This is a genomic window from Ruegeria conchae (genome assembly GCF_000192475.1).
Classification (GTDB): Bacteria; Pseudomonadota; Alphaproteobacteria; order Rhodobacterales; family Rhodobacteraceae; genus Ruegeria; species Ruegeria conchae.
The window spans coordinates 340835-455408 of the sequence record NZ_AEYW01000006.1 but is presented as its reverse complement, the minus strand read 5'-3'; the positions used below and the strand labels follow the sequence as shown (position 1 = coordinate 455408).

Genomic DNA, 114574 nt, shown 5'->3' with positions numbered 1-114574 from the left:
ACTAGTCTAACGGAATGTAACAGAAAATACCCACTGTTTGGTTTCAATCACTTGCACACCGCTCTTGAAGCGCCAGATCGGCGCAGAACCCGGTTCTGCTTGCACTTTGTCAGACGGATGGTATTCAGCGCTAAATCTGCCCGTAACCCAAAGGAATAACGCCCGTGGACCTGACTGCGCTGCGCAATGCCAACCCCGAACACTGGGACAAGGCTGCGGCCATCCGCACCCTGACCCTCGACGCCGTCGCCGCCGCCAATTCCGGCCATTCCGGTATGCCAATGGGCATGGCCGATGTTGCGACTGTATTGTTCGAAAAGCACCTGAAATTTGACGCCTCTGCCCCGAATTGGCCGGATCGTGACCGGTTCATCCTGTCGGCGGGTCACGGTTCGATGCTGGTCTATTCGCTGCTTTACCTGACTGGTCATGGCGACGTTACGCTGGAAGAAATCAAAAACTTCCGCCAGTTGGGCGCCAAAACAGCCGGCCACCCCGAGAACTTCCTGATAGACGGTGTCGAAACCACCACTGGCCCTCTGGGTCAGGGCATCTCGAACGCTGTGGGCTTTGCCATGGCCGAGGAAATCCAGCGTGCGCATTACGGCAAGAAGATCGTTGATCACTACACTTATGTGATTGCGGGCGACGGCTGCCTGATGGAAGGCGTTAGCCAAGAGGCGATCACCCTGGCTGGCCGACACGAACTGAGCAAGCTGATCGTCTTCTGGGACAACAACAACATCACCATCGACGGCACCGTTGATATCGCCGACCGCACCGATCAGGTGCGCCGTTTTGCGGCTTCGGGCTGGCATGTGCTTGAGATTGACGGTCATGACCCCAAGGCCATCGACGATGCCATCGTGCGGGCGAAAAAGTCGAACAAGCCGACAATGATCGCCTGCGAGAGCCACATCGCACTTGGCCACGCGGCTCAGGACACTTCGAAAGGCCACGGCGCACTGACCGATCAGGATCAGTTGAAGGCGGCCAAAGACGGCTATGGCTGGCCGCATGACGCGTTTGTCATCCCCACAGAAGTCAAAGCTGCATGGGAAGCTATTGGTACACGTGGTGCTGCCGAGCGCACGGCATGGGAGGAGCGTTTCGCGCAAATCTCCGACCGTAAGCAGGCGGAATTCAACCGTGCCTATGCGTTTGAAGCACCGAAGAAACTGGCTGGTGCCATTCGTTCGTTCAAAAAGCAGATGTCCGAGGATCAGCCGAAACTGGCAACCCGAGCCTCGTCCGAAAAGGTTCTGAACGTGGTGAACCCGATCATGCCAGAAACCATTGGTGGTTCGGCTGACCTGACCGGTTCAAACAACACCAAATCGGCGGATATGGGCGTGTTCCTACCGGAAAACCGCAAAGGCCGCTACATCCACTATGGTATCCGTGAACACGGCATGGCCGCTGCGATGAACGGTATGGCTCTGCACGGGGGCATCCGCCCCTATGGCGGCACCTTCATGGCTTTCACTGACTATGCCCGCCCTTCCATGCGTTTGGCTGCCTTGATGAAGGTGCCTACGGTCTTTGTGATGACACATGACTCGATTGGTCTGGGCGAAGACGGCCCGACCCACCAGCCGGTGGAACATCTGGCGATTTCGCGCGCAACGCCAAACACCTATGTCTTCCGCCCCGCTGACACTGTTGAGACTGCCGAAGCTTGGGAACTGGCACTCACCTTCAAAGACAGCCCCTCGGTCCTGTCGCTGACCCGTCAGGGCGTGCCAACAGTGCGGACCGAGCACAAAGGTAAAAACCTGACCTCACAAGGCGCATATGTGCTCGCCGACGCAGAAGCCAAGCGTCAGGCCATACTGATCGCTACCGGATCCGAGGTCTCGCTGGCCATGGAAGCCAAAGCGATGCTGGAGGCCGAGGGCATTGGCACCCGCGTCGTATCAATGCCTTGCATGGAGCTGTTTGCCGAACAGAATGAAGCCTACCGTAAGCGCGTCCTACCTGCCGGTGCCGTCCGCGTTGGCATCGAGGCCGCCGTACGCGCTGGCGGATGGGACCGCTGGTTGCTGGGTGAACGTGGCCGCGAAGCCAAAGCTGGGTTTATTGGCATGTCGAGCTTTGGTGCATCAGCCCCGGCAGGTGAGTTGTACAAACACTTTGGCATTACCGCAGAAGCGACCGTCGCGAAGGTAAAAGAACTGCTGGGGCTGTAAGCACTCGGCTCAACAGTTGTAGATACAAAGGGCGGCTTTCTAGGCCGCCCTTTCCTATTTTGGCTGGCTCAATTTCGCCCTTAACGCCTCATATGCCAATTTCGCAAAGTCCAATCGCAGTTCGTACCGTTTCGCTGGCACGATCCCTCCGGGTACGATTTGCCCTGCCCAAGACAAAACTTGCCGCACATGCGTTCCATAAAGCGGAATGAATTGCGCAGATTGACCAGTAAGCAGGTTGAACATTCGCCCGCCTGCCCACTTGGCACGTTCGGCAGCTTTGTCCGCCGTGTCGATCCGAATATGCAGAACCCGATACAGTGCGTTCGGTTCAAACGGCATTTGTTCCGCACCAAGGTTCATGGCAGCCAATGCCGCTGCTTTACGTTTGGCAGCGAGCCCCCTCAACTTAAACCGGGTGCGGACTTGAACCGGTCGAAAGGCTGGTAAATGACTAAGATCCATCACCTCACGCCTTCGATTCAGTGAACTCCAGGCTTATTTGAAAACTTCCCGATCATCGGCGCAATCACTTTGGTCGCCAACGGTATCAGTACAAACCCCCAAGCCAAGCCAAACACCCCATCCATTGTCGCTTTTGCGATCCATTCGGCGGCTTTTTCCCATTGGGCAGGCACTGCATGTCCTACCGCATAAGCCCAGTCATGAATATGATGGCCCAACCAGCCAAAGCCCAGAACCTCCATCCCGTGGATGATAATCGATCCTCCGACCCAGAGCATGGCGGCAGTTCCAACGATTGATAGTGTCTTCATCACGCCGGGCATGGCTTTGACCAAGCCCCGACCAAGACCTCGGCCCACAGGCGTCGGCGCGTTCTTAGCCAGATACAACCCGACATCATCCATCTTAACGATCAGCGCAACTGAGCCGTAAACCGCCAGAGTCACACCCAACCCAACCACCGCAAGCGTCGCAGCCTGCATCCAGATGTTGGGCGCTTCGATAGCCGCCAATGCAATGGTCATGATCTCGGCGGACAGAATGAAATCGGTCTTGATTGCCCCCTTGACCTTCTGCTCTTCCAAATGCCCTGGGTCGCGGTTTTTCATGTCTTCTTCGATGACGTGACTGCCATGCGGGAACAAGACATGAAAAATCTTCTCGGCGCCCTCAAAGCACAGATACGAGCCACCTATCATCAGCAAAGGCGTAATCAGCCATGGCGCAAAGTTCGCCAACAGCAGTGCCACGGGCAACAGCAAGACAATCTTGTTGAAAACCGATCCGCGAGCGATGCGCCAGATGATGGGTAATTCTCGTGCCGGCGCGAAACCCTGCACGTATTTAGGAGTTACTGCCGCGTCGTCGATTATTACACCGGCAGTCTTGGCCCCGGCCTTGCCAGCCGCTGCTACGACATCGTCCACTGATGACGCTGCAACCTTTGCAATGCCTGCCACATCATCCAACAGGGCCAACAGACCACTCATCGCGCATCCTCTTGTTTATCCGCTGTTGCCGACACTACCTGATCCAACCCTTAGCGCAAGCGTTAGCGCAACCGGCACAGGTTTGCGCTAACACCTTAAAAATATGCCATTTTTGCCCTTTTGAGATTCGGTTTTCACGGCTATATGGCCAGCAACACAAGCGCAGTTTGGAGACGTCGGATGACCATCAAGGTCGGTATCAATGGTTTTGGCCGCATCGGCCGCTGTACACTGTCGCACATCGCCGCATCGGCGCGTAACGACATCGAAGTGATCAAGGTCAACGCCACTGGCCCGCTGGAAACATCGGCACATCTGCTGAAATATGACAGCATTCACGGCCGTTTCCCGCGCGAAGTGTCTGTCGAAGGCAACACCATGGATCTGGGCCGTGGCCCGATGGAAATGTTCTCGACCTATGACATGAACGAGCTTGACTGGGAAGGCTGCGATGTCGTCCTGGAATGTACTGGCAAGTTCAATGACGGGCTAAAGGCAAAGACGCACCTAGATCGCGGCGCTGGTAAGGTGCTGCTTTCGGCGCCAGGTAAGAATGTCAATAAGACAATTGTGTTTGGCGTAAACCACAACACCCTGACTGCAAACGACAATATGGTGTCCAACGGCTCCTGCACGACCAACTGCCTGGCCCCGCTTGCCAAAGTTCTGGATGAAGGCATCGGTATCGAGCATGGCATCATGACCACGATCCACGCTTATACCGGCGACCAGCCCACTCTGGACCGTCGTCACGGCGATCTTTATCGCGCACGCGCCGCAGCCATGTCGATGATCCCGACCACAACCGGTGCTGCGGCAGCGCTGGGTGAAGTCCTGCCTAACCTCAAGGGCCGCTTGGACGGTTCCGCGATCCGTGTACCTACCCCAAATGTCTCGGCCGTTGACCTGTCGTTCCGCGCATCGCGCGACGTGACCGTAGAAGAGGTTAACGCAATCGTTGAAGAAGCCGCCAAGGGCCCGATGCAGCGGGTCCTTGGCTATGAGCCTGCGCCGCTGGTCTCGACCGATTTCAACCACACCGAAGAGAGCTCGATCTTCGCACCAGACCAGACCCGCGTCGTTGACAACCGTATGGTGCGTGTACTGGCATGGTATGACAACGAATGGGGCTTCTCGGTGCGTATGGCGGATGTCGCCGTAGCGATGGGCCGCCTTAACTGACCCTTCGCACATCGCTTGTACCTTGATGCCCGCTCAGGTTATCTGAGCGGGCATTTTCGTTCAGGGCGCAGAAATGACAAATCAAATCGCTATCTGGCTTGGAATCCTAATTCTGGGCGGTCTGATGCTGGACGTTGCACTATTCGGCACCGAACACCTGCTGTTCCTTGGTAAGAAGCTTTACGATTTTCTGGATTGGCTTGCCTTCTGGCGATGACAGAGGTTTTGCTTGACTTTCGCGCCAATCTAGCTTTGTTAGCGCTAACCATCAATCGACCAAATTCTGACGGAGCGCATTATGACACTCAAGCTAGCAATCAACGGATTTGGACGGATCGGACGAGGCGTATTGCGAGCCGTCATGGAATCCGGACGCACCGATGTTGAAATCGTCGCTATTAACGATCTGGCAAAGCCGGAAATGAACGCTCATCTGTTCGAATTCGACAGTGTGCATGGCCGTTATCCCAACCCGGTAACGCTCAGCGATTCCGGCCTGGACGTCGGTGCCGGATCAATCCGCTTGACCAGCGAGCGTGATCCCGAAGCACTGGATTGGTCAGATGTGGATGTTGTTCTGGAATGCACCGGAGTTTTCAGGACCCGTGAAGCAGCCGAGCGGCACCTGAAAAACGGATCAAAGAAAGTATTGATTTCTGCCCCTGCCCGTGGCGATGGTGGCGTGAAGACTGTTGTCTTTGGCGTAAACGATCATGAGCTTACCGCTGACGATATCGTTGTCTCGAACGCCTCGTGTACTACCAACTGCCTGTCGCCCGTGGCCGCAGCACTGGACGCTGGGCTTGGCATCAAGCACGGCAATATGACAACCGTTCATGCCTACACGGCGAGCCAACCGGTTCATGACACAGCTGGGAAAGACCCCTACCTGTCGCGCGCAGCAGCACTGTCGATGATTCCCACGACAACCGGCGCGGCGTCTGCAGTGGGTCTGGTATTGCCACAACTGGCCGGAAAGTTGACCGGGCAAGCCATTCGCGTGCCTACGCCCAATGTCTCAGTTGTTGACCTGGTCGCCGAAGTATCACGCCCAACAACCGAAGAGGAGGTCAATACCCTCTTCGTAGAAGCCGCCGCGAAGGTCCCCGGCGTTTTGGCAGCCGAGAATCGCCCCCTGATATCGATCGATTTTAACCACGACTCGCACAGCTCGACCGTTTCGCTGGCTGAAACCAAAGTAACCGACGGCACGCTGGTGCGCGTCCTCGCTTGGTACGACAATGAGTGGGGCTTCTCGAACCGAATGCTGGACACGGCCGCCGCGATGGGTGCCCTAGCCTAAACGCTCACGCAGAGCTTCATTGACGCGGGGCGTGACGAATTTCGACACGTCCCCATTCAACCTGGCGATTTCTTTGACCAGTTTCGAGGCAATCGCCTGATGCCGAGCCTCGGCCATTAGGAAGACCGTTTCAATCGAGTCGTCCAGCGCGCGGTTCATGCCGACCATCTGGAATTCGTACTCGAAATCCGCGACCGCGCGCAGACCGCGCACAATGATTTGCGCCCCGACATCTCGTGCACAATCGATCAGCAGGTTTTCAAATGGGTGCGCTACGATTTCGGTTCCGGTCTGTTCGGTGAGATGCGCACACTCGGCTTCGATCATCGAGACTCGTTCTTCCAAAGAAAACAGAGGGCCCTTGTCGCGGTTGATAGCGACGCCAATCACAAGCTTATCCACCAATGCAGCGGCACGGCGAATGATGTCGATATGGCCCAATGTGATTGGGTCAAAGGTACCGGGATATAATCCAACCCGCATAGGGCTCTCCAGCGCAACAAAATTTCTGCGCAAGCAAACATAACTTTGCCGCAGGTGCAAGAGGCTGAAACAGCCTCCGCGTTCAGTGGCCCATGATCATGCCTTCAAGCGCGTCTTTTTCCATAGCAAGTTCAGCCAGTTGCGCCTTGACCGCATCGCCCAGCGTTACGATTCCGACCAGTTTGCCCTCTTCCAGAACCGGCATATGGCGAAATCGACCTTCCGTCATTTGTGACAGGATGGATTCGACCGAGTCCTGCTGGCTGGCTGTTACAAGTTTCTTGGTCATGTAGGTACTGACCGGCTTGTCCAGACACCCGCTACCACTGGCCGCCAGCTCGCGCACGATATCACGTTCGGACAGGATGCCCGATGCCGTCTGCCCGCCATCTTCGGAAACGATCACAGTGCCGATCCGATTCTCCGCCAGGATTGCGGCGGCCTGCGAGACCGACGCCGATGGTTCGACCGTCACTACGCCGCTGCCAGCTTTGGACTTGAGAATGGCCTGAACGAGCATCTGCAAAAACCTCCGGAATAACGTACTGTTTTCTAAGCGTTGCCGGAATGTCTGAAGGTGTCAAGGTGAAGCTTCGGCTTCCAGCCGCGCTACTTCGTCCCGCAGGCCACGTGTTAGTGCTTCGGCAAACCGATTCAACCGCTCATTGCGCTGGTCACCCTGATGGCGGACCAGATAGAACCCCCGGGTCAGACTTACCTGATCCGTCAGTATTTTTTGCAATCCCCGGTGGAACGGCAATGTAAAATCATGCGCAACACAAACCCCGGTGCCCAGCGACACCTGCCGCAACTGAACTGAGACCGAGTTTGATGCAAGCGCGACACGCTCAACACCAATATCGTTGAGGTAGTCAAGTTCCCGATCGAAGATCATGTCCGGGATATAGCCGATCATCCTGTGCCCTTTCAGATCCTCAATGGATCTAATTTCAGCGTGGCGATTCAGGTAATCTTTCGTGGCGACCATGTGCAGCCGATAATCGGATATCTTTTGAACCAGCAATTGCCCGGCAGTGGGCGCACTGACAGTGACCGCCATATCGGCCTCTCGCCGGGATAGGTTGATAATGCGCGGCAACGCCAAAATCTGAATATCGAGGTCAGGATTCGCATCGCTGATCTTGGCGCAGACCTGCGGCAAAAGGTAATTGGCACTTCCATCCGGCGCACCAATTCTGATCTGACCACTCAGCGACTTGGCGGAACCCGACATGACACCTGTCGCCGCGCGCATAGCCTCTTCTGCCTGTAGCCCATGCTCCATGAGACGCTGTCCCGCAGTCGTCAACACATAGCCCTGCTGTGATTTCGTGAACAACACCGCGTCCAAAGCCGCTTCCAATCGCGCGATTCTGCGACCGACAGTCGCCGGGTCTATCTTAAGAACCCGCCCCGCCCCCGAAAGGCTTTCGTCGCGAGCAACTGCCAGGAAAACCCGCAAATCATCCCAATTCGGCGTCATGCCCTACCCTTTGCATTTTTGCAAAACTGATTTGAAATATTGCCTCTGTTCAGGTGATTTTCGCAAGTCTATTCTGCGCGCAACCTAATCCGGAGGAACTTGCCATGCAGAACCTGACCCATTTCATCAACGGCGAACATGTCGCCGGCACATCTGGCCGCTTTGACGATGTGTTCAACCCGGCAACGGGCGAAGTGCAGTACCAATGCCCGATGGCAAGTGTCGCCGAGACCACCGCAGCGATCGAAGACGCAGCAGCTGCTCAGGTCGCTTGGGGCGCAACCAACCCGCAGAAGCGCGCGCGCGTTTTGATGGCGATGGTTGGCTTGATGAACCGCGACATGGACAAGCTGGCCGAGGCGCTCAGCCGTGAACATGGCAAGACCATCCCGGACGCCAAGGGTGACCTGCAGCGCGGTCTGGAAGTGATCGAATACTGCATCGGCGCCCCCCAGATGCTGAAAGGTGAATTCACCGACAGCGCGGGCCCGGGCATCGATATGTATTCGATGCGTCAGCCGCTGGGTGTGGTCGCCTCGATCATGCCGTTCAACTTCCCGGCCATGATGCCGTTGTGGCATGTCGGCCCGGCACTAGCCTGCGGCAACGCAGTTGTTCTGAAACCGTCCGAGCGTGACCCTTCTGTTCCATTGATGCTGGCTGAACTGTTTGTCGAAGCTGGTCTGCCCAAAGGCGTGTTCCAGGTTGTGAACGGCGACAAAGAGGCCGTGGATACCTTGCTGGACAGTGAGATCATTCAGGGCGTGTCGTTCGTGGGTTCAACCCCGATCGCGCAATACATCTACGCTCGTGCAACCGCCAACGGCAAACGCGCACAGTGCTTCGGTGGCGCCAAGAACCACATGATCGTTATGCCTGACGCCGATCTGGATCAGGCCGCTGACGCGCTGGTCGGTGCTGGCTTTGGCGCAGCTGGCGAACGCTGCATGGCAATCTCGGTCGCTGTACCGGTTGGCGAAGAAACCGCAGACGCACTGATCGAAAAACTGATCCCGCGTGTCGAAAAGCTGAAAGTCGGCCCCTACACAGCAGGTGACGACGTTGACATGGGTCCGGTGGTCACTGCCGCTGCGAAAGAACGTATCCTTGGCCTGATCAACTCGGGCGTTGAGCAAGGCGCGAAGCTGGTTGTCGACAACCGTGACTTCAGCCTGCAGGGTTATGAGGACGGTTTCTTTGTCGGCCCGCACCTGTTCGACAACGTCACGCCCGACATGGACATCTATAAGCAAGAGATCTTTGGCCCGGTCCTGTCGACCGTCCGCGCGGGTTCTTATGAAGAAGCGCTGAAACTGGCGATGGATCATGAATACGGCAACGGCACCGCGATCTTCACCCGCGACGGCGACACCGCACGTGATTTCGCCAGCCGGATCAACATCGGCATGGTTGGTATTAACGTGCCGATCCCGGTTCCGCTGGCCTATCACACCTTCGGTGGCTGGAAGAAGTCCATGTTCGGTGACCTGAACCAGCACGGCCCGGACAGCTTCAAGTTCTACTCGCGCACCAAGACTGTCACATCGCGCTGGCCGTCGGGTATCAAGGAAGGCGGCGAGTTCAACTTCAAAGCCATGGACTGATCTAATAGATCATTAATTAGGAAGCCCGGCCTAACGCAGGCCGGGTTTCTTTCGTTTTGGGCCTGTTCCTGCTGGTTCAGACACCTCACGAGAAATTCAGAGGCCTACCTCTGGAAAAGTCAGGCAATCACCAATATTTTATCGCCAAATCAACTAATCGAGCAGTTCGTATCATTCCGGAGGCAACATTGTCCCAAAATCGTTTGACCCGCCGCCACGCCCTGTTGGGCGCCGCATCTCTGATTGCGACACCAGCCATCCTACGCGCCCAAAGCATCGATGCATTCCCGCAAGATGAAGAGGCGATCAGCACACAATTACCCGTCCGTCGCAATGTATCGTCATTCTCGCAGCAGAATTGGCAGGATCACTTTGACGAGTTGGGTGTTGGTGCATTGTTGGCCGATATCACCAGCCGAGCTGTGCATTACTGGGGGCCAGATGGAACCTATAAGCTCTATCCCAGCTCTGTCCCGATGAGCGAAGAGCTGACCAAGCGCGGCTATACCAAAGTCACGCGCAAAGCGGAGAACCCAAGCTGGACACCAACTGCATCAATGCGCGAACGCGATCCATCGTTGCCGGTTCGCATGGAGGGTGGCGAACCTGGAAACCCGTTGGGGACCCGCGCCATGTATCTTGGCTGGCCTGCCTACTTGGTTCACGGCACCCACGATACCCGCAAGATCGGACGCCAAAGCTCGTCTGGCTGTATCGGTCTTTATAACCAACATGTAGAAGAGCTGTATCCGCTGGTGAAAGTCGGTACTCAGGTACGTTTGGTTTAAACGGCAAATTTCTACCAGGAATTCAAAAAGCCCCGTCCATCAGGAACGGGGCTTTTTAAGATTTGGAAGTGGTAAATTTATTCAGGGATAATCACTTCATCTACAACGTGAATGACGCCGTTACTGGCTTCGATATCAGCCTGTACAACTTCGGCGCCGTTAACTTTCACACCATTCTTTGCATTCACGCTCAGACGATCACCTTGTACGGTCAGAACCTTTGCTCGTTTCCCAGCGATGTCACCAGACATCACTTTGGCTGGCACAACATGATAGGTCAGGATCGCTACCAACTGATCCTTGTTCTCTGGAAGAAGAAGAGTTTCAACGGTGCCTTCAGGCAGAGCGGCAAAAGCCTCGTCTGTGGGTGCGAAGACAGTGAAAGGCCCATCGCCTTTCAACGTATCAACCAAACCAGCGGCCTGAACGGCGGCGACCAGAGTGTTAAACGACCCGGCGGCGACTGCCGTATCGACGATATCTGCGGCCTGTGCTTTGACGGGTAGTGCAAGTGCAAATGCGGCGGCAGCGCCCATGAATGTGCGACGGAACATGGCTGTTAACTCCTCTCCAGCTTGTTATGCAGAGGATTACGGGCCTTTTAGCAAACCGGATCACATGTTGATCATTTTTCTTTGAGCTGCACCCATATGCTCTGCGCGCGACCGTCTTTCAGAAACGGTAATGCCTCCACCGCGTCGGGGCGTTCCTGTTGCAAATAATATCCGGGCCAAAGCATTGAATAGAAGCCAGATTGCAGCAAGGCGTGCAGCATGTATTGCTCGCCCCAACCCGGACAATCATAGAAGAACCGCTTAGGATATTCGTAAGGCAGAAAAACATCGTGGACGTGGATGACAACGCCCGGTTTCAGCGCCGGAATGATCCGACAGAATAGATGAGCCACGTCATTGCTCATCCGGACCACGTGGCTTGAATCGATGAAAAGAACGTCTCCGGCTTCAAGCTGTTCGAATATTGCGGGATCGACCTCTTCCAGTCGCTTTTGCTCGAACCGATCAACGACATGAGCGATATCGGCGCGCGGATACGGATCAATTGCGGTGATGGTCGTATCAAGGGCCCCGTCGATTATCGCTTGGCGTGTCACGCGGGTCGAGTTTCCGCAGCCGACTTCGATCACGCGTTTTGGCTGAAAGCAGCGGATCATAAGATAAAGCGCATCCGCGTCCGGGCTATCATAATACCCGTTGTTGGTTTCATAACCTGTCTGATTACGCGCAGGATCTTTCAGCGCCGCAAGATCATCGGCGTATCGCGTGTACTCGTCCACCAACTGTGTGATATCGAACTCTTCCATCCCTGGTGACAAAGCGTATGCCGGACGGGTCAGCCCCCCTGCCCGCTCAAACGCTTCAAGCCGCGCCCGTTCATCCTGTTCCGTGACCTTGTCGATCAGCTTCACTCCTAACTCGTCCAGAGCAGCGTTGATCTGTGGAAATTTTCTGGGTTTCACAAGGATGGCTCCAATCTGCGTTGCGCCTTTCCTTACCTTTGCTCGCGGCACCTCTGCAAGAACCCTTGAGCCAAACCCTTGGCAAAAGAGAAAATTCCGTATTCACTGATTGGAATTGAACGACGAGGACCGCCATGCAGCAGGAATTCACGTTAGGCATTGAGGAAGAGTATCTGCTGGTTGATCGCGACAGCTTGCAGCTTGCACATGCCCCAACCGCGTTGATCGAAGCCTGTCAAAGTGATTTCGAAGGTCAGGTCAGCCCCGAATTTCTGCAATGCCAGATCGAGGTCGGAACCCGCCCGCACGCCACCATCAAATCCGCCCGAGAAGACCTAAAGCGGTTGCGGTCCTGTGTCTCAAAGCGCGCGGCTGAATACAATATGGCACCAATCGCGGTTTCCTGCCATCCATTCGCAAACTGGAAAGATCAGCATCATACAAGAAGAGAGCGCTATGACGCATTGCAGCACGCTCTTGGCGGCGTTGCACGCCGAATGCTGATCTGTGGGATGCACGTGCATGTGGGGATCGAAAACCAGGCCCTGCGCGCCGATCTGATGCCACAGCTGTCTTACTTTCTGCCGCATCTCCTGGCTTTGTCTACTTCGTCACCTTACTGGAATGGAGAGGATACGGGCCTATCCTCCTATCGGTTGACCGTATTCGATAACTTGCCCAGAACCGGTTTACCTCCGGTATTCAGTAGTTGGGGCGAATATGAACGTACAACCGGAGTTTTGGTCGAACTCGGGGTGATCGAAGATACCTCAAAAATCTGGTGGGACCTGCGCCCTTCGCACCGCTTTCCAACGCTTGAAACCCGGATCATGGATGTCCAGCCCCGGCTGGAACACACATTGTCTTTGGCGGCTTTGGCGCAAGCCTTGACCCGGATGTTATGCCGTCTGAAAGCGCGCAATCTACGTTGGCGGCAATATGACAAGTTCCTGATCGGCGAAAATCGCTGGCGCGCGCAACGCTATGGCGTTGGCGAAGGGCTGATTGATTTCGGGGATCGCTCGATCAAGCCGATGGCCGAACTGATGGGTGAACTCATGGGTATGCTGGCTGAAGATACGGAAGCGCTCGGCACGATGACCGAGATTGCACGTCTAAGGCACATTGCCGAGACCGGCACTTCTTCAACCCGCCAACGTCGCGTTCATGCCGAGGCTGTCGCGCGCGGAGATGATCCAGGGAAAGCCGTGGTTAGCCATCTGATCGAAGAATTTCACGCTGATTTGTAGTTTCAGACTGCGGCCAGAATATCCTTAATCCGTTCTGCCACCGGTTCGTACAGGTCCCGGTCTGTCCAATATCCGTTGTGCGAGAACGGGTTCCAAGACGTAAATATTTTGCCCGCATTGATTGGTTTGTCTTTCAAGGCTCTGCTTTGTGCCAGCTGCGCATAGCTCGGCGCGCTTTTGCCCAACGGAAACCCAAGAACATCGTGACGATCATAGTAGTTATGCCACCATGTCGTAAACCGGAGCGCGGGTGGAAGCTCGCGATTAGGAGCCATAATCGGGAATATCTCATTCTCGGGATACGCGAATAAGAAGATCGGAATATTGCATCCGAAGGTCACGATCCCCGCGACTGTTTTCATGTTTTCTACATGTGTCGGATGAACCGGCGATCCACCCTGCCGCAGATGCCTCTGCATATCGTAGATATAGTTGGACATTATGTGCCCGCCCAGTGAGTGGGCCAGTATCAGGACGGGGCCGTCATGGCCTACCTGATGTTTGACCACACCCATCACATTCTCGATTTTCTTGTGGATCGCATCATAGATTTTGTCACCGTCATCCGGCGTTGGGCGATATGAGGCAGCATCCGACAAGTTGCACACAACAAACTCGCGCAGCTTGTCATAGCCCAAACTACGGTTGATCTTGCGCAGATAATCTTTCTGCCGACCCTGCAGGATTTGCGCCCATACAACCTCATGCCAGATCACATGGCTCATATCGGCTCCGATCCGGTTCGCGACGCGCCGCTTCAGTCCTTTCGAAAATGTTGGGGTTGTCGATGCAGGTTGCCCTTGGGGTCTGTATTGGCTTCCCATTCCGTGAATGGCGATCACGGCCATTTTGTGTGACGGCATCAGAATACTCCATAAAATCGATCTTTTGAATTTCCTCAGTATAGCGCAGGCAAGTAATTCTCCCAAACCCGGCCGCAGTGTTTGCCGCCGTTGAAAAATTTCTGTAAGGATTGAAGAATAAAACGCTTGTTCAATTCTGCAGTATACAGGGACCACCGCCATGGATTTCGCGTTGACCGAAGAACAGACAGCCATTTTTGATATGGCCTATGCCTTTGGCCAGGAACATATCGCCCCATTCGCGCGCCAATGGGAAGCTGACGGCACGATCCCGAAAGATCTTTGGCCCAAGATTGGCGAACTTGGTTTTGGCGCCCTCTACGTCACGGAAGAAGGTGGCGGATCAGGCCTGAGCCGCCTTGATGCGACGCTGGTGTTCGAAGCCCTGTCGATGGCCTGCCCCTCGGTCGCGGCTTTCCTGTCGATCCACAACATGTGCGCCAAAATGCTGGACAGCTTTGCCAGTGATGATCTGAAATCGCGCATCATGCCTGACATTCTCAGCCTTGAGACGGTGCTCAGCTATTGCCTGACGGAACCTGGTTCCGGCTCAGACGCAGCCGCTTTGAAAACCCGGGCTGAACGCACGAACGAGGGATACACCCTGAACGGCTCCAAGGCTTTCATCTCGGGCGGCGGATATTCGGATGCCTATGTCTGCATGGTCCGCACGGGTGAGGATGGTCCCAAGGGAATTTCGACGGTCTATGTCGAAGACGGGACCCCCGGCCTTAGCTTTGGCGCTTTAGAGCAGAAAATGGGCTGGAAAAGCCAGCCCACCGCGCAGGTCCAGTTTGATGACTGTAAGATCCCCGCGGGAAACTTGGTCGGTGCAGAAGGCGACGGATTCAAATACGCCATGATGGGGCTGGACGGCGGACGCCTGAATATTGCTTCATGCTCATTAGGTGCAGCGCAGAAAGGTCTGGACATGACGCTACAATACATGTCCGAGCGCAAAGCATTCGGCCAATCCATCGATCAGTTCCAAGCGCTGCAGTTCCGCCTCGCCGATATGGAGATCGAATTGCAGGCCGCCCGCACCTTCCTGAGGCAAGCAGCGTGGAAACTGGATCAGGGCGCGCCTGATGCCACTAAATTCTGCGCCATGGCGAAAAAATTCGTCACCGAGACCGGATCGAAGGTGGTTGACCAGTGCCTGCAATTGCATGGCGGCTACGGTTATCTGGCCGACTATGGCATCGAAAAGCTTGTGCGCGATTTGCGCGTGCACCAGATACTTGAAGGCACCAACGAAATAATGCGCGTCATCGTTGCACGGCAAATGCTGGCGAACCGCTGAGGGTCCAATGGCTGACATCGATATACGTACCGTAGGGCGCGCCGGGCGCATCACGTTAACTCGCCCAAAGGCCCTGAATGCACTTAGCTATGAGATGTGCATGGCCATCGACACCGCTCTCCGGAGTTGGCGTGAGGATGATGCAGTCGATCTGATCATTTTTGACGCCGAGGGTGAAAAGGCTTTTTGTGCGGGTGGCGACATTGCAGAGCTATACGCAACTGGCACCAATGGCGATTACGATTACGGCCGTACCTTCTGGCGCGACGAATATCGGCTGAATGCCATAATCTTTGAATACCCCAAACCTGTGATCAGTTTTCTGCAAGGCTTTACCATGGGCGGCGGTGTCGGCATTGGCTGCCATGGCAGTCATCGCGTTGTTGGTGAAAGCTCGCAGATTGCTATGCCGGAGTGTTCGATCGGTCTGGTCCCCGATGTGGGCGGAACACTGATGTTGGCGCTGGCGCCAGGGCGTCTGGGTGAGTATTTGGGAACAACCGGCTACCGAATGGGGCCCGATGACGCAATCTTTGCTGGCTTCGCTGATCATTTCATTCCGCAAGACCGCTGGGCGGGCCTTATCGAAATGTTGGAAGCTTCCGGTCGTGCAGAAATTGTTGAAGAGCACACTGAAACTCTCCCGAAAGGCAAACTGGCCGAGCTCCAACCTCAGATCGACGCGTTTTTCGGCGGAGAAAGCCTGACCGATATCCTGAACATCCTGCGTAGCGACGGCCTAGAGTTTTCTTCGGAAACTCTCAATGGCCTTAAACGAAACGCACCGATTTCGATGGCCTGTTGCATCGAAATGCTGCATCGGTTGCGCGGACCAAATCTGACCCTGCGCAAGGCTTTGGAGATGGAGTATCGCTTTACCTATCGCGCGATGGAACACGGAGATTTTCTGGAAGGCATTCGCGCACAGATCATAGACAAGGATCGCAATCCAAACTGGCAATTTGCAGATATGAACGTACCTGCGGCGGCAGTCTCTAATATGTTGCAACCATTAGGTGAGAACGCGCTGACCTTTTCAGAGGAGTAAGGGATGAAAATCGCATTCATTGGACTGGGCAACATGGGCGCCCCGATGGCAGCCAATTTGGCAGCGGCCGGTCATGAAGTGGTCGGCCATGACATGGCAGACATATCGATCGATGGTGTGACGATAGCCGCGTCAGGGGCCCAAGCCGTTTCTGGCGCAGAGGCGGTCATCACCATGCTTCCCAATGGCAAAATACTGCGCACCGTGGCCAATGAGGTCATTCCTGCGATGCAGGGCGGTGCGGTTCTGATCGACTGTTCGACGGTAGATGTCGACAGCGCCCGCGCCGTGGCCCAGCAAGCCACAGACGCCGGTCTGCTCTCGGTGGATGCTCCGGTTTCTGGTGGAATTGGCGGTGCCGCGGCCGGCACGCTGACCTTTATGGCTGGTGGTTCTGATACCGCTTTTGCCAAAGCCGCCCCTTTGTTTGAAATCATGGGCCAGAAAGCGGTTCACTGCGGCGAGGCGGGCGCTGGTCAAGCCGCCAAAATCTGCAACAACATGATCCTCGGCGTCACCATGATTGCCACCTGCGAGGCATTTGCACTGGCTGACAAGCTAGGGTTGGACCGCCAAAAAATGTTTGATGTGGTAAGTACTTCTTCTGGCTACAGTTGGGCGATGAATGCGTATTGCCCCGCGCCGGGTGTTGGCCCCGAAAGCCCTTCTGACAATGATTATACCCCTGGCTTTGCCGCCGAGTTGATGCTGAAAGATCTTCGCCTCAGCCAACAGGCTGCAGAAAGCGCTGATGCAGATACTCCCATGGGAAAAATCGCAACGAAGCTTTATGAACAGTTTGTCGAACACGAAAATGGCTTAGGTCGCGATTTCAGCGCCATGTTGCCACGGTTCGAGAAGCGCGGCCGAAGCTAACACTCTGGCAGCGGAAAACCGCACAGGGCTGGAATACAAGGAGGCGCGCTCCTACGTGATTGGGTATTGTACAAGCAAATACAAACACCCACGCCGGAGTGCGCCTCGATGAAAATTCTGACCTGCCTTTCAATGATCGCCCTGATTGCGCTGAGCCCAGCCGTAGCGTTGGCCGGGAATGGCAATGGTAAAGGTAAAAACAAGTCCAAGTTGCAGGTCGAACGAGTCGCTCCGCAATCTGGTGTGGTGCGTAGCAATGCTGGCCATTGCCCTCCGGGGCTTGCGAAAAAGGCTGTGCCTTGCGTGCCACCCGGGCAGGTCAAAAAGCTCTACCGAAAGGGTGATCGGCTTGATGACTACATCTGGATTGACGACCCTTATCGCTATGGATTGCGGCGCGGTGGCAACTATGTGCGTGCCGGTGACTATGTCTATTCAATCGACCCGGACACGCGCAAAGTGTTGAACCTCATCGGCGCAGTTGCCGATATCCTCTACTAGAGTTCGCTATTCAGCGGCCACACGTTCAGTATTGAGCATCGGTTTTAGGTAGCGTCCGGTATGACTGTTCTCGCATTCCGCGACATCTTCAGGTGTGCCCTCTGCCACGATCTGGCCGCCTCCGTCGCCTCCCTCGGGACCGATGTCGATAATCCAGTCGGCGGTTTTCACCACATCCAGATTGTGTTCGATCACCACAACCGTATTTCCCTGATCCACCAGTTCGTGCAGCACTTCTAGGAGCTTACGAACATCTTCGAAGTGAAGACCGGTTGTCGGCTCATCAAGGATATATAGTGTTCGCCCGGTCGAACGTTTGCTGAGCTCTTTCGACAGCTTCACGCGCTGCGCTTCACCACCAGACAGCGTTGTTGCTTGCTGACCGACCTTAATATATCCCAGCCCGACGCGCGCAAGGGCATCCATCTTGTCTCGGATCGAAGGCACGGCCTTAAAGAACTCTTGCGCATCTTCGACAGTCATATCAAGCACATCCGCGATAGACTTACCCTTGAATTTGATCTCAAGCGTCTCGCGATTATAGCGCGCGCCCTTACAGGTTTCACAAGTCACATAGACATCAGGCAGGAAGTGCATCTCGATCTTGATCACACCGTCACCCTGACAGGCCTCGCAGCGTCCACCTTTTACATTGAAGCTGAAGCGACCGGGTTTGTAGCCACGCGCCTTGGCCTCAGGCAGGCCCGCAAACCAGTCGCGGATCGGCGTAAAGGCCCCGGTGTAAGTCGCTGGATTTGAACGCGGAGTCCGGCCTATCGGACGCTGATCGATATCAATCACCTTATCCAGATGCTCTAGACCTTTAATCGTCTCGCAAGGCGCCGGTGTCTGACGCGCACCATTCAGCCGCATCGAGGCCGTTTTGAATAACGTCTCAATCGTCAGGGTGGATTTACCGCCTCCTGAGACCCCAGTAACACAGACGAACTTGCCCAGCGGAAAGTCTGCCGTGACGTTTTTCAGGTTGTTTCCGGTGGCCTTGACCACGCTCACCTTCTGCTTCTTACCTTTTCGCCTCTCTGCAGGCACCGCAATTTCACGCGTCCCAGACAGGTACTGACCGGTAATCGAAGCCGCATCACCAGCGATGTGTTCAGGCGTGCCATGGCTGACGACCTGCCCACCGTGAACACCAGCCCCGGGTCCAATATCGAAGACATAGTCAGCCTCGCGAATGGCCTCTTCGTCGTGCTCTACGACGATAACGGTGTTTCCCTGATCGCGCAGGTTCTTGAGTGTCCCCAACAGCCGGTCATTGTCGCGTTGATGCAGACCGATCGAAGGTTCATCAAGTACATACAATACCCCGGTCAGGCCCGATCCGATTTGGCTGGCCAAACGAATACGCTGGCTCTCGCCACCGGACAAAGTGCCACTTGAACGTGACAGTGTAAGATAGTCCAAACCCACATTATTCAAAAATCCGAGCCGTTCGCGGATTTCCTTCAGAATGGCCCGAGCGATTTCGTTCTTTTGCGCAGTCAGATGGTTCGGCGCATCCTCAATCCAGGCCAATGCCTCTCGGATCGACATCTGGACCACCTGCCCCACATGCAGCCCTGCTATTTTTACAGCCAGTGCTTCTGCGCGCAGACGATATCCCTCGCAGGTGCCACAGGGACGATTGTTCTGGTAACGCTCAAATTCTTCGCGAATCCAGGCGCTGTCAGTCTCGCGATATCGGCGCTCCATATTGGGAATGACGCCCTCGAAGCTGCGCGTGACCTGATAAACGCGACCACCTTCGTCATAGCGGAACTGGATTTCCTCATCGCCAGAACCGCGCAGAAACACCTGCTGAACTTTATCGGGCAAATCCTTCCACGGCGAGTTTTTGTCGAACTCATAGTGCCGCGCGATGGCTTCGATGGTTTGTAGGAAATACGGGGATTTTCCCTTCCGCCACGGCGCCAACGCCCCATCATACAGCTTCAACGTTTGGTCTGGCACAACGAGGCGTTCATCAAAGAACAGTTCAACCCCCAGACCGTCGCAATCGGGACAAGCGCCGAAAGGCGCGTTGAATGAAAACAGACGGGGTTCGATCTCGGGGATCGTGAACCCACTGACCGGGCAGGCAAAATTTTCGCTGAACGTGATCCGCTCGGGGTCACCCTCTTTCGGTGCGGTTTCGAGGATTGCAATCCCATCGGCTAGATCAAGCGCTGTCCGCAGGCTGTCAGCCAAGCGCGTTTCCATCCCTTCACGTACAACCAAACGATCAACCACGACGTCGATATCATGGCGGAACTTCTTATCCAGCGTTGGCGGTTCATCCAACTCGTAGAACTCGCCATCGACCTTGACGCGCTGAAACCCTTGTTTGCGAAGTTCAAGGAATTCCTTTTTGTACTCGCCCTTCCGGTCCCGCACGATTGGGGCCAGCAAATAGCCACGGGTGCCCTCCTCCATGGTCATGATCCGGTCGACCATGTCTTGCACTTGCTGCGCCTCGATAGGCAGCCCTGTGGCTGGGCTGTAGGGCGTTCCAGCACGAGCAAACAACAGACGCAGATAGTCGTAAATCTCGGTCACAGTCCCCACGGTTGAGCGGGGATTCTTGGACGTCGTCTTCTGTTCGATCGAAATAGCAGGGCTCAGGCCGCTGATGTGATCTACATCGGGCTTTTCCATCATATCCAGAAACTGCCGCGCATAAGCCGACAAGCTTTCGACATAGCGGCGCTGACCTTCGGCGTAGATAGTGTCAAACGCCAGCGAGGACTTGCCCGAGCCAGAAAGACCGGTGATCACAACCAGCTGATCACGCGGAATGTCGACATCAATGCTTTTGAGGTTATGCTCGCGTGCGCCGCGCACCTCGATATTCTTCAGCTCAGCCATTCTGGCCCCCAACAGATACGTCTTTCAGAGATAAGCGAGCAGCGCCGAGTCTCCAATCGAAAAGTTAGAACAAAGCAAGAACTAGCGGATTTTCTCCGGCTTACCAACTACTGAATCGATTTCCGGGCCAATGCCCATGCGCAAATTGGGAAATCCGGGTCATTTTCCAAATCGTCGGTCTCGGGATCGTAGGTCGGTGGCCAATCCAGTTCCAGATTTCGTTGGGCTGCATGGCGATTGCCCCACTGCTCTGCTTTGATGCCAGTCGGATCAAATCCGCACTCACTTAGCAAATTCTTCAAACCTCGCGCAGTCCACCGAGAACAATCCTGCGGAGCTGCGTGAAACGGAATGAAAAAAGGCACTGCGAGCCAGAAGTAACCGCCAGGTCGCAGCATCTCCAACACGTTCAAAGTCGCCTCATAAGGTCGATCAAGATGTTCCCAGACCTGATTGGCCAGGATCAGGTCAAATTGCCGGACTTGTCCGTGTTCATCCAGCAATGGTCCGCAGCAGATATCAAGCTGACGCTGCCAGGCTTGCGCATAGTTCTGAAAGGCGAATTGTTTACCCCAGGAACCTGAAATCTCGAAAGCCTCCAGCTTTTGCGGAATGAGCTCATGAATCCACTGACGGCTGCGGCGGGCCATCACGACCCGGTTCAAGCTTGTCATGAGCACCCTCTCGGACAGAACTAAGTCGGACGGAAACGTCATGCCAGACCTCAAGACACCCTGCAATGCGATAGCGTGGGTATGTGTGTCTGATTTCAAAGGAAAATGGCGCGGTTGACGGGGCTCGAACCCGCGACCCCCGGCGTGACAGGCCGGTACTCTAACCAACTGAGCTACAACCGCGCATTTTGGGTCTATGTGTGATCCGTTTGCCCGGATCAAAGGCTGACAGTGATGGCGCGGTTGACGGGGCTCGAACCCGCGACCCCCGGCGTGACAGGCCGGTACTCTAACCAACTGAGCTACAACCGCCCACTGCCCGTTCATCTCTGAACGTTGGGGTGTATTATGGCTACCGCTGTGCAGCGTCAAGCGGCGTTTTCAAGTTTTTTGCTTAATCACGAATTTTTCCAATGCGAGTAACTTTGAACAAAGCAAATGCGTCGTGAAAACCCTACTCCAATGCAAGCGGACAGCGATTTCAGCTTGCGAATATTTCTTGGATTCTTTATTTGAGCCCGCCAAGGGTGATTAGCTCAGTGGTAGAGCGCTTCGTTCACATCGAAGATGTCAGGAGTTCAAATCTCTTATCACCCACCATGTTTTCAATAACTTATTGGCCGCAAGTAAAGTGCTGGGATCCTTTCAGATCAAACGCGCAGCGCACCCTGAACTACCCACTGACATACACGCCGGACTTCGGGCGATAGAATATCTTCTGGTCATGTAGCCTGCCGAGTAATTCGTGTGCTTTGCGCACAAAGTTCTCGCGGGCCTCTCTGTCCTCATTGCCTTCATCAACAAGTGCGACGGACCTGGCCGAAATCGCATGGCGCATTGCCTCTTCAATCAATTCCATATCTTCCACCGAAAGTTCGAACAGATCGTTGTACCGAGGCATCCTGGGGTCTCCTACAATGGCGTGGGCTCTCAGCGTGAATGATATTCCAACCCGGGTCCAGCGTTATGATACCCTGAAGATAGACACTCGTGGCAGAAAGTGCTCGAAACGACTGGAAGAACTTTCCAATTCGTTGCTTTAGGCACTGAGATTCTTTCATGATTATAGAGACTTGCCATGTTTCCTACGGCCTGCTTATCCTGAAACTGTGGTCTGTCGAACCAACGGATTTCCTGGGTGGGTTAACAAATGGCGAAACTGAAGCGGGAAATCGGCCTCGTTGGTCTAACGTTCATTTCAGTCGGCGGCATCATCGGATCGGGCTGGCTATTCGGACCCCTGCTCGCCGTACAGCATGCCGGCCCTGCCGCTATTCTTTCCTGGATCATCGGCGCCGTTGCAATGTTCATTTTGGCGATCACATTTGCCGAAATATCGGCGATGCTGCCTATCCCCGGCGGCATCGCACGCGTCCCGCAGTTTTCGCATGGCAATATCGTGTCGATGGCGATGGGTTGGACCGCCTGGATTGGCTACAATACGACCGCCCCAATCGAGGTTGAGGCCATGCTTAAATACCTCGCGCCATACGCGTCTTGGCTCCATACGGCAGAAACTGGGGAACTGACCGGGGCCGGTGTCTCTGTTGCACTGCTATTCATGCTGTTATTCGTCGCGGTAAACGCGCTGGGGGTTAAGTTTTTCACCCAGGTAAATGCGACACTGACCTGGGCTAAAATTGCGATCCCAGTTGTCATGTCAGTTCTGTTGATCGCATCAAGATTTGAAACGCAAAACTTTACGACGCCAGATGGATTCGCCCCCTATGGTCTTAGGGGTATCATGGCGGCCGTATCTACTGGCGGCGTGATTTTTTCCTTCATTGGATTCCGACATGTGGTTGATATGGCTGGGGAAGTTCGCAATCCGAAATTTTCTATACCGGCCGCATTGGTTCTTTCCATTGTGCTGTGTGCACTGATCTACCTCGGACTACAGGTTGCCTTTATAGGAGCACTGGACCCCACAATGATCAGCCAAGGCTGGGCGCACCTGAGCTTTGGCGGTCAAGGGCCGTTGGATGGCGTCATCATGTCAGTTGGGCTGTTGTGGTTTCTCAGCCTTTTGAACATTGGTTCGATTATTGGCCCTTTTGGCAATGGGCTTGTAGCGACAGGCTCAAATGCAAGGATCGCAATGGCCCTGTCGCAAAATGGATTCCTACCGAAGCGGTTGCAGATGCTCTCATCCTTTGGCGTCCCTTTGTGGGCACTGGCGCTGAACTTTCTGATCGGCACGCTGTTCTTGCTCACCGTACCGTTCACTACAGTCATCGCCTTGAACGGGGCCGCAATCGTCCTTTCATTTGCGGTCGGCCCCATCGCCGTGGTGTGCCTCCGCGATCTGCTACCTGATCAACCCCGCTCGATCCGTATCCCCGCGGTCAAACTTGTCGCAATCACAGCCTTCGCCATTTCGACGTTGATCGTTTATTGGAGCGGTTGGGACACGGTCTGGAGGCTTGGTATCGCCTTGCTTATTGGCATGGCGCTGCTGCTGATCCGCTTTCACAACCGACTTGATGAGATGGACGCGACAGAAGCCCTTTGGCTGATGCCATATTTCTGCGGCCTGGGGCTGATATCTTACATGGGGCAATTTGGAGACGGTGCGCAGAGGCAAATCCCATTCGGTTGGGACATTTTGCTTTGTGTCGTATTTTCGATGGTGATCTTCGCACTCGCTGTACGTTCGGCCCTGTCGGATAAAAAGTTTCAGGCTTACATCGCTGATGAAGAAGTGCTCGATCCGTCCAAACCGGTAATCGGCCTTTAAACAAAAAAAGGCGGGGATGACCCCGCCTCTTAACTTTATCAGCAGTCTTAATGAGCTGTCGCAGACGGTCCGGCACCTTCGGCCGCTTTTGCAGCCGCCGCGGCAGCCTCTTCCGCAGCCTCGTCCCAATCAATGGACTCAGGCGCACGGATAAGTGCTTGCTCAAGAACTTCCGAAACATGCTTGACCGCGATGATTTCCAGCCCTTCCTTCACGTTATCCGGAATATCTGCCAGATCTTTTTCGTTCTCTTCAGGGATCAGAACAGTTTTGATCCCACCACGAAGAGCAGCCAGCAGTTTTTCCTTCAAACCACCGATTGGCATAGCATTCCCGCGCAGCGAGACCTCGCCTGTCATAGCGATGTCCTTGCGTACCGGAATACCTGTCAGAACCGAAACAATCGAGGTCACCATCGCCAAGCCCGCTGACGGCCCATCCTTGGGCGTCGCGCCATCGGGCACGTGCACGTGGATGTCGATCTTGTCGAACTTCGGTGGCTTCACGCCGATCTGAGGCGAAATCGACCGAACGTACGACGATGCTGCGTCGATGGATTCTTTCATCACATCGCCCAGCTTACCAGTGGTCTTCATCCGACCCTTACCGGGCAGTTTTAACGCCTCGATATGCAGCAAGTCGCCCCCGACCGAGGTCCAGGCCAAGCCGGTGACAACACCGACCTGATCGTCCTGCTCGGCGAGGCCGTAGCGGAACTTAGGCACGCCTAGAAAGTCATCCAGATTTTCCGGCGTAACCGTCACGGTTTCCGCTTCTTTCTTGATGATCTTGGTCAGCGATTTTCGCGCCACCTTGGCGATTTCACGTTCAAGGTTCCGTACACCCGCCTCACGCGTATAGGTGCGGATGATCGATTGCAGCGCCTCATCGGTAAGTTCGAACTCTTTGTCTTTCAGACCATGGTTCTTGACCTGCTTGCCGATCAGGTGCTGCTTGGCGATCTCGCTCTTTTCGTCTTCGGTATAACCAGCCAGCGGGATGATCTCCATCCGATCCAGCAGAGGCCCGGGCATATTGTAGCTGTTCGACGTGGTCAGGAACATCACGTTGGACAGGTCATATTCGACCTCCAAGTAGTGATCCATGAACGTGTTGTTCTGCTCCGGGTCCAACACCTCCAGCATCGCCGAGGCCGGATCGCCACGGAAGTCCTGCCCCATCTTGTCGATCTCATCGAGCAGGATGAGCGGGTTCGTGGTCTTTGCCTTTTTCAGCGCTTGAATGATCTTGCCGGGCATCGAACCGATATAAGTCCGACGGTGACCCCTGATCTCGGATTCGTCGCGCACGCCACCCAGTGAAATGCGAATAAACTCGCGCCCCGTGGCTTTGGCAACCGACTTACCCAGTGAGGTCTTACCCACGCCCGGAGGACCAACGAGGCACAAGATCGGGCCTTTGAGCTTCTTCGAACGCTGTTGAACTGCGAGGTATTCAACGATCCGTTCCTTGACCTTTTCAAGACCATAGTGATCAGCGTCCAGAATGTCCTGCGCACGGCCCAGATCCTTTTTGACACGGGATTTGGTGCCCCATGGCAGAGCAAGGATCCAGTCCAGATAGTTGCGCACAACGGTGGCCTCGGCCGACATCGGCGACATGTTCTTGAGCTTTTTCAGCTCACCCTCGGCCTTCTCGCGCGCTTCTTTCGAAAGCTTGGTCTCGTTGATCTTGGCTTCCAGTTCGGCGACTTCGTTGCTGCCGTCCTCACCATCGCCGAGCTCTTTCTGAATGGCTTTCATCTGCTCATTCAGATAGTACTCGCGCTGCGTCTTCTCCATTTGAGATTTGACGCGGGTCTTGATTTTCTTCTCGACCTGCAGAACGGACATTTCGCCTTGCATCAGGCCATAGACCTTCTCAAGGCGCTCGCTGACGCTAAGGGTCTCCAGCAGTTCCTGCTTCTGTTCGACCTCGATGCCCAGATGACCCGACACAAGGTCCGCCAGCTTGGCGGGCTCGGTGGTTTCACCGACCGCAGCCAGCGCTTCCTCGGGTATGTTCTTGCGCACTTTGGCATAGCGCTCAAACTCATCTGCGACAGTGCGCAAAAGCGCCTCAGTCGTGGTGACATCGCCGGGAATTTCGGTCAGATACTCGGCGCGGGCTTCGAAAAACTGATCGTTTTCAAGAAATTCTGTGATCTGCACACGTGCCTGCCCTTCGACCAGCACCTTAACCGTGCCATCGGGCAGCTTCAGCAGCTGCAGTACATTGGCCAGAACGCCCGAGCGGTAGATACCGTCGATCTCTGGGTCGTCTTCACCAGGATCAATCTGGCTCGACAACAGAATTTGCTTGTCATCCTGCATGACCTCTTCCAGTGCGCGGACCGATTTGTCTCGGCCCACGAACAGCGGCACGATCATATGTGGGAATACCACGATGTCGCGCAGCGGCAGGACGGGGTATGAGGAATTCAGAGGCTCTTGCATGCTCTATCCTTATCATTGGCAAGACGGCGCTGGTCCCTGGATCAGGCAACCATTGGCTGTCTCCTGTCTTGGACGATAAAGGTGGGGCACCTGTTCCCCCATTTCAACCTCATCGCCGTTTGTCGTGATGCAGCATGACCCGATGAATTCGGGACTTCAAGGCGTCCAGCAGACATATCCACCGATTTTGGCCCGGCGCGCTGACAAAACCTCCAATAAATTGTCAGTTGTGGATCAAAATATCCGCTGCTTGGCGCGAGATAAAAAGAACCCGTGGCCGACTTCATTCCTGCATTCCAAACCCTTTTTCGAGGAATGGCAGATAAATCCACCAAACGTCCCGGTTACGCCATATTCTGCGCGATCATAACCGTCGCGATTTTGATTGACAGGTTGGCACAGCATGCGGACAGCGCCTTTATCGGTCATGAAAAATTCATGTCCCCAATCAGACTGACAATCCGCAGGTCGTGGCAAAGCAGGCGCGCCGCTACGCTCAATTATAGTGCAAGATAAATCCGAGGCTCCGGCATCCTGCCCGACCGCACATTGGATGTTTTCAGACGGGGTCTCAAAGGTCCAGACATCTGCGTGGGCCAAGGATGCACAAAGAACGATTGCTATAGAAACAAGTAAGCGAGGCATGGAATCCTCCTTAACAAAACAATGAAATTGATGAAACAAACTGAGAACAGTATAGCAAACAGGGCGATGTTTGTCACCGCATGAGACGCAATCTAGAGCGGTTCTATATCGCCCTGCTCTCGTTGTGCATGAAACTGCGCCTGCCACTGCGCAAATGTTCCTTTAGAAATAGCTTCACGCATGCCCTGCATGATTTCCTGAAAGTAGTGAAGGTTATGCCAGGTCAGCAGCATACCCGAGATCATCTCATTTGACCGGAATACATGGTGCAGATAGGCGCGGGAGTAGTTTGAGCACGCAGGGCACGTACAATGCTCATCCAGAGGGCGCGGATCGTCAGCATGGCGGGCGTTCTTGATGTTTACCACGCTGTAGCGTGTGAACACCTGCCCGGTACGTCCGGACCGCGAAGGCAGCACGCAATCCATCATGTCGATCCCGCGTGCCACGGCACCCACGATGTCGTCGGGTTTGCCCACCCCCATCAGGTAGCGCGGCTTATCCTTAGGCAGGAATTCTGGTGCGTAGTCGAGGCAGCTGAACATGGCCTCTTGCCCCTCGCCCACCGCGAGCCCACCAACCGCGTAGCCCTCAAAACCGATCTGTTTTAGTGCTTCTGCGCTTTCTTCACGCAAGTCCGGTTCCAACCCACCCTGCATGATTCCGAACAAGGCATGTCCGGGGCGATCACCAAACGCATCCCGAGACCGTTCGGCCCATCGCATCGACAATCGCATCGACTCGGCGATGCGGTCCCGATCCGAAGGCAATGCCGGGCATTCGTCGAAACACATCACGATGTCCGATCCCAAAAGGCGCTGGATCTCCATCGAACGTTCAGGTGTCAATTCGTGCTTTGACCCATCGATATGGGATTTGAAGGTCACGCCCTTCTCAGTCAGCTTGCGCAAGCCAGCCAGCGACATGACCTGAAACCCGCCCGAGTCTGTCAGGATCGGGCGTTTCCAGTTCATGAACTTGTGCAAACCACCCAGGCGGTCGATCCGCTCGGCCGTAGGGCGTAGCATCAGGTGGTAAGTGTTGCCCAGCAAGATATCCGCACCGGTTGCGCGGACGCTTTCGGGCATCATTGCCTTAACCGTCGCCGCAGTCCCAACGGGCATGAATGCAGGCGTCCGCACCTCGCCGCGAGGCGTGTTGATCACGCCAGTGCGGGCCTTGCCGTCTGTGGCTTTCAGGTCAAACGAGAAACGGTCGGTCATGTTGGGGCCTCGGGTCGCGGAACCGGGCAGGCTTTGCCCGATCTGCTGGTTCAATGCAACCCGTCAGGGCAGAGATGCAACGCGTTCGGTAAACAGTTGTACAACCCCTGCCCCGTCCACATTCCGGCATACGCGTACTGCAGGCCGCGAAGGGTTAATACGTGTGGCCCCGATGTCAGATCCTTCGAGCGACACCTGCAAACCAGTTTCAACCACATCGAACATTGGCTCATGTGTGCAAGCGATTACTGCCGTTGAATCGTGCAGGCCACAACCTTCAAGCCCGCCAACCTCTTTGTAGAATTTTAAATAGAACCGCGAGATGTTTCGCAGAAAACCACCCATATCGGGGGATTTCTGAGCCAACCCTTCGAAGTCGGCAGTTTCATAAAGCGTTTTCAAGGTCACATCCAAGCCAACCAGCACGGTCGGCAGAGACGCAGCGAATACTTCATCGGCAGCCTTGGCATCATGGTAAATATTCGCTTCGGCATGCTCGGTGATGTTACCTGGGCAGTAAACCGCGCCTCCCATGATCACCAGCTTGGCCACGTTATCAGAAAACTCTGGGTCAAGCTTGATCGCATCCGCAATATTGGTGAGCGGGCCAACAGCACAAACGACCAATTCACCGCGATGCGCGCGCGCCATTTCAACCAGGAACTCTGCGCCTGTCAGCGCGTGGTTCTCGCCAATATGCGGGATATCGGTAAAATCACCGAACCCTTCAGGCCCGTGTACATGCTCGGACGGCGCGTGGCGGTCTTCACCACGTGCAAATGGCGCCCCTTCAGCTACTGGAATATTCAATCCAAGTTTATCTACCAGATAGCGCGCATTGCGACTGGATTGATGCACATGAGTATTGCCAAAGACGGTCGTCAGGCCGACCAACTCTATTTCCGGAGCTGCAGCGGCATAGGCGATGGCCATCGCATCATCGATGCCGGGATCAGTATCAATTATCAGTTTCATCCCCGCCCGATACCGCAAACACAGGTAGGATGCAAAGCGGTCACAGGCAAAGAATTCGCACCGCATTAACTGTTTCAAAGATTTGCATTTGGGCGCACTCAATCCATACCAGAGTTGAAATCGGGCGACTCAATCCCCAAATGTATACCATAGTACACAATAAATGAGGACAGATATGACAGAAGACCAGATTATCGGATTGCTTACTTCGAACATTATTTATTTGCTGGCGGCAGCGCTAATTGCACTTGTCATCTTCAAAGGCATCAAGATCGTGCCTCAATCCGAAAAATACGTGGTTGAACGGTTCGGCCGCTTGCGCTCAGTCCTTGGACCCGGAATCAACTTTATCGTTCCTTTTCTTGATGTTGCACGCCATAAGATATCCATCCTTGAGCGTCAGTTGCCCAACGCAACTCAAGACGCGATCACCAAGGACAATGTTCTGGTGCAGATCGATACCTCGGTATTCTACCGTATTCTGGAACCTGAAAAGACTGTATACCGTATCCGTGACGTAGATGGTGCGATTGCCACAACCGTCGCCGGCATCGTCCGTGCAGAGATCGGTAAGATGGACCTGGATGAAGTTCAGTCGAACCGCGCGCAACTGATTGAACGCATTCAGGAAAGTGTCGAAACCGCCGTTGACGACTGGGGAATCGAAGTGACCCGCGCCGAGATTCTGGACGTAAACCTCGACCAGGCCACCCGTGACGCAATGCTGCAGCAGCTGAATGCCGAGCGCGCGCGCCGCGCACAGGTAACAGAGGCCGAAGGTCAGAAGCGTGCCGTTGAGCTGCAAGCCGATGCCGAGCTTTATGCCGCTGAACAGACCGCCAAAGCCCGCCGTATCCAGGCCGAGGCCGAAGCCTACGCGACTCAGGTTGTGGCCAAGGCGATTCAGGATAATGGATTGGAAGCTGCGCAATACCAGGTCGCCTTGAAGCAAGTGGAATCACTGAACGCTTTGGGTAATGGCAGCGGCTCGCAGACAATTGTGGTACCGGCAAATGCTATTGAAGCGTTTGGGAATGCCTTTAACATGCTGAAAGGAGGAAAATAATGGCTGAACCTTTCTGGCTTACTTGGTGGGTCTGGCTGGCCGCAGCGCTCGCTCTGGCCATCCTTGAGGTCGCCCTGCCAGGCTTCATCTTTCTTGGCTTTGCCATCGGAGCAGCCATCACAGGATTGCTGTTGCTGATACCGGGGCTGGTACTTTCCCTGCCCGTTCTATTGCTGATCTTCGCGGTTCTTTCGCTGGTATCCTGGCTCGCATTACGCCGCATGTTCGCGCTGCCTCACGGACAGGTCAAAACTTTCAATCACGATATCAACGAGTGATTTTGTACTGGCGCCCATTCCGGGCGCCACTGCCCCTCTGGACGCTGGTCAGCGGTTTCCCTATATAATTTCTCAGGTAACAGACCCGAGGCATCAATGACCCACCCCAGCGAACAGTTCGAAGGCAGCCCGCTCATTGCGCCTTCGACCATCGAACATCCTTTGTACGACGCGATAGTGGACGCGTGCCGAACAGTTTTTGACCCTGAAATTCCGGTCAATATCTATGATCTGGGTCTGATCTATACCATCGACATCACCAATGAAAACGCGGTCAAAGTCATTATGACCCTAACGGCCCCCGGCTGCCCGGTCGCCGGCGAGATGCCCGGCTGGATCGTGGAAGCCATTGAACCCGTTGCGGGCGTCAAGGAAGTTGACGTCGAACTGACTTGGGAGCCGCCTTGGGGTATGGAGATGATGTCGGATGAAGCGCGGCTTGAGCTGGGGTTCATGTAACCCCTTTTCTCATCAGGTTTTATCGTTTGTCGTGAAACGGTTACGCGCTTGTTACAAATGCGTAGACATTGTGACACAAAAAGCCGGTACTTTTCGGTTGTTTGCGCAGTGATACATACTGTGCTGGCACACCGGGTCGTAAACCTGTCTGTTGTCCCCAAATTGACCTAGCCCGGATATTGACCGCCCTTGCCCGAGGGCGGTCTTTTCCGGTCGCTGCTAGTTGAGTCCACAGGTCGATTTGATTTCCGCGGCTCTCGCATCCAACTGTTCGACGTAATCGCCTGAAAGCATCTTTAGGTGTTTGTTCTCGGTCCCGGTTATCAATCCCAATAAAGCTCCGGCTGGTAGGATCGAGACAACGCTTTCCGCTTGTTGTTCCTCCGCATGCTTCTTTTCCGCAGCGATCGCACGAAGATCACCCGGTGCTGTGGCACAATTGACCGGGTGCCGTTTGTCATCACCGGCGGCGAGTGCCGGATAAGCCAATGCAAAGCAAACCAACCAAGTGGAAATACTTCGACCAAACAACTGCTTTGCTCTCAATGCCATCTTATTTCGCCTCTGTCAGAACAATAAATCCACGTCATCCGACCATATCCCGCGCGATATTGCCAATCCGAATTCCCTATCAACCCGCCACATGTGTGGGAATTGTGCCCTCCCTCTCTTGAGCCCGACGAGCGTCGGCCTTAGATTGGAGATAACGCGCGAATACGGAGCCCATCATGTTTGGCATTCCCGGCAAACAAGCCGTGACTATGACACCCAAAGCCGCCGAACAGATTGTTCGGCTGATGAATTCTGGCGGCCACGCCGGTCTGCGCATTGGCGTCAAGAAAGGCGGCTGTGCTGGTATGGAATATACCATGGACTATGTCGATGAGGCCGACCCAAACGATGAAGTGGTCGAACAGGATGGTGCCCGCGTGATGATCGCGCCAATGGCACAGATGTTCCTGTTTGGGACCGAGATCGACTATGAGGTTTCACTGCTCGAATCCGGCTTTAAGTTTCGCAACCCGAACGTGGTTGATGCCTGCGGCTGCGGGGAATCGATCAAGTTCGACGATACTCTGGCAGCGCAGCGTTAAGACGCTGCCTGCAGGTGCACGTAAGTTTCATTAAATCGCTGCGTCAAGTGCTCTCCAGCCCGAATTATCTTGCCTGAATCCGGCGGGGCGATATTGGTGTCATAAGAGGGATTGAAGAACAGTGGGACCGAGATTCGCTCGTCTGAAGTCCCTTTGACTCTATGTTCGGTTGCCTTGACTTCACCGTCTGTCCAAAACTCCAACATTTCGCCAAAATTGATAATGAACTGCCCCGGCGCCGCGTTTACAGCCTGCCAATCGCCATCAGGCATACGCACCTCTAGCCCCGGAGTGCCATCGGTGGCCAACAATGTCAGGCAGCCATAGTCAGTGTGAGCAGCGATTCCAAAATCGTTTTCTCCTGCCCAATCAGGACGTTGCGGATAGAAGTTACCGCGCAGCAAGGCCATGGGTGTATCAAAGGCGGCATCAAAACTGTTCGCATCCCGACCGATGGCAACGGCAATGGCACGCAGAACACGCATGGCAATGACACAAGCGTCCGAATAGTAGACTTGGATTATTGTCCGGAACTCGCCGGAAAAGTCCGGCCAGAGGTTGGGGGCATATACGCTCAGTTCTCGCTCTGCATAAGGATCATTGGCGGACAGTTCATAGCCGCAGTCAAAGACTTCTTTAAAATCCGGGTTCGCCGTAGGATCGACTTGCTCAGAACGAGGTGCGCCCCAGCCGCGGTTGGCACCGGAGGTGGCCATGTCTACAGTCCGCTTGATCTGTTCAGGTTGCCGAAAAAAGTTGCTATATTCGCTAATCACCTGCTGAACGCGCTCAGCGCTGAGTCCGGCATTGGAAATCGTCAGAAATCCGACCCGGCCAATGGCATGTCTCAGCTTATCCATCTCCGCAGGCTCACGCTGGTCCAGCTTTGTAAGGTCTAGGTTGTCTATCATGCTGCCCTCTGCATTTACGCGTGCAATCTGTCCACACAATTCGCGGTCCGCAACCGGAATTGTCAGCGCTGCTTGCCAGTGATATCCGGGATGCAGAACGCACAAAACCGGAGGGATCGCAATGCGGCGTAAGTTGGCGGCAGGCAATTGGAAAATGAATGGAACCGGCGTTGCGCTGAACGAATTGAAAGAGTTGAGTGCGTCACATCCCTCTTCCCCCGTCGAAATTCTGATCTGCCCGCCTGCCACATTGCTTCATCGCGCTGGTAACACCGTCGAAGGCTCGGGAATCACTGTCGGCGGACAGGATTGCCACGCCGCGACTTCGGGTGCGCATACCGGGGATCTAAGCGCCGAGATGCTGCTTGATGCAGGGGCAGACGCAGTAATACTCGGTCATTCCGAACGTCGAGAGGACCATGGCGAACAGAACGAAGACATTCGCGCCAAGGCCCGCACAGCGATGGACGCGGGGCTAAAAGCGATAGTCTGCGTTGGCGAAAGCCTTGAACAGCGTGAAGCGGCGAACACGCTGGACATCATCGGAGGTCAGATGTCGGGATCAATCCCGGATCAGGCGACCGGCGAAAATCTCATTGTTGCCTATGAACCCATTTGGGCAATTGGGACCGGCAAAGTGCCAACCCTGGAAGAGATCGGCGAAGTGCACGATTTCATCCGCGCCCGGCTGGAACGCCGCTTTGGTGAAGGCGTGGGCCGCTCGGTCCGGTTGCTCTATGGTGGGTCGGTAAAACCCAGCAACGCCGCCGAGATTTTTGGAGTATCAAATGTCGACGGCGCACTTGTTGGTGGTGCAAGCCTGAAAGCCCAAGATTTTTCGGGCATCATTCGGGCGCTTGAAAAGGCCTAAGAAGACTTAGGCCAGTTTCATCACGACCAATCCGGTCACAATCAGAACCGCCGCACCGATCCGCATCGGTGTCAACGCTTCGCCCAGAAACAAGATGCCGACGGTGAACGCACCGACGGCGCCGATTCCGGTCCAGATGGTATAGGCCGTTCCAAGCGGCAACTCCCGCATGGCCATCGCAAGCAGACCAAATGACCCGATCATTGCGACACCCATGATCGCCGTCGGCCACAAACGTGTAAAACCTGCGGTCTGCTTCATTGCGACGGCCCAGACAATCTCAAGCAGGCCAGCGAACAACAGTAATATCCAGGGCATAAGAACACCTCACTCTCCGAGTTCGGGTCGTCCCGAATGATCATCCATGGTGGTGAGGTCGTCCTCTGACGCTTAGATATGTGTTTAGACATCAGTTTCAAGGCACAAAAAAACCGGGCGGATTACGCCGCCCGGTTCATATGATCGGTGTATCCGATCTAGTTGGTTATGATCTCTGGTCCCATGAAGGTGTTGGGCAGGAAGGTCGAAATCCACGGGATATACGTCACCATGATCAGGAAGACGAAAAGCACGGCCAAAAACGGCAGCGCCGCGCGAACAACACTCATCATTGGCATACCCGCGACGCCTGAGGTTACGAACAGGTTCAGACCAACCGGCGGCGTGATCATCCCGATCTCCATATTCACCACCATGATGATGCCCAGATGGATCGGGTCGATGCCCAGCTCAATCGCAATCGGGAAGACCAGAGGCGCCACGATGACCAAGAGGCCCGAGGGTTCCATGAACTGGCCACCGATAAGCAGGATCACGTTAACCACGATCAGGAACGTAACCGGCCCCAGACCCGCGGACAGCATAGCGCTTGCGATATGCTGCGGGACCTGTTCATCGGTCAGAACATGCTTCAATATCAGCGCGTTGGCGATAACAAACAGCAGCGTGACGGTCAGTTTGCCAGCTTCGAACAGCGTATGCTTGGTGTCGGGGTGCACAAAGGCCGTGACCAGAGCATAGGGCTTCTTCAACAACGAAATGTTCTTTGCATCGCCTTCGGTGCTGAGCGGCCCCATGTCCTTGTAAACAAAGCTCGCGATCAGGAATGCGTAGACAGCCGCAACCGCAGCGGCCTCGGTCGGGGTGAAAATACCACCGTAGATTCCGCCGAGGATGATGACGATCAGGAACAGGCCCCAACCCGCCTCGCGCGCCGAGGTGAAGACTTCACCCCAACCCTTCCAGTCTCCTTTGGGCAAGTTCTTGACCTTGGCCATGACGTAGATGGTGATCATCAGCATCAGACCGGCCATCAGACCCGGAATAACGCCTGCAAGGAACATCCGCCCGACCGAAACCTCGACAGCGGCGGCATAGACAACCATCACGATGGACGGCGGGATTAGAATGCCCAGAGTACCGGCGTTACAGATCACACCGGCGGCGAATTCCTTGGAATAGCCAACCTGACGCATCCCGGCGATGACAATAGAACCGATTGCCACAACAGTGGCCGGGGATGAGCCCGAAAGAGCGGCGAACAACATACAGGCGAACACGCCCGCAATTGCCAACCCGCCCGGCAGATGCCCCACACAGGCAATCGAAAACCGAATGATCCGGCGTGCAACGCCGCCTGTCGTCATGAAGGACGACGCCAGGATAAAGAAAGGGATGGCGAGCAACGTAAAGTGCCCTTCGAACGCCTCAAACAGCGTGCCCGCGACCGAGGCCAGCGAACTGTCGGAATAGATCAGCAGGAAGAGGGTCGAGCTGAGGCCCAGCGAAACCGCAATCGGAACACCGATCAGCAGCAGACCAATGACCATCGAGAAGAGAAGAACAACATCCATCAGTCATGCTCCCCCTGCTGCGCGCGAACCTCTTCGATCTCGTCCTCAACCTCGTGGCTGGCAACAAGGCGATCGGTTTCGCCGCGCCAGATTTGAGCGGCAACCTGAGCGAAACGGATCACCAGCAGCAACATCGACAGAGGCAAAACGAAATAGGGAACGACCTTGGGCAGTTTCTCGTAGTACTCACCGTAGTTGATCATATCTTCGAGAAACCGCAGCGGTGCCACCATCGGGATATCATCGACTTCATAGAAGCTCTGGCTACGCGCGCTCATGTCAAAGCCGGTCGGAAACCAACGACCCGAAGTTGGCGGCAAATCGGCAAACACCGCCCAGTAGTCATACGACCCCTTGAGCAAGAGCAGCGAAAACACCAGACAGCACGCAACCGCTATCAGCGCCAAAACCCGGCGCGGCGCAGGGGCCAGCATGTTCAGGATCGCATCGACACCCAGATGCGCGTGCTTTTTCACGGCATACGACGCACCCAGCAGCACCAACCAACCAAAGGTGAATACCGTCAGCTCTAGTGCCCAAAGAATGTTAGAGTTAAACACGAACCGCGCGATCACATTGGCGAAGGTGACAATCGTCATCAGGCCCAAAAGACATGCAATCAAGGTTTCTTCGATATGGTCGACCAGCCCGCCTTGGCCGGATTTCGCACCAGACATCTCTCTGTCCCCGCATTTTTATGATGAGAGTGGAGGGAGTGTGGCGGGCCTTCATGGCCCGCCTGACCTACGCGTCCATAACTCCCCAGTCCCCGGACACGCGGCTTGATCCGGGATCAGAACCCGGCGTTGATCGCCTGTGCGGCGTCGATCTTGTCCTGACCTACGTCGTCAGCGAATTTGTCCCACACGGGCTTCATCGCATCGACCCAAGCCTGACGCTGCTCAGGGTTCAGATCACGAATAATACCGCCTGCGTCAGTGATCGAGGCCTTAGCCGCTTCGTTCACCGCAAAGGCTTCCTTGTTCCGGGTCTCCGTCACTTCGGTTAGAATTGTCAGGAACTGATCACGGACTTCGGGGTCCAAGCTGTCCAGCCAGTCCACAGAAGTGACCACTAGATAGTCGATGATACCGTGATTGGTCTCGGTGATACCATCCTGCACTTCAAAGAACTTCTTGCCGTAAATGTTCGACCAGGTGTTCTCCTGCCCGTCCACAACACCCTGCTGAAGCGCGCCATAGACTTCCGAGAATGCCATTTTCTGAGGGCTACCACCGATGGCTTCCATCTGTGCCACCAGAACATCCGAGGACTGTACGCGGAACTTGAGGCCGTCAGCATCCGACGGATCAACCAGAGGTTTGTTCGCGGACATCTGTTTCATGCCGTTGTGCCAGAATGCCAGACCTTGCAGGCCACGACGCTGCATGCTGTCTTTCATCGCCTGACCATCAGCCGAGGCCTGGAATGCATCAACGGCATCGATGTTCTTGAACATGAACGGAAGGTCGAACAGGCGGAACTGTTTGGTGAACTTCTCGAACTTCGACAGCGATGGCGCGGCCAGCTGCACGTCGCCCTGCAGCATCGCCTCAAGCACTTTATCGTCATTGTAGAGGGTCGAGTTCGGATAGACCTCCATGCACATAACGCCGTTCATCTCGTCATTGACGCGCTGCTCCAACAGCGAGGCGGCAATACCCTTGGGATGTTTGTCGGTATTGGTCACATGGGCAAACTTGACCACGATCTCACCGTCATCACACGCCGCCATCCCGGCCGTCGCAGTGACAGAAAGTGCAATTGCAGTTGCTGCCGTTGTTAGGAATTTCATCAGTCTTTTCCTCCCAGATTTCCCTAAAACTTCGATCAAGCGCTCAGTCCGCGCCGTATGAAGCGGAGTGAAGCGAATCAATCTCTCCCTCTCAACGGTTTGTTCCGTTACTAACAAAATTAATAATTGTTGTTTATTATCAATACGTTTAATGGCCCACTTCGCGAGTCAAGAAAACTACCGCAATGCTTTGTGCGAATTTTCGCACAGAGCGACCACGTCGAGTGCGAGTTTTCGCACAAAATCAAATCAACCCGACCGAATCGATTCGTCTGGGCAATGTCCGACCGCAGCCCGCATATGCGCGCTGCCCGGCCCAACAGTCTTGCTGGTATGTTAATACTGGCAAAATTGGCGGGAGGATCTCCCTACCGACGATAGTCTTCTGGTCGGATTTCATAGCGAGCCAACTTGTCATAGAACGTCTTGCGCGGCAGCTTCAGAGCCTTGGCCGCGTTAGAAGCCTTGCCATTGTGGCGCCCAAGTGCAGCGACCAACAAAGATTTCTCGACCCGCGCCAATTGTTCGCTCAGCCCCAGGTCCGCAGACTGTCCGACCTCTTCCGGCATTCCCAACACAAACCGCATGGCGGCAGACATCAAAGAACGCGCATTTCCCGGCCATTCCTGCGCCATGAGAGAGGCCAGATGTTCAGGCGTAATCTCAGGCTCGGCGATACCAGCCTGTTCCGCCGCCTGTGCCACATAACGGCGAAAAATGATCGGGATATCCTCTGGGCGCTCGGACAAAGCAGGAATGCGAACCCGCATGACATCAAGGCGATAGAACAGATCGACGTTGAACCGCCCCTGTCCAGAAAGCTGTGACAAGTCGGAAGTTGTGCCTGCTATTATTCGCGCATCTATCCCCTGCTCGATCAGTTCCAGCGCAGCATATTGAGTGGAATCCGGCATTGCAGAAACCTCATCAAGAAACAGCGACCCGCCAGCCGCGTCCCCACAGACCGTTAACAAACCTTCAGGCGTCAGGCTGGCGGCCGGGCGCTTGACAAACGGTCCCTGCCCGACCGGAGACATCAGATGCACAACCTCGGCCACTTTGGATATTCCGCTGCCCGCCGGTCCAGTGACTAAGACTTCGGCGTGTGTCGGTGCCACGCTCCGCACGCGCTCTCGCAAGGCTTCGGCCTGCTCTGACAAACCGAATAGCATTCGGGCTGCAGGATCGCCTCGCTCTAACTCGCGCTTGAGCTCACGATCACGCAACACCTCTGACCGCGCGGCAATCGCACGCTCCAGAACCGCCAGAAGATCTGCTGCCGCACAGGGTTTTTCAAGAAAATCGAAAGCGCCTTGTCCCATGGCCTGCACAGCCATTGGAATATCTCCTTCGCCGGTCAGCAAAACAACTGGTAGTTCAGGATCAACCTCGCGCGCGAAGTTCAGTAGATGGAACCCATCGCGGCCAGGCATCCGAATATCCGAGATTATCACACCGTCAAATTCGCTATGAATATGATCTTTCGCCGCAACAAATGATCCCGCTGTAACCGGTTCATATTCTGCCAATTCAAGCGTCTGTGCCAAAGCTTCACGAACAGCGGCATCGTCGTCGACCAAAAGCACTTTGCGGATCATGCAGCCTTGTCCTCGCTGAAGGGTTCCAGTTCGACGGTAAATTCAGCACCGTCGTCCGTATTTGCGCCGCGAATGTCCCCTCCGAAACTTTGAACCAAACCGTAGGAGATGGATAGCCCCAGACCCATCCCTTCAGATGAACCCACTGTCTTCGTGGTGTAGAATGGTTCAAACACGCGATCTGGGTCTTCGATACCCGGCCCGGAATCTCTGACCGAAACACGAATGGGTTGCCCCTTCGTCAAAGTGATCGAGATTTTGCGGGCTGCCCGATCAGCCATGGCGTCTGCGCCATTATTGATCAGGTTGACGAAAACCTGCACCAAACGCACTTCACCTCCCCATGCGTAAACCGCTGATTTTGGCGGCTCCCAACTCAATTCGACGCCTTCGTCTCGTAATCGAGACTCAGTCAATTCGGCAGCCGTATTCAAAACTTCAACCAAGTCGACGCGCCCCATCGGCTCGCTTTCGTTTCTGGCAAATGCACGAAGGTTTTTTATGATCCGGGCCATACGCGCAGCCATGTCGGAAATACGGCTCAGGTTTTCGCCGGTTTTTTCTTCTTTACCGCGTTCCAGAAATGCTGACCCGTTATCAGCGAATTGCTGGATAGCCATCAACGGTTGGTTCAACTCGTGGCTGATCCCCGCTGACATCTTGCCCAATGCGCTCAGCTTACCTGCTTGAACCAGTTCAGCCTGAGCTTGCTTGAGCGCCGCCTCGGCTTCTTCACGCTCAGCGACTTCACGGCGCAAAGCCGAATTTGCCGCTGTCAGCGCTCGCGTGCGCTGGGCCACCCTGCTTTCCAATACAGTATTGGCATCCGCTAATGTTCGCCGACGTTCTGAGGCCAGAAACAACAACGCTCCAAACGCGAAACAGATCGCTGCAACCGCTGCTGCTTGTAATCCTGCCAAACGACGAGCAGGCGCGACATCAACCAGCATCTCGGCAGTCATCGCAATCACCGGCAGGTCGAGAGTCAGGTGCAACGCACGGCGAGGAAGATAACGCCCCCAATTCAATTTCCAAACTTCATGCCCGGCAACTCGTGACGACGCAAATTCAACATTCTCACCTGCTGGTGACATCAAACCCTGCTGGCCTTGCTCACGGTGCCAAAGCAACAGATCAGAGCGGTTCGAAATAAAAACGACCCCATCCGCATCAACAAAGAACACCGCATCTGTGCTTCCACGCCATGTCTGCTCGACATCCTGCACGTCGGCCAGAACCATCAGAGCACCCTTTATTTGCCCTGAATCTCCAAACGCTGGCGCTGCATACGAATAGATCCGATCCCCACTCTCGTCTTCGACACCATGCGCGCTCCCTAACGCTCCCTGCATGGCGCGTTCAAAAGCCGGATGCTCAGACATATCGCGCTGCGCCACGGGCTGTGCCGCCGCCAGAGCCTGCCCATCTGTGTCCAGGTAGATCACATTAACCGCAGCGGTCTTGTCAGCCACATCCAACAACACTTTTCGTGCTGCTTGCTGCTGCGCCCCGGCACCAAGCGCCTGTAATGCAGGATGGTCCGCCATCAACGCAGCCACTTCCTGATATACTTGCATCTGTGTGCTCAACCGGTCCGCCGCCAGCTCCAGATCCGCCTCGGCCTTTTCGCTCAGCTGCGACAAGGCCTGACGATAGCCATATGTCCAGACCCCAGCCGACAACAAACCAACTGCGCACAAAAAACCTGCAATGATCCAAATCCGTTGCATATCTAGGGTCTTGCATTCAGCGACGCCCATGGCAAGTGTGCAGCGCATGAAGACGCTCTACCAATCCCCGACTGACCCGGCATTCGTGCAAAACCCTTACCCGTTCTATGACACTGCGCGCCAATTCGGCGATCTGTTCTACTGGGAGGAGTATGGCTTGGTTGCAGCCGCTTCGTATAAGGCCGTGCACACATTGTTGCGTGATCGGCGCTTTGGGCGCGAAGTACCAACGGAATTTGCAAAACCCGGCCCAAGCCACCTTGCACCCTGGCTCGTGGTCGAGTCGCATTCAATGTTGGAACTCGAACCACCCAGGCACACAAGGCTGCGATCGTTAGTCCTGCGGGCCTTTACATCCCGCGCCATTGCCGCGTTGGAGCCCGCCATAGAAGAATTATGCAACGATTTGATCGAGAGATTTCCCGATGGCCCCTTCGATCTATTGCAGGCCTATTGCACACAGGTTCCTGTCATTACGATCTGCCGCCTACTGGGCGTTCCAGAACAGATGGCACCAAAATTCCTGCATTGGTCCCACGCAATGGTGTCCATGTATCAGGCAAACCGAACCCGCGTAATCGAGGATGATGCTGTTCAGGCCACGCAAGAGTTTACGGCCTATCTTGAAGACTACATCGAACTGCGACGTAGAGACCCGCGCGATGACCTGATCACGCGGTTGATCGCAGCGGAAGAAGATGGCGAAAAACTCTCACGCGATGAATTGATAACAACCTGTATCCTTTTGCTGAATGCCGGTCACGAAGCGACGGTGCATGCCATCGGCAATGGCGTGAAAACCCTACTGACAACACGCACTCAGCAGCTTGTCCTGTCACCCAACTCCATTGATGGGGCCGTCGAGGAAATTCTGCGATATGATCCGCCCCTTCATATGTTCACACGCTATGCCTATGAAGAGGTTGAGCTATTTGGGCACCGCTTTTCCCGCGGAGATCAGGTCGCATTGCTTCTGGGGGCCGCCAATCGTGACTCAACGGTCTGGCACCAACCTGATACGTTCAATCCAACACGAGACATCAGCGCCAACACCAGTTTTGGCGGAGGTCTCCATTTCTGCGTCGGCGCCCCTCTGGCACGATTGGAAATGCGTATCGCGCTTCCGATCCTGTTCAACAGACATCCAAAATTGCGGCTTGCAGATGAACCTGAATACTCGAACAGTTTTCATTTCCATGGGCTATCCAAACTGATGGTGGAACCGTGAATCCCAGACGCGCATAAAAAATCAGCCGGTCAGTCGATCCCGGATCCGTTCTTCATCTGGCCAAAAATATCCCCAGGGAGTCGCCCATGGGCGACGGGGGCAGCGCCCCCAATCACTCGCCTTAATTCAACCGACAGATTTTAATGGCAGCATGGTGGTCGACTTGATCTCTTCCATCGACAACAAAGCCGTAACGTTGTGCACCCGAACCTCTGATATCAGTGCCTGGTAAAATGCATCATAGGCACGCGCATTCTTAACTCGCACCTTCAGGATGTAGTCGATGTCGCCCGCCAACCGATGCGCTTCCTGCACCTCAGGACGGTCTCGCAAAGCTTTCAGGAACTTCTGCTGCCATTCCGCTTCATGTTCCGACGTACGGATCAACACAAAGAAAGTGGCCTCGAATCCAAGCGCCTCAGCATCCAGCAAAACCGTCTGTTGACCAATGACCCCTGCCCCCTTCAGCTTGCGTATGCGATTCCAAACTGGCGTCTTCGAACTGCCGACACGGGCCGCGATTTCGTCCAACGACTGGCTCGCGTCCCGCTGCAGCTCGGCTAGAATTTTCCGATCCGTGTCGTCTATCCGCACCGACATTCCAAATTTCCCTCTAAATCAAGACAATGGTTCTGCCCGCAGCCAATGGAAGAGCATTTGTCCTTATTTGCTGGCGCATATGGCGATTTACCGGGAATATTTCCTATATTGCCATTCAAGTCAATTCAGTCACGAGATGATCCGATGCAGGTCAAACAGTCAGATGAACGCATGAACAAGCCCGGCTTATCCCAAGCCGTGTTCGGCCTGCACCTGATCTCTGTTTTTCATAAGGAGTTTGCCTGATGGCCCGCGCTTTTACCCCTAAAGTCGTCACCGCCAACGACCTGTTGGAAGGCGACGTGATTTATCAGACCGAAGATGACAGCTGGTCGCGAGATCTGTCCGAGGCCGAGCTGATCACCGATGAAGCCCATGCGCAGGTTCGATTGCTGGATGCCGCGCGCCAGGCAAACAAGATCGTTGGCGCGTATCTCGCCGATGCGATCGCCGGTGACAAGGGACCTGAACCCACCCATTTCCGGGAGGATTTCCGCCGGACTGGTCCGTCCAACTATGCCCACGGCAAACAGGAAACCTCCCCGCAGCCCCGGGTCTGATTTCAGGCTCTTCTCTCTCCCCTTCAAGGCCCCAGGTCCGGGGCTGCAACTAAGGACAGCTAAACATGTATCGCTACTCCGAGTTCGACACAGCATTTTTGGCAGAACGCAACGCTCAGTTCCGGGCGCAGGTTGAGCGTCGCATTGACGGCTCATTGACCGAAGACGAATTCAAGCCCCTGCGCCTGATGAATGGCCTGTATCTGCAACTGCACGCATACATGCTGCGCGTCGCGGTTCCCTATGGCACGCTCTCCAGTGCACAGATGCGTCAGTTGGCCTTACTGGCCGAGAAGTGGGACAAGGGCTATGGCCATTTCACCACCCGTCAGAACATCCAGTACAACTGGCCCAAACTGAACGACGTGCCGGATATGCTAGACGCGCTGGCCGAGGTTGGTATGCACGCCATCCAGACTTCAGGCAACACCATCCGTAACGTGACAGCCGACCACTTCGCCGGTGCTGCCGCGGATGAGGTTGCCGACCCGCGCCCCTATGCTGAACTGCTGCGCCAGTGGTCCACCGACCACCCGGAATTCCAATTCATGCCGCGTAAGTTCAAGATCGCCATCACCGGCAGCGAAAACGACCGCGCCGTGATCAAGGCGCATGACATCGGCCTGCAACTGGTCGAGCGTGACGGCGTTCTGGGCGCCCGTGTTATCGTGGGTGGTGGTCTTGGCCGTACGCCGATGATCGGTAAAGAATTGTCCGAATTCGTCGCCTTTGACGATTTGCTGGCTTACCTCGAAGCCACCGTTTCCGTCTGGAACCAGATCGGCCGCCGCGACAACAAGTACAAAGCCCGCATCAAGATAACCGTGCATGAGCATGGCATCGACGCCATCCGCGCCAAGGTAAACGAGCGTTTCCTGCAGGTCCGCCCACAGTTCAAGGGCGCTGACATGAACCTGCTGGAAGAAATCAAAGGCCACTTCGCTGCACCTGCCTTCCGCGAAGCATCCGTCGCCTCGTTTGAAAGCGCCTATACCAACGATCCGGTTTTCCGTTCGTGGGTCGACACCAACATCGCGCCGCATAAAAACGCGGACCACGCGATCGTTACGATCTCGATCAAAAAGCACGGCCAGACGCCGGGCGACGCAACTGCCGAGCAAATGCGCGTTATGGCCGACCTGGCCGAAGAGTTCGCCTATGACGAGCTACGCATCAGTCATGAGCAGAACGTGATCCTGCCGCATGTCCACAAATCAGATCTGCCCGCGATTCACGCCAAGCTGAAAGAGCACGAACTCGCCACCGCCAATATCGGCCTGATCAGCGACATCATCGCCTGCCCCGGCATGGATTACTGCGCGCTGGCAACAGCCCGCTCGATTCCGGTTGCGCAAGAGATCGCGACTCGGTTCGAAGACCTGAAGCTGGAGCATGATATTGGCCACCTGAAGATCAAGATCTCGGGCTGCATCAACGCATGTGGGCACCACCACGTCGGTCACATCGGCATCCTGGGCCTGGATCGCGCAGGCGTCGAGAACTATCAGATCACGCTGGGTGGTGACGCGACTGAAACGGCAGCCGTCGGTGACCGCACGGGTCCGGGCTTTGCCTATGATGAGATCGTTCCTGCCGTTGAACGCATCGTCGAAGCCTATCTGGACCTGCGTGATAGCGCCGAGGAAACTTTCCTAGAAACCTATCGCCGCGTTGGAATGGCTCCGTTCAAAGCTGTGCTTTACCCTGAGGCGCGGGCTAATGCCGCTTGACCTGATCCAGACGGAACTGGGTTCCAACAGACGCGATCTGACCGAAAAGGTCGACGCTCTGAATACCCGGTTCCGTCATCATAGTGCTCATGACGTGATGCACGGCGCGATTGAAGAGATCGAAGAACTTGCGCTCGTTTCCAGCTTTGGGGCGGAATCAGTGGTGCTGTTGCACATGGCGGCAGTGGTCGACAAAGCCACACCGGTATTGTTCATCGACACGCAGATGCTGTTTACGGAAACGCTCGAGTATCAGCACGAGGTTAGTGAACGTCTGGGGCTGACCAACGTGAAAATCATCCAAGCGGATAAGGACGATGTTGAGCGTGACGACCCTTATGGGGCACTACATCTAAGTGACACTGACGCTTGCTGCAATTTGCGAAAGACTTTCCCGCTGCAACGGGCGCTATCTGGATATTGTGGCTGGATATCCGGGCGCAAACGGTTTCAATCAGGAACCCGCGCGGCGCTCGAATTCTTCGAAGTCGAAGACGGCACCGGACGGATCAAAGTCAATCCATTGGCCCATTGGGCGCCCGAAGATGTGCGCGCCTATATGACTGAGAACAACCTGCCCCGGCACCCGCTGGTGGCCAAAGGATACCCATCGATCGGCTGTGCACCCTGCACATCGCCGGTCAAAGAGGGCGAAGACCCCCGCGCCGGACGCTGGCGTAACAGAGAAAAAGAAGAATGCGGCATCCATTTTGTCGACGGCAAGATGGTGCGTGTTGGAGAGAAAACATGAACGTAATCGTGAATGACCAAGGCTTTTCGCCCGAGGACTGGACCGACGGCTTCGTTACTTTGGACGATGCAGCCAACGATGTTGTTGCATTCGACGTCAGCTCGGACACGGATCCGGATGAACTGATTGACCGTTTGGGTAGCGCTCAGATGGTGCGCGTCGACTTCCCGTCATCAGCAGACGGGCGTGGCTTTACGATCGCACGCGTGCTGCGGTTGAAAGGGTATACCGGTCGCCTTCGTGCAAAAGGCCATGTATTGGCGGATCAGTACGCAATGGCACGTCGCAGCGGGTTTGATGAGGTCGAAATCGATCACAGCCTAGCAGCACGTCAGCCCGAAGATCAGTGGTTGGCGCGTGCCAACTGGCAAGAGAACAATTATCAGGCCCGTCTGCGCGGCTGAAACCCGCCATCGCCAGCTTGTGACGCGAAAGGGGCAATCTGCCCCTTTTCCTGACTTGGATCAAAGATTAAACGGAGATACCGGTTTAGCAGACCGGTGGTGAAATTATGACAGAGATGAAGCCCGTGAGTGAAGCAACCGCCGTAAAGGCCCCCGTCCTGCCCGACGCTCAGACCGTGACCGAGGTCAAGCATTGGACCGACCGCCTGTTCTCTTTCAAAGTGTCACGTCCTGCGTCCTTGCGTTTCCGCTCGGGCGAATTTGTGATGATCGGTCTGCTGGGTGACAATGGCAAACCTCTGCTACGTGCTTATTCAATCGCTTCGCCTTCGTGGGACGAAGAGCTCGAGTTCTATTCGATAAAAGTGCAGGATGGCCCGCTGACCTCGAAACTGCAGCACATCCAGCCTGGCGATCAGATCATCCTTCGGCCCAAGCCCGTGGGCACATTGGTGCATGACGCGCTGTTGCCCGGCAAGCGCCTCTGGTTCTTTGCCACAGGAACCGGCTTTGCGCCCTTCGCATCGTTGCTGCGCGAGCCGCAGACCTATGAAGATTATGACGAGGTCATCATAACTCATACCTGCCGCGACGTGGCCGAGCTGGATTATGGTCGCGAGCTGATCGAGAACATTCGTCAGGACGAGTTGCTGGCTGAACTGATCGGTGAAGGTTTCGCCAACAAGATCCGTTACTACCCGACCACCACGCGAGAAGAGAGCCCAAAAATGGGCCGCATCACCGAATTGCTGAAAGACGGCTCGGTATTTGCCGACCTGGGCATCGAAGGTGGTATCAAACCGGACACCGACCGTGCCATGGTCTGTGGCAGCCTTGCGTTCAACCATGACATCAAAGCAATTCTGGAAGAGTTCGGCCTGCGCGAAGGCGCAAATTCCGAACCCAAGGAATTCGTGATCGAAAAGGCCTTTGTGGGCTAAACGGGTTTGCCGGTCGGGTTGTCGACAGCCTAAACCGGCAAAAACACCCGAATTTCATCGAAAATTCATGCGGCTTGTAATTTATGCCGCTTGAAACACCTCTCAGCCCGGTCTAAATTCCGGGCTCGAAATTCTGCAATCATCAAAGGAATGAACCCATAGCCCGCAGACCTCACAACGCGCCGCCACAGCGAGATACCGGCCCGCGCGTCAATGACAAGATCCGTGCTCCCGAAATTCGCCTGATTGGCGCCGAAGGTGAAAATGTCGGGGTGGTTCATCCCGCAAAAGCCATGCAGATGGCCGCCGATGTAGGCCTCGATCTGGTTGAGATTTCGCCCAACGCCAACCCGCCGGTCTGCAAAATCATGGATTTCGGCAAGTTCAAATACGAACAGCAGAAACGCGAAAGCGAAGCCCGTAAGAAGCAAAAGATCATCGAGGTGAAGGAGGTCAAGTTCCGGCCCAACACCGATACGCATGACTATGACGTCAAGATGCGGAACGTGTTCAAGTTTCTTGAAAACGGCGATAAGGTGAAAGTCACCTTGCGGTTCCGTGGTCGCGAAATGGCGCACCAGAACCTGGGTCGTGAACTGCTGGAGCGTGTGGCCGAGGACGTCAAGGATTTGGGCAAGATCGAGAACATGCCAAAGATGGAAGGTCGTCAGATGATCATGATGATCGGCCCGCTGCCGCAGAAGTAACCGCGCTTCAGGACGTGCTCAAAGGCTCCGCCAGTCTGGTCGGAGCCTTTTTTCATGCCTGGCTCGTCTCGAATCCGCTCTGCAGATTTTCAACGTACCGCGAACTATTTGAGAAGACAGCTATCAGATTTGTCAGATCACGTTTGAGATCGCGCGATCCAACTTGGCGACCAACTCATCGATCTGCTTGCCTTCTATAATGAATGGAGGCGCCAGAAGGATGTGATCCCCATGTTGACCATCGCGTGTTCCGGACATCGGATAACAAATCAATCCTTCCGCAAACGCCGCCTTCTTGATCTTGCCCGCAACTCCAAGTGCTGGATCAAACGGCGTTTTGGTCTCGCGATTTGCCACAAGTTCGATCCCCCGGAACAAACCACGCCCGCGGATATCGCCAACATGGGGATGCTGACCAAACGCAGTGGTCAGGGCTGACTGCAGTTTCTCGCCCATCAGCGCCGCCCTCAATGGCAGATCGTTCTGCGTAAGTTCCGTCACGACCGCCAATGCGGCAGCTGTTGCAACCGGGTGACCAATATAGGTGTGACCGTGTTGGAAGAATCCCGATCCGTTTTGGATTGCGTCGTAGATCCGAGCCGAACACAGCATCGCCCCGATTGGCTGATACCCGGCCCCCAACCCCTTGGCTATACACAAAATATCCGGTGCCACGCCATCATGATCACAAGCAAACAGATGGCCGGTACGCCCCATGCCACACATCACTTCATCAAGGATCAGCAGAACACCATATTGATCACAAATCTCACGAATACGTTTGAAATATCCTTCAACCGCAGGAACAGCCCCTAAAGTCGCGCCGACCACGGGTTCTGCCATGAAGGCCATCACCGTATTGGGCCCCAGACGCAATATTTCGGCCTCCAATTCATTAGCCACACGCTGCCCGTAGTCGTAGCTGCTCTCGCCCTCAGGCTTTTCAGCGTATTCATAACAGGGTGCGATATGGGTCATCTCGATTAGCATCGGCGCAAACTGAGCCCGTCGCCATTCGTTGCCCCCCGCCGACAGTGCTCCCAGTGTGTTACCGTGATAGCTTTGCCGACGTGCAATGACATGACGGCGCTCAGGTTGACCTGTTTCCAGATAGTACTGCCGTGCCAACTTGATCGCGGCCTCAGTCGCCTCGGACCCGCCCGACACAAAATACACGCGGTCCAAATCACCGGGAGCATGTTCGATCAACAATTCAGCAAGCGCCTCAGCCGGTTCCGAGGTCATGAAGCCGGTATGGGCAAACGCGATCTGCTCTACCTGCTGCTGCACCGCTTTGACCACAGTTTCATTGGAATGACCAAGACACGAAACCGCTGCATCCCCGCAATCCAGATAGCGGCGACCGGTTGAATCAATCAGATAACAACCCTCACCACCTGCAGCGACCGGCAATTCAGACTTAGTGTGGCGCGGAAAAACGTGACTCATTTCGAAGTCCTTTTCAAAAGATCAATCAAAGCTGCAACGGATGCGGCATTGTCTGCCCAGGCCTGACCATCACAGCCCGCAATACTGTTTTCAAACCCCACGCGCACATCGCCACCAAACTGTACAGTTTTTTGCAGGCACGCATGCTCTTGCCCGCCAAAGGCACAGACCATCCATGGGTCTGTCGTAGCCGGGAATGCATCCAGATCTTCCGGTGTCGATTCCTGCGTTGTCGAGTAGCGGCCAAGTACAAACAGATGTTCGACCTGATGGGGTTTAACAACTCCATCCTTCTGCCAGCGGACCAACAACTCAACGTCGGTAGCGTCATAGAGAATGTGTTGAACGCGCGTCCCCTGTTCCGCGCACAGCGCATAAACGCTTGGCGCAAGCTCCGGCGACCTAGCAATCTCGCGTACCGAAATCGAAGCCCAATCCGGGTGGACGTTCTTCAAGCATTCGAACTGGGTCTGAACGTCAAAAATTCCGGCAGCCTCTGTGGTAATCTGGATGTCCATCTGCGGTACGGCGTGGTGCAATTCCGCAAGCGTCTCTCGATACAAACCTGCATCCAGAGAATGCTGACCCGCCTGATCACGGACATGCAGATGCAATCCATTGGCACCTGCCAGGCTGCAGGCTTTCGCCGTTTCGACGATTTCTTCCATTGTGACAGGCAAGGCGGGATGATCCCTATGCCCTCTGCGTGCTCCATTTGGCGCCACCAATATGTAAGGCAGGGCTTCGCTTACCAACATCCCGGAACCACCTTCTGACATTTCCAAACGGCTTAATCTGATCCCGAAATATATTCAGCCCTAGTGTTTTCAATTTGCATCATCCATAACATATGTTTTTCTTTAACCATGCAAAACAAACCAGCCCAACTGACCGAGCAGCTACGCGCCGATATCGAATCCCTGCCTCAACAGATGCAGGCCGCAGCAAAATACATCATCGACCATCCCGGGGATTTTGGGCTCGACCCGGTCCGCGTTACGGCTAAGAAAATCGGTGTAAGTTCAAATGTCCTCGTACGTCTGGCGTACCGTCTGGGCTTCGACAGTTTCTTGGCTTTTCGAAAACCATTTCGGCAGACCCTTGTCACCGACCGCGAGGATCGGTTGGGCCAAGATTGGTTAGGCCGCATGCGTTCAGGTGATGACTTTAGCGCGGCTCAAGCAGGGTTCGCGCAAAATGAGCTGAATGTCGTTACCCGCTCCCTGCGTCTGGCTGATCCCTCGTTGGTAAAGCAGGTCACGGACCACATGTTGTCAGCAAAACGCTGCTATATCACAGCAACCCGAGCCAGCTATGCTTTGGCCTATTATTTTCACTATGCCGGTCGGATGGCACACCCCGGATTTCAATTGGTCCCCCGGCACATGGGTTCCGCCGTCGATGATCTGCTCGAGGCCGATTCAGCGGACTGCTTGTTCGCTATCACCGTTCACCCCTATTCCTCGGACACTATCCAATCCATGCGTTTTGCGCGTAAACGCGGGATGCGGATCGTCTTATTGTCGGATAGCGAAGTCATTGCCCCTGGTGTTGACCCGGATGTCGTGCTGCCAGTCAGCACCCGTACTCAACATCACTTTTCCAGCTTCTCCGGGGCCATGGCTGTACTCGAATGCCTGATCGGTCACCTTTTTGCTGCAGGAGGGTCGGCAGCGCGCGACCGCGTCGAACGGTATCAGACGGCTCGAGAAGACACTGGCGCATATTGGCGACCGGCTAAGCCGCCTCGGGTCAGAAAAAAGTAAAGCCCCGGCTTTCACCGGGGCTTATCGATTTGGTTGCGAACCTGCTTAGCTGCAGGCCTCGACGGCCCGTTTTGTCATCACGCTGACCAGATGCGCGCGGTATTCTTTGCTGCCATGCAAATCCCCGATCATGTTCATCGGATTGATGTGCAGACCCAGCAAAGCATCCGTACGGAACTCTTTGTTCAAGGCCTCCTCGGCCTCGGACCAACGGAACACTCCATCTTCGCTGGCGCCGGTTGCAGCAACCCGCACGCCATCCGCAAACCGGGCGAGATAGACCCCGACCAATGCAAAACGGGACGCTGGTTGCAAGAACTTCTGATAGCTCGCAGCTTGCGGCACAGGAAAACGCACCGAGGTGATAATTTCACCCTCTTCCAGCGCAGTCGTAAACATGCCTTGAAAGAAGTCATCCGCCGCTATCTGGCGTGTATTAGTGACAATGGTCGCCCCTGAACCCAGCACTCCCGCCGGATAACAGGCCGCCGGATCATTGTTGGCGACAGAGCCACCAATGGTGCCGCGATTACGTACCGCCGGATCTCCGATCTGACCAGCCAAGGCCGCCAGCGCCGGATAGCTGCTCGCTGCATCCGCTGCTACATCTGCGTGGGTCGTGGCACCACCAATGGCAACTGAACCATCATCCTCGACACAGACGCCCTTCATCTCGGCAATCCCGCTGACCGAAACCAGCGTTGATGGCGCCGCCAATCGTTGCTTCAACGTGGGGATCAGGGTCTGACCACCCCCCAACGCCTGCGCATCCTCACCCGCCAACGCGGCAACCGCGTCAGCAATGGTCGAGGGCTTCTCAAAATCGAAATTGTACATTTCGTTCTTCCTTTCCGAAAGGCGCGGATCCGCCCTTCATCTGGCTATAAATATCTCGGGGAGCGCGAGGGGTTGGCCCCTCGCACCCCAACCTTTCAACTATGCATCGCCGTCCAAACACGCGACGGGCTCATCGGCATGTCAATGTGATCAACAGCCTTTCCGCCCGAATTCAGCGCATCCAAAACCGCGTTGACAACGGCAGGTGGCGAACCGATTGCTCCGGCCTCGCCACAGCCCTTCACACCCAACGGGTTGTGCGTACACGGCGTCTGGCTGGAATGGTCGACTTCATAGAACGGCAGATCATCCGCGCGTGGCATCGCGTAGTCCATGAAGGACGCGCTCAGCAGTTGACCGTTCTCGTCATAGGCGCAGTTCTCCAGCAGCGCCTGACCGATGCCCTGACCAATACCACCATGTACCTGACCATCCACGATCATCGGGTTCACGATGTTGCCAAAGTCATCTGCGGCGGTGAACTTCTCGATGCTGACCTGACCGGTCTCGGGGTCCACCTCGACCTCACAGGCATAGGCGCCGGCCGGGAAGGTAAAGTTGGCCGGGTCATAAAACGCGGTCTCCTCCAGCCCCGGTTCAACCTCCAATGGGTAGTTGTGTGGTACATAAGCCGTCAGGGTCACATCACCCCAGGCCACCGACTTGTCAGTGCCCGCGACGCTGAACTGACCGTCTTTCAGCTCGATGTCGGCCTCTGACGCTTCCAACAGGTGAGCTGCGATCTTCTTGGCCTTGTCGATTACCTTTTCAGTCGCCTTGACCATGGCCGAACCGCAAACCGCCAGCGAGCGTGAGCCATAGGTGCCCATCCCAAACGGGATCTTCGAGGTATCGCCATGTACAATCTCGACCATCGACTCATCGATACCGATCATGTCGGCCACAACCTGCGGGAAGGCCGTCTCATGCCCCTGCCCGTGGCTGTGCGCGCCCACCATAACGCTGATCGAACCGGTGGCGTTTACCCGCACCGTGGCAGCATCATATAGACCCGCCCGGGCCCCCAACATGCCAACGATGTTTGATGGCGCGATACCGCAGGCCTCGATATAACAATTGACACCTAAACCGCGAAGCTTGCCATTGGCCTCGCTCTGCGCCCGCCGAGCGGCAAAGCCAGATAGATCGGCCGCGGCCTCGAGCTTGTCCATCGTCCCGTTATAATCCCCGGTGTCATAGGTCAGCGCGACCGGCGTGTCATACGGGAATTGGGTAATGAAGTTCTGACGACGCAGCGCAATCGGATCAACGCCCAACTCTCGCGCGGCCTTGTCGATGACCCGCTCCAACTGGAATGTCGCCTCAGGCCGGCCCGCGCCGCGATAGGCATCCACCGGCACCGTGTTGGTGAACATCGCCCGCACATTCACCTGAATGACTGGCGTCTTGTAGTTCCCCGCCATCAGCGTGCCGTGCAACCAGGTCGGAACCGAGCTGGAGAAGGTCGATAGATAAGCACCCAGATTGGCATGAGTGTTGGTGCGCAAACCGGTGAAGTTGTTCTCCGCATCCAGCGCCAGCTCAATCGTGGTTACATGGTCGCGGCCATGGGCATCCGACATGAACGCCTCGGAACGGCTGGACGTCCACTTGACCGGGCGGTTGCAGGCCTTGGCAGCGAAGGTGCAGAATGCCTCCTCCGCATAGTGGAAAATCTTGGTTCCAAAGCCACCGCCCACATCCGGGGCGACCACCCGCACCTTGTGCTCGGGTAGGCCCAGAACAAACGCGCACATCAGCAAACGGATCACATGCGGGTTCTGCGACGTGGTGTAGAGCGTGTACTCATCCGTGCCCCGGCTGTATTCGGCCACGGCCACGCGCGGCTCCATCGGGTTTGCGACCAGTCGGTTGTTGACCAGGTCCAGAGTGGTGACGTGAGCTGCATTGGCAAAGACCTCATTGACCTTGTCATTGTCTTCTTCGCCCAAATGCCAGTCATAACAAATGTTGTTCTTGAGATCGTCATGAACCAACGTCGCGCCATCCTGCGCAGCCGCTTTCATATCCAGCACGGCAGGAAGCTCTTCGATATCCACCTCAATCGCCTCGGCCGCGTCGCGGGCAAGCGCAAGGCTGTCGGCAACAACAGCGGCAATGGGATCGCCCACATGGCGCACCTTGCCTTGCGCCAGAATCGGATGCGGAGGTTCCTGCATCGGGGCCCCATGACGGTCGGTGACTTCCCAGCCGCAGGGCATTCCGCCCACGCCTTCAAAATCCTTGCCGGTGAAAACCTTCACCACACCTGGCATGCCCTCGGCAGCAGATGTGTCGATATTGGTGATCCGGCCATGTGCGATGTCGGACCGTAGAAAATGCACATAGGCCTGGCCATGCACGTTGATGTCGTCGGTGTAATTGCCTGCTCCGGTCAGAAAGCGTACGTCTTCACGCCGCTTGGAACTGGCTCCGATGCCACTGTCTTTGGGCATTGCTTGTTCTCCTCCCTGGAAAAGAATTTTCGTAGAAAATTCTTACCCGCCTTACTCGGCGGCGATGCTGGAGACGTCCTGGCCGGATGCGGCCATGATCGCCTTAACGATGTTGTGATAGCCAGTGCACCGGCACAGATTGCCTTCAAGGTACTTCCGGATTTCCCCTTCGGTCGGGCGCGGATTATCCTTGAGCAGTGCCGCAGCGCTCATCACCATGCCAGGAGTACAAAACCCGCATTGCAGCCCATGATGATCCTGAAAGGCCTGCTGAATGACATTCAGCGAACCATCTTCTGCAGCCTGCCCTTCGATCGTACCCACATCGGCACCATCCGCTTCCAAGGCCAGCATATTGCAGGATTTGACCGCCTCACCATTCACATGCACGACGCACGCACCACATTGTGCTGTGTCACATCCGACATGTGTTCCGGTCAGCGACAGATGATCACGCAAAAAGCTGGACAGCAGCGTCCGGCCTTCAACGTCACCACTAACGGCTTTCCCGTTCACGGTCATTGAGACCTGTGTCATGAGATCCTCCCAATTTATTGTTTTTCCTTAGCCCCGAGTTAAACACGGGAAATTTTGTTTGAGAACAAAAATATTTGCCCGATTTTTCCGCAACTTCTTTGCTCATCTCACTAATCATGAAGCGTATGATCGAAACGGCAAAAATGCCGTTACGTCACTTTTGTTTGGCAGCGCGAGGTTGCGGCCGTGTAGGGATTTCCTTCAGTAGCCCTCCGACACCCATCGCTGCGATGTCAGCACCCGTCGTCTCGATCCCGCAAGCGACTCGAGACAGCACCCAATCCGCCCCGTTCAGTGCAGGCGAACGGGCGCATCCAGGCAGACCGATGATTGGGCGACCACCCAAAGACCCCAGAAACAACAGGTTTCCTGGATCAACCGGCATCCCAAATCGGTCGACTGCGCCTCCGGCTTCTCGAACAGAGGCCGGTGCCACATCATTTTCATCCGACGTGGCCGATCCGGTCAGAATCATGACGATCTCGCCGCGAACGGACTTTAGCAAGGCTGCTAAATCACCCTGTCGATGCGGAACAACTTTAACGTCGCACAGGTCCATCCCCAATGCCTCAACCCGGCCACGAATGGCGGCAATACCTTTTTCGTTCGAAGGCCCGCCGGCAATATCGGTGATGACGAGCCCGGCGTTCTTGTATTTCGGCACCGAAAGTCGAATGGAGTTCTGCGCCTGTTCGGCCGCACGGCGAACGTCGGTTTGCTGCACCGCATAAGAGATGACTTTGATCGTCGCGACCATGCCGCCTGCCGTCATCTGTTGGTACTGCGGTACGGTTGCGACCGTGATCATCGGATTGACCCGATTGAAGTTTTGCAGTGCATCAGCGTCCAAGATTGCCACGCCTGGACCATCAGCCAGCAAGTTGACCCGCCCTGTGAAGGCGTCGGTCACGCGCAGGTTGGCCTTTGCAGGGTCCGACACTAGGGCTGCAGACAGCATTGCCGCCGCCTCATTCTCATGACAATCGCCGGGCTCAAGCTTGGCGACCGTTACCTCAGTCAGACCAGCCTGCTGCAATTCAGCGATATGCTGGGGCGTCAGCGTGATACCCTTGCGCAACCTCCGGTCACCTGCCTTGACGGAATGAGCCAGAATCGTGCCGCTGGCGTCGGCAACGGCTACCGGACCAAACTTCACGCCTTGCCCCGCAGAACCGCTGTCATTTGTGCAAGGATGGCCACAGCGATCTCGGAAGGGCTGGCCGCACCGATATCCAGCCCGATCGGTCCGTGAATCCTTGAAATCTGCTCGTCTGTAAACCCGGATTGTTTCATCCGATCGATACGCTTGGCGTGGGTGCGCTTGGACCCAAGTGCTCCGATGTAAAACACATCGGCTGACAATGCGGCCTGAAGCGCTGGGTCGTCTAGCTTGGGATCGTGGGTCAGCAGAACAAGCGCCGTTCTTGTGTCCAGCCCCAGTTTCGACACCGCCTCATCCGGCCAGTCTGTCAGGATGGTCTCTCCGGGAAATCGGACGTCCGAGGCAAAAGCTTCGCGTGGATCAACAATCGCTGGATCGTAGCCAGCGAGGCGTGCCATCGGCACAAGTGCTTGGGCAATATGCACAGCTCCAATCACGATCAATCGCAAAGGAGGATTGTGAACCGCAACAAAGGTTTGACCATCTTCTTCGAACCCGGACCTATCCATGCGCAATCGTTCGGTATAGGCGTTTCGACGCAATGCTCGGTGGCCGGTTTCAGTGTTTACCTCATACGCCAAAGGTTCACGCCTCGCCCGTGCGGCGACCAGTTCAGCCAGCATCGGTTCAGACAGGACTTTTCCAACCGGTTCGACGAGAACCCTGATCGTCCCACCGCAGGCCAATCCGACGGCAAATGCGTCATCATCGCTGACCCCAAATTCCAGCAGCCGGGCCTCACCTTCTTCGATGGCCTCCAACGCCTCGACAATCACTGCGCCCTCTACGCAGCCGCCTGAAACCGAACCTTCGATCCTACCGTCGCCTGCAATAACGAGCTGCGCACCGACACGGCGTGGTGCGCTGCCCCAGGTCTCGACTACAGTTGCCAGAGCCGCACCCTTACCGGCGCGATACCATTCCAATGCGGTTTCCGGGCTGCTATCGAATCGTTCCATTGAGACCTCCGACCGTGCTCGGCTTCAACATAGTCAGCTTTACAACAATGAAAAGCGGTCCGAGGTCTAAGTTTCCGGCGCTAACAGGCCGGTTTTGAACTCATATTCATAAAAGATTGATTGTCATCTGACTGCACTCTAGCTTGGACGCAGTTTCGGGTACTTCCCGAAATCACCCCTGCATATTTCAAAGCGGAGACAAACAGTTGAAACGTATTCTTACACTGGGAACGGCGCTTGGCATGATGGCTGCCAGCGCCGGATGGGCTGATACATTTTTGAAGTACGGTGAGGTTGAAGGCTGGAAAGTCTTCATCGATCAAGACAAGAAATCCTGCCTGATCGAAGCGGTGGATGACTCGGAAAATGTCGTGCAGATGGGGCTGACCGAAGATCGCGGTGTCGGCTATGTGGGCGTTTTCACCAAAGCCAAAACCAATATCAAGAAGGGAGAGAAAGAAGCCGTCGCCATCCTCATCGGAGACAACATTTATGTTGGTGAGGCCACTGGCATGAAAGGGAATATCACCAAGGGCTATTCAGGCGGGTATGTTCTGTCAGACGATCCTCAGTTCGCAGATGACCTTGCCAAAAAGAAGGTGATGGTCGTGTTCCCGGAAAAAGAGTTCGCCTTCACAGTTGATCTGACCGGCACTTACAAAGCCATGGAAATGGCGCGAAAGTGCAATGAAGAACAGCTGTCTTAAAATCTAGTCGGCAAGCGCGGACATCAGCCGCGCTTTCTGACCCTGATCGTCAGGCTGAGATATTACGGCGGCCAGATCTTCCAGCGACGCAATCGAATGCCCGGCGCGGAAGCTGTCGACATGTGGAAGCATTGTCGCAACGCCCTGGGCTTTAGGCGCGAACCCACCCCAGCGCAGCAATGGGTTCAGCCAGATCAAGCGTCGCGACGACAGGTGCAAACGCTCGATTTCCTTTTCCAGCATCTCGGGATCGCCCCGTTCCAAACCGTCGGTGATCAACAACACGACCGCCCCCTGCCCCATGACACGCCGCGACCAGTCGCGGTTGAACTGATGCAGGCATTCTCCGATCCGTGTTCCGCCTTCCCAGTCCTGCGCCTCGGCCCCGGCAGCGGCCAGAGCTGCATCGACATCACGTTGATGCAGATGGCGGGTGATGTTGGTCAGGCGTGTGCCAAATGTGAAGGCGTGCACTTTGGCCCAACCTGCGCCTTTGGCATTCGAAACCGCGTGAAGAAAGTGCAGAATGATCCGACTGTACTGGCTCATCGATCCGGAAATGTCGCAGAGCGCTACCAAATTCGGCCAGCGAGGTTTTGGTTGCAGGCGCGCGATATCGCGTAGCTCGCCACCCTGCCGCATGGCTGACCTAAGGGTGCGTGCGCGATCGATGCGGTGACCGAGATGACTGGCCTGACCACGCCGAGACTCGATGGGTTTGACCGGTAGGTTCAGGCGCGACAGCATGCGTTTGGCCTGGGCGATCTCGGATGTGCTCATCTGTTCGAAATCGAGGTTGCGCAAGCGTTCTTCGGAGGACGCGGTTTGGGTCGCGTCGATCTCGATCTCACTTCCTTCTTCCTGCTCCGTCGTTTCCGGCAAGTCGCGTTCGACGCCATCTAACAGCGCCTCAGCCGCGCGTTTTTCCGCTGCATCCGCCTTTCGTTCCTCCTGAACTCCGCGAATGGCCGGTAACATCATCGACATCATGTGCTCGAGATAGCGCGGATCACGCCAGTAAAGGCGGAAGACCTGCGCAAAAACCGTGCGGTGCTCAGGCCGGTTCACGAAACAGGCATGCAGCGTCCAGTAGAAATCTCTTTTCTCGGTGAAACCCGCAGCCTGCACTGCACGGATCGCGTCTACCACACGTCCGGTTCCAATCGGCAGCCCGGCCTTACGCAAAGCGCGCGCAAAATGGGTGATGTTCTGAGCCAGCTTGGGGTTGTCCGGGATATCGAGTGGGAGTTGTTCGGCCATCACACCTCCGAAATATTTGCAAGCGGATGAAGCATCAGGCCGGTTCGAGGTCGGCCTTGGCCTGATCGAGAATGCGCTTGGCCTCGGACCCTTGAAGCTTTTGGATGTCGTCCTGGTATTTTAGGATCGCACCCAACGTATCGCCAATCACCTCGGGGCTGAGGTTGATGACGTCCAGCGCAAGCAGACATTTAGCCCAATCGATGGTCTCGGCCACCCCCGGTTTCTTGAACAAATCTTCAGTGCGAAGGCACTGAACAAAGGCGACAACCTCGCGGCTCAGCGCCTCAGCCGCTTCAGGCGCTCGGGCGTGCAGGATTTCGATCTCTCGATCAAAGTCCGGATAATCCACCCAGTGATAGAGGCAACGGCGTTTCAGCGCGTCGTGCACCTCTCGCGTGCGGTTCGAGGTGACGATCACGATCGGCGGTTCAGGCGCTTTGACAGTACCTAACTCAGGGATCGTTACCTGAAAGTCACTGAGGGCTTCCAGCAGGAACGCCTCAAATGGTTCGTCAGTCCGGTCCAATTCGTCAATTAGCAACACAGGCGCCCCGTTTTCATCCGGTCGCATGGCCTGTAGCAACGGGCGTTCGATCAGATAGTCGTCCGAAAACAACTCGGTCTGTAGCGCGCTCCGATCCGCACCGCCCGACGCTTCGGCGGTTCGGATCGCCACCATCTGAGCGGGGAAATTCCATTCATACACAGCGGAGGAGGCATCAAGACCTTCGTAACACTGCAACCGGATCAAGCGACGCCGCAATCCCGCGGCCAACGCTTTGGCAATTTCGGTTTTGCCGACGCCCGCCTCACCTTCCAGAAACAGAGGCCGACCAAGCTTCAGCGAAAGAAACACAACCGTCGCCAAAGCCCGGCCACAGACATAGCCCTCAGAGCCCAAAAGGTCCTGTACGGCATCGATGGAGTTTGGCTGTGTCATGAGTTCCCCTTTTTCCTGCGCCCCAACAGGTCATGACCACAACCAGAGGTCAAGACCACCATCCGTCAGAGACTTACGACGATCTGCCTCACCGGCAAGGGCAACAGGGTCTTTCGCCACCCAAGCGGCTGTGCTAGCCGGGGGCCATGACCCATTCCCTGACGATCCGCCGCCCCGATGACTGGCATCTGCATCTGCGCGATGGCGCGATGCTGCAAGCCGTCCTGCCTGAAACCGCGCGCCATTTTGCCCGTGCCATCATCATGCCAAATCTGGTTCCGCCTATTGTGACCGGCGATCATGCGGCCGCTTACAGAGAGCGTATTCTGGCCGCTTTGCCCGATGATATGACATTTGAGCCACTGATGACGCTCTACCTGACCGAAGACACGGACCCTACCGATGTCGCAGCGGCGCATGCGACGGGATTGATCAGGGCGGTCAAACTGTACCCGGCAGGTGCAACGACCAATTCGTCTTCGGGCGTTCGCGATTTCGACAAGGTGCGCCCGGTGCTGGAGAAGATGGCCGAGATCGGTCTACCGCTGTGTGTTCACGGCGAAGTCACGGAAGCAGAGATCGATATCTTCGATCGTGAGGCCGTGTTCATCGACCGCGTTCTTGATCCAATTCGCAAAACAACACCTGGGTTGCGTGTGGTGATGGAGCACATCACGACGTCAAACGGCGTGGATTACGTCAAGGCGAACGAGAAAGATTTGGGTGCGACGATTACAACGCATCACCTGATCATCAACCGCAACCACATACTGGTCGGCGGCATCAAGCCGCATTACTACTGCCTGCCGGTCGCCAAACGCGAAGAGCATCGGCTGGCGCTGTTGACCGCCGCGACCTCAGGCGACGCGCGCTTCTTCCTTGGCACAGACAGCGCGCCGCATACGGATTCGAACAAGGAAATGGCCTGTGGTTGCGCCGGGTGTTTCACTGCAACCAATACGATGTCACTGCTGGCTGAAATGTTCGAGCGCGCTGATGCGTTGGAAAAGCTGGAAGCGTTTACCTCGCTTAACGGCCCGGCCTTTTATCGTTTACCTGCGAACGAAGAGACCATCACGCTGACCAAGGGGGACGAGGTCGTCTATCCCGCCAAAATCGAGAGCGGCGACGGCCCCGTGACCGTATTCGATCCGGGCTTTCCGCTGCATTGGCGCGTCGCTTAATCAGTTAGCCTTTCAGCCAAATCCGCTGCGCGCCCACCGGTGCGCAGCATCGACCAGATCGCATCTGCTTCATCCCCACCGATCAGTTTTGACGCTTTGTCCCTGACCCGATCTTCGCGGTCTGAAAGAGACATCGCGGCGAGCAGATCATAGCTGGCCTCGCGGCGGGCGCCATCGCGGCGCAAGAGGGACAGATGGGCTTGGGTCTCGGACAAACTTTCATCTGCCTCTACCGTAATTCGATCCCGCAGGGATTGAAGCCTCGGGTCTGCACAAATCTTGGCAGTATAGCTGCCCGGTAGTGCCGTATCGTACCCCATCGATTGCATTGCGATCACTGTGCGATAAGAAAACTTCGCACCCAACCCGCTAGTCGGCTGCAGTTGATTGCAAACGCTCATCCAGCGGGGGTGCGTTTTAACCTTGATCTCGGCCACCTCTGGTTCGGCAATGTCAAGATCGCGCGCGGCCTCAAGCGCCGCGTGCAGGCCGTGGCAGCAGGCGTGGAACTTGTGGCTTACGTTTTCGAACAACCATTCATCACCCAACCCATCGAGCGCCGCATTGATATCGTCTGCCCCCAGATGTGTCGCCCCAAACCCAAACGGACCTTCCAACGCGTCAGAACCGGGTTGAAATCCATTGCGGATCAACTGAGCCGCCTCAACGCCATTCGAGGCCGCAAGCCCAGCATTATAGGGTTTGCCCATGGTTCCGAACTGTGATTTCTGTCCGGATGCTCTTGTTGCGGTCAGCCCCAACAGATCACGCATCTGCTTGGCATCGAAGGACATGATGCGCCCCGCAGCTACCGCAGCCCCAAACGCGCCCGCCGTGGCGGTCTGGTGAAAGCCTGCCTGATAGTGACCACGGCCCAACCACAGTCCAACGCGGATCGACAATTCCATCCCAACAAGCGCTGCTTCGAGCAAATCGACCAGCGGCCGATCCTCCCACGCCGCAAGCGCAAGGGCCGCCGGAAATACAGCAACCGATGGATGACCGATATGGGCAAAATGGGTGTCATCGTAATCAAGCGCGTGGGAAACGGTACCATTCACCAGCGCCGCAGCGCGTAAAGGGGCCGAACCACCTCCGAACAAGCGGGCCTGCACGGCACCACTCTCGGCAATAACCATCTGACGAATGATGCGGGAAACAGGCTCTTCCGCACCCGCCCGCCCTACGGCGAGCCAATCCAACGCGGAAAGCGATGTCACGATTCGAGCTTGTGAAGTGGTCGACACAGGACCAGCGGCGAATTCGGCAAGGGCGGATGTGAGATCGGTCATGGCGCGCAGTCTAGCGCGCGCGTCACGCGCGTAAAGCCTTAGCCGTAGAGGACGGCAGCACGTTGTTCGAATGCGCGCACGATACGGTGCATAGCCTCGTTGAACACGACGCCGATGATCCCTTGCAGAACCGCATTTTTGAACTCGAAGTCAACGTGGAACGAGACGTTGCAGCCGTCATCCGTATCTTCGAACTCCCAATCGGAACGCATGTATTTGAACGGACCGTCCAGATACTCGGTATCGATCCGTTTATGAGCATCAAACAACGTAACCCGGCTGCCAAAGCGTTCGCGGAACACCTTGAATGAAATAACCAGATCCGCTTCCATCACCTTGCTATCGCCCGCGGCATAGGTCCGACGGATCCGGGCCGCGGCGCACCAGGGCAAAAACTCAGGGTAGTTTGCCACATCCGCGACCAGATCATACATCTGCTGAGCGGTGTAAGGCAGTGGGCGGGTCTCGGAATGGGTTGGCATGATATCCGGGATTAACTGGTGACAATGGCGCGTGATTTCGTATGTTGCGCGCCAAAGATCAAGGGGGCAGCGATGAGCCAACGCGCATATGTGATAGATGAGATGATCTCGGCCAAGGCAATTGCCGCCCGGATCGAAGAACTTTGCCGCGAAATCACAGCCGAGTTTGGCGGTACCGACAAGCTGGTTGTTGTCGGCCTGCTGCGCGGCAGTTTCGTCTTCATCGCCGATCTAGTGCGTGAGCTAGACCTGCCCATTGAGGTCGATTTTCTTGAGGCATCGTCCTACGGAGACTCGATGGAAAGCAGCCGAGAAGTACGCATTCTCAAGGACTTGCGGGGCGCCATTGAAGGGCGTGATGTGCTGGTAGTCGAGGATATCGTGGACACCGGCCATACCCTGAACCACGTCTCCAAGCTGCTCCGCACCCGTAAACCCCACCGGTTGAAATCCATCGCCCTTCTGGACAAACCCAGCCGACGCGAGGTCGATTTCCGCTCGGATTGGATCGGGTTCGAAATCCCTGATGAATTTGTCGTGGGCTATGGGATCGACTATGCGCAACGCAATCGCAATTTGCCGTTTATTGGCAAGGTTCGATTTGTCGAAGATCAGGATTGATGAATTTGCGCCACTTCCTTCGCATGTCGCAATGGGGGCGAAATCCGCCCTCGGAACGGCGGGTGAAACTGGTGTTCGGCGCAATCCTTGTCTGTCTTTTGGTTGCCGGCGTTGAATATATGGGCTGGTGGCCCGAATGGGCAGAAAGCCAGCCCAGAAAGCTCAAGCCTTGAGCGTTTGTTCGATCGCTGCAAGAAATATGTCGGTCCCGATCGGGATCAGAGCATCCGGGAAATCATAGTCTGGGTTGTGCAGTTGCGGATGATCCCGGCCTGCTCCAAGCCAGAACATCGCAGTTTTCGCGCCTTTGCCGAACTGCCCGAAATCTTCCGAGAACCGCTGTGGCGTCGGCACCAGTTTGCAGGGTATATCGCGTGTTTGGCAAGCCTCTGACAGAATTTGCACGGCTTCATCCGTATTTACACAAGCCTCAAACACATCGTCATAGCTGATTTCGACACCCAGCCCATGCGCTTGAGCGCTTGCGCTCACAAGCTGCTCCGCCTCGCGGATCAAACCGGTCATTCGCGTATCTGATACCGTCCGCAGAGTAACCCAAAGCTCGGCCATGCCAGGTGCAACCCCGAACGTGGTTTCACCCAGCCGCGCATGGGTTAAGGTCGTCAGAGCGTAATCTGCATCCAACGCCCCACCGTGTCCCAATGCGGCCAATGCAGGTATAAGCTCAGCCAAGGCTCCAGCCGGTGAAAGCCCATCCTGCGGTGCGGCTGCATGCGAGGTTTTGCCTGTCAGCACGATCCGCATCCCGCGGGAGGCGCAATTGGCTGGACCGGAGCACATCTCGACCGCTCCCAATTCCAGCCCCGGAAGATTATGCAGAGAATACACGTAGTCCGGTGCAATATTGGCGAACTTGTGATCGGCGCGAAAGGCTATAGCGCCCTGCCCAGTTTCCTCAGCGGGTTGAAAAATCAGAACGACGCGCCCTTTTGCTGGGCGCTTATCACCAAGAACGAAAGCCACACCCAAAACCATTGCCATGTGACCATCATGCCCACACAGATGCCCCTTGCCCGGATGTTGCGACGCGTATCGCGCGCTTGATATTTCCTGAATCGGCAAACCATCCAGTTCGCATCGAATACCTATCGTTGGCCCCGGTTGGCCGCTTTCATAGACTGCCGCAACTCCATGACCACCGATCCCGGTCAAAACCGCATCAGGGCCGCAAGCCAGCAGAAGATTGGAAATACTTGCGGCGGTTCCGCGCTCCTCGCCCGAAATCTCCGGGACCTGATGCAGCTCATGCCGTTTTTCAGTGAGCCAGGATTGAAGCTCGGGTTTCACACCTGATTCAACTTCTTTTGACGGGCCTCACGCAAGCGAGCAAAATCATCACCCGCATGGTATGACGACCGGGTCAATGGGGTTGCCGAAACCATCAGGAAGCCCTTGCCAAAAGCAGCCTTTTCATAGGCCGCGAATTCTTCGGGTGTGACAAAACGATCAATGCCATGGTGCTTGGGCGTTGGCTGCAGATACTGACCAATTGTGAGAAAATCGATATCTGCCGCACGCATGTCATCCATGACCTGACGGACCTGTTGCTCGTCCTCGCCAAGCCCAACCATGATGCCGGATTTTGTGAAAATCGACGGATCCATCTCTTTAACTCGCTGCAGCAAACGCAATGAATGGAAATAACGCGCACCGGGACGAACTTCAGGGTATAGTCCTGGTACTGTTTCGAGGTTGTGGTTGAACACATCCGGCTTGGCTTCGACGACGACCTCTAGAACCGAAGGATCACCTTTCAGGAAATCCGGCGTTAGAATCTCGATCGTTGTCTTGGGTGACCGGTGTCGCACCGCGCGGATGGTCTGAGCAAAGTGATCTGCGCCGCCATCCAGCAGGTCATCCCGGTCAACCGACGTGATGACAACATGATTCAAGCCCAGCTTTTGCACCGCGTGCGCCACGCGCCCTGGCTCAAACGCATCCAGCGTATCCGGCTTACCCGTCGCAATATTGCAGAAGGTACAACCACGCGTACAAATCTCACCCATGATCATCATGGTGGCGTGGCCCTGGCTCCAGCATTCGCCTACGTTCGGGCATCCGGCCTCTTCACAAACAGTGACCAGATTGTTGTCACGCATGATCTTGTGCGTTTCAGCATACCCTTTGCCACCAGGCGCTTTGACACGAATCCACGCAGGTTTGCGCGGCGCTGCATTATCAGGCCGATGCGCTTTTTCGGGGTGTCTTTGTTCGGGTATTTTCAGATCACGCACGGCTGGCTTTCCTGACTTTGGGTCAATTTGCTTGGTGCTTAACATAAACTGACTTTGTTGGTTACACCAGCGGCGCATAGCCGCTATGCAGACCGCATTCGCGACTGCAGCAAAAGCCTCAAATCAGCCACATATTATTACCTGTTTTCAGTCAAATGGCCTGCGAATAAGATATATCGCAAGTGCACCATATCTAATGTTGAAGCCGCTCTGGAATCGTTCTAACCCTCACGTTAATCACATGTGAATCACAGGAGTTTGATGATGAAAACCGGTGCAAAACTGCCTGACGTAACTTTCCACACCCGCGTCCGCGACGAGGCAATCGAAGGCCCCAATCCCTTCCGCTGGGAAGACAAGACAACCGCAGATTATTTTGCGGGCAAGCGCGTCATCCTTTTCTCGCTGCCTGGTGCATTCACCCCGACCTGCTCGACCTATCAGTTGCCCGGTTTTGAAAAAGGTCATGCTGATTTCGCAGCCAAAGGCGTCGACGCAATCTACTGCATGTCCGTCAACGACAGCTTTGTCATGAACAAATGGGCTGCGGATCAGGGTCTGGAAAATGTCAAAGTCATTCCTGACGGATCCGGAGAATTCACCCGCAAGATGGGTATGTTGGTCGATAAGGACAATCTGGGCTTTGGTATGCGCTCGTGGCGCTATGCGGCCATCGTCAATGACGGTGTTGTTGAGGCATGGTTTGAAGAGCCCGGCCTGATGGATAACTGCCCCGAAGACCCTTATGGTGTGTCGTCGCCAGAGAATCTGATGAAACATCTGGACGAAGCCCGCGAACCAGCGCTGGCATAATCCGATCAGACAAACCGATACCAGGCTCGCCATTTCGGCGGGCCTTTTTTTCAGGTACGAGTTCCCGAGACCACGTCTTCCCCAACCTCACGGATCACCCGCGCCAACCGATTGAACCACTCCTCTGCACCAGTCGAAACGCGACGCACCAAACCGATGGTTCTGGCTGGCTGCGGGGTGCCAAACCGGAGCAACCGCAGACCAGGCACCGCATCTGTCTCGGCCTGCGCTGCGAGTTCTGGCATCAAGGTCATACCGAATCCTTCCGCGACCAACCGAGACAATGTCGCAAGCGATGACGCGCCCATATTTATCTGACCGCTGGTGCGATCCTGCCCGCAAACTTCAAGTGCCTGATCAGTCAAGCAATGCCCGTCTTCAAGCAGCATCAACTGAGCCGTCTTAAGGTCCACCGGCCGCAACGCCTCGGGGCTGATTGTCAGCCGATCCAGCCGGGCTTGACTTCCTGCGAGCAAAAAGCGGTCTTCGAATAATGGTTCTTCGTGAAAGGCTTCGCTGCCTAGCGGAAGCGCCAGAATAGCCGCATCAATCTCACCTGAGCGCAGCATTGAAAGAAGTCGCTCAGTGCGGGCTTCACGAATCTGCACCTTTAACGAGACATCTGACGCGCGCAACCCAGCCAGCACCCCCGGCAGAAGGTACGGGGCAACGGTCGGAATTATTCCAATCGATAGGGAACGGTGCCCACCAGATTGATCACGCGCGAATTGATCCAAACGCGTTGCCGCATTCAGTACATCCTGTGTGTATTCCAGAACATCTCGCCCAAGTGGGGTCAGCAAAATATCCCGCGCCTGCCGTTCGAACAGTGGCCCGCCCATCGCGTCTTCCAGTGCCTTGATCTGAACGGACAGCGCAGGCTGCGATACATTGCAGACCTGCGCACCACGACCAAAGTTTCGTTGTTCCGCGACAGCCCGGAAATACTGCAATTGTCGAATGGTAAAATTCATAACCTCTGACTATCATTTACAGCCCGTTACTCAAGACCATCCTAATAGGTCATCAGCCGATCATGCGGTCTTGCTCGGCCTGATCCTGATAGTGTCGCTTTAGCCGCTGCAAAGCGATACGCAGAACGATCTTGCCCGATCGCGCCGACCAGCCCATGCGCTTTTCCGCCAACTCCAACCCTTCAAGGTAGCAGCAACAACGCAAGGCAACGTCGCTCAAACCCGGCCCTAAATCTGAAAGCGCCTTTGTTACACGGTCCCTGGCACTGGATTGGCCTTGCCCAATATGGGCATCTGAAACGAAATCTCCGCGCCCTCCACAGGTCAGAAAGCGATCCCAGTTCTGCGTGATCTGAGGGCCTATCTGTGCAAGTTCAAAATCCTCACGCAAACGCTCACCCGCGCCGACCAATGTCTCATCAAGGAAAGGTTTACCGCTCTTGTCCCGTCGCCGCGCCAATGCGATCAGGGGGCTTTCGACCGTGTTATAACGAACCTTGGGTTGATTTGAGGTACATGTACCCGAGTTTGCGGGCGTGAATGAAGTCTGAAATTCGGCCATGCCAAATTCATTCTGAGTGCGCGCCCGGTTTTCCACTTCGGCAATCAAGTGGCTCAGTGCCGTGCGTCCCGCACTTGAAATACGATATCGTGAAATCCGACCGGGATTGTCGCACGATATCCAGTCATTTAACGCCAGCGCCTGCGCTGTTCGGCAATCCACAACTGCTGTTTTGGTTGTCCCGCCTTCACCGTTGTCCCGAACCACTACGGCCTTATCCATGTCTTCGGCCACTGCAAGCACAGCACCGGATTCACACAAACGTCTCAGAACACGCAGCGCTTCTCGTTCGAACTCTGCGTTTTGAGTTTCTGGTCGGTTCTCTTCGGATGTTACGACTGCAAACGCAGGATTTTTGAATTCCGTGGGTGAAAAATGCGATTGGGCCAATGATTGTAACGCGGCGTCCACCAAAGGATCATCGCGACGCATCTCGACCCTGCGGATCTGTCGCAATATGGTCGAGGCATGGCATCCAGCCGACCGCGCGATATCCCGTATCGACCGCCCAGATTCTGTATGGTCAAGATATCGTTGTGCTCCTTCGGGAACCCATGCCGGAACGGTGAAAGCCACGCTGTTTTCCATATTTCTTCGCCCTTGTCGACAAAACAAACTGACAGTTTTAGCCGTCGGATTCTTAGTTAACCAAATCTAACTAGAGGTGCTTTCGTTACTCGTTCGTTAATCACAGACGGCTCAGAGCAGAATTGATTCAAAAAGATAAACAGTGGTGAAACCATAGTTCGGGACGAACTACATCAAGGCAACACCCGCTCTGGTTGTGTCACATTTCAGACAGCGAAACTGAACGAAAAGGAAGCTGCCGTGCAGGACCTGATGACCTTGATTACTTCACTCCGCCGCCCGCGACTGCTGACCCGTGCTGCCAAGATCGGGGCGCAGGACTATAATCGCGACCGTCATCTGCAACGTCTTCTGGGTTATGGATCGGTTCCAGGAACGGGCGCTGCGTTACTGCGCCTGCTAGAGTTGGAACGCGAAGTGAATGCACAGCGGATAGAAGAAGACGCGGCCTATTCTCTGGTGCGTCATCTGGATTTGCTGATCGCATTGAATGGCGAGGCGCAACTGTATCAAACCAGTCGCGCCGCGCAATTTCAGTGATTAGGTGAAGGCATCCGGCATGGATGCTTTCTTTTCGGCGACGTATGCGTCCAGTGCCGCATTAACTTCAGGATCAAGTTGTGGCTGCTGATAATTGGCCAAAAGATGTTCAACCCGTGCCGATGCCAGCGTCCGTGTGTCACGCGCGCCTTCTTCTTCCCAGGTTTCGAACGGCTTGTAATCCAGCAAATCGGTTTTCCAAAACGCTTCCTTGAAGTTTGCCTGCGTGTGGGCGCACCCAAGGTAGTGCCCGCCCGGACCAACTTCGCGGATCGCATCCATGGCCTGAGCATTTTCGTCGTATGCGACGCCTTTGGCCAGACCATGCAAAACACCCAACTGGTCAGCATCCATGACGAACTTTTCGAAGTCTGCCACCAAACCGCCTTCAAGCCAGCCGCAGGAGTGAAGCATAAAGTTCACGCCTGACATCAGACCCATATTCAGTGAATTTGCGGTCTCGTATGCCGCCTGCGCATCGGGCAGCTTCGAGCCGCAGAACGAACCTGCAGACCGGAATGGCAGCCCTAAACGACGTGCTAGCTGACCCGCACCATAAGTCACGTGCGATGCTTCAGGAGTACCAAAAGTCGGCGCGCCCGAGTTCATGTCGATCGATGAAACGAAAGCCCCAAAAATCGCCGGAGCCCCCGGACGGATGATCTGGCTATATGCCACCCCGGCCATAACTTCTGCCAGAACCTGCGTCAGCGTACCAGCGACTGATACCGGTGCCATTGCACCACCGACGATGAAGGGCGAGATAATGCAGGCTTGGTTGTTAGCAGCGTAAACCTCAAGCGAACCCATCATCACATCGTCAAATGTCATCGGTGAATTGATGTTGGTTAGCGAGGTCATAACCGTGTTGTTCTGCACGAACTCTTTGCCAAAGAGAATCTCGCACATTTCAACCGAATCCTGTGCTCGCGAAGGATCGGTGACGGAGCCCATGAAAGGTTTGTCCGACAAGGTCATATGCGCCATCAACATGTCCAAGTGACGCTTGTTCACCGGAATATCCGTCGGCTCACACACGGTGCCGCCCGAGTGGTGCAGCCATTTGGACATATAGGCCAATTTCACGAACTTGTTAAAATCGTCCATGGTCGCATAGCGACGGCCGCCTTGCGCATCGCGCACGAACGGAGGGCCATATACCGGGGCCAGAACAAGATTCCGTCCGCCTATAACGACTGATTTCTCAGGGTTGCGCGCATGTTGAGTAAATTCGCTGGGTGCGGATTTGATCAATTCACGCGCGAGACCGCGCGGCAGACGCACGCGTTCACCATCGACATCAGCACCAGCCTCGCGCCAACGTTCCAATGCCGCCGGATTGTCAACAAAATTGACACCGATCTCGGCCAGCACAGTTTCCGCGTTGGTTTCGATGATCTCAAGCGCTTCTTCATTGAGAACTTCGAAATTGGGAATGTTACGTTCGATGTATTTTGCGGTTTCGATCTTTACCGCCGTGCGCTCGGCCCGGCGGGCGGCGCCACCGCCACCTCGTGCTCTGCGCCGGGTGCTTGCCTCTGTCATGAGAAAATCCCGTTTATTGGTTGGTTCGACAAGTGTGTTACATCAACGAACCAAGATGCCAGAGGTAGTTTACGGCGCAATAGAGGTAAAAGCGACATGAACTGGCAGCATCGCTATTTCAGACACATTTGCACGTCACGTCACGCTCTTCTGCATCATGACCGAGTTCCCGGTCACCTCGACTTCTTGCCAGCCAAGATGTGTATACATGGCGCGGGTTGCCCCCATAAGTCGATGCGTTCTTAGGCAAAGCACGGACAACCCCGCTGTCAGCGCATCGGCTTCAGCAGCAGCAAGCAATTTTCTTGCGAGGCCACGCCCCTGAGCTTGCGGCACAACCGCGAGATTGAAGACCATCATCACGCCAGCCTTTAGACCATAAATTATGACACCCAAAAGTTGCGCACCTTCTTCTGCGACAAGGACATTTCGGTTGGCAATATCGCCCTCGATTCCGCTTGCGACATCTGGCATGTCGGCAATTTTCCTGATCGCATCGGCGTAGGCGCTTGTAATACAGATTTCTATCGCATTAACGTCGCCTGATTTCGCAGTTCTAAGAATTAGGTCAGTCATCTGAGTGCCTCCGCCACCAATTGACGTCATTGCGCTTGCACAAGCAAGGCTTGCAACCTAATAGCCAGTCATGACCCAAGCATCCCACGACCGCCTTCTGATCATCGACTTCGGCAGCCAGGTGACGCAGCTGATCGCCCGTCGCCTGCGCGAACTGAATGTCTATTGCGAAATTCATCCTTATCAGAACGTCACGATGGACTTTGTCCGACAGATGGCCCCTAAAGCCGTCATTTTCTCGGGCGGTCCGGACAGCGTTACACGACAGGGTTCACCCCGTGCGCCACAGGAAATTTTTGACTATGGCGTGCCGATCCTAGGCATCTGCTATGGCCAGCAGGTGATGATGCAGCAACTGGGCGGCCAGGTCGAAAGCGGTCACGGCACCGCCGAATTCGGGCGTGCTTTCGTGACGCCTCAGAACCAGTTGGACATTCTTGATGGCTGGTTCGCAGAAGGTGATGAGCAGGTCTGGATGAGCCACGGCGACCACGTCAGTGAAATCGCGCCCGGCTTTGAAGTCTTTGGCACCTCACCCAACGCGCCCTTTGCCATAACGGCAGACCCGTCGCGTCATTTCTATGCCGTGCAATTCCACCCGGAAGTGCACCACACTCCCAAGGGTGCCAAACTATATGAGAATTTCGTCAAACTGGCAGGATTCTCGGGTGACTGGACCATGGGCGCATATCGCGAGCAAATGATCGCAAAAATCCGCGAGCAGGTCGGCGACAAAAAAGTCATTTGCGGTCTTTCAGGTGGCGTCGACAGTTCGGTCGCGGCAATCCTGATCCACGAGGCAATCGGTGATCAGTTGACTTGTGTCTTCGTTGACCATGGCCTTTTGCGCAAGAACGAAGCGACCGAGGTCGTCGGAATGTTCCGCGACAATTACAATATCCAGCTGATCCATGCTGACGAGAGCGAGTTGTTTCTGGGCGAGCTGGAGGGGCAAAGCGATCCTGAAACCAAACGGAAAATCATCGGCAAACTGTTCATCGATGTTTTCCAGAAACACGCCGACACTATTGATGGTGCCGAGTTTCTGGCACAAGGCACCCTGTATCCCGATGTGATTGAATCTGTTTCGTTCTCTGGTGGTCCCTCGGTCACTATTAAATCGCACCACAATGTGGGCGGGTTGCCCGAGAAAATGGGCCTGAAGCTTGTCGAACCCCTGCGAGAACTGTTCAAGGATGAAGTCCGCGCCTTGGGTCACGAGTTGGGTCTGCCCGACAGTTTCATCGGTCGCCACCCCTTCCCCGGCCCCGGCCTTGCGATCCGTTGCCCTGGAGAAATCACTCGAGAAAAGCTCGACATTCTACGCGAAGCCGACGCGATCTATATCGATCAAATCCGCAAACATGGGCTATACGACGATATCTGGCAGGCCTTTGTCGCCATTCTTCCGGTGCGAACAGTCGGCGTGATGGGTGATGGACGGACATATGATTATGCCTGTGCACTGCGTGCGGTGACGTCAGTCGACGGCATGACAGCTGATTACTATCCGTTCAGTCACGAGTTCCTGGGTGAAACGGCAACACGTATCATCAACGAGGTCAAAGGCATCAACAGATGCACGTACGACATCACTTCGAAACCGCCCGGAACCATCGAGTGGGAATAAACTCTCACACGCAAAGCACAAAAATTCTGACACGGCTATTATTCGTTGCGTTGTCTCGTGAAACACCATTAAGTCGGCCTGCCATACGTCGGGACGTAAACCAAGTTTCATGAGCAGCAACTCAATGCAGATCGGCAAGGCCGCGCTCTGGATGACCGGAGCAATCGCCTCGTTTTCATCGATGGCAATTGCCGGGCGCGAACTTAGCGTAACTCATGATACTTTCGAGATTATGTTCTATCGCAGCCTCGTCGGGATCTGCATTGTCGCTTTTTTTCTGACGGTATCGCGCAAATGGCATCAAGTCTCGACACGGCGATTAGATTTGCATGGCGTTCGAAATATACTGCATTTTACGGGGCAAAACCTCTGGTTCTATGCGGTGACGGTCATTCCTCTTGCGCAGGTCTTCGCGCTGGAGTTTACCCAACCGATCTGGGTGATACTCCTCTCACCATTGCTGTTGAAAGAGAGATTGACTGCGCTTCGATTGACCTCAGCACTAATCGGATTTGCCGGAATACTCATTGTGGCACGTCCTGGCGCGGCCTCGATCAGCCCAGGAGTGATTGCAGCAGCATTGTCCGCTTTATTCTTCGCTCTGACGACGATATCGACGAAAACCCTTACTCGGTTCGCGAGCATCGGTTGCATCATGTTTTGGCTGACTCTGATTCAGGCGGGCCTTGGTTTCATCGCATCGGTCTATGACGGACAGATCTCATTACCTAGCGTAAATACAGCGCCGTTTCTTCTGCTGGTCGGCGTGGCTGGTCTATTTGCGCATTATTGTATCACCAATGCTCTCGCGATCGCTCCAGCAACAATCGTGGTACCCTTTGATTTTGCACGCCTTCCGACCATCGCGATAGTGGGAATGATCCTTTATCATGAACCGCTGGACCAGTGGACGCTCCTGGGTGCAGCAGTCATCTTTGCGGGGATTTTCCTGAACGTCTGGTCAGAAAATCGTAACAAATCCGCAACACCCGTGCAGCGTGCGCACACCGAGTAACGTTCCGTCACCAATTGACCAAAATTTAAAGTTTAAGACAGTAAAAGCCGGTAACAAGGCCGGATGCGTTTGATGGGATGAGCATTACAGGCCGCAGGACAGTGTAGGGAGGAATATATGAAACGATCGTTGTTTCACGCATGCGCGTTGTGCATCGGGGCAACCACTGTGCAGGCAGGTGGCCTAGATCGTAGCGGTCAGGGCGTTAACATTCTGTTTGAAGAAGGATCTGCCGTTCAGTTTCGACTGGGCTATACCAAGCCTGATGTCAGTGGCTCGATGGAAGATCAGATCCCGTTGAGCCCAACATTCGGGGAAACCATTGAGTCGGGCAATGTCTCGAACAGCTTCTTCACGCCACATCTGGCGTACAAGACATCGCTGACAGAGAAACTGGATTTTGCGCTGGTCTATGACCAGCCATTTGGCGCCGATATCGATTACTCTTCGGAGTACCCATTGTCGCAGAATGTGTTAGGTTTCTCTCCTCCATTTCCTCTAGGCGCAAACCAAGATGTGTTGAGAGCCAAGGCAGACACTGACGCAATTACGGCTCTACTTCGCTATAAACTGGACAATGGATTCAGTGTAATCGGCGGTCTCCGTGCACAAAGGCTGAAAGCAAGCGTATCAGTACCAATTGCAGGCGCGGGCTTAGAGCCGTTCCCATCGGGTGGATACCGTGTTGAAACAGACGCTGAAATCGATTTTGGCTATGTGGTTGGCGTCGCGTGGGAACGACCTGATATCGCGGCTCGCGTCGCATTGACATATAACTCAAAGATTAAACACGATCTGTCGCAGACCGAGTCAAATGATGCGCTTGCTTTCACGCCATTTCCCGAAATCGCTAGATCGAGCGCAGATTCTTCAACCGAGGTTATTACACCTCAATCTGTGAATCTCGACTTCCAAACAGGCGTCGCGCCAAAGACGCTGCTGTTCGGCTCGATCCGTTGGGTCGACTGGCCCCAAACCGTATATGCGCCACCCATCTATACCGGCCTGACAGGTATAAACCTCGTCGACTATGAGGAAGCAACTTGGACCTATTCACTTGGTCTGGGCTACCAATTCACCGACGAATTCTCGGGCGCCGTAACTCTCGGCTACGAAAGTTCGCAAGGGAATTCGGTTTCCAACCTCGGACCGACAGATGGTTTCTGGAGCATCGGTCTGGGTGGCACCTATTCGCTTGAGAAAGCTAAAATCTCCGGCGGTGTGCGCTATACCGACATCGGTGATGCCACGGCAAACGGCACCGGTCCCGACAACCGCGCCACTTTCACCGGCAACAGTGCATGGAGCGTTGGTATTCAGGTGACTTACGCCCTGGATTGATCCCAGCGGCAGCAAACACATCGGAAAGCCCCGCCTTGGTATGGTGGGGCTTTTCCATTTACACGTCTTCTTTTTATTACGGAACACTGCAGCACAATTGACGCCGCGATCAGCCCGATTTAGCTAATGCAAAACAAGGGATGGTGGCGCATGATTTACAACTCGGCAAAGGACTGGCGCGACGCTGCGCGAAAGAAAGTACTGTTCTTCGGTATGTCCGGGTTGGGGAAATCCTATGTCTCGAACACTCTTCGGGATGCAGGTGATTGGTTCCACTACTCGATCGATTACCGGATCGGGACACGCTACATGGGCGAATACATCGCCGACAACGCCAAGGCTGAAGCGATGAAAGTGCCCTTTCTGCGCGAGCTTCTGCTATCGGATTCGATCTATATCGGATCGAACATCACGTTCGAAAACCTGACCCCCGTCTCCGCCTATCTGGGCAAACCCGGCAATCCCGCGCTTGGTGGACTTGAAATCTCGGAATACCGGCTTCGCCAGGAACAGTTCCGACTGGCAGAGATTCACGCTCTGTTGGATACCAAGTATTTTATCGACCGAGCCGAGCGCCTGTACAGCTATGCGCATTTTATCTGCGATACCGGTGGCTCTATCTGCGAGTGGGTCGACCCCGAAGATCCGAACGACCAGGTCCTGTCCGAGCTATCGCGCCAGGCGCTGATGATCTGGATCAAGGGCGACGAGGCCCATACTGAGGAATTGGTAAAACGCTTCGACAAGGCCCCAAAGCCCATGTCTTACCAAGCCGAGTTCCTACAGCGGGTCTGGGATGAATACCTTGCCCTTAACGACTGCCAAGGTTCCGCGGTCGATCCGGACGCGTTCATACGCTGGACCTATGCGCAAGCGCTGGCGCACCGACAACCGAGATATGAAGCGATGGCGCGAAACTGGGGCGTCACAATCGCCGCCGATGATATCGCCAAGGTGCGTGACGAGGGTGATTTCGATGAGTTGATCGAACGCACCCTTGAGGCCCGCGCCAACCCCGCATAAGTTCCAGACTTCTTTCGCAGTTTCAACAGCGTGACCAAATGCCGATTAAAATTCCTTCCGACCTGCCCGCCTTTGACGTCCTGACCAATGAGGGCGTCATGGTCATGGCCGAAGATCAGGCCGCACGGCAGGATATTCGCCCCTTGCGGATCGGCCTGTTGAATCTGATGCCCAAAAAGATTCAGACCGAAAACCAGTTTGCGCGTCTGATCGGGGCGACACCCTTGCAGATCGAACTGTCCTTGATCCGCATGACCGAACACCAGACCAAAAACACCGCCGCCGAGCATATGGCCGAATTCTACCACCCTTTTCAGGAGGTAAAGGGCCAGAAATTTGATGGGTTGATCATTACCGGTGCCCCAATCGAGCACCTTGATTTCGCTGATGTCACCTATTGGGACGAAATCCGTGAAGTGTTCGAGTGGACGCAGACCAATGTGCATTCCACCTTCGGCGTCTGTTGGGGTGGCATGGCCATGATCAACCATTTTCACGATGTTAAAAAACATATGCTGGATGCAAAGGCCTTCGGGTGTTTCCGGCATCGAAATCTTGCGCCAGCATCGCCATTTTTACGTGGTTTTTCTGACGATTGCGTGATCCCAGTAAGCCGCTGGACCGAGATGCGGCAGTTTGAAATCGACGCGGTACCTGATCTGATCACACTGCTTGGCAGCGATGATGTGGGCCCCTGCCTGATCGAAGATCCAGCACATCGGGCACTCTATATCTTCAACCATTTCGAGTATGACAGCGACACGCTCAAGCAGGAATATGACCGGGACGTTGCCAACGGTACACCGATCAATGTCCCTATGAATTACTACCCTGACGATGATCCAAGCCAGAATCCGCAGAACCGCTGGCGCAGCCATGCGCACCTGCTTTATGGCAACTGGATCAATTCCATCTATCAGACAACCCCCTTCGATTTGGATAAAGTTGGCCAGTAAACTATTGATAACAATTGGCATTGCGCTAGCAGCCGTTGCCATAGTCACTGCCTGGCGTGGTACGCAACGCGAAAGCAGTGCCGAAGCTTCGTTTCCTGCTGAAGGTCAGATCCTGGATGTCGATGGTATCTCTGTACATGCCGTCGTCATGGGCGAAGGTCCGGATGTCGTGCTGATCCACGGTTCCAGCGGGAATACGCGCGACATGACATTTGCGTTGGCACCGATCTTAGCAGAGAGCTATCGGGTCATTGTATTCGATCGCCCTGGGCTAGGTTATTCTGAAAGCTTTAACCCAGACGGAGAAACCATTGTTGAACAAGCAGAAATCCTACAGAAAGCTGCCTCAGAACTTGGTGCTGAAAAACCCGTTGTTGCTGGGCAAAGCTATGGCGGGTCAGTCGCACTTGCCTGGGCAGTCACACGGCCTGACAATATCGCCGCTCTCGTTTTGATCGCTCCTGCAGCTATCCCTTGGGAGACGCCATTGGACGCATTCAACACAATGGGCGCAACAACCATCGGCAACGCACTTGGCCTGCCGTTGGTCAGCGCCTTCGTTCCTGACTGGTTCGTTTCGAAAGCACTGGATCAGGTTTTTGCGCCGCAAGTAGCCCCCGAAGGTTATGCGGAACATTTCGGCCCCGGTCTGACCATGCGCCGCGCATCGATGCATGCTAATGCCAAACAGCGAGCAAATCTGCTGGACGAAATCACCGAACTTCAACCCCGCTATAACGAGATTACGGTTCCAACTGAAATAGTCCACGGCACCGCCGATACGACCGTTGGGCTGGATTGGCATTCTGAGCGCCTGATAGAGCAAATACCAAGTGCGGAGTTGGTCGAACTGAACGGTATCGGTCACATGCCTCAGGTAGTTGCCGCACCGGAGGTCGCAGCCGCAATCGACCGTGCCGCCGCACGTGCGGGTTTGCGTTAACCCCATCCGTAATCCATAGTAAGTTATGGATTTTATGGCGAGGCCGCACATGACCAAATCAGAACATGGCGCTATCGAGAGCTATTTTCGCAATGACGCGCCCAAGACTGTTCAATCGGTCATTGAGCAGGCCAAAAAAGGGGAAATTCTAAACCCGACCTACCCTTATCCGAAAAAGATGAAGGGCAAGGAATATGACGAGCAGATGCAGGGTTTGCAGATCGAGCTGGTCAAGATGCAGCGGTGGGTCAAGAACACTGATCAGCGCGTCGCCATCCTGTTCGAAGGACGCGATGCAGCGGGGAAAGGTGGAACAATCAAAAGGTTCCGGGAAAACCTTAATCCACGGGGTGCGCGCAATGTTGCGCTTAGCAAACCATCAGATGCTGAACGCAGCCAGTGGTATTTTCAACGCTATATTTCACACCTACCCTCTGCCGGAGAAATCGTGTTCTTTGATCGCAGCTGGTATAACCGGGGCGTTGTTGAAAACGTCTTTGGTTTTTGCACGACAGATGAGCGTGATCGGTTCTTCAGACAGGTTCTGCCTCTGGAAATGGGGTTCAAGAATGACGGGATCCACATGTTCAAGTTCTGGCTGAATGTAGGTCGCTCAGAACAACTGAACCGCTTTCTAGCCCGCGAGACCGACCCTTTGAAGCAGTGGAAACTCAGCCCAATCGACATAGCTGGCCTGCAAAAGTGGGACGAATACAGCCAATCAATTTCCGAAACGCTGACCCGCAGCCATTCCGAAGATTGTCCCTGGACGATCATTCGGTCCGATGACAAAAAACGCGCTCGGCTGGCCGCCATTCGTACAGTGCTCAGCGGGTTGGATTATGATGGCAAAGATGCCGACGTGGTTGGCGAGCCAGACAAAACGATCAGTGGTGGACCGGAAATCTGGGATGCCTGAACTTGGTATGGGGCAATACACGAACTGCGCTGGATTAGGTCAAGACCTGTGCATATATACCCGAATAAGCACTTGAGGACGGGATGACAAAGCGCGGATATCACCATGGAAATCTGAAGCAGGCCCTTATCGAGGCTGCCCTGTCTCTGATTGAACAAAAAGGTCCGACCGGGTTTACACTGTCCGAGGCCGCCAAGACGGCTGGGGTGACGCCCGCAGCGGTCTATCGACATTATGAAGGGCGCGAAGATCTGATTGCTGAGGCCGCGCGACAGGGCTTTGAGATGTTCGCTGACCTGATGCAATTTGCCTATGATAAGGGGCAACCATCGGCACTGGCAGCATTTGAAGCCACTGGGCGCGCCTATCTAGCCTTTGCGCGCAAGCACCCAGGCCACTACATCGCGATGTTCGAAAGCGGCATATCTCTGAACCGAACGCCCGAGTTGGCCCTCGCCGCCAATCGCGCAAAAAATGTGCTGGAAAAAGCTGCTGGCGATTTGTCTCAACACATACCGCCAGAGAAAAGACCACCTGCTTCGATGTTCAGTGCTCACATTTGGGCGATGAGTCACGGTGTCGTTGAACTTTATGCGCGCAATACCGGTGCAAGCTCTCCCTTCCCTCCTGAAGACCTTTTGGAAAGCGGGATCGGTATCTACTTACGCGGTTTGGGGCTGGTCGCGCAGGACGAATGACAAAGCTTCCAATTCCAGAGCAGGTCAGTCTGCTGTAAGAGGCGCATGGTCCCGCTCCATAACTACTCCAGCGGCTTTCATCGCTTCGACAAGTGCGTCGACCGGTTGTGACTGTTGGAAAACCCGCCGTTTTAAGGTTTCCAGTGGAAAATCGGGCCAGGTCTTTTGGTAAACACTTGCGAGCCGACGCGCCTCAGTCTGCTCTCCGTTGTTCCAGCGCGCCGCCATCAGATATGCCGCGGAAATCGGGCCGAAGGGGCCACCACGCGCGATAGTATCTTCGTAGCTTCGAATCGCGGCCGTAAAATCACCAGAATGAAATTGAGCTGATCCGAGCACATTCCCGAACACAAGCGCACCGCTGCTTTCCGCCAGTTTTTCATATCGCTCTGATTGCGAAATGATATACGTAAAGTTCATTGTGTAGAGCGAGATTAGCGCATCAAATTCAGCTATATGTGGATCTGTTGGTGCAAGATCGACCGCCCTGCGGGACAACGCCGTAGCCTTGTCGTAGTTCCCCAACCCGAATTCCAACCAGGCACGCGATGAAAGTGCCCATGCCGCATCCGGCTCGATTTCCAGCGCATGAGCACTGTTTTCGTCTGCCACAGCAAGCATATCAGTGGCTGCAGGATCGGTAGACTGAAGAATGGCAAGCATGGTTTCGACCTGAGCGGCCCCCGCGTACCCGCAGAAATATAGCGGATCTCGCTCAATCGCGGTTTTAAAGATCAATAACGCGGGTTTCAGGCGCGGCAAGTTAACAACCGGAAACATCACATCCTGTCCGGCACTACACAGATTCATCGCCTCGACCCGCGCCGGAGACACGTCATAGATCGCGGACTGCTCGGCTTTTACATCGCTCGATGGCCATTGCTTTGTAAGGACGGTGCCTCCGACGCCACCCAGCGCAACAAGGGTGATAGCCATCGCCGACATCACACTTATACGCCACAGATTTGTTAATTTTCGGTACTGGCGCGTACCCGGTCTGAACTCTGGTGCATAACGACCAACGGGTAGCGATATCATGATCGGATCAGACGCTCCCGCTCCGCCGTAATAGGCCTTCAACTTTCGTCGCATCCGACCAGCATCTACCCGCACAACGCCTTCGCGTTTAGTCAGTTCGTCGGCGCCGTAGCCATAAACATCCATCGCAATCGTTTTTGCGCGAATTTCATCGGTGCGTCCGGCAAGAGCCTCGTCGACGACATAGGTCAGGAAAGACCGCATTCGGGCCGATCCCTTAAATCCTGCCGAGTCTAAAACACGCTCAAGCGCAGCACGTACATCTTCAGCAGAGAAGTTACGCTTATTGTCGTCTTGCTTTCCATCCCCCATGCCGGTCAAGAACTATCCTTTCACGATAAGGACTTGTGGCCATGTTGCTACCGTAGCATGCGGCTTATTACGTTCAAGAAAATTCGTGCGGAGCGCATGCTGACCGAGCAACCAGCTTCGAAAGTGCTGCCGATGGTCGATAGTGATTTTATTGAAGATCAGTTCCCTGAACACGCTGATCTTCTGCAAAGTTTACGCACCGAGGACAGTGAATTTGACCGGATATGTCTGGATTACCAAGAGATCTTTACTGAAATCGCTCTTTTGCAGCACTCAAACACGCCTCAGCAATCTCGGTTCCTGGCCGATTTGGCCGAAACCCTCGCCGATCTGCGCTGCAGCATCGAAACCAGAATAGTTGAAGCTCAAAACATGCCTCAGAATTTTGGCAAACCCGGAGATTAAAATGAAACTAATACCCATCCTGTCTTCGTTAATTCTGACCACCGGAGCGGCATTCGCCCAGCAGTCTCCGATCATTCACGACGGCGAGTTCAATTATCTGCGCGTCCAATTTGGCGATGCGTGGGACGCACAGGATGCCGAGATTGACGCAAAGCTAGCTGAAATTCGCGAGGCGAAAGGCGGTAATCCACCCAATTTTCTGTACATTCTGATCGATGACATCAGTTTTGGTCAAATGGGTGACCGCAAGATGAACTACGTGATGGGCATCGAGACACCCAGTATCAACCAGTTCGCCACCGAAGGCCTATCGTTGATGCGCATGTATACCGAGCCATCCTGCACCCCGACGCGGACTGCCATGCTTACAGGTCGCCACCCTGTCCGCGCCGGGGTATCAGAAGTCAAAGTTGCGTTGGTGGGCGAAGGCCTGCCTGCCAGTGAAGTAACCCTGCCCGAGATATTGAAGGAAGTTGGCTATAACACCGTACATGTCGGCAAATGGCATCAAGGCGATATCGAACAGGCCTACCCGCACAATCAGGGCTTCGACTGGGCAGCTTTTCCCCTGCATCAACAGGTTCAACTAAGCCTTATGACCCCCGAGGCGATGCGCGCAAACAACATGCTCGGATATGTGCCCGAAGGGCAAAACAATCAGTTTCTGCTGGATGAACGTTTCAAACCCTACGGGTTGGTGACCGGTGTCGAGGCCGAAGCAGGCGGCACTGCCCTTGAGGTGGACATGTTCCCGGGGGAGATCTGGACCCAGGCCAAGTACGAAGAGATGAACGAGCGATATCAACGTCAGGCTCTTGAGCAACTGGAGCGTGCCGCCGCCGAGGACGAACCGTTTTTTCTGCAATATTGGCCTCTCTACCCCCTTAACTTTGTTTATGCGGATGAGCCACTCTCTCGCAATGGTGGCTTCCACGCTGATAAACTGCAGTTATTGGATGGGTGGATTGGTGATCTTCTGACCAAGCTTGAAGAGACCGGAGAAGCCGATAATACGATTGTGGTACTGATGGCTGACAATGGGCTGATGTACCACTACGAGGGGACCTCGGGCCTTAATCAGCTGATCTATCGCGGTGGTAAGACCCAACATCTGGAAGGCGGCGTACGCACGGACGCTTTCATACGCTGGCCCGGCGTGATCGAAGCGGACAGCGCAGCCGGTGATATCTTTCACGTGTCGGATATCTACACCACCATGGCGCGGATTGCAGGTGCGACTGATCATATCCCACGTGACCGCATCATCGACGGGATCGATCAGACGGCGCTGTTGCTGAATGGTGAAGGACATGGTCGACGCGACTATGTATATGTCTACGAAGGCCCTGTTCTGCGCTCAGTTGTCAAACAGGAGTTCAAGATGCACCTGCCCGCGCCCGGCCAACCCGGTGCGGCGGCCCCGACCTTCAACATCTATCGCGATCCACGTGAACTGCACCCGTTGGTTGGGTACTCGCTGTGGGCCGGAGCTTCGTTTCAGGACATGATCAAACGCCATCAAAAAATGATCGCCAAACATCCGCATTCCGAGATCGGGCGAGGCATCCCTTATGAGGGTATCGACAACCTGCGCCCTGAATCCGAACTGACGCGCGATGTGTTCATGGGCTGGCAGAATTGAAATCTACAGAAAATCTTGTTTACATATGATAATGTTTAAATGTGAAGGCAACTGCAGAAGCGTTTGCCTTCCACCAAGCAGATGACCGGGGGATATGGGATGAAGATTTCAGGGGTATTGGCTTTGTTTGTCAGCCTTGCAGCGCAGGCCGCGTCGGCACAAGACAATCCAATCCAACACGATGCCGAGTTTTACATTCTGCAAGCACAACACGCAGAACAATGGGCGCAGGATGATACCGCTGTTGATGATGCTCTGACCGCTTTTCGTGGCCGTAACAATGGGCAGCCCCCGAACATAATCAGCGTTCTGATCGACGATATGGGCTTCGGCGACATGGGCATACCCGAACTCAACGCGGTGCGAGGTTATGAGACGCCGAATATCAACGACTTTTCGGATCAGGCCATGCGAATGGTGCGCATGTATACTGAACCTTCGTGCACGCCGACCCGCGTGGCGCAGATGACCGGGCGGTTGCCCGTACGCATGGGTATGGGCGATACCACGGTGGACATTGCCGGGTTCGGCTTGCCGGAAAACGAGGTCACCCTGGCCGAGATTCTGAAACAGGCGGGTTACGCGACCAGCCATGTCGGCAAATGGCACATGGGTGATATCGCCGAAAGTTGGGCAATGAATCAGGGATTTGACTATGCCCAGCACGCCATCCACCAACAGGGCCAGCTGACGATCTTCAATGATGATGCCATCAAAGAACAGGTCTCGGTCGCAATCCAGGACTATGACGATAAATACACGCTGGACGGTTGGTTCCGGCCGGACTCTGCCGCGATGATGACAGTCATCGAAGGGGAAACCAGCGGGCCGATCCGCGAAATTCGCATGGAAACCGGAGAGCGCTGGAACGCTGCGAAATACGATGAGATGAACCAGGCGTTTCAAGACAAGACGATGGAGGAACTGGAGCGCCTCGCAGGTGGGGAAGACCCGTTTTTCCTGCAATACTGGCCGATGATCCCGCTGGACAACACCCGGGCCGGGCGATCAGGACCAGAGAGCGTGAATGGTGGTCTGTATGTCGACAAGATGCAGTTACTGGATCAGTGGCTGGGCGACTTGTTTGCGCGCATCGAAGAACTGGGCTTAACGGAAAACACCGTGGTTGTGGTCATGGGGGATAACGGCCACTTCACCAAATACGCGCCGCAATCCGGGTTCACCCCGCTGATCTATGCGGGCGGCAAAGGCGACACGACTGAGGGAGGTATCCGCGTTGACGCCTTTATCCGCTGGCCCGGCATGATCGAGGCTGACGGGTTGCTCAACAGCATCATCCATGTCTCGGACCTCTATACAACGCTGTCGCGTTTTGCTGGGGCAGATCAGTACATTCCGCGGGATCGTCTGGTGGATGGCGTGGACCAATCTGCCGCCCTGTTGTTTGCTGACGAATCCAAGGCCCGACGCGATCACGTCATCGTCTATTCCGTGAACAAACCCGAGGCGATCGTGAAGGACCAGCTTAAGCTGAAACTGCCGGGACCTGGCGAAAGCGCTATTCTGGCAAAGTTCTTTGATCTCTACCGGGACACGCGCGAGGAATATTCAGTTTCGACCGAGGTTGGCGCCTGGGGAGGGCAGGAGTTCGCACGCATCCTTGGCCGACATATGGCCCGCAAAGAGAAATTTCCCGACACCGCGCCAGCGTATGGTGTGCCATATGAAGGGATCGAGAACATCCGCCCCGAAACCCAGCAAGCGGTCGAGGCTTTCCTGATCAAACGCCAATCCCCGCAGCAATAACACCGTGCAACGGAAATCACGCGCTCAAGACTTTAGGATCATGACATGATTGGACTACTTCTGTTTGCACTGGGTTTGATCGGATCACTCGGGATCGGGTTCATCTATTTCCGAGACCTTGGCGATGTGTCCCAGATGCTGCTGAAGGTGAAGCGCGAGAATATGGTGCGCTTCATCCGTCATGAATATCGCCTGATCGCCATTGGGTTGGGTACATTTGCTGTCGCAACACTTGTACATTTCATACTTGGTGCAGGTCCGTTCTGGCTGTGGCTGGTGTCGGCAGTGCTGGTCCTTTTCTTCTATGGATTCCCCTACGTCTGGGTTCATCTGGGGCTGAGAAACCAACTAAATACCGCGCAGTACTTCCCGATTGACGAGGCCCGTAAATACGTGGGGCCGACCGCGCCCGTGATGGTGATCGACAACAACGGCCACGCTCGTGCACACCCCGACGCGCAGATCATGCGACCGCATCTTGCCGGTAATGAAAAAGGGCTTGGTGGAGAGGACGTCGTCATGACGTATTGTGCCATGGCCAATCTTGGTCAGGGGTACACTCCAAGAATAGAGGGTAAGCGCCTGAATCTCGAGGTTCTCGCCCAGCACGGCAATAACCTGATCCTGCGCGACAACGAAAGCGGCGAGCCGATTCAGCAGATATATGGCTTTCGTGAAGCGGACCAGAACCCAAACACAGATGGCCTCGCATGCCCTCTCCGGCCCGAGGCCCGGATGAAACCGTGGCCTACCTACCGGATGACATTTCGCGGCTTTCAGAAAGCCTACCCGGATGGAGAGGTTTTCCTGAATGAACCTTCCCCAAACCCATTGCTGCGCCTGCTTGATATGATGACCGAAATCACCTTTGGGTGGGGGATTGGCCGTCAACATCAGGAAAACGCTCCAGTGATGGACAACATGGATCGTTCAGACGACCGGTTGCCGAACAAAACCTATGTTTGGGGGATTACCATCGGGCAGGATGCCACCTGCTGGACCGATGATTTCGTCGTCGACAACGATTGGATCGTCAACGCAACGGTCGGAGGTCGAGATGTTGTCGTCAGCCTTGATCCGAAATATGAAAGTTTAGGCGTCTGGTACAATGACAGCGGGCACCCCGTAACCAAATGCGACTTTTGGGGAATGTCTGATCAAGGGCAACTGCAGCGGGTCGAAACTCTACGCGCAGGCATATTCTGGCATGTCTGGTCCGAGTTCTTTCCCAGCACTGATATAAATCGTGTTGGCGTTGGTTCTGGCAAAACCGAGGATGCAGTAGCCTGACCGCAAGACAAATCTGCGCAGATTTTCGCTGCACAGAAACGAAAATTCGAAACAAGACTTTTGACGGGAGAGCAATAATGGGTGCGACACGAAATTGGAGAGGACCACTCCTCGGAATCTCATTGGCGGGCGCAATGGCGTCAATGGCCTCGGCCCAACAGTCCGACTGGTCATACGAGGCCTCAATCTACCTGTTCATGCCTGAAACAGAAACGTCGCTGGATACCCCGTTGGGCACATTAGATGGCACGCTAAGCTTTTCCGACGCGTTGGAGAATTTGGACTTTGCCTTTATGGCTGCATTCGGAGCAACCAATGGGCGTTGGTCATTCCTGGCAGACTACAATTATACAGATCTGTCTTTCAGCAGCGACACGCCTGGCCCAGCGAGCTCGGGCTTGGACACCTCTTTCACCACTCAGTTTCTGAGCGGATATGCAGGATATCGGGTCTATGACGATCAAGACGCATATGTTGATATCGTCGGCGGCTTTAGGTGGTTCAGCACTGAAACTGAATTCGACCTGCAACCCGGTGCTGCCCCTGGGCGCCGAACAACGGTTGATGCAAGCTGGACTGATCCTGTAATTGGTGCCCGCGCACGCGTCAGGTTCTCGGACAAATGGTCTGGTACCGGGTTTATTGATTATGGCGGTTTCCGGAGCGGGAGCGAAACATGGCAAGTTCTTCTAACTGCCGACTACGCAATCAATGACCGTTGGCTGATCCGGGGTGGGTATCGCTATATCTCGTTTGACCACGACATCGACGGTAACGACTTTAAGTTTGATCAATCCGGTCCGCTGTTGGGTGCAACCTACCGTTTTTGATCTGCGATATGCAGTTTGCATTGGCTCAACCAACGAAGGTTGGTAGGGCCGTCAATGTTCAGCGACTTAGTCGGCCATCCTCTTTTCAGTTCACATAATGCAGCGTGTCAAATTCACGTCGCCATGCGGATACCTCTGACTGGATTTGTTCCCCGCCCAGGCCACGCATTATCAAATTAGCCAAACGCTCGGCATCCCCAGAGGTCATGCCCCACCGCACCAGCTCAGGTGTGCCGATACGAAGTCCGTTCATATCGCCTTCCACTAACTCCACCGGCAATCCAATACCGCAGGCGAGGAACCCGCATTTGCGAAGCTGCTTAGATGCGGCCTGACCTCCTCCATATGGGGCAGCCAATACCGCGAACTGGTGAGAGTTGGTGAAGCCCCGTGTTCCAGAAAAAACGGGAACACCCTTTGTATCCAATGCGTTGGAGAGAGCTTTGGCCATCGCAATCATCTCATTCGCATAGGCAGAACCAAACGCTTTCCAGTCCAGCATCGTAACAGCAAGCGCCGCAGTTTTGGCCGCATCGAAATTGGCGGTCATGCCAGGGAAAGCGATTGCATCTAGCGCTTTTGCGATTTCTTCGTCATCCGTTACGATCAGGCCCCCAGCCGGTCCTCCGAGGCTTTTGTAAGTGCTCATGGTCATGAAATGTGCACCCTCTTTCAACGGGTTGGACCAAGCGCGCCCCGCGATGATGCCGCATTGATGGGCCGCATCGAACATAACCTTGGCACCGATTTCATCAGCTATCGCACGCACTTCGGCGACGGGGTGTTCAAACAGGTTAAGACTGCCGCCGATGGTGATCAGCCTTGGTCGTTCGGTCTTTGCCAACGCTCTCAACTGATCCACATCGACGGTATAGCCATCAGCGTTAACAGGAGCTTCGATGGTACGCAGGCCAAAGAGACCCGCGCAACCCGCCGCATGATGTGTCACATGCCCCCCAATTGAACCAGGTGGGGCTATGATAGTGTCGCCAGCTTTACAGGTCGCCATAAAGCCATAGAGATTGGCAATCGCCCCGGAGGGCACCCGGACCTCAGCGAACCTAGCATCAAAAACCTCGGCGCAAAGCTCTGCCGCGATAACCTCGATCTGTTCGATTGCTTCCATACCCATTTCATATTTGTCACCGGGATAGCCCAGCGAGGGCCGCGACCCAATCCCCGAAGACAAAAGCGCCTCGGCCTTTGGGTTCATGACGTTTGTGGCAGGGTTTAGGTTAAAGCACTCATGTTCGTGTATGCGGCGGTTTTCCTCTGCAAGATTCTCGATCCGCGCCATCAGGTCATCTGAAGATGCCGATGCCGCCTTTTTTGCGATATCCTGAACCAGTGCTTCGCTTGCGGTGGGCACCCAGTCTCTTTGTGCAAGTGTCATCTGACATCCTCCTAGTTTTTGCCACTTTGGCGGCAGTCGCGTGACATCGCAAAGCAGAAATGATATTTCTTGGTGTAGAAAAACTAAGGCTAGTGCAATGAGTGTTGCCCCCAAGCGCCCCAAAGGCCCTCCATTGAATGCGATGCGGGCGTTTGAAGCGGCGGCTAGAAACGTCAACTTTGTTGCTGCAGCTGAAGAATTAAACGTCACGCCCGGGGCGATCTCGCAGCATATCAAGGCGCTGGAAGGCTGGGCCGGTACACCGCTGTTTCGACGCAACGCGCAAGGCGTTGAACTCACGCCTGAGGGGCAATCGCTTGTCCCGGTTTTCTCCGCTGCCTTTGATCAAATGGCTGATGCAGCCCGTGCCCTGCGCGACCTTAAACCAAACGCTGATTTTCATATCGCTGCCCTGCCCGCCGTTGCCCAGCTCTGGCTTCCAAAACGATTGCGACGGATCCGAGAAGAATTGCCGGAAATCAATTTCTCTGTCACCGCTATGGAAAATCCGCCCAGTCTCTCGCGAGAGATGTTTGATCTGTCGATATTTTTCGCAGTTCCTGACGGCTCGTCAAACCAAATTGCCTTGGCACAAGACGTAATCGCGCCAGTTTGCGCCCCTACACTTCTGGACCGAGCGCACTGTTCAAACGGTTTCCGAGAGATACCGATTTTGCACGACCAGACCTGGAACGACGATTGGTTCACGTGGTCCCGAAATGTGGGCTTTGATTTGCAAATTGACGCAAGCGGCCCACAGTTCTCGCTATATAGCCTTGCTGTAGAAGAAGCCAAAGCATCGGCTGGTTTGCTAATGGGGCATCTGTGTCTGATCGAAGACGCACTGGAATCCAAAACGCTTCTGTTTGCGCATTCGCGCTCTTGTCCGACAGGTCGATCTCTTGTTGTTTCGTTGCCTTCGAAGACGCGACAAAGATCTGAAACAAGTCAAGTCGTTGCGTTGTTATCAAACTAATGAAGACCAACTGGGCAGCTAAGCACCCGCTAAATTTTAGCTTGAAATAGTGGCGGAGAGACAGGGATTCGAACCCTGGAGACGGTTTCCCGCCTACACACTTTCCAGGCGTGCGCCTTCGACCACTCGGCCACCTCTCCGGTAGAGGTGACTTATGCGAATTTCTGAACCGAGCGCAAGGCCCCATTCGTAAAAACAGGTGGCTCAAAATATACGAAAGCTGGCGACAAATGGCAGATGGTCTGAAACCTCGTCCTTGAAGGCTTCGCGCCCCATATTCATCGTCCAGTGCATCGGAAATAACCGCAGGCTGCCGCGAACATAGTCGGTGGAATAGGTTCGCGAAACAGCGAACCCGTCCAGCAGGTTGGCGCGACCCTTTTCCAGAATATGCGAGAACCGGTCTTGCAAATCCCAGCACGAAACAAAGTCCATCATGTCATCCCCACCAAGATGGTGGAAATTGCTGACGTCCTGACCGGGGATCATGTTGAAATCGCCCATCAGCAGGATCGTGCGCTGAGTCAGGCCCGGTGTCGCTCGGATTTCGGCGATCTTGGCACCGATGATCTTACATTGGCTATCACGTATCTGTTGTTCAGGCCGGTCACGGCCGGATTTCAGGTGCACCGCGATCAGTTTGGCTTTGAATTTGCCGACCTGCACATCGGCGATAAGGGCCTGACGCCCGCCGGAATCATTACCTTCCGAACCGTCAATCAACTCTAGCTCCGTCACCGAAACCCCTGGTTTGTGGAGAAATCCAATGTGGATGTTGCCGTTGGGTTGCTGCAGGATCTTGACCTGATAGTCCAAGCCCTTGTCCGCCAAACCCGCTGCCAACCGGTTGATATGTTCTATTGGACTAACCTCGACCAGCGTGATCAACTCGGCATCAAGCAGGGCCAAGCCTTCAATCTGGTGGATGACCCGCTCACTATTGGCGGGTATGCCCAGACTTGTGTTAAACGGGTTGAAACCCGCAAGGTTCCAAACCGCGATACGCACGAGACTGTGTGAGAAAGTTACCATCGAAATTCCTCCTTCAAATAAAATTCAGACTACATCGAAATGTAACAATCCGATAATCACTTGGGAGAAATGCTTGATGTGTCGCGTTTAGCGACCGTCGCCATCCGCGTCTGCATCTGCGTCTCCGGCAGAGTCCAGATCATCAGCTGTCAAATCGGCAGGCTTTGCGGAAGGGGCAGTAGGAGATAGGTCTTCGTCGGGCTTAGCCTCCTCAGAATGGCCCGTCAGCACCTCAGGATTTCGCAGCCACAGATCGCGTTGAGCAAACGGAATCTCGATACCCTCTTTAACAAATCTGCGGTTAATCTCATGGTTCATGTCGGATTTGACCGATAGCACCCAGTTCACATCGCGCAGTATTGCCCGGATTTCAAAATCCAGAGAATCCGCACCAAATCCTTGAAACACCACACTCGGCGCTGGGTTGGCCAGAACCATCGGATGCCCATTGGCGATCTCACCCAAAATGGTTTCGACTTTTCGGGTGTCAGTACCGTAGGCCACGCCGACAGGAACGATCACCCGGCCAATGGTGTTGCCGCGGGTATAGTTGGTGACCACTCCGCTGATCAGGTCAGAGTTGGGGACGATCACATCCGTCCGATCAAACGTCTCGATCCGCGTGGACCTGACCGAGATATCACGAACATATCCCATCATGCCGTTGACATCGATCCAGTCGCCTTTTGAGATCGGGCGTTCGACCAGCAGGATGATCCCTGAAACAAAGTTCGACACGATGGTTTGCAGACCGAAACCGATACCAACCGACAAGGCACCAGCCACGATCGCCAAGGAGGAAAGATCAAATCCAGCAACAACAATGGCGACCAACGCCGCCAGGAATATTCCGACATAGCCGGTTCCCGATACGATGGCATTCTGCCCGCCGGGATCGATACTGGTTTTTGGCAGCAATGAGTTGCGCAACCCGCTTTGCAGAAGGCGGGTCAATGTGTACCCGATGGCAAAAACTGCGACGAAGGTGAGGAAATTACTGGGTGAAATCGTGACGCCGCCGATATCGAATCCCAGCAGCAATCGCGACCAGGCCTCGAGCAGGTCTGTCTTGCGTGCGCCCCAATACAGCGCCAGAATAGGCAGCGACAATATCGCCAGCGCAAACCCAACAAGAACCGAAAACAGAGAATCGCGCGCGGCCTCCCCCTGCCCCGATAACCAACCGTAAATCGTGGTGATAAACCGTCGTATGATCACAAGCGCCGCGATCAGAACCAGTGTTTTCACGGCTGGGAAGACGATTGCTTCGGCGGCATTGATATACCCCAATGCCGCCAGTATTGGTGTTGCAATCCCAAGTATGAACAGAGCGCGCCGCAACAATTCAACCAACTGACTAAAACCAGCCGCTCTGCGAGACGTTTCTGAATCGGTCTGCTCTTCCTGTGGTTCTAATTGACGGATCTGACGCACACGTAGCAGCAGCAGCGCCGTAACCAATACGATCGGGAATCCAACAACCGCTCGTGTTGGGTCCGAAATATTCTCAATTTGCTCAAATAGCAAAACCAGATCATGCAAAATAAGCATGACGGCCAGTAGATCGATATAGACCCGCAGTTCTCGAATTCTGCCTGCCGACAATCGTTTGAAATTCTGAGAGGCCCCCATCAGGTAAACCTGTCGACCGATCCAGTCAAAGTAGAAGATGATGGCAGCCCAATAAGGGATATTCTGAATCAGCAACGTGCCGCGCAAGCCCAGAACCCCAGTCTGCACAATCGCCGTGACCAATGCCAGAACGCCCAACCAAGGCAGCAGTATGCGCAGCAGTGAAACGACGAAGGTCCAGACTCCACTTCCGCGCCCCCCCAGAGACCGCAGAAAAGCGCCCCCTTTTTCGGACCATTTGCGCCCAAATAGCAGCAATACCGCAGATATGGCCAACAGAACGAAAATGCCGAGACCGCGCTCACGAATGCGCTCGTGAACGATGTCAGACCGCATATTCGTGACGGTTTCATTGATCAGGCTCTGCGTCGCTTCCTTGACGTCGATCCAGGCTGGGCCCCAGTAAACGGGGTTGAAAGGCGATGGCCCGCGTTCCAGCATCTCTTTTTTCTGACGATCGCGAATGATCCGGTCGATTTCGCTGATTAACCCGTTGGCTCGGCTGAAAGCCTCTTCCGAGATTATGCGCGGCACCCGCAAACTGTTAAGTTGCTCTTCAAGATGTGTGCGCAGCTTGGCAATATCTTCAGGCTCGGTCTCGCCGTCTGCCGGCTCCGCGCCAAGCGCCTTAAGCTGGCCCTCAAGCGTCTGAATACGATCCGTGTTTGCGCCGCGCGCCTTGTTAAAGTCTTCGCGGTAACCGTTTATTTCTGAGCGCAAATTCTCTAACGCGGCATTCGATGCCCGGTTCGCCCGGATCACAGATTCCGCCCGATCCGCCGTGCTGACCCAGCCCTGGTAATATTCACTCTGCCGGTCAGTGAGCTGGGCAGATGCGATCCCACCCAGCCCGATCAGGCAGAATAAACTTAGAAACAGAAACAGGCGGACCTGTCGCAGCATCACACGTCCTCGAATACGCCGGGAATGCTGCGCGGCGCTTCGGTCATCCAATCCGGAACTGGCAGTTCCTTTTCCCGCAGGAAGTCAGGATTGAACAGTTTGGATTGGTAGCGCGTTCCAAAGTCACACAATACGGTCACGATGGTGTGCCCCGGCCCCATCTCTTTCGCGAGACGTACAGCGCCCGCGATATTGATCGCGGTTGATCCGCCCATCACCAGACCTTCTTCGCGAAGCAGATCAAAGATATAGGGCAACGCCTCATTGTCGGTGATCTGCCAGGAATGATCAGGGGTGAACCCCTCCAGGTTCTTCGTTATCCGAACCTGTCCGATGCCTTCGGCGATGGAGCCGCCCTCCATCGCGATCTCACCCGTAGTGTAATAAGAATAAAGGCCGGCCCCCATCGGATCAGCCAGTCCGATTTTTACGCCTTTGGGCTGCAAAACCTCGGCGACACCCGCTAGGGTTCCACCCGACCCGACCGCACTGACGAAGCCATCAACTTTGCCACCGGTTTGGTCCCAGATTTCAGGGCCGGTGGTTTCCACATGCGCCTGCCGGTTGGCGACATTGTCGAACTGGTTCGCCCAGATGGCACCATTGGGCTCGGTCTGGGCAAGTTCCTCAGCCAAGCGGCGGGAATAGTGCACAAAATTGTTGGGATTTCGGTAAGGCGCAGCAGGCACTTGCACAAGCTGAGCTCCGGCAAGTCGGAGCATGTCCTTCTTCTCTTCCGATTGAGTCTCAGGAATGACGATCACCGTCTTGAAACCCATTGAGGCCCCGACCAATGCCAGACCAATGCCAGTATTACCCGCCGTACCCTCGACAATTGTGCCGCCGGGCTTGAGGTCTCCGCGCGCAATTGCATCGCGGATAATGAACAACGCCGCACGGTCTTTGACGGATTGACCCGGATTCATGAACTCGGCTTTGCCGAGGATCTCGCAGCCTGTCTCTTCGCTGACGCGACGCAACCGGATCAAGGGTGTTTTACCGACCGCGTCGGCAAGGTCTTTCGCAATGCGCATGGCGTCCTCTTGTCATATGGTATTGCAGCAGATTTACAGGCGCCCTGACTTGATCACAAGCCGGGATAGTTATGCGCGCAGACGTTCGCGATTTCGCGCCAGCCAATGTGCCAGAGAAAGAAGCGGTAAGTCCTTGAAAACATGTGTATCAACCATGTTCATGAATTCGTCAAACGGCAGAATTGTACTCCGAATATCTTCCCCTTCCGTGGCAAGACCACCACTTTCAACAGTCGTTGTCAGATCACCCAGCCCAACATAGAGGTAGACGTATTCGGTTGACGATCCACTGGATGTATAGGCACCACCTGCATATTCCAGCCGAGACAGAGAAACATGCGCCTCTTCCTGTGTCTCACGATACGCTGCCTGCTCGGGCGTTTCGCCGGGGTCAATCATACCGGCGACCGGTTCCCACATCCATGGTTCGGGGTCGTCGATCAAGAACACAGGTGCGCGAAACTGCTCGACCAGCAAAACCGTATCGCGCCTGGGGTCGTAAGGCAGGACGATGACTGCAGATCCTTGCATCAAGCCGCTGCGGTGCAATACAGGCCCCATCTTGCCATCATACTGACGGTGCTGCAGATCTATCTCATCGATACCGAAATAGTTGACATAAGGGTGATTGCGTTGGTGGATTACGACATCATGGTTGGTGTCCCGGGCATCTCCGGTGTTTCGCTCACGCGCTGCGAGTCTGGCCCATGCCCGTGTGCGGATCGCAGGGAAACTATTTGCAATCGTCGAGGCGTCAACACACCCATACTGGGCCATAACCTCTTGCGCCGCCAGCATCGACAAAGCGCTCCAATCATTTTTCCATGCCTCAAAATCCCAGAGAGTGTCGGTCTTCCATGCCTCCGAGTCGGGAAAGAACACCAATGCCAGATGATTCCCATCTTCACTGGTTTCAATCGTTTGCTGGCGCAGATCATATTCGAATCCGCCTTCATAAAAGGCCAATCGGGCAAGCTCGTCCTTGCCCAATCCTTGCACCAATACGCCATCTGCCGTTGCGCCTTTTTCAGCAACGATCATGGGAAAAGGCTGGCCCTTTACCGAATACACCGCATGATCAGCTAAGATTGCCGGTTTCGCCGACAATTTGCCCGCTGTTTGACCCATCACGAGTTCCAGCAAAGGCGCATGGCGTAAAGTGCCGTAGAAAAACAGGTTAGACAAAGTAGGAGCCCCGACTTGGCAGGTCCGTTTTAACGCCAGCGTCGATAGGCGATTTCGGTAAGTATCCCAGTGACCACCGCACCAATACCAAGCGTAATCAAAATTTCACTGGGCAGCAGTTGTTCACCATAGGCCACTCCGATCTTGAAGATTTCCAGCAAGGCTTCAAATGGGCCGCCATACCGATGGCGCATCGCCTGACTGAACATCTCGTAGGTGCCTTGAACGAACAATCCCCAGAAAACCAGCGCGGCAACACCAGTCAGACCATTGTTAACTGCAGCCGTCCAACCCCGGCCTGCCCGTTTGCCCATGATAACCCAACCACAGGTCACCGCTAACAACATGTTCACATATGTGAACCAGCCATAGCTTTTGCCCTCTTCACCATTGTTGATGATCATACTTGAAACAAGGAAGGCAATGACCAGCAGACACAACGCGGCGACGAGGCGGGAAGCTGTAGGCATTTGTAGTTCCGTTCTTCAACTTGGCTTAGCTATAGTGATCTGTGTCACATCACAATTGCCGGTGTCAAAGGCTGCGCCGCATGCAGTTAAATAATAATTCCACATGCGGCGAAAACGCTCATCAAACCCCAGTTCTGAAATCTGGTCCCACTTGGCGTTGAAGGTGTCGTACCAGCGGCGCAGTGTCAGATCATAACTTTGGCCAAATTCCTTTGAGCGTACTACTTGAAGCCCTGCCTGATCTATCTGCTCTTTCAGGATGGACGGGGCGGGAAGCATGCCACCCGGAAATATGTATTTCTGTATGAAATCAACACCATTCTTGTAAACTTCCCAGCGGTGATCCGCGACTGTTATGATCTGTAATGTCGCTTGCGCACCGGGCTTCAACCGGTCACGAACAGTGTTAAAATATGCCGGCCAGTATTTCCGACCAACCGCTTCGAACATCTCGATTGATGCAATACCGTCATATTGTCCCTGTTCATCGCGATAATCCTGTAATTTAAAATCTACAAGATCTGATAGCCCAGCCTTTTCAATGCGTTCCTTCGCGTACTTCAACTGCTCCTGACTGATAGTCAAACCAGTCACTCGGAGCCCGCGCTCTTTGGCAGCGTATTCGGCGAAACCGCCCCAACCGCACCCGATTTCAAGGATATGATCCCCTGGTTTGGCCCCCATTTCATCCACCAAACTGGCATATTTTGCGGTCTGCGCATTCTCGAGGCTTTCCTGCCCGGTCTCAAAAATGGCGCTGGAATAAGTCATCGTGTCATCCAGCCACATGCCATAGAAATCATTTCCAAGATCATAGTGATACGAGATGTTCTTCTTAGCCTGCGTCCGATTATTGCGGTGCAACCAGAACCTCAGACGCTCGTAGGCGCGAACCAGGAACTTGCCCGTGAAATCGTCATAAACGGTTTCAGTTCCCAAATGTACCAAGTCCATAAAGCTGCGCAGATCAGGTGTGCTCCAGTCGCCTTCCAGATAGCCGTCCGAAAACCCCAGTTCTCCTTCTCGTAGCAGCCTGGCAAATACGTCGGGATCATGGATATCCACATGGGCAACCGGACCGGCTTTAGGTGCATCCGCCCGAAACACCCGACCATCCGGCAGAGCGATATCAAGGCGGCCGCTTTCCATGCGGCTCAGCATCTTGAAGACTTGTGCAAAATATCTTGGCAGGTCCTCCTGCCCTTCGGTGCTCGTCAGGAACATCCGCTCTCCCCTCTGCGGTTGCAGAATAAAGCTAGGACGGGATTCGGTTTATGGCAAGTTTTCAGTTCCTTACCGGAACTTTTCTGGTTTCATACGCGTCCAATGCTCGGATGCGACCTTCTTTCAGCCCTACCACTGGAGCGCCGTAGCTGTCTTCGTGAGAAAGCCCCCAAGACCGCGGTATGGCACTAAAATAGGCGCGTGCGGTTGGGGACGGGTCAGACCGACCCTCAGCAATCCAGCGCTTCAGATAGGTCGAATGTGGATCAAACCGCTCGCGCTGAGTTTCTGGGTTGAAGATACGGAAATACGGGGCTGCGTCTGGCCCACAACCCGCCACCCACTGCCATCCCATTGCGTTTGCGGCTGGGTCCCAATCAATCAGGCATTCGGCAAACCAATCAGCACCAATTTTCCAGTGCGTCATCAGATGCTTGGTTAGATAACTCGCCACAATCATCCGTGCACGATTATGCATCCGCCCGGTCACGTACATCTGCCTTAGCCCCGCATCGACAAGTGGCACCCCAGTTCTGGCTAACTTCCACGCGCGGACTTCAGGCGTGTCGGGATCAGTATTCCACGGAAACGCATCCCATTCAGGTTTCCAATTGTCGGTCAGGAGATGCGGCCAATGGTACATCAGGTGATAAGCGAACTCACGCCACACAAGCTGCCGTAGAAAGGCCTCGCCCCCTCGCGAACCAGTGCGATCCGCGTTTTGCACCCGGTGCCATATTGTGCGCGGCCCGATTTCGCCTAACGAGAGGTATTCTGAAAGATCAGACGTACCAACCTGATCCAACCGATCTCGCGCTTCCTGATAATGATCGATATTTTCCAGAAACCTATCCAACTGATCCAAAGCCGCGGCCTCTCCAGGACGGACAAACGGTCGTACGATCGTCGCGCCACGCTGCATATCCCGATCCAGATTCCAATCGGACAGCCGATCAGAAGCAGGCCAAAGATCTGGTTTGGCAATTCGTGCAGGAGTCGGTTCTGGCATCGCAACATCTCGTCCGCTCACCGACCTCCACATCGGAGTAAATACACGAAACGGTTGCCCCGCTTTGGTCGCAATCGTCCAAGGTTCGAACAAAAGATGCCCTGCAAAGGATCGCACCTCGATCCCCTGTTCGTTCAAGCTCGCCTTGATATGCTTGTCCCTGTTGATCGCCTTCGGGTCATACGCTCGGGACCAAAATACAGCTCCTGCTCCGGTTTCGTGTATCAGATCTTTTAGGACCCTCAGCGCAGTCCCCCGGCGCAGGATCAGATTGCTGCCGATCTGATCAAGGGCCTTAGCAAACGCCTCAAGACCCAAACCCAGGCGCCATTTGGGCGCTGCGCCCAATGCTTGAACCTGATCGTCCAGAATAAATACGGGTACAATGGGGCGACCCGACCGTACCGCCGCCGTCAACGCCGGATAATCTCTTAATCGCAGATCGCGCCTGAACCATAAAATGATCGGAGAGTGCCCGGGATCCATATCCGCCTCTTGATTCTAAAAGAATACGAACCGGTACGAATATTGGATCACAAAACGCGGTCAAGCGCCTGCAAAAGCTGATCAATTTCCTGATGACTTGTATAGTGCGTGAAGCTGAGCCGCAGAACCCCCTGATCTGGATCAACACCCATGGCCTGCAGAGGACGATGCGCATAGAAATCGCCACCACCTGCCATGATCCCATGTTGGGAAAGCTCAGCTGCAACAGCCTCGGCTTTTTTGTTCAGGCTTAACGCCACCGTCGGCGCGCGCTGTTCGGCCTTGGACGGGCCAATCAAACGCAAAGCGTTTCTATCTTTGACTGCATCGAGCAGTGGCTGCAGCAATGCAATCTCGTGTTGGCGCATCAGGTCATGAACAAAACCACCGCGCGCAGACGCCCCGGTTTCTGGTCCGCCGTGATAATCGCAAAGCAGATCTATATAATCAGCCATGCCAGCACTCGCGGCAATCTGCGCATGATCAGGACCGGCAGGTGTAAACCGCTTATAGAGCGTGCCACCGTTGAAATAGTGGGCCTGGTTCGGAAGCATCTCACCCAAAGGGCGTCGAATAACCATGCAGCCTTGGTGCGGGCCATAGGTTTTATAGGCTGAGAACAAATAGATGTCGGGCCCGAGATCACCGACGTTCGGCAGGCCATGTGGCGCATAAGAAACTCCGTCGACACAGACAAACGCACCCGCGGCATGCGCTATCGCCGTGATTTCAGTCACTGGATTAATCTCGCCGACGACATTTGAGCAATGGGGGAAGCAAACGAGGCGGACTTTCTCGTCCAACAGGTTTTCCAGATCCTGTGGGTTTAGCGATCCACTGTCCGGGTCAATCTGCCATTCGCGGATTTCGATCCCGTCTTCCCTCAATCGACGCCACGGGCCGGTATTGGCCTCGTGGTCCTGATTGGTCACAACGATGGCGTCACCGTGCCGCATCCACTGACGAAAGGCCTGCGCCAGCACATAGGTATTCTGAGTCGTCGAGGGGCCAAAGCTCAGCTCCTCCGTATCCACGCCCATGATCGCGGCCAACCGCCTCCGCGCTTCATCCATTTCTTCGCCGCCCAGACGGCTGGCTTCGTATGGCGCATAAGGTTGGACTTTGCGCTGTGTATAAAACCGGTTCAGGCGATCAATCACCGGCTTACAGGTATAAGATCCACCAGCGTTCTCGAAAAAGGCCTGCCCCTTCAGGCTGGGTTCAGAAAAGGCCGGGAATTGCGCCCGAACGAAATCGATATCAAGTGTGCCCATCACACGTCTCTCCCTGATGGCATGCCTCATTTCGGAAATCCGCCCGCGCAAGATCTGGGCACTTCCAAAACAACCAAGGCATTACTGTCCGGCCGCCATCCCCTTCAGAGGACATGCTATGGCAGCAGTCCTTCTGATGGCAGCTTGCTGCAACCAAACAGGAACAGATAGTCAGACGAAAAAGATTAGGTCAAGTCACTGTGCTGATAACATTTTTCATATCTAGCGCCCAAAAAAGAACCGGGCTGCTTGACCCGGTCTATGTGCTAATTGATGCCCTATCCCTGGACTTTGGTATAGGTGCCCTCACCCGCCAAAATACCGCGGAACCCGCCGGGTTCATCCAGACCAAAAACGATCAGCGGCAGATTGTTGTCACGTGCCAACGCGATGGCCGATGCATCCATCACTCGCAGGCGTTTAGCCAGCACATCGTCATACGAAACGTTGTCATAACGTACCGCGTCCGAGTGTTCTTTGGGGTCCTTGTCATAAACGCCATCGACACCATTCTTACCCATGAAGATCGCTTGGCAGGCCATCTCGTTCGCGCGCAAAGTGGCAGCGGTGTCAGTGGTGAAATAGGGGTTCCCGGTTCCCGCCGCAAAGATGCAGACCCGTTTTTTCTCAAGGTGGCGTACAGCGCGGCGGCGAATATATGGCTCACACACTTCGTCCATCCGAATGGCCGAAATGACACGGGTGAAGACCCCGGCCGCCTCAAGCGCGGATTGCATCGCGAGCGCGTTCATGACCGTTGCCAGCATGCCCATGTAATCGGCGGTCGTACGCTCCATCCCCTGTGCCGAGCCGGAAAGCCCCCGGAAGATGTTGCCACCACCGATGACCATACAGATTTCGACACCCAGATCGTGTACCGATTTCACCTCTTGTGCGATGCGCTGGACGGTTGGAGGATGAAGTCCGAATCCCTGATCCCCCATCAGGGCCTCGCCCGAAATCTTCAACATGACGCGGTCATACGTTGTTTTCGGGGTCTCAGTGGTCTCGTCAGAAGGGGAAAGGCTCATGTTGCGCTCCGGGCTGGCACGGGTTTATTTTCCGGCGCAAAATGAAGCAAAACCTCCGCAGGTTCAATGCGGATAGTCAGGGATGAGGCAATCAGCGATGGCCGATACAAATGAGAACCGGCTTTGGACGCAGTTGCCTCCGATTCCTGATGACAAACCGGTGCTGATCGCTGGGCCTACGGCTTCAGGAAAGTCAGCGCTGGCGCTTTTGATCGCGCAGCGCTGCGGTGGTGTGATCGTCAATGCCGACGCAAGTCAGGTCTATGATTGCTGGCGCATCATATCTGCACGTCCCTCGATCGAAGAAGAAAAACGTGCCCCACATCTACTGTACGGGCATGTCGCATATGATCAGACTTATTCCACCGGACATTGGCTTCGCGACGTCACGCCTTTGCTTAAACAAAAACAGCGCCCTATCATTGTGGGGGGTACAGGTCTGTATTTCACTGCGCTGACCGAAGGGATGGCCGAGATACCTGCAACCCCTCCTGAAATTCGGGCCGAGGCGGACGCTTTATCAATAAGAAACCTGATCGAAGGTCTTGATCTTCAAACGCTGCAGAAAATCGACACCCAGAATCGAGCCCGTGTTCAACGCGCCTGGGAGGTTCAGACCGCAACCGGTCGCTCGCTTGCTGATTGGCAGGCTGATACACCCGCCCCGATTCTGGATCTGGGGAATACAGTTCCGATTGTATTCGACGTCGAAAAAAGCTGGTTACTGGATCGTATTAATCGTCGTTTCGATCAGATGTTGGATCAAGGTGCCATGGCCGAAGTGGCCGCGATGCAGAACCGATTTGACCCTTCTCTACCAGCCTTCAAGGCCATTGGCGTGCCTGAATTGATGGCATGCCTAGAAGGCCGCATGTCCCAGGAAGAAGCCAGGGACCGGGCAACAATAGCTACACGTCGATTTGCCAAACGACAACGAACTTGGTTTCGCGCCCGCATGAAATCCTGGCACCACATTGATGCCGCGTCTCATCAGTAAGGAGCATTCCTCGGGCATTGGAAGCAGTTGGATTTCTTAGTTTTCTCCCCAAAAAAACGACCGAATTTGTTGCAGCGTGACTGTCAATTCTATCCGCGGTGCTTTCGGCTAGTTGTGCGAACACACCACGAAATAATCCTGAATGGCTTACTTTTCCGCCTGATGTCGTTTTTGTACCATCAATGACGATTTCCGACATTGACGCCGCAATGAAACTGGTGCCGAATGGAGGTCATGGGGATGTTCAATAGTCAAGAAAACAAGCCTGCGGCCCGGTCAATCGATCCAATTAGTTGGCCGTAGCGCCCGTTTCAATCAATCACAACGCGAACTTTACCTAATAACTAGTGTCACAGGGAGACATCTATGAAAAACCAGACAATCAATGGAAAGCCGATGCACTGGGCGGCAGAGATGCATGCTCAAGAGTATCGCGACGGCAATCTGAGTCGGCGCGAGTTCATGGCGCGGGTAACCGCACTTGGCGTCGCCGTTCCGGCGGCATATGGCATGATCGGTCTGCAATCACCTGCTGCAGCGCAGGAGCCCCAGAAAGGCGGCACCATTCGCTACCAGATGGAAGTGCGCGCATTGAAAGATCCTCGCACCTATGACTGGACGCAAATTGCGACCTTCACTGCGGGCTGGCTTGAATACCTTGTCGAGTACAACAACGACGGTTCGTTCAAGCCGATGTTGCTGGAAAGCTGGGAAGCCAATGATGACGCCACAGAATACACGCTGAACGTCCGCAAAGGTGTGAAGTGGAACAACGGAGACGACTTCACCGCCGAAGACGTGGCGCGCAACATCGCTGGCTGGTGTGACTCATCGCTCGAGGGTAACTCGATGGCATCGCGCATGTCGTCACTGGTCGACGAGTCAACGCAGAAGGCAGCCGACGGCGCCATCACCGTTGTCGACTCGCACACCGTAATACTGAAATGCAACGCGCCCGACATCACAATCATCCCCGGCATGGCCGACTATCCGGGCGCCATCGTTCACAGCAGTTTTGACGCGAACGACATGCTCTCCAACCCCGTTGGTACGGGCTTCATGATCCCGGAAAGCCACGAAGTGGGTGTTAAGGGTGTATTGGTTCGCAACGAAGGCTTTGACTGGTGGGGCTATGAGGCCGGCAAGGGCGGCTATATCGACCGGATCGAGTTCATCGACTACGGCACCGACCCGGCGGCCTTCCTGGCAGCCTATGAGGCCGAAGAGATCGACATGAACTGGGAATCGGTCGGCGAGTTTGTCGACATCTTCGACGGCATCGGCCTCGTCCGCTCGGAAATTCCATCAGGCTTTACCATCGTTATCCGCCCGAACCAGTTGGCTGAAGATGCGAATGGCAACAAGATCTATGGCGACAAGCGTGTGCGTCAGGCTCTGGCTATGGCTGTTGATAACGAAGTGTGCTTGGAACTGGGCATGTCAGGCTACGGCATCCCCGCCGATAACTGTCATGTCGGTCCGATGCATCCGGAGTATGATTCAGCTGTGACACGCATACCGTATGATCCAGCGGGGGCGAAGGCCCTGATGGACGAAGCCGGAATGGGTGATTTCGAACACGAAGTTCAGTCGATTGACGATGACTGGCGTCGTAACACCACCGCCGCGGTGGTCGCGCAGTTGAACGACGCGGGCATCAAGGCCAAGCATACCGTTCTGCCGGGCTCGACCTTCTGGAACGACTGGACGAAATACGCCTTCTCGTCGACCAACTGGAACCACCGCCCGTTGGGCACTCAGGTTCTGGCACTGGCCTATAAGTCAGGCGTCGCGTGGAACGAATCCGGTTTTGCCAATGAAGAATTCGATACTCTGCTGGCCGAGGCAAACTCGATCGCAGATGTCGACAGACGTCGCGAAGTGATGGCCAAACTGCAGGCGATCATGATTGACGAGGGTGTGACCATCCAGCCCTATTGGCGGACGGCGATGCGCCACCATCGTGACAACATGGTGGGTGTTGAAAAACACATCGCCGACCTGCCGCAGTTGTACAAGTTCGGCATCATCTCCTAACCAAACATCAAAGGCCGCGCCGCTCTGGTGCGGCCTTTTCGTCCTGAACACGGCGACCATAATAACAGCAATGCATGAAGCCGTTTGGCATTCATGCTGGCCGACCAACAGGGGCTAATATGGGACTTTTCATTCTAAGGCGCGTCGGCATCATGCTGGTGACTGCACTGTGCCTGACATTCCTGGTCTTCTTTTTGACCAACCTCTACCCGAACCTCGAAAAGCTTGCGAAAACGCAGGGCAACTTCCGTATGTCGGATGAGCAAGTTGAGAGCTATCTGCAGAAAAACGGTTACCTCCAATCCACTCCGATCAAATACGGTGAATGGTTAGGGGTCTTGCCTTCGTATCGGCATACGAACGAAGATGGAACCGTTCAGGGCCGATGCATTCTGCCCGGGAAAACTGCTGAAGAGTCTCCCAGTTTCTGTGGTATCCTGCAGGGGTATTGGGGTTATTCAACGGTCTTCAAGGAAGAGGTTTCAACCGTAGTTGGAAACAGGCTGGCATTAACCGGGCGGTTGATGTTCTGGGTTATGCTGCTGATGGTCCCTTCGGCACTGATCCTGGGTGTTTTGGCCGGAATGAAAGAAGGTTCAGCAACCGACAGGACGCTGTCGACCTTTGCCATCACCACAACCGCAACCCCAGAATATGTTTCTGGTGTTATCTTCATAGCGATTTTCACTTCGTCCGCTGTCGGCTTGAAGTGGTTCAAGGGCACTGCCACACAAGCGATGGAGAACCCGACATTCGAGAACTTCTTCCTCCCGGTTTTGACGATTGCGCTTTACGGAATGGGCTATATCGCCCGGATGACCCGCGCCTCGATGACCGAGGTAATGACGGCGCAGTACATCCGGACGGCGCGCCTGAAAGGTGTATCGTTCTCGAACATCGTCATGAAACATGCGCTGCGCAATGCGCTGATCGCGCCCTTTACAGTCATCATGTTGCAGTTCCCATGGCTGCTGAACGGCGTGGTGATCGTCGAGACCCTGTTCAACTACAAAGGGTTTGGTTGGGCGCTGGTGCAGGCGGCAGGCAATAACGACATCCAGTTGCTGCTGGCGATTTCGGTCGTGTCGGTGTTTGTGGTGCTGGTGACGCAGCTGATTTCGGATATCGGCTATGTCTACCTCAACCCGCGCATTCGCATTTCTTAAGGAGGGTTAGATCATGGAACCACTTACCTGGACCGGCTCTATCGCCTTCCTCAACCCGCTACTGTTGCTGGCACTTGGGCTTTTGGCCTTGTCCATCGTTGTCTGGATGCTGGCAAGTATCGTTCTGCCCGAAGACCAAATGACAGTGAATCCAGACGGAACGCTGAGTTCGAGCTCGGGTCTTCGCAATCTAATACAAGCCGCGCTGCGCTATAGTTTCCTAGCTATTGTGGGTCTCGCAGTTGCTTATATCGTGTTGGGTATTCTGATGGGCACCAGCGCCGGTATCATTGGCGCCATATCCCAGCAGTTCCTGCCGGTTTGGCTGTCGCTGATCATCCTTTATGCGATGTCGATTGCGTTCAAACGCAAGCTTGGACTTTACGGCAAACTTTTCGACAGCCCCATTGGCATGATCGGCTTTGGCCTTGTGATGTTCTGGGTATTCACCGGGATTTTCGGCGCGCTCGACCTGATCGTCACCCATGACCCATTGGCTCAGCTCTCAGGCATGAAAAACAAGGTGCCGGGTACGCCTCTGGCCAGTTTGGAAGAGGGTCAATACGCCTGGTACCTACTGGGTGGCGATAACCTTGCACGCGACGTCTTCAGTCGCATGGTCAAGGGTGCCTGGATTGTTGTTCAAATCGCACCTCTGGCGACCATGTTTGCCTTCATGGTTGGTATCACTCTTGGTCTACCTGCGGGTTACTATGGCGGGCGGCTGGATACGCTTCTGTCGTTTCTTGCGAACCTGATCCTGGCCTTCCCAGTGATCTTGTTATTCTACCTGCTGGTCACACCCGAGATCGTTGCGACCGGCGTTCCTAATTATATGGCCGCCGTATTGTTCGTATTCCCAATCATCTTTCTGGGTGTTTTGCTGAATTCGCGGTACTACACACGGCCAAACTTTCGGACTCCGCTATTGATCGGAGTACTGGGCGTTGCGCTCTGGTTGTATCTCTCGCTGATTTCAACCAGCGGCTACATCATCAACACTGACAGCTACCGTATCTGGGGACTGCCGACCTATCTGGATCTCTTCGATATTCCGGGTGGTATTCTGGTGGTGTTTGTCTCGGTGGTCTTCGTGAACTCACCTACGGTGTTCCGCATCGTACGTGGCTTAGCGCTGGACATCAAAACCCGAGACTACGTGGCTGCGGCCCAGACCCGAGGTGAAGGCCCGTGGTACATCATGCTGTGGGAGATCCTGCCCAACGCGCGCGGCCCGCTGATCGTCGATTTCTGTCTGCGCATCGGCTACACCACCATCCTTCTGGGGACCTTGGGTTTCTTCGGGCTGGGTCTTCCGCCGGAAAGCCCGGATTGGGGGTCCACGATCAACGAAGGGCGTAAACTCTTGTCGATCTATCTGCACCCAGCCCTTCCGCCTGCGCTGGCTCTGTTGTCGCTGGTTCTTGGTTTGAACCTGCTGGCGGATGGTCTGCGCGAAGAAAGTCTGAAGGACTGATGTGATCGAGGCCGGGGGGCCAGCCCCCGGACCCCCCGAGATATTTTTAGCCAGATGAAGGGGATCCCCCGGACTCTCGCGAGGAGATACAAGATGAACAAACTGGCGGATTATGACGGGCCCATCCTGGAGATCGACAAGCTGTCGATCTCGTTCTTTACCCGTCTGCGGGAAATTCCGGCTGTGATGGATTTTTCGGTTAGCGTGCAACCTGGTGAGGCCGTCGGACTGGTTGGTGAATCCGGGTGCGGTAAATCGACCGTTGCCTTGGGCGTAATGCAAGACCTGGGCAAGAACGGCCGCATAGTCGGTGGTTCGATCAAGTTCAAAGGCCGCGATCTGAGCGAAATGTCCACAGAAGAGCTGCGCGACATTCGCGGCAATGAAATCGCAATGATCTATCAGGAGCCGATGGCCTCTTTGAATCCGGCGATGAAGATCGGCAAGCAACTGATGGAAGTTCCGATGATCCACGAAGGCGTCGGTGCGGAAGAAGCTTATTCACGCGCGCTTGAGGTGGTAACAGACGTGCGTCTTCCTGACCCCGAAAGGATGCTGAATTCGTTTCCACACCAGCTTTCCGGTGGCCAGCAGCAGCGGATCGTGATTGCGATGGCGCTTATGTCGAAACCGGCGTTGTTGATCCTGGATGAACCAACGACCGCTTTGGACGTGACCGTAGAGGCCGCAGTGGTCGAACTGGTCAAGGATCTGGGCAAGAAATACGGCACCTCGATGCTGTTTATCTCGCACAACCTCGGGCTCGTGCTGGAAACCTGCGATCGGCTGTGCGTCATGTATTCTGGTGAAGCGGTCGAGCGTGGTTCCATCAAGGATGTTTTCGACGAGATGCAGCACCCATATACGCAAGCGCTGTTCCGGTCGATCCCGTTGCCCGGAGCTGACAAGAACTCGCGCCCGCTGGTGGCGATTCCGGGGAACTTCCCCCTGCCCCACGAGCGGCCCCCGGGCTGTAACTTTGGCCCGCGCTGCGACTATTTCGAAGAAGGTCGCTGTGATGCCAAAGACATACTGATGGAAGCAGTGCCGGGAAATGACAGACACCATACGCGTTGTCTGAAATTCCAGGAGATTGATTGGAATGCGCCAATCACCGTGGGTGAGCAAAAAGAGAAAGGTGAAATCGGCCGGACTGTCCTGAAAATGGACAACCTCAAGAAATATTATGAGGTGGCTGCGAATGCCTTGTTCGGTGGGGGTGAGACTAAAGTGGTCAAGGCCAACGAAACCCTTAGTTTTGAGGCGCATGAATCTGAAACACTGGCCATTGTTGGCGAATCCGGTTGCGGCAAGTCCACTTTCGCAAAGGTGCTGATGGGCCTAGAAACTGCAACCGACGGTCAGATCCTGCTGGACAATCGCAACATCGAACAGGTGCCTATCGAAGAGCGGGACGCGAAGACCGTGGGCGAGGTTCAAATGGTTTTTCAGAACCCCTTCGATACGCTGAACCCGTCGATGACTGTCGGGCGTCAGATCATTCGGGCCCTAGAGATATTTGGCGTCGGTAATTCAGAGGCTGAGCGGAAAAAGCGGATGCTTGAGCTGTTGGACCTTGTCAAACTGCCGAGGGCATTTGCCGATCGCATGCCGCGCCAGCTGTCAGGTGGTCAGAAGCAACGCGTGGGAATCGCGCGCGCCTTCGCCGGAGACGCGAGGATCGTTGTCGCGGACGAACCGGTTTCGGCGCTGGATGTTTCGGTACAAGCAGCGGTGACCGATCTGTTGATGGAAATTCAGCGAGAACACAAAACCACTCTGCTGTTCATCAGCCATGACCTGTCAATCGTGCGTTACCTCAGTGACCGTGTAATGGTGATGTATCTGGGCCATGTGGTGGAACTGGGCACGACCGACCAAGTCTTTGCTCCACCATACCACCCTTATACCGAGGCGTTGTTGAGCGCGGTTCCGATCGCGGACACGTCAGTTGAGAAACAGCATATCGTTCTTGAAGGCGACATCCCTTCTGCCATGAACCCGCCGCCGGGCTGTCCGTTCCAGACACGCTGCCGCTGGAAGTCCGAAGTGCCAGATGGGCGGTGTGAGTCCCATGTACCCCCGGTTCAGACGCTTGCGGATGGACATCAGGTCAAATGTCACCTTGCCGAAGATATTCTGGCTAAAATGGAGCCTGTCATCAAAATTGCGGCCGAATAATTCCTCGTAAAAGAATGAAGAAGGGCCGGTCCTCGACCGGCCCTTTCGATTTGCGTCACGATTGTTGGGGGGACAGGAGACGCAGGTCGTGGGTGAGTGGCAGTTTCAGTTTGCAATCAACCCGTCATCACGTTGTTGCCGAAGTGCATGAACTCCTGATTCATGCCCGCTACATCCCCGGCTTCCAGCTTTAAGCTGGCGCTGTCGAGCATCTTGTAACTCTGCTGGCTTTTGACCCAATCGTCTGCCGCCTGCAGCGTCGTCAGCGTGTACGACGTAACCTCATTGAGGTAGTGTGTCGGGATGATGATTTTGGGCTTGAGCTTGGCGACAATATCATTTCCCTGATCGAAGCTTAGGATATGTTCTGACCCATCGACAGGCAAAGTCAGCACATCGACCTGCCCGATCGCATCCCAGAACTCCTGAGGCGGATTGTGACGGTTGTCACCCCAGATCAAGATGCGAATCCCGCCGGTTTCCACTAGGTAGACCACCATATCCATGTGGCCCACGTTGTTGGGCGGGCAAGCTTCGGCACCAAATTCGGCCAATGCGTTGGTCCATTCGTACCATCCCGGCGCAACGCAGGCATGTTTGTCAGCAAAGCCCGTGATCTTTAGGTCGGCAAACTCAAAATTCCCCGCCATCCTGTCCAAAACCATTGTGGAGCTAGGCCGTTCGATAGCGTCATGGTCAAAATGAGCATGAGTGGACATGGTTATGTCTACGGGGATCTGCGGAAATTCGTTGCGGAACCATAACCCCCATGCGCCCGAGGGATCATCCCGCCAAGGGTCGAATAACACGGTCGCTCCGTTTGGCGAGGTGATCTTGATGGCACAGTGACCGTAGTAGTCGATCCCAACAGTTCCCGTGCTGGCCTGCCCAGTCGAGCCCTGCAAATCAATCACATGATTGTTGTTGCCCGGCTGCAGCCAAGCCTGAGATTGTGCTTCGGCTGGTTTGCTACCCAGAAACGAAGCCCCTGCCCCAACGCCCGCAGCGCCAGCCGCCATAAAAAAAGACCGGCGTGAAAGGCCAGTTGCTAGAGTGTCACGTTCCCCGTTCAGAATAGTTGGCTTTAGATCTTTGCGATCCATCTTGATCCTCCCGATTGAGCGGGTGCGGCTGTATCCGCACCCTTCTGATCAGGTTAACAAGGTCTTCGTGGAAGGCTCAGATCAGAAAAATCTGGGGGGAATATGGGGGTAATCCCCATATTCCCAGATCACGAAATCGACAAAAGATGGCTGCGGAGGTTCTGATCCCGCCCTTCGAGTCCCAGTTTCCGGCGAATATTATTGCGATGAAAATCGATCGTTGATGTCTCGCGCGACATGGCCCGGGCTATATCTTTGGTGGTTTTACCGGACATGACCAACTGAGCGATTTCGATTTCCGTCGGCGTCATAACCGAAAACGCATCCGAGAGTTTGTCGGAAATCATCGTGGTGATGTCTTGCAGATTTCTCAATGCCAGTTCCAGATAAACTTGCGAGGCGTCACCTTCGGTCATTTGGCTATGCAACTTGTCCAGATACGGCAGGACCATCGAACGAACCCGTTCGACAATGTCCTGATCGCGTTCTTTCCGGTCGTCGTCCAGACTAGTCAGCAATACCCGAAGTGCAGTGTTGGTTTCTCGTAACTCACGTGTCCTCAACTCGACGCGATTTTCCAACTGGGCCAGTGTTTCATTCAGCTTTTCCTCTAGCGCGCGCCGCAGATAAACCTCTTGAATCAAAGCCAAATCCGACTCAACCATACGTGCAAACTGCGCTAGACCCTCACGGAATAGCAAAGCGCGGCGATTGCGGTGGCGATCCAGAACGCAGATGGTTCCGAAAACTGAACCATCCGGCCATTTCAGCGGAAAACCGATGTAAAAGGACATGCCATGCTCCATGTCCTCATTGTCACTCCAGGCTGGATCGCAAGTAGCATCTTCGACAACAAATTCGCCGTCTCGTTCAAGGACACCCTGACAATAAAGCTTAGGATTCAGGCGAAAATTCATGCCGACAGGGTACGGATTTTCCGGATGATCCGAGGTGATCAGGACCGCATGATCAGGTGCTTCGGTCTTCATGATCAATGTCGCTGGCACGTCCGCGAGTTGTGAAACTAGATCAACCAGGCGTTGCCAGTTGGCCATCGTTTCGGCTGGTATATCCGGTCGATCCTTGATCATTACAAACCGCACAAGTCTGAGAGCTATCTACCCAGACTAAGGCAGCGCTCTGTACTTGATCAAGAAACAGCCTCTCTGCGCCGCAGCACCGGGTTTTTAGCCGCCCCAGATCACTTTCACATAGTTCTGGGTCTCTTTGTAAGGTGGTATGCCGCCATGCTTTTCGACCGCTTTGGGGCCAGCATTGTACGCTGCCAAAGCAAGCCGCCAGGATTTGAACTTGCGATACTGCCACGACAGATAACGCGCGCCCCCTTCCAGGTTTTGGATGGGGTCATACGGATTGACACCCAGCAACCTAGCTGTCTGTGGCATCAATTGCGCAAGACCCAAAGCGCCCTTGTGCGATTCAGCATGCGGGTTCCATCCGCTTTCCTGTTGGACAAGTCGCAAGAACAGCTCTTCTGGCACATTATGCTTTCGGGCCGCATTCCGGGCGTGATTCAGATATTGGCCCCGATAATTTCCGGTGTATCGCTTGGCAAACTTCCCGTTCTCAGTTTTAGGTCTAAGCCGATCTGAATCGCGATACTGGCTTGCAGCACGACCGTCCAATACCTTGGATTGCTTCAGGAAAAGCGCCTTTCGATTCTTTGTTGAAAGGGTTTCCGCCTGCGCCGAAAAGGACACAAGGCAAACACCTAAAACAGAAATACCACCGATCAGAAACCGCATTAAAGCCAATCCTGCACCCTCAACAACCAGCCGAATTATAGTTAAATCAGCCGGAAATGAAAGCTTGGTTAAAGTTGGCCTAATATTTTCCCATTCACCGTTGCAGCATCAATCATGTTTTAACCAAGTCTCAGCCCGTATAGGGTCAGCAGCAGAACACAGCGCCAGATTCGGGCGCCATCCAGTCAGAGTAAAACGAGGGAATAAATGGCGGGTTCAGTCAACAAGGTCATTCTGGTCGGCAATCTGGGCCGCGATCCTGAAGTGCGGACGTTTCAAAACGGTGGTAAAGTATGCAACCTGCGCATTGCCACCTCGGAAACCTGGAAGGACCGCAATACCGGAGAGCGCCGTGAACGGACAGAATGGCACTCGGTCGCCATATTCAACGAAGGACTTGTACGCGTGGCTGAACAGTATCTGCGCAAGGGTTCAAAAATTTACGTCGAGGGGCAATTGCAAACGCGTAAGTGGCAGGATCAGTCCGGTCAGGATCGTTATTCGACCGAGGTAGTACTACAGGGCTTCGGCTCGACGCTGGTAATGCTCGATGCCCGCGGTGAAGGCGGCGGCGGTGGAGGCGGCTATGGCGGCGGACAAGCGGGCGGCGGATATGGCGACCCTTATGGCGGCCCCTCCAGCGCACCAGCCCCTGCGTCTGGCGGGATCGACGATGACGAGATTCCGTTCTAAACCAAGCGGAGACTAAATATGGCATGGTCCTTCTCACTTGGCCGATTACTCGGCTCGGAACTGAGGGTCCATGTCACCTTCTTTTTGCTGCTCGCCTGGGTTGGTTTTGCGGCCTATTCCAGCGGCGGCTTGCCTGCGGCGATTGACAATGTCGTATTCGTACTCGCCTTGTTTGCCTGTGTTGTGGCGCATGAGTTCGGCCACGCGCTGATGGCGCGGAGATATGGCATCCGTACCCCTGACATCACTCTGTTACCGATTGGCGGGCTGGCGCGTCTTGAGCGAATGCCAGAAAAACCGATGCAAGAGGTCTGGGTCGCCCTCGCTGGACCCGCCGTAAACATCGCGATTTGGGCGATTCTTGTTGTCTTGGGGGCAAGCATACAACTTGGTTCACTCGACCAGATTGACTCGGCCGCAACCGGCCTGCTCAGCCGTTTGGCCTATGTGAACCTGCTATTGGCGGCCTTTAACATGATCCCGGCTTTCCCGATGGATGGAGGACGCGTCTTCCGCGCCTTGCTGTGCATGAAAATGGAACGCGCCAAGGCAACCCGCATTGCTGCACTCGGTGGTCAGATCGTTGCTGTCGGGCTTGGATTTCTGGGGCTGACCTCAGGCAATCCAATATTGGTCCTGATCGCCGTCTTTGTTTTCATAGCTGCTAACGCCGAGAATCAGGACGTTGCGTTGCGTTCAGTTGCACGGCGTGTGATGGCTCGGGATGCGATGATCACCGAGTTTAAGGCGTTATCGCCGGACGATACATTGGCAACAGCAGCACAAGCAGTCATTCACACAACCCAGCACGAGTTTCCGGTACTGGCACTAAACGGCAGTCTTATGGGGTTCGTGACCCGTGATCGCCTGTTTACCGCATTGGCGGGTGACCATCCCCGCTCGGAATTGGCGGTCTCGATTATGGATACCAATATTCCGCAGGTTGAGCTGACCAGCGGATTGGACAAAGTCCTGAATGGCCTACACAAAGGTGCGCCCGCGATTGCCGTATGCACCAAATCGGGGCACATGGTCGGCTATATCACGCGTGAAAATATCGGCGAGTTGATGGTGATCCAGGGGCGCTAAGCCTCAATCACACCTCCAACGCGTCCTTAAGTACAGAAACCACCGTCTCGCGGGGCACATCCGGTGTGACGAAAGCTTGCCCGATCCCTCGCGCCATAATGAACCGCAACTGACCGTCCATGACCTTTTTGTCCTGCGCCATCAGATCGACCAGCGTTTCCGCATCCGGCAACTCACCCGGGATATCAGCAAGGTCCGTCTTCATACCCATCGCGCTCAAATGCGCCCTGACGCGGCTCGGGTCTTCTTGCGAACACAAGCCCAACCGAGAAGAAGTCTCAAACGCCAGCGCACACCCGATGGCGACACCTTCGCCGTGCAACAAGCGATCTGAATAGCCCGTTGCGGCCTCAAGCGCGTGACAGAAGGTATGACCCAGATTGAGCAAAGCCCGGTCGCCCTGCTCGGTCTCATCACGCGCCACGATATCGGCCTTCATCTGAACCGAGCGTGTGACAGCCTGCACCCGCGCTGCCATGTCGCCGGACGTCAACAGAGGCCCGTTATCTTCTAGCCACTCAAAGAACTGGGCATCACCCAACAGTCCGTATTTGACGACCTCACCATATCCAGCGAGAAAGTCTCGCGTCTGTAACGTGCCCAGCACGTCAGTATCGGCCAATACCAGTGACGGCTGATGAAACGCGCCGATCAGGTTCTTGCCCTGCGGCGCATTGATCCCGGTCTTGCCGCCAACCGAGCTGTCGACCTGCGCCAACAGCGAGGTCGGTATCTGAACAAAGCTCACTCCGCGCCGCATCACTGCAGCAGCAAAACCCGCCAGATCGCCGATCACCCCGCCACCAAGCGCAACGACAATGTCGTTCCGTTCAACCTTTTCCGCCAGCAACCATTCCACCGCGCGCTCAAAATGCGGCCAGCTTTTGGTTGCCTCACCGGCTGGAAGCGCCAGCGCAGTCATCTTGATACCGGCTGACGCCAATCCATCACGCAGGGCATCCAGATGCATTCCCGCGACCGTTTCATCGGTCAGAACCGCGACACGCGGACGCTTTAATAACGGGGCAATCCGTTCCCCAGATTGCGCCAAAAGTCCGGGGCCGATTTCAACATCATAAGAACGCTCGGCCAGGTCAACATGTACAGTTTGATGCATTAATTTCGTTCCAAAATATCTGGGCGT

109 protein-coding genes and 4 tRNA genes (1 of these 113 only partly in view) are annotated in these 114574 nt (G+C 55.0%); 53 read left to right on the top strand and 60 right to left on the bottom strand.

All coding sequences use genetic code 11. From position 1 onward, the window contains the following. Positions 1–164: 164 nt before the first annotated feature. Positions 165–2189, top strand: coding sequence for a transketolase (gene tkt, locus G7G_RS0106720; RefSeq protein ID WP_010439855.1), 2025 nt, complete (start codon positions 165–167; stop codon positions 2187–2189). A 54-nt stretch (positions 2190–2243) separates the two neighbouring features. On the opposite strand, the gene G7G_RS0106715 is transcribed toward tkt, so the two are convergent. Both G7G_RS0106715 and G7G_RS0106710 read right to left on the bottom strand, forming a co-directional pair. Further along, positions 2244–2654 carry a hypothetical protein gene (locus tag G7G_RS0106715; RefSeq protein WP_010439852.1) on the bottom strand — a complete coding sequence of 137 codons (411 nt, stop codon included), beginning with the start codon at positions 2652–2654 and terminating at the stop codon, positions 2244–2246. Positions 2655–2671: 17 nt separating this feature from the next. Then, positions 2672–3643, bottom strand: coding sequence for a DUF808 domain-containing protein (locus G7G_RS0106710; protein WP_010439850.1), 972 nt, complete (start codon positions 3641–3643; stop codon positions 2672–2674). Positions 3644–3823: 180 nt separating this feature from the next. On the opposite strand from G7G_RS0106710, the gene gap (G7G_RS0106705) reads away from it, so the two are divergent. The 3 genes from gap (G7G_RS0106705) to gap (G7G_RS0106695) all read left to right on the top strand — a co-directional run bounded on the left by gap (G7G_RS0106705) (position 3824) and on the right by gap (G7G_RS0106695) (position 6128). Then, entirely contained in the window at positions 3824–4825 is a 1002-nt protein-coding gene (gene gap / locus G7G_RS0106705) for a type I glyceraldehyde-3-phosphate dehydrogenase (RefSeq protein WP_010439848.1), read from the top strand. Positions 4826–4898: 73 nt separating this feature from the next. Continuing rightward, on the top strand, positions 4899–5042 hold the full coding sequence (locus G7G_RS24510; protein WP_010439846.1) for a hypothetical protein: 144 nt from the start codon (positions 4899–4901) through the stop codon (positions 5040–5042). Positions 5043–5123: 81 nt separating this feature from the next. Next, positions 5124–6128, top strand: coding sequence for a type I glyceraldehyde-3-phosphate dehydrogenase (gene gap / locus G7G_RS0106695; protein WP_010439844.1), 1005 nt, complete (start codon positions 5124–5126; stop codon positions 6126–6128). Here gap (G7G_RS0106695) and coaD read toward each other — a convergent pair. The 3 genes from coaD to G7G_RS0106680 form a co-directional block, all read right to left on the bottom strand. After that, on the bottom strand, positions 6120–6611 hold the full coding sequence (gene coaD, locus G7G_RS0106690; protein WP_010439842.1) for a pantetheine-phosphate adenylyltransferase: 492 nt from the start codon (positions 6609–6611) through the stop codon (positions 6120–6122). The two genes, gap (G7G_RS0106695) and coaD, sit on opposite strands and share 9 nt — an antisense overlap. Positions 6612–6693: 82 nt before the next feature. After that, positions 6694–7131 carry a CBS domain-containing protein gene (locus G7G_RS0106685; protein WP_010439840.1) on the bottom strand — a complete coding sequence of 146 codons (438 nt, stop codon included), beginning with the start codon at positions 7129–7131 and terminating at the stop codon, positions 6694–6696. A gap of 60 nt (positions 7132–7191) precedes the next feature. Next, positions 7192–8094, bottom strand: a complete 903-nt coding sequence (locus tag G7G_RS0106680) for a LysR family transcriptional regulator (protein ID WP_010439839.1) — start codon at positions 8092–8094, stop codon at positions 7192–7194. Between the two features lie 104 nt (positions 8095–8198). Between G7G_RS0106680 and G7G_RS0106675 the strand changes: the two genes are divergently transcribed. After that, positions 8199–9698, top strand: coding sequence for a CoA-acylating methylmalonate-semialdehyde dehydrogenase (locus G7G_RS0106675; protein ID WP_010439837.1), 1500 nt, complete (start codon positions 8199–8201; stop codon positions 9696–9698). Positions 9699–9886: 188 nt separating this feature from the next. Beyond that, positions 9887–10486: a L,D-transpeptidase gene (locus G7G_RS0106670; protein ID WP_029621788.1), complete on the top strand. Its 600-nt coding sequence runs from the start codon at positions 9887–9889 to the stop codon at positions 10484–10486. Between the two features lie 77 nt (positions 10487–10563). On the opposite strand, the gene G7G_RS0106665 is transcribed toward G7G_RS0106670, so the two are convergent. Both G7G_RS0106665 and G7G_RS0106660 read right to left on the bottom strand, forming a co-directional pair. After that, positions 10564–11040: a fasciclin domain-containing protein gene (locus G7G_RS0106665; protein WP_010439833.1), complete on the bottom strand. Its 477-nt coding sequence runs from the start codon at positions 11038–11040 to the stop codon at positions 10564–10566. Positions 11041–11111: 71 nt separating this feature from the next. Next, a complete protein-coding gene (locus G7G_RS0106660; protein ID WP_010439831.1) occupies positions 11112–11963 on the bottom strand; it encodes a class I SAM-dependent methyltransferase in 852 nt (283 codons plus the stop codon). A 134-nt stretch (positions 11964–12097) separates the two neighbouring features. Here G7G_RS0106660 and G7G_RS0106655 point away from each other — a divergent pair, with 134 nt between their 5' ends. Then, positions 12098–13213 (top strand): carboxylate-amine ligase, encoded by a 1116-nt coding sequence (locus G7G_RS0106655; protein WP_010439828.1) that lies wholly within the window; start codon positions 12098–12100, stop codon positions 13211–13213. A 2-nt stretch (positions 13214–13215) separates the two neighbouring features. On the opposite strand, the gene G7G_RS0106650 is transcribed toward G7G_RS0106655, so the two are convergent. After that, positions 13216–14076 carry a hypothetical protein gene (locus tag G7G_RS0106650; RefSeq protein ID WP_010439825.1) on the bottom strand — a complete coding sequence of 287 codons (861 nt, stop codon included), beginning with the start codon at positions 14074–14076 and terminating at the stop codon, positions 13216–13218. 160 nt (positions 14077–14236) lie between these two features. Between G7G_RS0106650 and G7G_RS0106645 the strand changes: the two genes are divergently transcribed. From G7G_RS0106645 to G7G_RS0106630, 4 genes are all read left to right on the top strand, one after another. Then, the gene (locus G7G_RS0106645; RefSeq protein ID WP_010439822.1) at positions 14237–15379 is read left to right on the top strand and encodes an acyl-CoA dehydrogenase family protein; all 1143 of its coding nucleotides are present in this window, start codon (positions 14237–14239) and stop codon (positions 15377–15379) included. A 7-nt stretch (positions 15380–15386) separates the two neighbouring features. Continuing rightward, positions 15387–16427 carry an enoyl-CoA hydratase/isomerase family protein gene (locus G7G_RS0106640; protein WP_010439819.1) on the top strand — a complete coding sequence of 347 codons (1041 nt, stop codon included), beginning with the start codon at positions 15387–15389 and terminating at the stop codon, positions 16425–16427. 3 nt (positions 16428–16430) lie between these two features. After that, positions 16431–17303, top strand: a complete 873-nt coding sequence (gene mmsB / locus G7G_RS0106635; protein WP_010439816.1) for a 3-hydroxyisobutyrate dehydrogenase — start codon at positions 16431–16433, stop codon at positions 17301–17303. A 108-nt stretch (positions 17304–17411) separates the two neighbouring features. Next, positions 17412–17804: a hypothetical protein gene (locus G7G_RS0106630; protein ID WP_010439814.1), complete on the top strand. Its 393-nt coding sequence runs from the start codon at positions 17412–17414 to the stop codon at positions 17802–17804. 6 nt (positions 17805–17810) lie between these two features. Here G7G_RS0106630 and uvrA read toward each other — a convergent pair whose 3' ends face one another. The 4 genes from uvrA to G7G_RS0106610 form a co-directional block, all read right to left on the bottom strand. Next, positions 17811–20669: an excinuclease ABC subunit UvrA gene (gene uvrA, locus G7G_RS0106625; RefSeq protein ID WP_010439812.1), complete on the bottom strand. Its 2859-nt coding sequence runs from the start codon at positions 20667–20669 to the stop codon at positions 17811–17813. Between the two features lie 107 nt (positions 20670–20776). Further along, the gene (locus tag G7G_RS0106620) at positions 20777–21343 is read right to left on the bottom strand and encodes a class I SAM-dependent methyltransferase (protein WP_010439810.1); all 567 of its coding nucleotides are present in this window, start codon (positions 21341–21343) and stop codon (positions 20777–20779) included. Positions 21344–21449: 106 nt separating this feature from the next. Beyond that, positions 21450–21526, bottom strand: a tRNA-Asp gene (locus G7G_RS0106615). A gap of 52 nt (positions 21527–21578) precedes the next feature. Next, positions 21579–21655, bottom strand: a tRNA-Asp gene (locus G7G_RS0106610). Positions 21656–21868: 213 nt separating this feature from the next. On the opposite strand from G7G_RS0106610, the gene G7G_RS0106605 reads away from it, so the two are divergent. Continuing rightward, positions 21869–21943 (top strand) — tRNA-Val (locus tag G7G_RS0106605). A gap of 73 nt (positions 21944–22016) precedes the next feature. Here the strand turns inward: G7G_RS0106605 and G7G_RS0106600 are convergent. After that, positions 22017–22244: a hypothetical protein gene (locus G7G_RS0106600; RefSeq protein WP_010439808.1), complete on the bottom strand. Its 228-nt coding sequence runs from the start codon at positions 22242–22244 to the stop codon at positions 22017–22019. A 249-nt stretch (positions 22245–22493) separates the two neighbouring features. Between G7G_RS0106600 and G7G_RS0106595 the strand changes: the two genes are divergently transcribed. Then, a complete protein-coding gene (locus G7G_RS0106595; protein WP_010439806.1) occupies positions 22494–24080 on the top strand; it encodes an APC family permease in 1587 nt (528 codons plus the stop codon). A gap of 47 nt (positions 24081–24127) precedes the next feature. Here G7G_RS0106595 and lon read toward each other — a convergent pair whose 3' ends face one another. The 4 genes from lon to G7G_RS0106575 form a co-directional block, all read right to left on the bottom strand. Next, the gene (lon, locus tag G7G_RS0106590; protein WP_010439805.1) at positions 24128–26536 is read right to left on the bottom strand and encodes an endopeptidase La; all 2409 of its coding nucleotides are present in this window, start codon (positions 26534–26536) and stop codon (positions 24128–24130) included. 234 nt (positions 26537–26770) lie between these two features. Then, entirely contained in the window at positions 26771–27181 is a 411-nt protein-coding gene (locus tag G7G_RS0106585; protein ID WP_010439803.1) for a DUF6636 domain-containing protein, read from the bottom strand. A 92-nt stretch (positions 27182–27273) separates the two neighbouring features. Further along, positions 27274–28404 (bottom strand): tRNA guanosine(34) transglycosylase Tgt, encoded by a 1131-nt coding sequence (gene tgt / locus G7G_RS0106580; protein ID WP_010439801.1) that lies wholly within the window; start codon positions 28402–28404, stop codon positions 27274–27276. A gap of 63 nt (positions 28405–28467) precedes the next feature. Then, positions 28468–29379 (bottom strand): nucleoside hydrolase, encoded by a 912-nt coding sequence (locus G7G_RS0106575; protein WP_029621787.1) that lies wholly within the window; start codon positions 29377–29379, stop codon positions 28468–28470. Positions 29380–29554: 175 nt separating this feature from the next. On the opposite strand from G7G_RS0106575, the gene G7G_RS0106570 reads away from it, so the two are divergent. The 3 genes from G7G_RS0106570 to G7G_RS0106560 all read left to right on the top strand — a co-directional run bounded on the left by G7G_RS0106570 (position 29555) and on the right by G7G_RS0106560 (position 31182). Continuing rightward, positions 29555–30445, top strand: a complete 891-nt coding sequence (locus tag G7G_RS0106570) for an SPFH domain-containing protein (RefSeq protein ID WP_010439798.1) — start codon at positions 29555–29557, stop codon at positions 30443–30445. Further along, a complete protein-coding gene (locus G7G_RS0106565) occupies positions 30445–30723 on the top strand; it encodes a hypothetical protein (protein WP_010439796.1) in 279 nt (92 codons plus the stop codon). Before G7G_RS0106570 ends, G7G_RS0106565 begins: the two co-directional genes overlap by 1 nt. 96 nt (positions 30724–30819) lie before the next feature. Further along, positions 30820–31182: an SUF system Fe-S cluster assembly protein gene (locus G7G_RS0106560; RefSeq protein WP_010439793.1), complete on the top strand. Its 363-nt coding sequence runs from the start codon at positions 30820–30822 to the stop codon at positions 31180–31182. Positions 31183–31401: 219 nt separating this feature from the next. Here the strand turns inward: G7G_RS0106560 and G7G_RS0106555 are convergent, their stop codons facing one another. Beyond that, positions 31402–31734, bottom strand: coding sequence for a hypothetical protein (locus G7G_RS0106555; RefSeq protein ID WP_010439791.1), 333 nt, complete (start codon positions 31732–31734; stop codon positions 31402–31404). 176 nt (positions 31735–31910) lie between these two features. On the opposite strand from G7G_RS0106555, the gene G7G_RS0106550 reads away from it, so the two are divergent. Next, positions 31911–32276, top strand: coding sequence for a HesB/IscA family protein (locus G7G_RS0106550; RefSeq protein ID WP_010439788.1), 366 nt, complete (start codon positions 31911–31913; stop codon positions 32274–32276). Here the strand turns inward: G7G_RS0106550 and G7G_RS0106545 are convergent. Continuing rightward, positions 32273–33187: an isopenicillin N synthase family dioxygenase gene (locus tag G7G_RS0106545; protein WP_029621786.1), complete on the bottom strand. Its 915-nt coding sequence runs from the start codon at positions 33185–33187 to the stop codon at positions 32273–32275. The two genes, G7G_RS0106550 and G7G_RS0106545, sit on opposite strands and share 4 nt — an antisense overlap. Before the next feature lie 121 nt (positions 33188–33308). Between G7G_RS0106545 and tpiA the strand changes: the two genes are divergently transcribed. Next, positions 33309–34058, top strand: coding sequence for a triose-phosphate isomerase (gene tpiA, locus G7G_RS0106540; RefSeq protein WP_010439784.1), 750 nt, complete (start codon positions 33309–33311; stop codon positions 34056–34058). Positions 34059–34064: 6 nt separating this feature from the next. Here the strand turns inward: tpiA and G7G_RS0106535 are convergent, their stop codons facing one another. The 6 genes from G7G_RS0106535 to G7G_RS0106510 all read right to left on the bottom strand — a co-directional run bounded on the left by G7G_RS0106535 (position 34065) and on the right by G7G_RS0106510 (position 41034). Further along, entirely contained in the window at positions 34065–34376 is a 312-nt protein-coding gene (locus G7G_RS0106535) for a DMT family transporter (RefSeq protein WP_010439781.1), read from the bottom strand. Between the two features lie 158 nt (positions 34377–34534). Then, on the bottom strand, positions 34535–35911 hold the full coding sequence (locus G7G_RS0106530) for a TRAP transporter large permease (RefSeq protein ID WP_010439778.1): 1377 nt from the start codon (positions 35909–35911) through the stop codon (positions 34535–34537). Next, the gene (locus G7G_RS0106525) at positions 35911–36588 is read right to left on the bottom strand and encodes a TRAP transporter small permease (RefSeq protein WP_010439775.1); all 678 of its coding nucleotides are present in this window, start codon (positions 36586–36588) and stop codon (positions 35911–35913) included. The genes G7G_RS0106530 and G7G_RS0106525 overlap by 1 nt, the downstream gene beginning before the upstream one ends. 116 nt (positions 36589–36704) lie before the next feature. Further along, complete coding sequence (locus G7G_RS0106520; RefSeq protein WP_010439772.1) at positions 36705–37706, bottom strand: DctP family TRAP transporter solute-binding subunit; 1002 nt, start codon at positions 37704–37706, stop codon at positions 36705–36707. A gap of 368 nt (positions 37707–38074) precedes the next feature. Continuing rightward, on the bottom strand, positions 38075–39304 hold the full coding sequence (locus G7G_RS0106515; protein WP_010439770.1) for a sigma-54-dependent transcriptional regulator: 1230 nt from the start codon (positions 39302–39304) through the stop codon (positions 38075–38077). Beyond that, positions 39301–41034 carry a sensor histidine kinase gene (locus G7G_RS0106510; protein ID WP_037320828.1) on the bottom strand — a complete coding sequence of 578 codons (1734 nt, stop codon included), beginning with the start codon at positions 41032–41034 and terminating at the stop codon, positions 39301–39303. The genes G7G_RS0106515 and G7G_RS0106510 overlap by 4 nt, the downstream gene beginning before the upstream one ends. A gap of 46 nt (positions 41035–41080) precedes the next feature. On the opposite strand from G7G_RS0106510, the gene G7G_RS0106505 reads away from it, so the two are divergent. Then, positions 41081–42262, top strand: coding sequence for a cytochrome P450 (locus G7G_RS0106505; RefSeq protein ID WP_010439764.1), 1182 nt, complete (start codon positions 41081–41083; stop codon positions 42260–42262). Between the two features lie 126 nt (positions 42263–42388). Here G7G_RS0106505 and G7G_RS0106500 read toward each other — a convergent pair whose 3' ends face one another. Next, positions 42389–42862 carry an Lrp/AsnC family transcriptional regulator gene (locus tag G7G_RS0106500; RefSeq protein ID WP_010439761.1) on the bottom strand — a complete coding sequence of 158 codons (474 nt, stop codon included), beginning with the start codon at positions 42860–42862 and terminating at the stop codon, positions 42389–42391. Between the two features lie 45 nt (positions 42863–42907). On the opposite strand from G7G_RS0106500, the gene G7G_RS0106495 reads away from it, so the two are divergent. The 7 genes from G7G_RS0106495 (at position 42908) to infC (ending at position 47955) form a co-directional block, all read left to right on the top strand. Further along, the gene (locus tag G7G_RS0106495) at positions 42908–43108 is read left to right on the top strand and encodes a hypothetical protein (protein ID WP_010439758.1); all 201 of its coding nucleotides are present in this window, start codon (positions 42908–42910) and stop codon (positions 43106–43108) included. Beyond that, positions 43108–43422, top strand: coding sequence for a DUF2849 domain-containing protein (locus tag G7G_RS0106490; RefSeq protein WP_010439754.1), 315 nt, complete (start codon positions 43108–43110; stop codon positions 43420–43422). The genes G7G_RS0106495 and G7G_RS0106490 overlap by 1 nt, the downstream gene beginning before the upstream one ends. Before the next feature lie 65 nt (positions 43423–43487). Then, positions 43488–45152, top strand: coding sequence for a nitrite/sulfite reductase (locus tag G7G_RS0106485; RefSeq protein WP_010439751.1), 1665 nt, complete (start codon positions 43488–43490; stop codon positions 45150–45152). Next, entirely contained in the window at positions 45142–45903 is a 762-nt protein-coding gene (locus G7G_RS0106480; protein ID WP_010439747.1) for a phosphoadenylyl-sulfate reductase, read from the top strand. The genes G7G_RS0106485 and G7G_RS0106480 overlap by 11 nt, the downstream gene beginning before the upstream one ends. Further along, a complete protein-coding gene (locus tag G7G_RS0106475; protein ID WP_010439744.1) occupies positions 45900–46307 on the top strand; it encodes a DUF934 domain-containing protein in 408 nt (135 codons plus the stop codon). The genes G7G_RS0106480 and G7G_RS0106475 overlap by 4 nt, the downstream gene beginning before the upstream one ends. A 107-nt stretch (positions 46308–46414) precedes the next feature. Then, entirely contained in the window at positions 46415–47248 is an 834-nt protein-coding gene (locus G7G_RS0106470; protein WP_010439741.1) for a ferredoxin--NADP reductase, read from the top strand. A 116-nt stretch (positions 47249–47364) separates the two neighbouring features. Next, positions 47365–47955, top strand: coding sequence for a translation initiation factor IF-3 (gene infC / locus G7G_RS0106460; RefSeq protein ID WP_310793657.1), 591 nt, complete (start codon positions 47365–47367; stop codon positions 47953–47955). A gap of 132 nt (positions 47956–48087) precedes the next feature. Here the strand turns inward: infC and G7G_RS0106455 are convergent, their stop codons facing one another. Then, complete coding sequence (locus G7G_RS0106455) at positions 48088–49404, bottom strand: aspartate aminotransferase family protein (RefSeq protein WP_010439728.1); 1317 nt, start codon at positions 49402–49404, stop codon at positions 48088–48090. Continuing rightward, positions 49401–50162, bottom strand: a complete 762-nt coding sequence (locus tag G7G_RS0106450; protein WP_037320986.1) for a beta-keto acid cleavage family enzyme — start codon at positions 50160–50162, stop codon at positions 49401–49403. The genes G7G_RS0106455 and G7G_RS0106450 overlap by 4 nt, the downstream gene beginning before the upstream one ends. Positions 50163–50270: 108 nt before the next feature. Here G7G_RS0106450 and G7G_RS0106445 point away from each other — a divergent pair, with 108 nt between their 5' ends. After that, positions 50271–51170, top strand: a complete 900-nt coding sequence (locus G7G_RS0106445; RefSeq protein ID WP_010439723.1) for a MurR/RpiR family transcriptional regulator — start codon at positions 50271–50273, stop codon at positions 51168–51170. Between the two features lie 45 nt (positions 51171–51215). Here the strand turns inward: G7G_RS0106445 and G7G_RS0106440 are convergent, their stop codons facing one another. The 5 genes from G7G_RS0106440 to G7G_RS0106420 all read right to left on the bottom strand — a co-directional run bounded on the left by G7G_RS0106440 (position 51216) and on the right by G7G_RS0106420 (position 57121). Next, positions 51216–52007 (bottom strand): FAD binding domain-containing protein, encoded by a 792-nt coding sequence (locus G7G_RS0106440; RefSeq protein WP_010439722.1) that lies wholly within the window; start codon positions 52005–52007, stop codon positions 51216–51218. Positions 52008–52102: 95 nt separating this feature from the next. Then, positions 52103–54463, bottom strand: a complete 2361-nt coding sequence (locus G7G_RS0106435) for a xanthine dehydrogenase family protein molybdopterin-binding subunit (protein ID WP_010439721.1) — start codon at positions 54461–54463, stop codon at positions 52103–52105. Positions 54464–54514: 51 nt separating this feature from the next. Next, the gene (locus G7G_RS0106430; protein ID WP_010439719.1) at positions 54515–55000 is read right to left on the bottom strand and encodes a (2Fe-2S)-binding protein; all 486 of its coding nucleotides are present in this window, start codon (positions 54998–55000) and stop codon (positions 54515–54517) included. Between the two features lie 154 nt (positions 55001–55154). Continuing rightward, on the bottom strand, positions 55155–56156 hold the full coding sequence (locus G7G_RS0106425) for a molybdopterin-binding protein (RefSeq protein WP_010439717.1): 1002 nt from the start codon (positions 56154–56156) through the stop codon (positions 55155–55157). Continuing rightward, positions 56153–57121, bottom strand: coding sequence for an XdhC family protein (locus tag G7G_RS0106420; protein ID WP_010439714.1), 969 nt, complete (start codon positions 57119–57121; stop codon positions 56153–56155). Before G7G_RS0106420 ends, G7G_RS0106425 begins: the two co-directional genes overlap by 4 nt. A 206-nt stretch (positions 57122–57327) precedes the next feature. On the opposite strand from G7G_RS0106420, the gene G7G_RS0106415 reads away from it, so the two are divergent. Next, on the top strand, positions 57328–57828 hold the full coding sequence (locus tag G7G_RS0106415) for a hypothetical protein (RefSeq protein ID WP_010439711.1): 501 nt from the start codon (positions 57328–57330) through the stop codon (positions 57826–57828). A gap of 3 nt (positions 57829–57831) precedes the next feature. Here the strand turns inward: G7G_RS0106415 and G7G_RS0106410 are convergent, their stop codons facing one another. Further along, positions 57832–59088 (bottom strand): vWA domain-containing protein, encoded by a 1257-nt coding sequence (locus G7G_RS0106410; protein ID WP_010439709.1) that lies wholly within the window; start codon positions 59086–59088, stop codon positions 57832–57834. Positions 59089–59122: 34 nt separating this feature from the next. After that, positions 59123–60031, bottom strand: coding sequence for an AAA family ATPase (locus tag G7G_RS0106405; protein ID WP_010439707.1), 909 nt, complete (start codon positions 60029–60031; stop codon positions 59123–59125). 146 nt (positions 60032–60177) lie between these two features. On the opposite strand from G7G_RS0106405, the gene pyrC reads away from it, so the two are divergent. Beyond that, positions 60178–61215, top strand: a complete 1038-nt coding sequence (pyrC, locus tag G7G_RS0106400; RefSeq protein ID WP_010439703.1) for a dihydroorotase — start codon at positions 60178–60180, stop codon at positions 61213–61215. On the opposite strand, the gene G7G_RS0106395 is transcribed toward pyrC, so the two are convergent. Continuing rightward, positions 61212–62507, bottom strand: coding sequence for an MmgE/PrpD family protein (locus tag G7G_RS0106395; RefSeq protein ID WP_010439701.1), 1296 nt, complete (start codon positions 62505–62507; stop codon positions 61212–61214). The two genes, pyrC and G7G_RS0106395, sit on opposite strands and share 4 nt — an antisense overlap. A 38-nt stretch (positions 62508–62545) precedes the next feature. Next, positions 62546–62989 carry a type II toxin-antitoxin system RatA family toxin gene (locus tag G7G_RS0106390; protein ID WP_029621781.1) on the bottom strand — a complete coding sequence of 148 codons (444 nt, stop codon included), beginning with the start codon at positions 62987–62989 and terminating at the stop codon, positions 62546–62548. 72 nt (positions 62990–63061) lie between these two features. Between G7G_RS0106390 and hpt the strand changes: the two genes are divergently transcribed. Continuing rightward, a complete protein-coding gene (gene hpt, locus G7G_RS0106385; RefSeq protein WP_010439696.1) occupies positions 63062–63610 on the top strand; it encodes a hypoxanthine phosphoribosyltransferase in 549 nt (182 codons plus the stop codon). Positions 63611–63772: 162 nt separating this feature from the next. Here the strand turns inward: hpt and G7G_RS0106375 are convergent, their stop codons facing one another. Beyond that, on the bottom strand, positions 63773–64918 hold the full coding sequence (locus G7G_RS0106375; protein ID WP_010439690.1) for an amidohydrolase: 1146 nt from the start codon (positions 64916–64918) through the stop codon (positions 63773–63775). Then, positions 64915–65865: a lipoyl synthase gene (gene lipA, locus G7G_RS0106370; RefSeq protein ID WP_010439688.1), complete on the bottom strand. Its 951-nt coding sequence runs from the start codon at positions 65863–65865 to the stop codon at positions 64915–64917. The genes G7G_RS0106375 and lipA overlap by 4 nt, the downstream gene beginning before the upstream one ends. A 264-nt stretch (positions 65866–66129) precedes the next feature. On the opposite strand from lipA, the gene G7G_RS0106365 reads away from it, so the two are divergent. Next, positions 66130–66678 (top strand): peroxiredoxin, encoded by a 549-nt coding sequence (locus tag G7G_RS0106365; protein WP_010439686.1) that lies wholly within the window; start codon positions 66130–66132, stop codon positions 66676–66678. Between the two features lie 50 nt (positions 66679–66728). Here the strand turns inward: G7G_RS0106365 and G7G_RS0106360 are convergent, their stop codons facing one another. Together G7G_RS0106360 and G7G_RS0106355 are read right to left on the bottom strand one after the other, a co-directional pair. Further along, entirely contained in the window at positions 66729–67652 is a 924-nt protein-coding gene (locus tag G7G_RS0106360; protein WP_010439684.1) for a hydrogen peroxide-inducible genes activator, read from the bottom strand. A 52-nt stretch (positions 67653–67704) separates the two neighbouring features. Beyond that, positions 67705–68802 carry a DUF6456 domain-containing protein gene (locus G7G_RS0106355; protein WP_010439680.1) on the bottom strand — a complete coding sequence of 366 codons (1098 nt, stop codon included), beginning with the start codon at positions 68800–68802 and terminating at the stop codon, positions 67705–67707. 240 nt (positions 68803–69042) lie between these two features. Between G7G_RS0106355 and G7G_RS0106350 the strand changes: the two genes are divergently transcribed. Continuing rightward, positions 69043–69342 carry a DUF6477 family protein gene (locus G7G_RS0106350; RefSeq protein ID WP_010439677.1) on the top strand — a complete coding sequence of 100 codons (300 nt, stop codon included), beginning with the start codon at positions 69043–69045 and terminating at the stop codon, positions 69340–69342. Here G7G_RS0106350 and G7G_RS0106345 read toward each other — a convergent pair whose 3' ends face one another. Beyond that, the gene (locus G7G_RS0106345) at positions 69343–70887 is read right to left on the bottom strand and encodes a trimethylamine methyltransferase family protein (protein WP_010439675.1); all 1545 of its coding nucleotides are present in this window, start codon (positions 70885–70887) and stop codon (positions 69343–69345) included. A gap of 135 nt (positions 70888–71022) precedes the next feature. Beyond that, a complete protein-coding gene (locus G7G_RS0106340) occupies positions 71023–71463 on the bottom strand; it encodes a GNAT family N-acetyltransferase (protein WP_010439674.1) in 441 nt (146 codons plus the stop codon). A 70-nt stretch (positions 71464–71533) separates the two neighbouring features. Here G7G_RS0106340 and guaA point away from each other — a divergent pair, with 70 nt between their 5' ends. The 8 genes from guaA to G7G_RS0106300 all read left to right on the top strand — a co-directional run bounded on the left by guaA (position 71534) and on the right by G7G_RS0106300 (position 79988). Continuing rightward, positions 71534–73093 carry a glutamine-hydrolyzing GMP synthase gene (guaA, locus tag G7G_RS0106335; protein WP_010439672.1) on the top strand — a complete coding sequence of 520 codons (1560 nt, stop codon included), beginning with the start codon at positions 71534–71536 and terminating at the stop codon, positions 73091–73093. Between the two features lie 109 nt (positions 73094–73202). After that, complete coding sequence (locus tag G7G_RS0106330; RefSeq protein ID WP_029621778.1) at positions 73203–74108, top strand: DMT family transporter; 906 nt, start codon at positions 73203–73205, stop codon at positions 74106–74108. Between the two features lie 117 nt (positions 74109–74225). Further along, positions 74226–75449, top strand: a complete 1224-nt coding sequence (locus tag G7G_RS0106325; protein ID WP_010439669.1) for an OmpP1/FadL family transporter — start codon at positions 74226–74228, stop codon at positions 75447–75449. 150 nt (positions 75450–75599) lie between these two features. Further along, a complete protein-coding gene (locus tag G7G_RS0106320; protein ID WP_010439667.1) occupies positions 75600–76472 on the top strand; it encodes a hypothetical protein in 873 nt (290 codons plus the stop codon). Between the two features lie 38 nt (positions 76473–76510). Continuing rightward, positions 76511–77428, top strand: coding sequence for a homoserine O-acetyltransferase MetA (gene metA, locus G7G_RS0106315; protein WP_010439665.1), 918 nt, complete (start codon positions 76511–76513; stop codon positions 77426–77428). Then, on the top strand, positions 77418–78371 hold the full coding sequence (locus G7G_RS0106310) for an alpha/beta fold hydrolase (protein WP_010439663.1): 954 nt from the start codon (positions 77418–77420) through the stop codon (positions 78369–78371). The genes metA and G7G_RS0106310 overlap by 11 nt, the downstream gene beginning before the upstream one ends. Before the next feature lie 49 nt (positions 78372–78420). Beyond that, a complete protein-coding gene (gene ppk2 / locus G7G_RS0106305; protein ID WP_010439659.1) occupies positions 78421–79290 on the top strand; it encodes a polyphosphate kinase 2 in 870 nt (289 codons plus the stop codon). An 83-nt stretch (positions 79291–79373) separates the two neighbouring features. Continuing rightward, entirely contained in the window at positions 79374–79988 is a 615-nt protein-coding gene (locus G7G_RS0106300; RefSeq protein ID WP_010439657.1) for a TetR/AcrR family transcriptional regulator, read from the top strand. A gap of 24 nt (positions 79989–80012) precedes the next feature. Here the strand turns inward: G7G_RS0106300 and G7G_RS23665 are convergent, their stop codons facing one another. Continuing rightward, the gene (locus G7G_RS23665; RefSeq protein WP_010439655.1) at positions 80013–81338 is read right to left on the bottom strand and encodes a tetratricopeptide repeat protein; all 1326 of its coding nucleotides are present in this window, start codon (positions 81336–81338) and stop codon (positions 80013–80015) included. 57 nt (positions 81339–81395) lie between these two features. Here G7G_RS23665 and G7G_RS0106290 point away from each other — a divergent pair, with 57 nt between their 5' ends. The 5 genes from G7G_RS0106290 to G7G_RS0106270 all read left to right on the top strand — a co-directional run bounded on the left by G7G_RS0106290 (position 81396) and on the right by G7G_RS0106270 (position 87272). Continuing rightward, positions 81396–81743, top strand: coding sequence for a hypothetical protein (locus tag G7G_RS0106290; RefSeq protein ID WP_139056597.1), 348 nt, complete (start codon positions 81396–81398; stop codon positions 81741–81743). A gap of 1 nt (position 81744) precedes the next feature. Continuing rightward, positions 81745–83385, top strand: a complete 1641-nt coding sequence (locus G7G_RS0106285; protein WP_010439651.1) for a sulfatase-like hydrolase/transferase — start codon at positions 81745–81747, stop codon at positions 83383–83385. A gap of 99 nt (positions 83386–83484) precedes the next feature. Continuing rightward, complete coding sequence (locus G7G_RS0106280) at positions 83485–85152, top strand: sulfatase-like hydrolase/transferase (RefSeq protein ID WP_010439649.1); 1668 nt, start codon at positions 83485–83487, stop codon at positions 85150–85152. 45 nt (positions 85153–85197) lie between these two features. Continuing rightward, positions 85198–86442, top strand: coding sequence for a DUF3179 domain-containing (seleno)protein (locus G7G_RS0106275; RefSeq protein WP_010439647.1), 1245 nt, complete (start codon positions 85198–85200; stop codon positions 86440–86442). A gap of 77 nt (positions 86443–86519) precedes the next feature. Next, on the top strand, positions 86520–87272 hold the full coding sequence (locus G7G_RS0106270) for an outer membrane protein (protein ID WP_120981133.1): 753 nt from the start codon (positions 86520–86522) through the stop codon (positions 87270–87272). A gap of 85 nt (positions 87273–87357) precedes the next feature. On the opposite strand, the gene G7G_RS0106265 is transcribed toward G7G_RS0106270, so the two are convergent. After that, positions 87358–88665: a serine hydroxymethyltransferase gene (locus G7G_RS0106265; protein WP_010439643.1), complete on the bottom strand. Its 1308-nt coding sequence runs from the start codon at positions 88663–88665 to the stop codon at positions 87358–87360. A 97-nt stretch (positions 88666–88762) separates the two neighbouring features. Here G7G_RS0106265 and G7G_RS0106260 point away from each other — a divergent pair, with 97 nt between their 5' ends. Further along, positions 88763–89641, top strand: a complete 879-nt coding sequence (locus G7G_RS0106260) for a LysR family transcriptional regulator (RefSeq protein ID WP_010439641.1) — start codon at positions 88763–88765, stop codon at positions 89639–89641. A 50-nt stretch (positions 89642–89691) separates the two neighbouring features. Here G7G_RS0106260 and G7G_RS0106255 read toward each other — a convergent pair. The 10 genes from G7G_RS0106255 to pyrH form a co-directional block, all read right to left on the bottom strand. Beyond that, positions 89692–89781, bottom strand: a tRNA-Ser gene (locus tag G7G_RS0106255). Positions 89782–89845: 64 nt separating this feature from the next. Further along, positions 89846–90673, bottom strand: coding sequence for an endonuclease/exonuclease/phosphatase family protein (locus G7G_RS0106250; RefSeq protein WP_010439640.1), 828 nt, complete (start codon positions 90671–90673; stop codon positions 89846–89848). A gap of 87 nt (positions 90674–90760) precedes the next feature. Continuing rightward, entirely contained in the window at positions 90761–93208 is a 2448-nt protein-coding gene (locus G7G_RS0106245; protein WP_010439638.1) for a DUF3772 domain-containing protein, read from the bottom strand. Beyond that, positions 93208–94242 carry a cysteine synthase A gene (locus G7G_RS0106240; RefSeq protein WP_010439636.1) on the bottom strand — a complete coding sequence of 345 codons (1035 nt, stop codon included), beginning with the start codon at positions 94240–94242 and terminating at the stop codon, positions 93208–93210. Before G7G_RS0106240 ends, G7G_RS0106245 begins: the two co-directional genes overlap by 1 nt. Positions 94243–94311: 69 nt before the next feature. Next, positions 94312–95427, bottom strand: coding sequence for an NUDIX domain-containing protein (locus G7G_RS0106235; protein ID WP_029621774.1), 1116 nt, complete (start codon positions 95425–95427; stop codon positions 94312–94314). Positions 95428–95456: 29 nt separating this feature from the next. Continuing rightward, on the bottom strand, positions 95457–95897 hold the full coding sequence (locus tag G7G_RS0106230) for a TrgA family protein (RefSeq protein ID WP_010439632.1): 441 nt from the start codon (positions 95895–95897) through the stop codon (positions 95457–95459). 15 nt (positions 95898–95912) lie between these two features. Continuing rightward, positions 95913–97121 carry an SAM-dependent methyltransferase gene (locus G7G_RS0106225; protein WP_010439630.1) on the bottom strand — a complete coding sequence of 403 codons (1209 nt, stop codon included), beginning with the start codon at positions 97119–97121 and terminating at the stop codon, positions 95913–95915. A gap of 61 nt (positions 97122–97182) precedes the next feature. Further along, positions 97183–98616: a cryptochrome/photolyase family protein gene (locus G7G_RS0106220; RefSeq protein ID WP_010439628.1), complete on the bottom strand. Its 1434-nt coding sequence runs from the start codon at positions 98614–98616 to the stop codon at positions 97183–97185. Between the two features lie 47 nt (positions 98617–98663). Further along, a complete protein-coding gene (locus tag G7G_RS0106215; RefSeq protein WP_010439627.1) occupies positions 98664–99890 on the bottom strand; it encodes an aminotransferase class V-fold PLP-dependent enzyme in 1227 nt (408 codons plus the stop codon). A gap of 278 nt (positions 99891–100168) precedes the next feature. Beyond that, positions 100169–100921: a UMP kinase gene (pyrH, locus tag G7G_RS0106210; protein ID WP_010439624.1), complete on the bottom strand. Its 753-nt coding sequence runs from the start codon at positions 100919–100921 to the stop codon at positions 100169–100171. Between the two features lie 97 nt (positions 100922–101018). Between pyrH and miaA the strand changes: the two genes are divergently transcribed. The 5 genes from miaA (at position 101019) to G7G_RS0106185 (ending at position 108779) form a co-directional block, all read left to right on the top strand. Then, complete coding sequence (gene miaA / locus G7G_RS0106205) at positions 101019–101918, top strand: tRNA (adenosine(37)-N6)-dimethylallyltransferase MiaA (protein ID WP_010439623.1); 900 nt, start codon at positions 101019–101021, stop codon at positions 101916–101918. 366 nt (positions 101919–102284) lie between these two features. Beyond that, positions 102285–103955, top strand: a complete 1671-nt coding sequence (locus G7G_RS0106200) for an ABC transporter substrate-binding protein (protein WP_010439622.1) — start codon at positions 102285–102287, stop codon at positions 103953–103955. Between the two features lie 119 nt (positions 103956–104074). Further along, positions 104075–105121, top strand: a complete 1047-nt coding sequence (locus G7G_RS0106195; protein ID WP_010439620.1) for an ABC transporter permease — start codon at positions 104075–104077, stop codon at positions 105119–105121. Positions 105122–105134: 13 nt separating this feature from the next. Then, entirely contained in the window at positions 105135–106598 is a 1464-nt protein-coding gene (locus G7G_RS0106190) for an ABC transporter permease (RefSeq protein ID WP_010439618.1), read from the top strand. A 93-nt stretch (positions 106599–106691) separates the two neighbouring features. Next, positions 106692–108779 carry a dipeptide ABC transporter ATP-binding protein gene (locus G7G_RS0106185; protein ID WP_010439616.1) on the top strand — a complete coding sequence of 696 codons (2088 nt, stop codon included), beginning with the start codon at positions 106692–106694 and terminating at the stop codon, positions 108777–108779. A 116-nt stretch (positions 108780–108895) separates the two neighbouring features. Here the strand turns inward: G7G_RS0106185 and G7G_RS0106180 are convergent, their stop codons facing one another. From G7G_RS0106180 to G7G_RS0106170, 3 genes are all read right to left on the bottom strand, one after another. Next, positions 108896–109882: an MBL fold metallo-hydrolase gene (locus G7G_RS0106180; RefSeq protein ID WP_010439614.1), complete on the bottom strand. Its 987-nt coding sequence runs from the start codon at positions 109880–109882 to the stop codon at positions 108896–108898. A gap of 128 nt (positions 109883–110010) precedes the next feature. Then, positions 110011–110973: a LuxR C-terminal-related transcriptional regulator gene (locus G7G_RS0106175; RefSeq protein ID WP_010439612.1), complete on the bottom strand. Its 963-nt coding sequence runs from the start codon at positions 110971–110973 to the stop codon at positions 110011–110013. A gap of 96 nt (positions 110974–111069) precedes the next feature. After that, positions 111070–111648 carry a lytic transglycosylase domain-containing protein gene (locus G7G_RS0106170; protein WP_010439608.1) on the bottom strand — a complete coding sequence of 193 codons (579 nt, stop codon included), beginning with the start codon at positions 111646–111648 and terminating at the stop codon, positions 111070–111072. Positions 111649–111855: 207 nt separating this feature from the next. Here G7G_RS0106170 and ssb point away from each other — a divergent pair, with 207 nt between their 5' ends. Both ssb and G7G_RS0106160 read left to right on the top strand, forming a co-directional pair. Next, entirely contained in the window at positions 111856–112341 is a 486-nt protein-coding gene (gene ssb, locus G7G_RS0106165) for a single-stranded DNA-binding protein (protein ID WP_010439606.1), read from the top strand. 18 nt (positions 112342–112359) lie between these two features. Beyond that, positions 112360–113430: a site-2 protease family protein gene (locus G7G_RS0106160; protein ID WP_010439605.1), complete on the top strand. Its 1071-nt coding sequence runs from the start codon at positions 112360–112362 to the stop codon at positions 113428–113430. A gap of 7 nt (positions 113431–113437) precedes the next feature. Here the strand turns inward: G7G_RS0106160 and aroB are convergent, their stop codons facing one another. Together aroB and G7G_RS0106150 are read right to left on the bottom strand one after the other, a co-directional pair. After that, entirely contained in the window at positions 113438–114547 is a 1110-nt protein-coding gene (gene aroB / locus G7G_RS0106155) for a 3-dehydroquinate synthase (protein ID WP_010439603.1), read from the bottom strand. After that, a protein-coding gene (locus G7G_RS0106150) for a shikimate kinase (RefSeq protein WP_010439601.1) crosses the window boundary here: on the bottom strand, positions 114547–114574 show its final stretch. 560 nt of this gene lie beyond the right edge of the window; only the last 28 of its 588 coding nucleotides appear in the window; the start codon falls outside the window, past its right edge; the stop codon is at positions 114547–114549. The genes aroB and G7G_RS0106150 overlap by 1 nt, the downstream gene beginning before the upstream one ends.

Excerpts from the sequence above, each read along its gene's own strand:
- G7G_RS0106170 (WP_010439608.1), bottom strand. The coding sequence starts at position 111,648 with ATGCGGTTTCTGATCGGTGGTATTTCTGTTTTAGGTGTTTGCCTTGTG.
- G7G_RS0106280 (WP_010439649.1), top strand. The coding sequence starts at position 83,485 with ATGAAGATTTCAGGGGTATTGGCTTTGTTTGTCAGCCTTGCAGCGCAG.
- G7G_RS0106455 (WP_010439728.1), bottom strand. The coding sequence starts at position 49,404 with ATGAGTCACGTTTTTCCGCGCCACACTAAGTCTGAATTGCCGGTCGCT.
- guaA (WP_010439672.1), top strand. The coding sequence starts at position 71,534 with ATGACCCAAGCATCCCACGACCGCCTTCTGATCATCGACTTCGGCAGC.
- G7G_RS0106710 (WP_010439850.1), bottom strand. The coding sequence starts at position 3,643 with ATGAGTGGTCTGTTGGCCCTGTTGGATGATGTGGCAGGCATTGCAAAG.
- G7G_RS0106490 (WP_010439754.1), top strand. The coding sequence starts at position 43,108 with ATGGCCCGCGCTTTTACCCCTAAAGTCGTCACCGCCAACGACCTGTTG.
- G7G_RS0106665 (WP_010439833.1), bottom strand. The coding sequence starts at position 11,040 with ATGTTCCGTCGCACATTCATGGGCGCTGCCGCCGCATTTGCACTTGCA.
- hpt (WP_010439696.1), top strand. The coding sequence starts at position 63,062 with ATGAGCCAACGCGCATATGTGATAGATGAGATGATCTCGGCCAAGGCA.
- G7G_RS0106645 (WP_010439822.1), top strand. The coding sequence starts at position 14,237 with ATGGATTTCGCGTTGACCGAAGAACAGACAGCCATTTTTGATATGGCC.
- G7G_RS0106520 (WP_010439772.1), bottom strand. The coding sequence starts at position 37,706 with ATGAAATTCCTAACAACGGCAGCAACTGCAATTGCACTTTCTGTCACT.
- G7G_RS0106560 (WP_010439793.1), top strand. The coding sequence starts at position 30,820 with ATGACCCACCCCAGCGAACAGTTCGAAGGCAGCCCGCTCATTGCGCCT.
- G7G_RS0106365 (WP_010439686.1), top strand. The coding sequence starts at position 66,130 with ATGAAAACCGGTGCAAAACTGCCTGACGTAACTTTCCACACCCGCGTC.
- aroB (WP_010439603.1), bottom strand. The coding sequence starts at position 114,547 with ATGCATCAAACTGTACATGTTGACCTGGCCGAGCGTTCTTATGATGTT.
- G7G_RS0106600 (WP_010439808.1), bottom strand. The coding sequence starts at position 22,244 with ATGCCTCGGTACAACGATCTGTTCGAACTTTCGGTGGAAGATATGGAA.
- pyrH (WP_010439624.1), bottom strand. The coding sequence starts at position 100,921 with ATGAGCCTTTCCCCTTCTGACGAGACCACTGAGACCCCGAAAACAACG.
- G7G_RS0106680 (WP_010439839.1), bottom strand. The coding sequence starts at position 8,094 with ATGACGCCGAATTGGGATGATTTGCGGGTTTTCCTGGCAGTTGCTCGC.
- G7G_RS0106260 (WP_010439641.1), top strand. The coding sequence starts at position 88,763 with ATGAGTGTTGCCCCCAAGCGCCCCAAAGGCCCTCCATTGAATGCGATG.
- G7G_RS0106575 (WP_029621787.1), bottom strand. The coding sequence starts at position 29,379 with ATGAAACTGATAATTGATACTGATCCCGGCATCGATGATGCGATGGCC.
- G7G_RS0106565 (WP_010439796.1), top strand. The coding sequence starts at position 30,445 with ATGGCTGAACCTTTCTGGCTTACTTGGTGGGTCTGGCTGGCCGCAGCG.
- coaD (WP_010439842.1), bottom strand. The coding sequence starts at position 6,611 with ATGCGGGTTGGATTATATCCCGGTACCTTTGACCCAATCACATTGGGC.
- gap (WP_010439848.1), top strand. The coding sequence starts at position 3,824 with ATGACCATCAAGGTCGGTATCAATGGTTTTGGCCGCATCGGCCGCTGT.
- G7G_RS0106440 (WP_010439722.1), bottom strand. The coding sequence starts at position 52,007 with ATGTACAATTTCGATTTTGAGAAGCCCTCGACCATTGCTGACGCGGTT.
- G7G_RS0106585 (WP_010439803.1), bottom strand. The coding sequence starts at position 27,181 with ATGCCTCGCTTACTTGTTTCTATAGCAATCGTTCTTTGTGCATCCTTG.
- G7G_RS0106175 (WP_010439612.1), bottom strand. The coding sequence starts at position 110,973 with ATGATCAAGGATCGACCGGATATACCAGCCGAAACGATGGCCAACTGG.
- G7G_RS0106285 (WP_010439651.1), top strand. The coding sequence starts at position 81,745 with ATGAAACTAATACCCATCCTGTCTTCGTTAATTCTGACCACCGGAGCG.
- G7G_RS0106550 (WP_010439788.1), top strand. The coding sequence starts at position 31,911 with ATGTTTGGCATTCCCGGCAAACAAGCCGTGACTATGACACCCAAAGCC.
- G7G_RS0106330 (WP_029621778.1), top strand. The coding sequence starts at position 73,203 with ATGAGCAGCAACTCAATGCAGATCGGCAAGGCCGCGCTCTGGATGACC.
- G7G_RS0106500 (WP_010439761.1), bottom strand. The coding sequence starts at position 42,862 with ATGTCGGTGCGGATAGACGACACGGATCGGAAAATTCTAGCCGAGCTG.
- G7G_RS0106480 (WP_010439747.1), top strand. The coding sequence starts at position 45,142 with ATGCCGCTTGACCTGATCCAGACGGAACTGGGTTCCAACAGACGCGAT.
- G7G_RS0106225 (WP_010439630.1), bottom strand. The coding sequence starts at position 97,121 with ATGTTCCTGACGAGCACCGAAGGGCAGGAGGACCTGCCAAGATATTTT.
- G7G_RS0106390 (WP_029621781.1), bottom strand. The coding sequence starts at position 62,989 with ATGCCAACCCATTCCGAGACCCGCCCACTGCCTTACACCGCTCAGCAG.
- G7G_RS0106250 (WP_010439640.1), bottom strand. The coding sequence starts at position 90,673 with ATGGTAACTTTCTCACACAGTCTCGTGCGTATCGCGGTTTGGAACCTT.
- gap (WP_010439844.1), top strand. The coding sequence starts at position 5,124 with ATGACACTCAAGCTAGCAATCAACGGATTTGGACGGATCGGACGAGGC.
- G7G_RS0106630 (WP_010439814.1), top strand. The coding sequence starts at position 17,412 with ATGAAAATTCTGACCTGCCTTTCAATGATCGCCCTGATTGCGCTGAGC.
- G7G_RS0106430 (WP_010439719.1), bottom strand. The coding sequence starts at position 55,000 with ATGACACAGGTCTCAATGACCGTGAACGGGAAAGCCGTTAGTGGTGAC.
- ssb (WP_010439606.1), top strand. The coding sequence starts at position 111,856 with ATGGCGGGTTCAGTCAACAAGGTCATTCTGGTCGGCAATCTGGGCCGC.
- G7G_RS0106240 (WP_010439636.1), bottom strand. The coding sequence starts at position 94,242 with ATGCGCATTGCGAAAGACCTTGCCGACGCGGTCGGTAAAACACCCTTG.
- G7G_RS0106495 (WP_010439758.1), top strand. The coding sequence starts at position 42,908 with ATGGAAGAGCATTTGTCCTTATTTGCTGGCGCATATGGCGATTTACCG.
- G7G_RS0106570 (WP_010439798.1), top strand. The coding sequence starts at position 29,555 with ATGACAGAAGACCAGATTATCGGATTGCTTACTTCGAACATTATTTAT.
- G7G_RS0106640 (WP_010439819.1), top strand. The coding sequence starts at position 15,387 with ATGGCTGACATCGATATACGTACCGTAGGGCGCGCCGGGCGCATCACG.
- G7G_RS0106470 (WP_010439741.1), top strand. The coding sequence starts at position 46,415 with ATGACAGAGATGAAGCCCGTGAGTGAAGCAACCGCCGTAAAGGCCCCC.
- G7G_RS0106685 (WP_010439840.1), bottom strand. The coding sequence starts at position 7,131 with ATGCTCGTTCAGGCCATTCTCAAGTCCAAAGCTGGCAGCGGCGTAGTG.
- G7G_RS0106360 (WP_010439684.1), bottom strand. The coding sequence starts at position 67,652 with ATGAATTTTACCATTCGACAATTGCAGTATTTCCGGGCTGTCGCGGAA.
- G7G_RS0106230 (WP_010439632.1), bottom strand. The coding sequence starts at position 95,897 with ATGCCTACAGCTTCCCGCCTCGTCGCCGCGTTGTGTCTGCTGGTCATT.
- G7G_RS0106515 (WP_010439770.1), bottom strand. The coding sequence starts at position 39,304 with ATGATCCGCAAAGTGCTTTTGGTCGACGACGATGCCGCTGTTCGTGAA.
- tgt (WP_010439801.1), bottom strand. The coding sequence starts at position 28,404 with ATGACCGACCGTTTCTCGTTTGACCTGAAAGCCACAGACGGCAAGGCC.
- mmsB (WP_010439816.1), top strand. The coding sequence starts at position 16,431 with ATGAAAATCGCATTCATTGGACTGGGCAACATGGGCGCCCCGATGGCA.
- lon (WP_010439805.1), bottom strand. The coding sequence starts at position 26,536 with ATGCAAGAGCCTCTGAATTCCTCATACCCCGTCCTGCCGCTGCGCGAC.
- G7G_RS0106530 (WP_010439778.1), bottom strand. The coding sequence starts at position 35,911 with ATGGATGTTGTTCTTCTCTTCTCGATGGTCATTGGTCTGCTGCTGATC.
- G7G_RS0106545 (WP_029621786.1), bottom strand. The coding sequence starts at position 33,187 with ATGATAGACAACCTAGACCTTACAAAGCTGGACCAGCGTGAGCCTGCG.
- G7G_RS0106185 (WP_010439616.1), top strand. The coding sequence starts at position 106,692 with ATGAACAAACTGGCGGATTATGACGGGCCCATCCTGGAGATCGACAAG.
- G7G_RS0106325 (WP_010439669.1), top strand. The coding sequence starts at position 74,226 with ATGAAACGATCGTTGTTTCACGCATGCGCGTTGTGCATCGGGGCAACC.
- G7G_RS0106220 (WP_010439628.1), bottom strand. The coding sequence starts at position 98,616 with ATGGATCCCGGGCACTCTCCGATCATTTTATGGTTCAGGCGCGATCTG.
- G7G_RS0106655 (WP_010439828.1), top strand. The coding sequence starts at position 12,098 with ATGCAGCAGGAATTCACGTTAGGCATTGAGGAAGAGTATCTGCTGGTT.
- ppk2 (WP_010439659.1), top strand. The coding sequence starts at position 78,421 with ATGACCAAATCAGAACATGGCGCTATCGAGAGCTATTTTCGCAATGAC.
- G7G_RS0106275 (WP_010439647.1), top strand. The coding sequence starts at position 85,198 with ATGATTGGACTACTTCTGTTTGCACTGGGTTTGATCGGATCACTCGGG.
- G7G_RS0106320 (WP_010439667.1), top strand. The coding sequence starts at position 75,600 with ATGATTTACAACTCGGCAAAGGACTGGCGCGACGCTGCGCGAAAGAAA.
- G7G_RS0106195 (WP_010439620.1), top strand. The coding sequence starts at position 104,075 with ATGGGACTTTTCATTCTAAGGCGCGTCGGCATCATGCTGGTGACTGCA.
- G7G_RS0106410 (WP_010439709.1), bottom strand. The coding sequence starts at position 59,088 with ATGGCCGAACAACTCCCACTCGATATCCCGGACAACCCCAAGCTGGCT.
- G7G_RS23665 (WP_010439655.1), bottom strand. The coding sequence starts at position 81,338 with ATGGGGGATGGAAAGCAAGACGACAATAAGCGTAACTTCTCTGCTGAA.
- G7G_RS0106445 (WP_010439723.1), top strand. The coding sequence starts at position 50,271 with ATGCAAAACAAACCAGCCCAACTGACCGAGCAGCTACGCGCCGATATC.
- miaA (WP_010439623.1), top strand. The coding sequence starts at position 101,019 with ATGGCCGATACAAATGAGAACCGGCTTTGGACGCAGTTGCCTCCGATT.
- G7G_RS0106650 (WP_010439825.1), bottom strand. The coding sequence starts at position 14,076 with ATGCCGTCACACAAAATGGCCGTGATCGCCATTCACGGAATGGGAAGC.
- G7G_RS0106715 (WP_010439852.1), bottom strand. The coding sequence starts at position 2,654 with ATGGATCTTAGTCATTTACCAGCCTTTCGACCGGTTCAAGTCCGCACC.
- G7G_RS0106595 (WP_010439806.1), top strand. The coding sequence starts at position 22,494 with ATGGCGAAACTGAAGCGGGAAATCGGCCTCGTTGGTCTAACGTTCATT.
- G7G_RS0106265 (WP_010439643.1), bottom strand. The coding sequence starts at position 88,665 with ATGACACTTGCACAAAGAGACTGGGTGCCCACCGCAAGCGAAGCACTG.
- G7G_RS0106475 (WP_010439744.1), top strand. The coding sequence starts at position 45,900 with ATGAACGTAATCGTGAATGACCAAGGCTTTTCGCCCGAGGACTGGACC.
- G7G_RS0106190 (WP_010439618.1), top strand. The coding sequence starts at position 105,135 with ATGGAACCACTTACCTGGACCGGCTCTATCGCCTTCCTCAACCCGCTA.
- G7G_RS0106395 (WP_010439701.1), bottom strand. The coding sequence starts at position 62,507 with ATGACCGATCTCACATCCGCCCTTGCCGAATTCGCCGCTGGTCCTGTG.
- G7G_RS0106535 (WP_010439781.1), bottom strand. The coding sequence starts at position 34,376 with ATGCCCTGGATATTACTGTTGTTCGCTGGCCTGCTTGAGATTGTCTGG.
- G7G_RS0106340 (WP_010439674.1), bottom strand. The coding sequence starts at position 71,463 with ATGACTGACCTAATTCTTAGAACTGCGAAATCAGGCGACGTTAATGCG.
- G7G_RS0106620 (WP_010439810.1), bottom strand. The coding sequence starts at position 21,343 with ATGACAAGCTTGAACCGGGTCGTGATGGCCCGCCGCAGCCGTCAGTGG.
- G7G_RS0106675 (WP_010439837.1), top strand. The coding sequence starts at position 8,199 with ATGCAGAACCTGACCCATTTCATCAACGGCGAACATGTCGCCGGCACA.
- G7G_RS0106290 (WP_139056597.1), top strand. The coding sequence starts at position 81,396 with ATGCGGCTTATTACGTTCAAGAAAATTCGTGCGGAGCGCATGCTGACC.
- G7G_RS0106485 (WP_010439751.1), top strand. The coding sequence starts at position 43,488 with ATGTATCGCTACTCCGAGTTCGACACAGCATTTTTGGCAGAACGCAAC.
- tpiA (WP_010439784.1), top strand. The coding sequence starts at position 33,309 with ATGCGGCGTAAGTTGGCGGCAGGCAATTGGAAAATGAATGGAACCGGC.
- G7G_RS0106405 (WP_010439707.1), bottom strand. The coding sequence starts at position 60,031 with ATGACACAGCCAAACTCCATCGATGCCGTACAGGACCTTTTGGGCTCT.
- G7G_RS0106245 (WP_010439638.1), bottom strand. The coding sequence starts at position 93,208 with ATGCTGCGACAGGTCCGCCTGTTTCTGTTTCTAAGTTTATTCTGCCTG.
- G7G_RS0106435 (WP_010439721.1), bottom strand. The coding sequence starts at position 54,463 with ATGCCCAAAGACAGTGGCATCGGAGCCAGTTCCAAGCGGCGTGAAGAC.
- G7G_RS0106555 (WP_010439791.1), bottom strand. The coding sequence starts at position 31,734 with ATGGCATTGAGAGCAAAGCAGTTGTTTGGTCGAAGTATTTCCACTTGG.
- uvrA (WP_010439812.1), bottom strand. The coding sequence starts at position 20,669 with ATGGCTGAGCTGAAGAATATCGAGGTGCGCGGCGCACGCGAGCATAAC.
- G7G_RS0106270 (WP_120981133.1), top strand. The coding sequence starts at position 86,520 with ATGGGTGCGACACGAAATTGGAGAGGACCACTCCTCGGAATCTCATTG.
- G7G_RS0106180 (WP_010439614.1), bottom strand. The coding sequence starts at position 109,882 with ATGGATCGCAAAGATCTAAAGCCAACTATTCTGAACGGGGAACGTGAC.
- G7G_RS0106450 (WP_037320986.1), bottom strand. The coding sequence starts at position 50,162 with ATGTTGGTAAGCGAAGCCCTGCCTTACATATTGGTGGCGCCAAATGGA.
- G7G_RS0106200 (WP_010439622.1), top strand. The coding sequence starts at position 102,285 with ATGAAAAACCAGACAATCAATGGAAAGCCGATGCACTGGGCGGCAGAG.
- G7G_RS0106505 (WP_010439764.1), top strand. The coding sequence starts at position 41,081 with ATGAAGACGCTCTACCAATCCCCGACTGACCCGGCATTCGTGCAAAAC.
- G7G_RS0106510 (WP_037320828.1), bottom strand. The coding sequence starts at position 41,034 with ATGCAACGGATTTGGATCATTGCAGGTTTTTTGTGCGCAGTTGGTTTG.
- G7G_RS0106215 (WP_010439627.1), bottom strand. The coding sequence starts at position 99,890 with ATGGGCACACTTGATATCGATTTCGTTCGGGCGCAATTCCCGGCCTTT.
- G7G_RS0106345 (WP_010439675.1), bottom strand. The coding sequence starts at position 70,887 with ATGACAGAGGCAAGCACCCGGCGCAGAGCACGAGGTGGCGGTGGCGCC.
- pyrC (WP_010439703.1), top strand. The coding sequence starts at position 60,178 with ATGACCCATTCCCTGACGATCCGCCGCCCCGATGACTGGCATCTGCAT.
- G7G_RS0106160 (WP_010439605.1), top strand. The coding sequence starts at position 112,360 with ATGGCATGGTCCTTCTCACTTGGCCGATTACTCGGCTCGGAACTGAGG.
- metA (WP_010439665.1), top strand. The coding sequence starts at position 76,511 with ATGCCGATTAAAATTCCTTCCGACCTGCCCGCCTTTGACGTCCTGACC.
- G7G_RS24510 (WP_010439846.1), top strand. The coding sequence starts at position 4,899 with ATGACAAATCAAATCGCTATCTGGCTTGGAATCCTAATTCTGGGCGGT.
- G7G_RS0106525 (WP_010439775.1), bottom strand. The coding sequence starts at position 36,588 with ATGTCTGGTGCGAAATCCGGCCAAGGCGGGCTGGTCGACCATATCGAA.
- G7G_RS0106420 (WP_010439714.1), bottom strand. The coding sequence starts at position 57,121 with ATGGAACGATTCGATAGCAGCCCGGAAACCGCATTGGAATGGTATCGC.
- G7G_RS0106300 (WP_010439657.1), top strand. The coding sequence starts at position 79,374 with ATGACAAAGCGCGGATATCACCATGGAAATCTGAAGCAGGCCCTTATC.
- G7G_RS0106355 (WP_010439680.1), bottom strand. The coding sequence starts at position 68,802 with ATGGAAAACAGCGTGGCTTTCACCGTTCCGGCATGGGTTCCCGAAGGA.